Annotated in this window: 111 protein-coding genes (2 of these 111 cut by a window edge); 63 read left to right on the top strand and 48 right to left on the bottom strand. The window is 62.6% G+C overall.

Annotated features, from left to right (window positions below; all coding sequences use genetic code 11):
• The 6 genes from D9R08_RS08535 to hemJ form a co-directional block, all read right to left on the bottom strand.
• A protein-coding gene (locus D9R08_RS08535) for a ParA family protein (protein WP_121897599.1) crosses the window boundary here: on the bottom strand, positions 1-90 show its beginning. It extends 702 nt beyond the left edge of the window; the window shows 90 of its 792 coding nt (coding positions 1-90); the start codon lies at positions 88-90; the stop codon falls past the left edge of the window.
• The gene (rsmG, locus tag D9R08_RS08530) at positions 83-709 is read right to left on the bottom strand and encodes a 16S rRNA (guanine(527)-N(7))-methyltransferase RsmG (RefSeq protein WP_121897598.1); all 627 of its coding nucleotides are present in this window, start codon (positions 707-709) and stop codon (positions 83-85) included. Before rsmG ends, D9R08_RS08535 begins: the two co-directional genes overlap by 8 nt.
• Complete coding sequence (gene mnmG / locus D9R08_RS08525; RefSeq protein WP_121897597.1) at positions 706-2,580, bottom strand: tRNA uridine-5-carboxymethylaminomethyl(34) synthesis enzyme MnmG; 1,875 nt, start codon at positions 2,578-2,580, stop codon at positions 706-708. Before mnmG ends, rsmG begins: the two co-directional genes overlap by 4 nt.
• Positions 2,581-2,582: 2 nt before the next feature.
• Positions 2,583-3,872, bottom strand: coding sequence for a tRNA uridine-5-carboxymethylaminomethyl(34) synthesis GTPase MnmE (gene mnmE, locus D9R08_RS08520; protein ID WP_121897596.1), 1,290 nt, complete (start codon positions 3,870-3,872; stop codon positions 2,583-2,585).
• Positions 3,873-3,899: 27 nt separating this feature from the next.
• Complete coding sequence (rho, locus tag D9R08_RS08515; protein ID WP_121897595.1) at positions 3,900-5,171, bottom strand: transcription termination factor Rho; 1,272 nt, start codon at positions 5,169-5,171, stop codon at positions 3,900-3,902.
• A 129-nt stretch (positions 5,172-5,300) separates the two neighbouring features.
• A complete protein-coding gene (hemJ, locus tag D9R08_RS08510) occupies positions 5,301-5,756 on the bottom strand; it encodes a protoporphyrinogen oxidase HemJ (RefSeq protein WP_121897594.1) in 456 nt (151 codons plus the stop codon).
• A 416-nt stretch (positions 5,757-6,172) separates the two neighbouring features.
• Here hemJ and D9R08_RS08505 point away from each other — a divergent pair, with 416 nt between their 5' ends.
• Genes D9R08_RS08505 through dnaQ form a run of 4 tightly spaced genes read left to right on the top strand, consistent with a single transcriptional unit; the run spans position 6,173 to position 8,871 of the window.
• Positions 6,173-6,769 carry a Maf family protein gene (locus D9R08_RS08505; RefSeq protein WP_121897593.1) on the top strand — a complete coding sequence of 199 codons (597 nt, stop codon included), beginning with the start codon at positions 6,173-6,175 and terminating at the stop codon, positions 6,767-6,769.
• A complete protein-coding gene (locus D9R08_RS08500; RefSeq protein WP_121897592.1) occupies positions 6,766-7,599 on the top strand; it encodes a shikimate dehydrogenase in 834 nt (277 codons plus the stop codon). Before D9R08_RS08505 ends, D9R08_RS08500 begins: the two co-directional genes overlap by 4 nt.
• On the top strand, positions 7,596-8,189 hold the full coding sequence (gene coaE / locus D9R08_RS08495) for a dephospho-CoA kinase (RefSeq protein WP_121897591.1): 594 nt from the start codon (positions 7,596-7,598) through the stop codon (positions 8,187-8,189). The genes D9R08_RS08500 and coaE overlap by 4 nt, the downstream gene beginning before the upstream one ends.
• Positions 8,182-8,871, top strand: coding sequence for a DNA polymerase III subunit epsilon (gene dnaQ, locus D9R08_RS08490; RefSeq protein WP_121897590.1), 690 nt, complete (start codon positions 8,182-8,184; stop codon positions 8,869-8,871). The genes coaE and dnaQ overlap by 8 nt, the downstream gene beginning before the upstream one ends.
• On the opposite strand, the gene secB is transcribed toward dnaQ, so the two are convergent.
• Entirely contained in the window at positions 8,872-9,363 is a 492-nt protein-coding gene (gene secB / locus D9R08_RS08485) for a protein-export chaperone SecB (RefSeq protein WP_121897589.1), read from the bottom strand. It abuts the gene before it with no gap.
• 54 nt (positions 9,364-9,417) lie between these two features.
• On the bottom strand, positions 9,418-9,891 hold the full coding sequence (locus tag D9R08_RS08480; RefSeq protein ID WP_121897588.1) for an FxsA family protein: 474 nt from the start codon (positions 9,889-9,891) through the stop codon (positions 9,418-9,420).
• Positions 9,892-10,020: 129 nt separating this feature from the next.
• On the opposite strand from D9R08_RS08480, the gene D9R08_RS08475 reads away from it, so the two are divergent.
• Genes D9R08_RS08475 through D9R08_RS08465 form a run of 3 tightly spaced genes read left to right on the top strand, consistent with a single transcriptional unit; the run spans position 10,021 to position 12,310 of the window.
• Positions 10,021-10,680, top strand: coding sequence for a Tim44/TimA family putative adaptor protein (locus tag D9R08_RS08475; RefSeq protein WP_121897587.1), 660 nt, complete (start codon positions 10,021-10,023; stop codon positions 10,678-10,680).
• Between the two features lie 3 nt (positions 10,681-10,683).
• Positions 10,684-11,709, top strand: coding sequence for a murein transglycosylase A (gene mltA / locus D9R08_RS08470; RefSeq protein WP_121897586.1), 1,026 nt, complete (start codon positions 10,684-10,686; stop codon positions 11,707-11,709).
• Between the two features lies 1 nt (position 11,710).
• Positions 11,711-12,310, top strand: coding sequence for a Smr/MutS family protein (locus D9R08_RS08465; protein WP_121897585.1), 600 nt, complete (start codon positions 11,711-11,713; stop codon positions 12,308-12,310).
• Here D9R08_RS08465 and D9R08_RS08460 read toward each other — a convergent pair.
• The 6 genes from D9R08_RS08460 to crtD are packed head-to-tail and all read right to left on the bottom strand — an operon-like array spanning position 12,307 to position 18,833.
• Positions 12,307-13,401, bottom strand: coding sequence for an alpha/beta hydrolase (locus D9R08_RS08460; RefSeq protein ID WP_158598958.1), 1,095 nt, complete (start codon positions 13,399-13,401; stop codon positions 12,307-12,309). The genes D9R08_RS08465 and D9R08_RS08460 overlap by 4 nt on opposite strands.
• A gap of 39 nt (positions 13,402-13,440) precedes the next feature.
• Positions 13,441-14,757, bottom strand: coding sequence for an ATP-dependent protease ATPase subunit HslU (hslU, locus tag D9R08_RS08455; protein WP_121897583.1), 1,317 nt, complete (start codon positions 14,755-14,757; stop codon positions 13,441-13,443).
• Complete coding sequence (locus tag D9R08_RS08450) at positions 14,754-15,836, bottom strand: hypothetical protein (protein ID WP_233557353.1); 1,083 nt, start codon at positions 15,834-15,836, stop codon at positions 14,754-14,756. Before D9R08_RS08450 ends, hslU begins: the two co-directional genes overlap by 4 nt.
• On the bottom strand, positions 15,833-16,390 hold the full coding sequence (hslV, locus tag D9R08_RS08445) for an ATP-dependent protease subunit HslV (RefSeq protein WP_121897581.1): 558 nt from the start codon (positions 16,388-16,390) through the stop codon (positions 15,833-15,835). The genes D9R08_RS08450 and hslV overlap by 4 nt, the downstream gene beginning before the upstream one ends.
• Before the next feature lie 53 nt (positions 16,391-16,443).
• Entirely contained in the window at positions 16,444-17,310 is an 867-nt protein-coding gene (gene crtC / locus D9R08_RS08440) for a carotenoid 1,2-hydratase (RefSeq protein WP_121897698.1), read from the bottom strand.
• Entirely contained in the window at positions 17,265-18,833 is a 1,569-nt protein-coding gene (crtD, locus tag D9R08_RS08435; RefSeq protein WP_121897580.1) for a 1-hydroxycarotenoid 3,4-desaturase CrtD, read from the bottom strand. Before crtD ends, crtC begins: the two co-directional genes overlap by 46 nt.
• A gap of 118 nt (positions 18,834-18,951) precedes the next feature.
• Between crtD and D9R08_RS08430 the strand changes: the two genes are divergently transcribed.
• The 13 genes from D9R08_RS08430 to dxs all read left to right on the top strand — a co-directional run bounded on the left by D9R08_RS08430 (position 18,952) and on the right by dxs (position 32,130).
• Positions 18,952-19,821, top strand: coding sequence for a polyprenyl synthetase family protein (locus D9R08_RS08430; RefSeq protein WP_121897579.1), 870 nt, complete (start codon positions 18,952-18,954; stop codon positions 19,819-19,821).
• A gap of 3 nt (positions 19,822-19,824) precedes the next feature.
• On the top strand, positions 19,825-20,964 hold the full coding sequence (locus D9R08_RS08425; RefSeq protein ID WP_121897578.1) for a methyltransferase: 1,140 nt from the start codon (positions 19,825-19,827) through the stop codon (positions 20,962-20,964).
• Positions 20,965-21,097: 133 nt separating this feature from the next.
• Positions 21,098-22,039 carry a chlorophyll synthesis pathway protein BchC gene (gene bchC / locus D9R08_RS08420; RefSeq protein WP_121897697.1) on the top strand — a complete coding sequence of 314 codons (942 nt, stop codon included), beginning with the start codon at positions 21,098-21,100 and terminating at the stop codon, positions 22,037-22,039.
• Entirely contained in the window at positions 22,036-23,037 is a 1,002-nt protein-coding gene (locus D9R08_RS08415) for a chlorophyllide a reductase iron protein subunit X (RefSeq protein WP_121897577.1), read from the top strand. The genes bchC and D9R08_RS08415 overlap by 4 nt, the downstream gene beginning before the upstream one ends.
• Positions 23,038-23,172: 135 nt before the next feature.
• Complete coding sequence (gene bchY, locus D9R08_RS08410; RefSeq protein WP_121897576.1) at positions 23,173-24,747, top strand: chlorophyllide a reductase subunit Y; 1,575 nt, start codon at positions 23,173-23,175, stop codon at positions 24,745-24,747.
• On the top strand, positions 24,747-26,231 hold the full coding sequence (bchZ, locus tag D9R08_RS08405; RefSeq protein ID WP_121897575.1) for a chlorophyllide a reductase subunit Z: 1,485 nt from the start codon (positions 24,747-24,749) through the stop codon (positions 26,229-26,231). The genes bchY and bchZ overlap by 1 nt, the downstream gene beginning before the upstream one ends.
• Positions 26,231-26,449 (top strand): cytochrome PufQ, encoded by a 219-nt coding sequence (gene pufQ, locus D9R08_RS08400; RefSeq protein WP_121897574.1) that lies wholly within the window; start codon positions 26,231-26,233, stop codon positions 26,447-26,449. Before bchZ ends, pufQ begins: the two co-directional genes overlap by 1 nt.
• Positions 26,450-26,591: 142 nt before the next feature.
• Complete coding sequence (pufB, locus tag D9R08_RS08395; protein ID WP_121897573.1) at positions 26,592-26,744, top strand: light-harvesting antenna LH1, beta subunit; 153 nt, start codon at positions 26,592-26,594, stop codon at positions 26,742-26,744.
• 11 nt (positions 26,745-26,755) lie between these two features.
• Positions 26,756-26,917, top strand: a complete 162-nt coding sequence (gene pufA / locus D9R08_RS08390) for a light-harvesting antenna LH1, alpha subunit (protein ID WP_121897572.1) — start codon at positions 26,756-26,758, stop codon at positions 26,915-26,917.
• Between the two features lie 146 nt (positions 26,918-27,063).
• Positions 27,064-27,963 carry a photosynthetic reaction center subunit L gene (gene pufL, locus D9R08_RS08385; protein ID WP_121897571.1) on the top strand — a complete coding sequence of 300 codons (900 nt, stop codon included), beginning with the start codon at positions 27,064-27,066 and terminating at the stop codon, positions 27,961-27,963.
• 2 nt (positions 27,964-27,965) lie between these two features.
• Positions 27,966-28,964, top strand: coding sequence for a photosynthetic reaction center subunit M (pufM, locus tag D9R08_RS08380; protein ID WP_121897696.1), 999 nt, complete (start codon positions 27,966-27,968; stop codon positions 28,962-28,964).
• Positions 28,961-30,088, top strand: coding sequence for a photosynthetic reaction center cytochrome PufC (gene pufC / locus D9R08_RS08375; RefSeq protein WP_407690602.1), 1,128 nt, complete (start codon positions 28,961-28,963; stop codon positions 30,086-30,088). Before pufM ends, pufC begins: the two co-directional genes overlap by 4 nt.
• 119 nt (positions 30,089-30,207) lie before the next feature.
• Complete coding sequence (gene dxs, locus D9R08_RS08370) at positions 30,208-32,130, top strand: 1-deoxy-D-xylulose-5-phosphate synthase (RefSeq protein WP_121897570.1); 1,923 nt, start codon at positions 30,208-30,210, stop codon at positions 32,128-32,130.
• 45 nt (positions 32,131-32,175) lie between these two features.
• Here the strand turns inward: dxs and idi are convergent, their stop codons facing one another.
• The 7 genes from idi to D9R08_RS08335 form a co-directional block, all read right to left on the bottom strand.
• Positions 32,176-32,706 carry an isopentenyl-diphosphate Delta-isomerase gene (gene idi / locus D9R08_RS08365; RefSeq protein WP_121897569.1) on the bottom strand — a complete coding sequence of 177 codons (531 nt, stop codon included), beginning with the start codon at positions 32,704-32,706 and terminating at the stop codon, positions 32,176-32,178.
• On the bottom strand, positions 32,703-33,884 hold the full coding sequence (locus tag D9R08_RS08360) for a geranylgeranyl diphosphate reductase (RefSeq protein WP_121897568.1): 1,182 nt from the start codon (positions 33,882-33,884) through the stop codon (positions 32,703-32,705). The genes idi and D9R08_RS08360 overlap by 4 nt, the downstream gene beginning before the upstream one ends.
• 3 nt (positions 33,885-33,887) lie before the next feature.
• Positions 33,888-35,177 (bottom strand): BCD family MFS transporter, encoded by a 1,290-nt coding sequence (locus tag D9R08_RS08355; protein ID WP_121897567.1) that lies wholly within the window; start codon positions 35,175-35,177, stop codon positions 33,888-33,890.
• Positions 35,174-36,094 (bottom strand): chlorophyll synthase ChlG, encoded by a 921-nt coding sequence (chlG, locus tag D9R08_RS08350; protein ID WP_121897566.1) that lies wholly within the window; start codon positions 36,092-36,094, stop codon positions 35,174-35,176. Before chlG ends, D9R08_RS08355 begins: the two co-directional genes overlap by 4 nt.
• 63 nt (positions 36,095-36,157) lie before the next feature.
• Positions 36,158-37,081 (bottom strand): cation diffusion facilitator family transporter, encoded by a 924-nt coding sequence (locus D9R08_RS08345; protein WP_121897565.1) that lies wholly within the window; start codon positions 37,079-37,081, stop codon positions 36,158-36,160.
• Positions 37,082-37,126: 45 nt separating this feature from the next.
• Positions 37,127-38,557, bottom strand: coding sequence for a transcriptional regulator PpsR (gene ppsR, locus D9R08_RS08340; RefSeq protein ID WP_121897564.1), 1,431 nt, complete (start codon positions 38,555-38,557; stop codon positions 37,127-37,129).
• 32 nt (positions 38,558-38,589) lie between these two features.
• Entirely contained in the window at positions 38,590-39,414 is an 825-nt protein-coding gene (locus tag D9R08_RS08335) for a cobalamin B12-binding domain-containing protein (RefSeq protein WP_121897563.1), read from the bottom strand.
• A gap of 285 nt (positions 39,415-39,699) precedes the next feature.
• On the opposite strand from D9R08_RS08335, the gene bchF reads away from it, so the two are divergent.
• The 15 genes from bchF (at position 39,700) to D9R08_RS08260 (ending at position 55,669) form a co-directional block, all read left to right on the top strand.
• Positions 39,700-40,179: a 2-vinyl bacteriochlorophyllide hydratase gene (gene bchF / locus D9R08_RS08330; RefSeq protein ID WP_121897562.1), complete on the top strand. Its 480-nt coding sequence runs from the start codon at positions 39,700-39,702 to the stop codon at positions 40,177-40,179.
• A complete protein-coding gene (locus D9R08_RS08325) occupies positions 40,176-41,459 on the top strand; it encodes a ferredoxin:protochlorophyllide reductase (ATP-dependent) subunit N (RefSeq protein ID WP_121897561.1) in 1,284 nt (427 codons plus the stop codon). The genes bchF and D9R08_RS08325 overlap by 4 nt, the downstream gene beginning before the upstream one ends.
• Complete coding sequence (gene bchB, locus D9R08_RS08320) at positions 41,456-43,027, top strand: ferredoxin:protochlorophyllide reductase (ATP-dependent) subunit B (protein ID WP_121897560.1); 1,572 nt, start codon at positions 41,456-41,458, stop codon at positions 43,025-43,027. Before D9R08_RS08325 ends, bchB begins: the two co-directional genes overlap by 4 nt.
• Positions 43,017-46,574, top strand: a complete 3,558-nt coding sequence (locus D9R08_RS08315; protein ID WP_121897559.1) for a magnesium chelatase subunit H — start codon at positions 43,017-43,019, stop codon at positions 46,572-46,574. Before bchB ends, D9R08_RS08315 begins: the two co-directional genes overlap by 11 nt.
• A gap of 13 nt (positions 46,575-46,587) precedes the next feature.
• Positions 46,588-47,556, top strand: a complete 969-nt coding sequence (bchL, locus tag D9R08_RS08310; RefSeq protein WP_121897558.1) for a ferredoxin:protochlorophyllide reductase (ATP-dependent) iron-sulfur ATP-binding protein — start codon at positions 46,588-46,590, stop codon at positions 47,554-47,556.
• Positions 47,556-48,239 (top strand): magnesium protoporphyrin IX methyltransferase, encoded by a 684-nt coding sequence (bchM, locus tag D9R08_RS08305; RefSeq protein ID WP_121897557.1) that lies wholly within the window; start codon positions 47,556-47,558, stop codon positions 48,237-48,239. Before bchL ends, bchM begins: the two co-directional genes overlap by 1 nt.
• The gene (locus D9R08_RS08300) at positions 48,236-49,657 is read left to right on the top strand and encodes a PucC family protein (RefSeq protein ID WP_121897556.1); all 1,422 of its coding nucleotides are present in this window, start codon (positions 48,236-48,238) and stop codon (positions 49,655-49,657) included. Before bchM ends, D9R08_RS08300 begins: the two co-directional genes overlap by 4 nt.
• A gap of 26 nt (positions 49,658-49,683) precedes the next feature.
• Complete coding sequence (gene puhA, locus D9R08_RS08295; RefSeq protein ID WP_121897555.1) at positions 49,684-50,454, top strand: photosynthetic reaction center subunit H; 771 nt, start codon at positions 49,684-49,686, stop codon at positions 50,452-50,454.
• A gap of 13 nt (positions 50,455-50,467) precedes the next feature.
• Positions 50,468-51,103: a photosynthetic complex putative assembly protein PuhB gene (gene puhB / locus D9R08_RS08290; RefSeq protein WP_121897554.1), complete on the top strand. Its 636-nt coding sequence runs from the start codon at positions 50,468-50,470 to the stop codon at positions 51,101-51,103.
• 15 nt (positions 51,104-51,118) lie between these two features.
• A complete protein-coding gene (gene puhC / locus D9R08_RS08285) occupies positions 51,119-51,592 on the top strand; it encodes a photosynthetic complex assembly protein PuhC (protein WP_121897553.1) in 474 nt (157 codons plus the stop codon).
• Positions 51,593-51,597: 5 nt separating this feature from the next.
• Positions 51,598-51,894 carry a hypothetical protein gene (locus D9R08_RS08280; protein WP_121897694.1) on the top strand — a complete coding sequence of 99 codons (297 nt, stop codon included), beginning with the start codon at positions 51,598-51,600 and terminating at the stop codon, positions 51,892-51,894.
• Entirely contained in the window at positions 51,891-53,006 is a 1,116-nt protein-coding gene (acsF, locus tag D9R08_RS08275) for a magnesium-protoporphyrin IX monomethyl ester (oxidative) cyclase (RefSeq protein WP_121897552.1), read from the top strand. The genes D9R08_RS08280 and acsF overlap by 4 nt, the downstream gene beginning before the upstream one ends.
• Entirely contained in the window at positions 53,006-53,824 is an 819-nt protein-coding gene (gene puhE / locus D9R08_RS08270; RefSeq protein ID WP_121897551.1) for a putative photosynthetic complex assembly protein PuhE, read from the top strand. The genes acsF and puhE overlap by 1 nt, the downstream gene beginning before the upstream one ends.
• Before the next feature lie 10 nt (positions 53,825-53,834).
• On the top strand, positions 53,835-55,049 hold the full coding sequence (gene hemA / locus D9R08_RS08265) for a 5-aminolevulinate synthase (protein ID WP_121897550.1): 1,215 nt from the start codon (positions 53,835-53,837) through the stop codon (positions 55,047-55,049).
• A gap of 164 nt (positions 55,050-55,213) precedes the next feature.
• Positions 55,214-55,669 (top strand): c-type cytochrome, encoded by a 456-nt coding sequence (locus D9R08_RS08260; RefSeq protein ID WP_121897549.1) that lies wholly within the window; start codon positions 55,214-55,216, stop codon positions 55,667-55,669.
• Positions 55,670-55,733: 64 nt separating this feature from the next.
• Here D9R08_RS08260 and bchO read toward each other — a convergent pair whose 3' ends face one another.
• Genes bchO through crtA form a run of 4 tightly spaced genes read right to left on the bottom strand, consistent with a single transcriptional unit; the run spans position 55,734 to position 60,057 of the window.
• On the bottom strand, positions 55,734-56,648 hold the full coding sequence (gene bchO, locus D9R08_RS08255; RefSeq protein ID WP_121897548.1) for an alpha/beta fold hydrolase BchO: 915 nt from the start codon (positions 56,646-56,648) through the stop codon (positions 55,734-55,736).
• A complete protein-coding gene (locus D9R08_RS08250) occupies positions 56,645-58,345 on the bottom strand; it encodes a magnesium chelatase subunit D (protein ID WP_121897547.1) in 1,701 nt (566 codons plus the stop codon). Before D9R08_RS08250 ends, bchO begins: the two co-directional genes overlap by 4 nt.
• The gene (bchI, locus tag D9R08_RS08245; RefSeq protein ID WP_121897546.1) at positions 58,342-59,346 is read right to left on the bottom strand and encodes a magnesium chelatase ATPase subunit I; all 1,005 of its coding nucleotides are present in this window, start codon (positions 59,344-59,346) and stop codon (positions 58,342-58,344) included. Before bchI ends, D9R08_RS08250 begins: the two co-directional genes overlap by 4 nt.
• Before the next feature lie 6 nt (positions 59,347-59,352).
• Entirely contained in the window at positions 59,353-60,057 is a 705-nt protein-coding gene (gene crtA / locus D9R08_RS08240) for a spheroidene monooxygenase (protein ID WP_121897545.1), read from the bottom strand.
• A 139-nt stretch (positions 60,058-60,196) separates the two neighbouring features.
• On the opposite strand from crtA, the gene D9R08_RS08235 reads away from it, so the two are divergent.
• From D9R08_RS08235 to tspO, 3 genes are read left to right on the top strand one after another with little or no spacing between them, the layout of a single operon-like run.
• A complete protein-coding gene (locus D9R08_RS08235) occupies positions 60,197-61,750 on the top strand; it encodes a phytoene desaturase (RefSeq protein ID WP_121897693.1) in 1,554 nt (517 codons plus the stop codon).
• Entirely contained in the window at positions 61,747-62,763 is a 1,017-nt protein-coding gene (crtB, locus tag D9R08_RS08230; RefSeq protein WP_121897544.1) for a 15-cis-phytoene synthase, read from the top strand. Before D9R08_RS08235 ends, crtB begins: the two co-directional genes overlap by 4 nt.
• A gap of 26 nt (positions 62,764-62,789) precedes the next feature.
• Complete coding sequence (gene tspO, locus D9R08_RS08225) at positions 62,790-63,266, top strand: tryptophan-rich sensory protein TspO (RefSeq protein ID WP_121897543.1); 477 nt, start codon at positions 62,790-62,792, stop codon at positions 63,264-63,266.
• A gap of 78 nt (positions 63,267-63,344) precedes the next feature.
• Here tspO and infB read toward each other — a convergent pair whose 3' ends face one another.
• The 5 genes from infB to D9R08_RS08200 all read right to left on the bottom strand — a co-directional run bounded on the left by infB (position 63,345) and on the right by D9R08_RS08200 (position 69,084).
• On the bottom strand, positions 63,345-65,822 hold the full coding sequence (infB, locus tag D9R08_RS08220) for a translation initiation factor IF-2 (RefSeq protein ID WP_121897542.1): 2,478 nt from the start codon (positions 65,820-65,822) through the stop codon (positions 63,345-63,347).
• Complete coding sequence (locus tag D9R08_RS08215; RefSeq protein WP_121897541.1) at positions 65,819-66,448, bottom strand: RNA-binding protein; 630 nt, start codon at positions 66,446-66,448, stop codon at positions 65,819-65,821. Before D9R08_RS08215 ends, infB begins: the two co-directional genes overlap by 4 nt.
• Before the next feature lie 24 nt (positions 66,449-66,472).
• Positions 66,473-68,101 carry a transcription termination factor NusA gene (gene nusA / locus D9R08_RS08210; protein ID WP_121897540.1) on the bottom strand — a complete coding sequence of 543 codons (1,629 nt, stop codon included), beginning with the start codon at positions 68,099-68,101 and terminating at the stop codon, positions 66,473-66,475.
• A gap of 4 nt (positions 68,102-68,105) precedes the next feature.
• Entirely contained in the window at positions 68,106-68,681 is a 576-nt protein-coding gene (gene rimP, locus D9R08_RS08205) for a ribosome maturation factor RimP (RefSeq protein WP_121897539.1), read from the bottom strand.
• A 121-nt stretch (positions 68,682-68,802) separates the two neighbouring features.
• Complete coding sequence (locus D9R08_RS08200; RefSeq protein WP_121897538.1) at positions 68,803-69,084, bottom strand: I78 family peptidase inhibitor; 282 nt, start codon at positions 69,082-69,084, stop codon at positions 68,803-68,805.
• Positions 69,085-69,159: 75 nt separating this feature from the next.
• Here D9R08_RS08200 and D9R08_RS08195 point away from each other — a divergent pair, with 75 nt between their 5' ends.
• Genes D9R08_RS08195 through D9R08_RS08175 form a run of 5 tightly spaced genes read left to right on the top strand, consistent with a single transcriptional unit; the run spans position 69,160 to position 72,999 of the window.
• Positions 69,160-70,272, top strand: coding sequence for an S-(hydroxymethyl)glutathione dehydrogenase/class III alcohol dehydrogenase (locus D9R08_RS08195; protein WP_121897537.1), 1,113 nt, complete (start codon positions 69,160-69,162; stop codon positions 70,270-70,272).
• Complete coding sequence (locus D9R08_RS08190) at positions 70,269-71,309, top strand: serine hydrolase domain-containing protein (RefSeq protein WP_121897536.1); 1,041 nt, start codon at positions 70,269-70,271, stop codon at positions 71,307-71,309. The genes D9R08_RS08195 and D9R08_RS08190 overlap by 4 nt, the downstream gene beginning before the upstream one ends.
• A 3-nt stretch (positions 71,310-71,312) precedes the next feature.
• Positions 71,313-71,822, top strand: coding sequence for a GNAT family N-acetyltransferase (locus tag D9R08_RS08185; RefSeq protein WP_121897535.1), 510 nt, complete (start codon positions 71,313-71,315; stop codon positions 71,820-71,822).
• Positions 71,823-71,831: 9 nt separating this feature from the next.
• Complete coding sequence (locus tag D9R08_RS08180) at positions 71,832-72,296, top strand: hypothetical protein (protein ID WP_121897534.1); 465 nt, start codon at positions 71,832-71,834, stop codon at positions 72,294-72,296.
• Entirely contained in the window at positions 72,286-72,999 is a 714-nt protein-coding gene (locus tag D9R08_RS08175; RefSeq protein ID WP_121897533.1) for an NYN domain-containing protein, read from the top strand. The genes D9R08_RS08180 and D9R08_RS08175 overlap by 11 nt, the downstream gene beginning before the upstream one ends.
• On the opposite strand, the gene D9R08_RS08170 is transcribed toward D9R08_RS08175, so the two are convergent.
• On the bottom strand, positions 73,000-73,617 hold the full coding sequence (locus D9R08_RS08170; protein ID WP_121897532.1) for a TetR/AcrR family transcriptional regulator: 618 nt from the start codon (positions 73,615-73,617) through the stop codon (positions 73,000-73,002).
• A 382-nt stretch (positions 73,618-73,999) separates the two neighbouring features.
• Here D9R08_RS08170 and D9R08_RS08165 point away from each other — a divergent pair, with 382 nt between their 5' ends.
• The 5 genes from D9R08_RS08165 (at position 74,000) to D9R08_RS08145 (ending at position 78,299) form a co-directional block, all read left to right on the top strand.
• On the top strand, positions 74,000-74,947 hold the full coding sequence (locus D9R08_RS08165) for an AEC family transporter (protein WP_121897531.1): 948 nt from the start codon (positions 74,000-74,002) through the stop codon (positions 74,945-74,947).
• 70 nt (positions 74,948-75,017) lie between these two features.
• Positions 75,018-75,857 carry an S-formylglutathione hydrolase gene (fghA, locus tag D9R08_RS08160; protein WP_121897530.1) on the top strand — a complete coding sequence of 280 codons (840 nt, stop codon included), beginning with the start codon at positions 75,018-75,020 and terminating at the stop codon, positions 75,855-75,857.
• Positions 75,854-76,477 carry an HAD family hydrolase gene (locus tag D9R08_RS08155; protein WP_121897529.1) on the top strand — a complete coding sequence of 208 codons (624 nt, stop codon included), beginning with the start codon at positions 75,854-75,856 and terminating at the stop codon, positions 76,475-76,477. Before fghA ends, D9R08_RS08155 begins: the two co-directional genes overlap by 4 nt.
• Positions 76,474-77,391, top strand: a complete 918-nt coding sequence (locus D9R08_RS08150; RefSeq protein ID WP_121897528.1) for an ornithine cyclodeaminase family protein — start codon at positions 76,474-76,476, stop codon at positions 77,389-77,391. Before D9R08_RS08155 ends, D9R08_RS08150 begins: the two co-directional genes overlap by 4 nt.
• Entirely contained in the window at positions 77,388-78,299 is a 912-nt protein-coding gene (locus tag D9R08_RS08145) for an alpha/beta fold hydrolase (protein ID WP_121897527.1), read from the top strand. Before D9R08_RS08150 ends, D9R08_RS08145 begins: the two co-directional genes overlap by 4 nt.
• Here the strand turns inward: D9R08_RS08145 and D9R08_RS08140 are convergent.
• Complete coding sequence (locus tag D9R08_RS08140) at positions 78,296-79,549, bottom strand: MFS transporter (RefSeq protein ID WP_121897526.1); 1,254 nt, start codon at positions 79,547-79,549, stop codon at positions 78,296-78,298. The two genes, D9R08_RS08145 and D9R08_RS08140, sit on opposite strands and share 4 nt — an antisense overlap.
• Positions 79,550-79,705: 156 nt before the next feature.
• Between D9R08_RS08140 and zapE the strand changes: the two genes are divergently transcribed.
• Positions 79,706-80,779: a cell division protein ZapE gene (gene zapE / locus D9R08_RS08135; protein ID WP_121897525.1), complete on the top strand. Its 1,074-nt coding sequence runs from the start codon at positions 79,706-79,708 to the stop codon at positions 80,777-80,779.
• Positions 80,780-80,822: 43 nt separating this feature from the next.
• Here the strand turns inward: zapE and D9R08_RS08130 are convergent, their stop codons facing one another.
• The 3 genes from D9R08_RS08130 to D9R08_RS08120 all read right to left on the bottom strand — a co-directional run bounded on the left by D9R08_RS08130 (position 80,823) and on the right by D9R08_RS08120 (position 84,055).
• Positions 80,823-82,061 carry a bifunctional folylpolyglutamate synthase/dihydrofolate synthase gene (locus D9R08_RS08130; RefSeq protein ID WP_121897524.1) on the bottom strand — a complete coding sequence of 413 codons (1,239 nt, stop codon included), beginning with the start codon at positions 82,059-82,061 and terminating at the stop codon, positions 80,823-80,825.
• 32 nt (positions 82,062-82,093) lie between these two features.
• On the bottom strand, positions 82,094-83,041 hold the full coding sequence (gene accD / locus D9R08_RS08125; RefSeq protein WP_121897523.1) for an acetyl-CoA carboxylase, carboxyltransferase subunit beta: 948 nt from the start codon (positions 83,039-83,041) through the stop codon (positions 82,094-82,096).
• Between the two features lie 123 nt (positions 83,042-83,164).
• On the bottom strand, positions 83,165-84,055 hold the full coding sequence (locus D9R08_RS08120) for a CPBP family intramembrane glutamic endopeptidase (protein WP_233557350.1): 891 nt from the start codon (positions 84,053-84,055) through the stop codon (positions 83,165-83,167).
• 153 nt (positions 84,056-84,208) lie between these two features.
• Between D9R08_RS08120 and ilvD the strand changes: the two genes are divergently transcribed.
• The 5 genes from ilvD to D9R08_RS08095 all read left to right on the top strand — a co-directional run bounded on the left by ilvD (position 84,209) and on the right by D9R08_RS08095 (position 90,039).
• On the top strand, positions 84,209-85,942 hold the full coding sequence (gene ilvD, locus D9R08_RS08115) for a dihydroxy-acid dehydratase (RefSeq protein WP_121897692.1): 1,734 nt from the start codon (positions 84,209-84,211) through the stop codon (positions 85,940-85,942).
• A complete protein-coding gene (locus D9R08_RS08110; protein WP_147450639.1) occupies positions 85,923-86,672 on the top strand; it encodes a hypothetical protein in 750 nt (249 codons plus the stop codon). The genes ilvD and D9R08_RS08110 overlap by 20 nt, the downstream gene beginning before the upstream one ends.
• A 53-nt stretch (positions 86,673-86,725) precedes the next feature.
• Positions 86,726-87,499: a DUF6478 family protein gene (locus tag D9R08_RS08105; RefSeq protein ID WP_121897520.1), complete on the top strand. Its 774-nt coding sequence runs from the start codon at positions 86,726-86,728 to the stop codon at positions 87,497-87,499.
• Positions 87,500-87,512: 13 nt separating this feature from the next.
• The gene (locus tag D9R08_RS08100; protein WP_233557348.1) at positions 87,513-87,881 is read left to right on the top strand and encodes a hypothetical protein; all 369 of its coding nucleotides are present in this window, start codon (positions 87,513-87,515) and stop codon (positions 87,879-87,881) included.
• A gap of 124 nt (positions 87,882-88,005) precedes the next feature.
• Positions 88,006-90,039 (top strand): NADPH-dependent 2,4-dienoyl-CoA reductase, encoded by a 2,034-nt coding sequence (locus D9R08_RS08095; protein ID WP_121897519.1) that lies wholly within the window; start codon positions 88,006-88,008, stop codon positions 90,037-90,039.
• Positions 90,040-90,080: 41 nt separating this feature from the next.
• Here the strand turns inward: D9R08_RS08095 and D9R08_RS08090 are convergent, their stop codons facing one another.
• Together D9R08_RS08090 and D9R08_RS08085 are read right to left on the bottom strand one after the other, a co-directional pair.
• Entirely contained in the window at positions 90,081-90,365 is a 285-nt protein-coding gene (locus D9R08_RS08090) for an SCP2 sterol-binding domain-containing protein (RefSeq protein WP_121897518.1), read from the bottom strand.
• Positions 90,366-90,444: 79 nt separating this feature from the next.
• Positions 90,445-91,665, bottom strand: a complete 1,221-nt coding sequence (locus tag D9R08_RS08085; protein ID WP_121897517.1) for an argininosuccinate synthase — start codon at positions 91,663-91,665, stop codon at positions 90,445-90,447.
• An 83-nt stretch (positions 91,666-91,748) separates the two neighbouring features.
• Between D9R08_RS08085 and D9R08_RS08080 the strand changes: the two genes are divergently transcribed.
• Together D9R08_RS08080 and ilvA are read left to right on the top strand one after the other, a co-directional pair.
• Positions 91,749-92,531: a hypothetical protein gene (locus D9R08_RS08080; RefSeq protein WP_121897516.1), complete on the top strand. Its 783-nt coding sequence runs from the start codon at positions 91,749-91,751 to the stop codon at positions 92,529-92,531.
• Between the two features lie 39 nt (positions 92,532-92,570).
• Positions 92,571-93,818, top strand: coding sequence for a threonine ammonia-lyase IlvA (ilvA, locus tag D9R08_RS08075; protein ID WP_121897690.1), 1,248 nt, complete (start codon positions 92,571-92,573; stop codon positions 93,816-93,818).
• 8 nt (positions 93,819-93,826) lie between these two features.
• On the opposite strand, the gene D9R08_RS08070 is transcribed toward ilvA, so the two are convergent.
• Positions 93,827-94,153 carry an Hpt domain-containing protein gene (locus D9R08_RS08070; RefSeq protein ID WP_158598957.1) on the bottom strand — a complete coding sequence of 109 codons (327 nt, stop codon included), beginning with the start codon at positions 94,151-94,153 and terminating at the stop codon, positions 93,827-93,829.
• A gap of 169 nt (positions 94,154-94,322) precedes the next feature.
• Here D9R08_RS08070 and D9R08_RS08065 point away from each other — a divergent pair, with 169 nt between their 5' ends.
• The gene (locus D9R08_RS08065; protein ID WP_121897689.1) at positions 94,323-95,600 is read left to right on the top strand and encodes a PP2C family protein-serine/threonine phosphatase; all 1,278 of its coding nucleotides are present in this window, start codon (positions 94,323-94,325) and stop codon (positions 95,598-95,600) included.
• On the opposite strand, the gene D9R08_RS08060 is transcribed toward D9R08_RS08065, so the two are convergent.
• A complete protein-coding gene (locus tag D9R08_RS08060; RefSeq protein ID WP_121897514.1) occupies positions 95,593-96,039 on the bottom strand; it encodes an NUDIX domain-containing protein in 447 nt (148 codons plus the stop codon). The two genes, D9R08_RS08065 and D9R08_RS08060, sit on opposite strands and share 8 nt — an antisense overlap.
• A gap of 108 nt (positions 96,040-96,147) precedes the next feature.
• Here D9R08_RS08060 and D9R08_RS08055 point away from each other — a divergent pair, with 108 nt between their 5' ends.
• The gene (locus D9R08_RS08055; protein ID WP_121897688.1) at positions 96,148-97,113 is read left to right on the top strand and encodes a KpsF/GutQ family sugar-phosphate isomerase; all 966 of its coding nucleotides are present in this window, start codon (positions 96,148-96,150) and stop codon (positions 97,111-97,113) included.
• A 51-nt stretch (positions 97,114-97,164) separates the two neighbouring features.
• Here D9R08_RS08055 and D9R08_RS08050 read toward each other — a convergent pair whose 3' ends face one another.
• Together D9R08_RS08050 and D9R08_RS08045 are read right to left on the bottom strand one after the other, a co-directional pair.
• Positions 97,165-98,472, bottom strand: a complete 1,308-nt coding sequence (locus D9R08_RS08050; protein ID WP_121897513.1) for a UDP-glucose dehydrogenase family protein — start codon at positions 98,470-98,472, stop codon at positions 97,165-97,167.
• An 82-nt stretch (positions 98,473-98,554) separates the two neighbouring features.
• On the bottom strand, positions 98,555-99,583 hold the full coding sequence (locus D9R08_RS08045) for an NAD-dependent epimerase/dehydratase family protein (protein ID WP_121897512.1): 1,029 nt from the start codon (positions 99,581-99,583) through the stop codon (positions 98,555-98,557).
• A gap of 275 nt (positions 99,584-99,858) precedes the next feature.
• Here D9R08_RS08045 and D9R08_RS08040 point away from each other — a divergent pair, with 275 nt between their 5' ends.
• The 4 genes from D9R08_RS08040 (at position 99,859) to D9R08_RS18885 (ending at position 105,056) form a co-directional block, all read left to right on the top strand.
• On the top strand, positions 99,859-101,739 hold the full coding sequence (locus D9R08_RS08040) for a polysaccharide biosynthesis protein (RefSeq protein WP_121897511.1): 1,881 nt from the start codon (positions 99,859-99,861) through the stop codon (positions 101,737-101,739).
• Positions 101,736-103,949 carry a YjbH domain-containing protein gene (locus D9R08_RS08035; protein ID WP_233557347.1) on the top strand — a complete coding sequence of 738 codons (2,214 nt, stop codon included), beginning with the start codon at positions 101,736-101,738 and terminating at the stop codon, positions 103,947-103,949. Before D9R08_RS08040 ends, D9R08_RS08035 begins: the two co-directional genes overlap by 4 nt.
• A complete protein-coding gene (locus tag D9R08_RS08030; RefSeq protein ID WP_158598956.1) occupies positions 103,946-104,620 on the top strand; it encodes a YjbF family lipoprotein in 675 nt (224 codons plus the stop codon). The genes D9R08_RS08035 and D9R08_RS08030 overlap by 4 nt, the downstream gene beginning before the upstream one ends.
• Positions 104,621-104,726: 106 nt before the next feature.
• Entirely contained in the window at positions 104,727-105,056 is a 330-nt protein-coding gene (locus D9R08_RS18885) for a hypothetical protein (RefSeq protein ID WP_147450638.1), read from the top strand.
• 87 nt (positions 105,057-105,143) lie between these two features.
• Here the strand turns inward: D9R08_RS18885 and galE are convergent, their stop codons facing one another.
• From galE to D9R08_RS08015, 3 genes are read right to left on the bottom strand one after another with little or no spacing between them, the layout of a single operon-like run.
• Positions 105,144-106,193 (bottom strand): UDP-glucose 4-epimerase GalE, encoded by a 1,050-nt coding sequence (galE, locus tag D9R08_RS08025; RefSeq protein WP_233557345.1) that lies wholly within the window; start codon positions 106,191-106,193, stop codon positions 105,144-105,146.
• Positions 106,194-106,240: 47 nt separating this feature from the next.
• A complete protein-coding gene (locus D9R08_RS08020; RefSeq protein ID WP_121897509.1) occupies positions 106,241-106,849 on the bottom strand; it encodes a sugar transferase in 609 nt (202 codons plus the stop codon).
• Positions 106,846-107,697, bottom strand: coding sequence for an NAD-dependent epimerase/dehydratase family protein (locus D9R08_RS08015; protein WP_267898147.1), 852 nt, complete (start codon positions 107,695-107,697; stop codon positions 106,846-106,848). The genes D9R08_RS08020 and D9R08_RS08015 overlap by 4 nt, the downstream gene beginning before the upstream one ends.
• 104 nt (positions 107,698-107,801) lie before the next feature.
• Between D9R08_RS08015 and D9R08_RS08010 the strand changes: the two genes are divergently transcribed.
• Positions 107,802-108,917: a polysaccharide biosynthesis/export family protein gene (locus tag D9R08_RS08010; RefSeq protein WP_121897507.1), complete on the top strand. Its 1,116-nt coding sequence runs from the start codon at positions 107,802-107,804 to the stop codon at positions 108,915-108,917.
• A 9-nt stretch (positions 108,918-108,926) separates the two neighbouring features.
• On the opposite strand, the gene D9R08_RS08005 is transcribed toward D9R08_RS08010, so the two are convergent.
• The 4 genes from D9R08_RS08005 to rfbB form a co-directional block, all read right to left on the bottom strand.
• On the bottom strand, positions 108,927-110,177 hold the full coding sequence (locus tag D9R08_RS08005; RefSeq protein ID WP_121897506.1) for a glycosyltransferase family 4 protein: 1,251 nt from the start codon (positions 110,175-110,177) through the stop codon (positions 108,927-108,929).
• A 66-nt stretch (positions 110,178-110,243) separates the two neighbouring features.
• Positions 110,244-111,122 carry a glucose-1-phosphate thymidylyltransferase RfbA gene (rfbA, locus tag D9R08_RS08000; RefSeq protein WP_121897505.1) on the bottom strand — a complete coding sequence of 293 codons (879 nt, stop codon included), beginning with the start codon at positions 111,120-111,122 and terminating at the stop codon, positions 110,244-110,246.
• On the bottom strand, positions 111,119-111,973 hold the full coding sequence (gene rfbD, locus D9R08_RS07995) for a dTDP-4-dehydrorhamnose reductase (RefSeq protein WP_121897504.1): 855 nt from the start codon (positions 111,971-111,973) through the stop codon (positions 111,119-111,121). Before rfbD ends, rfbA begins: the two co-directional genes overlap by 4 nt.
• On the bottom strand, positions 111,970-112,881 hold the 3' portion of the coding sequence (gene rfbB, locus D9R08_RS07990; protein ID WP_121897503.1) for a dTDP-glucose 4,6-dehydratase. Its footprint extends 129 nt past the window's final position; the window shows 912 of its 1,041 coding nt (coding positions 130-1,041); its start codon lies off the right edge, out of view; the stop codon is at positions 111,970-111,972. The genes rfbD and rfbB overlap by 4 nt, the downstream gene beginning before the upstream one ends.

Here is a 112,881-nt window from a genome sequence, read left to right as displayed (position 1 = left end):
TGCCCCCAGATTTATGGCTGTCGTCGTCTTTCCGACGCCACCCTTCTGATTGGCGATCGCGATAATCCGGGCCCTGGTTGCATCAGACACGTGCCAGCTCCTCTATCTTGTAGATTACAGCGCCTGCAGCCGTCTGACTTTCGACCTCTGTGACCTTCATGTGCCATTCCGCACGCGCAACGTCCAGTTCCGTTGCATGATTTGCACCCTTTTGAAACAGGCAGACGCCATCGGGCGCCAGATGTGGCGCCGCAAGCTCGCAAAGCCGGCCGAGCGGCGCGAGGGCCCGCGCGGAAATGATCGCAGCACTCTGCGGAGGTGCATCTTCAATCCGCCGCGTCAGAACAGAGATTCTGACCCCGGTCTGGCGCGCGACATCCCTCAGAAAACTGCATTTTCTGAGATCGCTCTCAATGAACGTGAACCTGAGCTCAGGTGCTTTCTCGGCGGCGAGAATTGCGCAAACCAGCCCCGGAAATCCGCCGCCGCTGCCAATATCGAGCCAAAGTCCGGACTCTTTCTGACGAAGAGGAAAAATCTGCGCACTATCGAGGAAGTGCCTCTGCCAAAGCGCGTCGAGAGAACCCGGCGCGACAAGGTTGATCGCTTTTTGCCATTTCACAAGCGCCTCGGCAAAAGTCACAAGCCGGTCCCATGTTTCACGTGAAACATCCGCCGCGAGCCGGCCCTGAGCTTCGGCCTCGGTCATGCGCGTTTACGTTCGGCCTGTCGAAGTTTCGTAAGCAAGAGCGTCAGTGCCGCCGGCGTCATCCCGTCGATACGCCCCGCCTGCCCAAGGTTGCGTGGGCGCACCATAGACAACTTGCCCTTCACCTCATTCGAAAGCCCCTCGATCTTGTCGAAAGCGAATCCTTCCGGGATTTCATAGGCCTCGTCCCGCTTCAGCGCGGCCACATCGCGCGCCTGCCGTTCGATATAGTTCACATACTGCGCCTCACGGGAAATCTGGTCGCGCGTCTCCCTGTCGATCTCTTTGATTTCGGGCCAGATTGCATCCAGATCGGAAAGCTCGATATCGGGAAAGGCCAGCAGGTCGATCGCGCTGCGGCGCGTACCATCCTGATTTATCCGCAGGCCGTGAGCGCGCCCTTCGGACGGTGAAACGAATCTTTGCTTCATGATGTCATATGCGCGCGACAGCCGCTCCATTTTCGAGCCAAATGTCCTACGACGATCTTCGGAGATAATCCCAAGCCTCTCGGCAAGCGGTGTCAGCCGCTGATCTGCGTTGTCCGCCCGCAAGGTCAGCCTGAATTCCGCGCGGGAGGTGAACATCCGGTAGGGCTCCGTGACGCCGCGGGTTACCAGGTCGTCGATCATCACCCCGATATAGGCCTGATCCCTCCCAAGCACGATCTTGTCGCGCCCCAGCGCCATATGTGCCGCGTTCAGACCCGCAACCAACCCCTGCGCCGCAGCCTCCTCGTAACCGGTTGTCCCGTTGATTTGCCCGGCAAGAAACAGCCGGCCAACGTCTTTCAGTTCAAGGGTTGGCGACAAGGCGCGCGGATCGACATAATCGTACTCGATCGCATATCCGGGCTGCGCGATTTTTGCGCGCTCAAGTCCACGAATGGACGTAACGTAGCTTTCCTGGACGTCTGCCGGGAGGGAAGTGGAAATCCCGTTCGGATAAACCAGATTGCTTTCAAGCCCTTCCGGCTCCAGGAAAATCTGGTGGGAATCCTTGTCCGCAAAGCGAACGATCTTGTCCTCGATAGATGGGCAATAGCGCGGGCCCACACTATCGATATGACCCCCATACATGGCGGACCGCCCAAGATTCTCACGAATGATCTCGTGCGTTTTCGTATTTGTATGCGTGATGCCGCAGCTGATTTGTGCGGCGAACGGCCTCTGCGACAAAAACGAAAACATCACTGGCTCGCTATCTGCCGGTTGCAGGTCGAGGATATCCCAGTTGATACTTTCCCGCCGCAGTCGAGGTGGCGTGCCTGTCTTCAGCCGACCAAGGGGAAGACCGAACGCATCGATCTGTTCGGCCATGCGAACAGAGGGTTTTTCGCCCATCCGCCCACCCGGTCGACGCTGATCCCCGATATGGATGATGCCCCTGAGGAAGGTCCCCGTTGTCAGAACAACCGCCGCTGCGGAAATCTCTGCGCCATCAGCCAGCCGGATACCCGATACCGACCCTGCGGACATCAGAAACTCGGCCGCCTCGCCCTCGATAATGTCCAGATTCGGTGTGGAGAACAGCGCGTCTTGCATCGCATTAAGGTACAGCGCGCGGTCCGATTGGGTACGGGGGCCCTGAACGGCCGGCCCCTTGCTGCGGTTCAAAAGCCGGAACTGAATTCCGGAGCGATCCGCAACCTGCCCCATCACTCCGCCCAGCGAATCGATTTCCCGAACCAGATGACCCTTGCCAAGCCCACCGATGGCCGGATTGCAGGACATCACTCCGATAGCGGCGCGCGACAAGGTTACCAGACCCGTGCGCGCACCGGCACGCGCTGCCGCCGAAGCAGCTTCACAGCCGGCATGCCCACCGCCAACAACCAGAACATCGTAATCACCGTGTTTCACGTGAAACACTCCTACTTCCCGATGCAAAAGCTGGAGAACACCTCTCCAAGCACCATTTCCACATCAATGGCCCCGACCAGAGCATCCAGCTTCCGAATCGCGATACGCAAATGCTCTGCTGCATGCTCTGTCCGACCGGGCCCATTTTCTACCTCAGAACTGGCCATAACTAAAGCCGCATGAGCCGCTTCCATCGCCTCCCTATGCCGGGCATGTGTCGCCGTCTGCGCGCGCGCCGCCTGCTTCGACAGACGGTTTGACATCTGCTCCACGAGCCGCGTCACACCGACACCCGTCTTCCCCGACACAGCGGTATCGCTCTGGCCGTGCAGATCGGCCTTGCCCAAGCAAATTATGTCATCTTCACCAAGCTCAAGCGGCGGTTCTTCATTGGGCCGAGATTGTAGATACACGCGCAAATCCGCGCCCTGCGCCCGATCCAGAGCTCTTTCTATACCGAGTTTCTCCACAACGTCATCGGAGACGCGCAAGCCTGCGGTATCCAGCAGCGTCACCGCCAGGCCGTCCAGATCCATTCGCACCTCAATCACATCGCGAGTGGTTCCGGCAACCTCCGATGTGATCGCAGCCTCCCGCCCCGCAAGATAATTCAGAAGCGTGGATTTCCCCGCATTGGGCGCGCCCAGTATTGCCACCTCGAACCCGTCGCGAACCCGCTCGGCAAAACGGCTCCCCGCAATCTCTGCCTCAAGGCCGCCTGCGACATTGTCGATCAGTTTGGATACCTCCGGCGTCACATCTACCGGCACCTCTTCATCAGCGAAATCGATGGTCGCTTCCAGAAGGGCGGCAGCCCGCAAAAGCGCGCCACGCCATCCATCGACGATCTCGCCGAAGCGCCCAGAAAAAACCTGCATCGCCAGCCGCCGCTGCGCATCCGTTTCCGCTTCAATGAGCGCGCCCAAACCCTCAACCTGCACCAGGTCCAGCCTGTTGTTCAACAATGCCCTGCGGGTGAATTCCCCGGGTTCGGCACCCCGTGCCAGCCCGGTCCCGGAGATTTCAGACAAGATTGAATTTACGACCGAGATACTGCCATGGCATTGAAATTCAACAACATCTTCACCGGTAAAGCTGTTCGGAGCGGTGAAGGTCAGTACAAGCGCCTGATCCAGCAACTCACCATCGCCTGCTCTGAGATCGCGAAGCCCGGCGCGACCGCTATCCGGCAACCGGCGCGCGAGCCTGCGCCCGATGTCATGGGCATGAGGCCCCGATACTCGGATTACCGAAACGCCGGCTCTTCCCGGCGCGGACGCCAGGGCAAAGATCGTATCCATCAGACCGCCCCAATATCCCGGATGGCGTCAGGTATTCATCGAGTCGAAGAATTCCGCGTTTGTCTTGGTCTGCTTGAGTTTCGAGATCAGGAACTCGATCGCGTCCGTCGTTCCCATCGGGTTCAGGATGCGGCGCAGAACATAGGTTTTCTGCAGATCGCCCTTGTCCACCAGAAGCTCCTCTTTCCGTGTCCCGGATTTGAGAATGTCCATGGCGGGGAACACGCGTTTGTCGGCGACCTTGCGGTCCAGCACGATCTCGGAGTTGCCGGTGCCCTTGAACTCCTCGAAAATCACTTCGTCCATCCGGCTGCCGGTATCAATCAGTGCAGTCGCGATGATGGTCAGCGACCCGCCTTCCTCGATATTTCTTGCGGCACCGAAAAACCGTTTCGGGCGTTGCAGGGCATTGGCATCCACACCACCCGTCAGAACCTTGCCCGAGGATGGCACGACAGTGTTGAACGCGCGGCCAAGTCGCGTGATGGAATCGAGCAGGATCACCACATCCCGCTTGTGCTCCACAAGCCTTTTCGCCTTCTCGATCACCATCTCGGAGACCGCCACGTGCCGGGTCGCCGGCTCGTCGAAGGTTGAAGAAACAACCTCCCCCTTCACGCTCCGCTGCATATCCGTGACTTCTTCGGGGCGTTCGTCGATCAGCAGGACGATCAGATAGCATTCCGGATGGTTCTGTTCGATCGAATGCGCGATGTTCTGCAGGATAACGGTTTTACCTGTTCGCGGCGGTGCCACGATCAGTGAGCGTTGCCCCTTCCCGATGGGCGATACCAGGTCGATGATCCGCGCAGAGCGATCCTTGATCGTCGGATCCTCTATCTCCATCTTCAGGCGTTCGTCAGGATAAAGCGGCGTCAGGTTGTCGAAGGCAATCTTGTGTTTCGCCTTGGCAGGATCCTCGAAGTTGATCTTGCTCACCTTTACCAGCCCGAAATAGCGCTCATTCTCCCTGGGCGCGTTGATCACGCCTTCCAGCGTATCGCCGGTGCGGAGGCTGTGCTGGCGGATCATCTCCGGCGAAACATAGATATCGTCCGGTCCCGGCAGATAGTTCGCCTCCGGAGAGCGCAGGAAGCCAAACCCATCCTGCAAAACTTCCAGAACACCATCGCCAGAGATTTCCCAGCCATCCTCGGCCCGCTCTTTCAGGATCGAGAACATCATGTCGCCCTTGCGCATGGTGGAGGCGTTCTCGATCTCCAGTTCCTCGGCCATCGACAGAAGATCTTTGGGAGATTTGGCCTTGAGATCGGCAAGGTTCAGGGAATTCTCGGTCATGTGGGAAGCACCATAATGCCCCACGATTTCTCAAGCAGGGCGTGTCATATTGAAATGGGAAGCGACAGAGCCGGACGGCCCATTGCAGGCCCGACATAGGAAGAGCCTGCGCAGATGTCAACAAAACCTTCAGAACGGGCGCGCGATCACCGAAACCACGATCACGATCAAGAGCAATGTCGGAACTTCGTTCATAAGCCGATAGGTACGCCCGCTGCGCGTATCGGTGCCGGCCAGAAGCTCCTTGCGGCGCAATCCAAGCCAATGATGAAACCAGGTCATCGCCAGAACCGCAGCGGTTTTGGTCCATGGCCAAAGCTCTTGCCAGCTGACCACGCCCGGTGTGAAGACGAGAGCAAGACCGAAAATCCAGGTGGCGATCATCGCGGGGTTCATGATCGCCCGCAAAAGGCGGACTTCCATTGTCTGAAACAGATCTGCTGTCTCCCCGCTCATTCCGACGCGTTCGACATGGTAGACGAACAGTCTGGGGAGATAGAACAGCCCCGCCATCCACGCGATAACCGATATCACATGCAGGCTCTTCGTCCATGGGTAGGCCAGGACGAGAAAGTCTATGATCATAGGCTTGCTCCTTTCCCTCCCCAATAAAAATAAAAGGAATAGAAGAAAAGATGATGTTGTGTTTGTGCCGTGGATAACTCGGATAACTCAGGCATACATATTCTGTCCAGAATTCCGCCCTCAGTTCGTTAACCTGCCTCGGATGGCTGGAGTTTCGTCCACATTTCCATAATAAGTCAATATTTTCAATGGGTTCAACGTGTATAGTCTGAGGACAGTTCTGTATGTTCCGCCCTGTCCAGCGGTTTACTCCATCAGCCCACAGTGGACCGGGGATCTTTCACCAACGGGGATGGCAGGCGGTGGCACGACGTCGGATATCGCGAAAAGCATGGCTGCGCGCATCGTGGGCTTCTATACACATTTCGATCACCGGGCTGCCCCGCCGGATATCCACAAAGTCATCCAAAGAGACCATGACCGAACTCATCCTCGCCTCCGGCTCCGCCACACGTCAATCCATGCTGAAGCAGGTGGGCATCCCCTTCACCTCGGTCCCCCCGCGCATCGACGAGGAGGCGATTCGAGGCGCGCTTGAGCATGAAGGCGCCACGCCCCGGGATGTGGCAGATACCCTGGCGGAGTACAAAGCGCGCCGGGTTTCCGAGAAACATCCCGGAACCATGGTGATCGGATGCGATCAGGTGCTCGACCACAAGGGGCGTGTTCTCGGCAAACCGGAGACGCGGGACGACGCGCGAAGCCAGCTCAAATCTCTCAGCGGTGGTCAGCATCGGCTTTTGTCGGCAGTCGTCGTCTATGAAGATCTGAAACCGGTCTGGCGCGTGGTTGGTCAGGTCAGCTTGTCGATGAGGCCGTTGAGTGACAGTTACATCGAGGACTATCTTGACAGAAACTGGCCGGATATCGCCGACAGCGTTGGCGGCTACAAGCTGGAACAGGAAGGTGCGCGGCTCTTCTTGCGGATCGATGGAGATTACTTCACAGTTTTAGGCCTGCCATTGTTGGATTTGTGCGGGTATCTCGTGAACCGGGGGATAATCGAGGGATGAGTGTTGAGGTACCTCTGGCCGGCGTGATTGGTAACCCTGTTTCGCACAGCAGGTCACCGGCACTGCATGGACATTGGCTGCACCGCTACGGAATCAACGGTCATTATGTTCCGCTGAAAGTCACCCATGAAGATCTGAAGAAGGTCATTCGTGCGTTGCCGAAAATGGGTTTTCTGGGCGTCAACATTACAATACCCCACAAGGAACAGGTGCTTTCCCTTGCCGATTCCGTCTCCGACCGTGCGGCGCTGATTGGCGCGGCCAACACCATCACCTTTTCCTCCAAGGGCAAGGTTCAGGCCGACAACACCGACGGCATGGGCTTTCTTGCAAACCTTCATCAGAACGCACCGGATTGGCGCGCCGATGCGGGCCCCGCTCTGGTTCTGGGCGCGGGCGGAGCCGCGCGCGCGATCGTATCCGCCCTCTTGAGCGAGGGCGCGCCGGAGGTTTTCGTCGTGAACCGGACCCGCGCAAGGGGCGAAGCGCTGCGCGACAAGCTTGGTGCCCGGGTCAAGGTCGTGGACTGGACCCGCATACCCGAACTGCTGCCTGACCAGGCGTGCTTGGTCAACACCACCTCCCTCGGGATGGAGGGCGGCCAGCCGCTCAATATCAACCTTTCCACGCTGAGACCCTCCACGCTCGTCACCGATGTCGTCTATACACCCTTGCAGACATCGCTTTTGCAGCAAGCCGCAGCCATCGGATGCCCTATCGTGGACGGGCTTGGCATGTTGTTGCATCAGGCCACCCCGGGCTTCGAGCGCTGGTTCGGCCAGAAGCCGGAGGTGGATGACGCGCTGCGCCAGGCAGTGCTGAGCGCATGAGCTTCATTCTCGGCCTGACCGGTTCCATCGGGATGGGGAAATCCACGACTGCGGGCTTTTTCCGTGACCTCGGCATTCCGGTCTGGGATGCGGATGAAACGGTTCACCGGTTGTACTCCAAGGGTGGGGCGGCCGTTTCGATGATTGCGGAGTTTCGCCCCGACGCGGTTCGAAACGGCTGCGTCGACCGCGCGCATCTCAAGGCCTGGATTGCCGAGGATCCGGCCGCCCTTTCCCGGATCGAGGCGATCGTTCATCCGCTGGTGGCGGCGGATCGCGCGCAGTTTCTGGAAGATCATGCGGGACAACCGCTTGTCGTTCTGGATATCCCGCTGCTTTTCGAAACCGAGGCCGATCTCTGGGTCGACGGTGTTCTCGTTGTCACCGCGGCGCCCGAGGTGCAGCGCGCACGTGTTTTCGAACGCCCTGGCATGACGGAAGACACATTCAACACCATCCTGTCGCGCCAGATGCCCGATGCGCAGAAACGGGCCCGCGCCGATTACGTCATCGAAACCAAGACCCTTGATCAAACGCGCGCCGCGGTCGAGACTCTGGTGAGCAAAATCACAAGAGGCCAGCATGCGTGAAATCGTTCTGGATACGGAGACCACCGGGTTTGAGCCCTCCGAAGGACACCGCATTGTCGAAATCGGCGCGGTGGAGCTTTGGCAGCATGTGCCCACGGGGCGGACATATCATCAATACATCAATCCTGAACGAGATATGCCGAACGAGGCTTTCGAAGTGCATGGTCTCGGCAATGACTTCCTGCGCGACAAGCCCATCTTCTCCGATATAGCCGACGCTTTTCTGGAATTCGTCGCGGATGGCACGCTTGTCATCCACAACGCGGCGTTCGACATGAAGTTTCTCAACGCTGAACTGTCCTGGGCCAGGAAACCGACGCTTCCGGACAGCCGCGCGCTGGACACGCTGGCAATCGCGCGGCGCAAGTTTCCGGGATCTCCGGCATCCCTCGATGCGCTCTGCCGCAGGTTCGGCGTCGACAACAGTGCACGAGAAAAACACGGTGCTCTGCTGGATTCCGAGATTCTCGCGGAAGTCTATCTTGAGCTGATCGGCGGGCGGCAGCCGGATTTCGCGCTGAGCACACAGCCGGTGGACTCCTCGGTCGGTGCGAGCGAGACGTGGCGGGCCTATCCGCGGCCTGCGCCCCTGCCCGGCCGCCTTTCCGATGAAGAGGCGGCCGCGCATGAGGATTTCGTGAATGAACTGGGTGAGGCCGCGCTTTGGGCGCGGCTCACCTGATCACGCGTCGGCGGTTTTCTTGGACTCGGCCCGCCGTGCCAGCTCGTTGCGGTAAATCGCGAGAAAATCCATGTTTTCAAGGTTGAGTGGCGGGAAACCACCATCGCGGGTAATGTCCGACACGATGCGCCGCAAAAACGGGAACAGCATGCGAGGACATTCGATCATCAGGAACGGATGCAATTGCTCCTGCGGGACGTTTTCCACCTGGAAGATGCCCACGTAATCCAGCTCGATCAGGAAGATCGGCTGCGGAGTCTCATCCTTGGTCTTGGATTCGATCTTCAGCTTCACGATCACATCGAACTGGTTTTCCTGTTCGCGCTTGCGGGCATCAAGCGCCACCTGAACCTGAATATCCGGCTGTGTCTGGGTCTGGATCGATTTCTGGGCAGCGATGTTCTCGAAAGACAGGTCACGAATGAATTGCCCAAGGATCTGCATACGCGGGGGCGTGGGGGGCTGCGGTGCGGCGCCGTTTTCTTCGGCCATTGGGATCTCCGATTGAATAGTGTTGCGGTCCTGTAGCAGCAGGAACCGAAAGCCTCAATGCCGGCGCCAACCGGATGGCCCGTCGCGTGGCGTTTCATCCACCTCGAATTCACCCTCGATCACATCTTCGCGCGGTGGCCGCTCCGCGGACCATTGCGCCTGCCCCGAAACGACAGATGACACGGTGATGCGTTTCTGCAGCTCCCGGAACACCACGTTGCGAACACCCGGAACCAGCAGCGCAAAGCCGACCGCGTCGGTGAAGAATCCGGGCGTCAGGAGCAGCGCGCCCGAAAACAGGATCATCGCGCCGTGGGCAAGCGGTTCCGTCGGATCGTTGAGGGCGCCGAAACTGCGGCGCAGGTTTTCAAGCGCCTGCCGGCCCTGCGACCTGACAAGCCATGTGCCCAGTATCGCCGTCAGCACGACAATGCCGAGCGTCGGCCACAGGCCGATAAGACCGCCGACCTGAATGAACAGGGCGATTTCGATCAGCGGAACCATTAGAAATGCTACGAAGAGCCACATGTTCTTTCCTATTCATCGCCATCAAGGGGGCATTGCGCCTCTGCGCCGATGGACTTGACCGCCCCCCTCACCTACATATGTCCCACAAAGCCGCCAAAAAACCCCTGCTTGTCCAACCGAGGATACCTTATGAACTCGCCCTTTATCTCGTTGCTCGTCCTTGCGGGGATAGCGATCTTTCTGATCCTGCGCTTGCGGAACGTTCTGGGCACCCGCGACGGGTTTGAAAAACCGCCCGTCGCCCGAGTGGAGCGCAAGCCAGGCCCACGCCGCGATTTCGAGGTGATCGAAGGCGGCCCGGACCGCGATATCATCGATCATGTGGAGGATGGCAGCGATGCCGCCAAGGCGTTGGCCGCGATGAAGCTTGCCGAGCCCGGGTTTTCGGTAAGCGAGTTTCTGGGCGGTGCGCGCGGTGCCTACGAGATGATTCTGATGGCATTCGAAAGCGGCGACGTCGATGCCCTGCGCCCGTTCCTCGCCGATGACGTTATGGACACCTTCGAAGAGGTCATCCGGCAGCGGGAAGAGCAGGGCCTGTCGATCGATGCAAGTTTCGTCGGGATTCGTGAGCTGACGTTGCATGACGCCAGCTTCGACCGCGACACGAGCACGGCGGAGATCAGTGTCCGCTTCGTCGGCGAGTTGACCTCGGTTGTTCGCAACAGCGACGGCGAGATCGTCGAGGGCGATCCGACGGAAATCAAGCGCCAGCGCGATGTCTGGACCTTCTCGCGTGCCATGGGCAGTTCCGATCCGAACTGGATCCTGGTGGCCACCGGCGGATGAGCCATGCGCGCCGGCCTGACAGCCCTCCTGCTGGCAGCGATTCTGACTATTGCGATGCCCGGCACCGCTGAACCCACGGCCCGGATCCTGAGCTTTGGCGATTTGCGGGGCTGGGCCGATGACGATCATGGCGAGGCGCTTGACGTATTTCTGAACACCTGTCCGGATCTTGCCGACAGTGAGTGGCAATCGCTTTGCGCGCTCGCCCAGTCACAAACCAATGCTCGGGCGTTTTTTGAGCTTTTCTTCCGGCCGGTCCTGATCGGCGGCGAGGCGACCGCGCTTTTCACGGGCTATTTCGAGCCGGAGCTAGATGGCTCCCGCCAACGAACCGCCCGCTTCCGGTATCCGCTCTATCGTCTGCCGCCCGAGGTAGACGGGCTGTGGTTTACCCGTGCCGAGATCGAGGAGCGCGGTCTGCTGGAAGGCCGCGGGCTTGAGATTGCCTGGGTTGATGATCCGGTTGATGTTTTTTTCCTTCAAATTCAGGGGTCTGGCCGTATCAATCTTGCGGAGGGCGGGTATCTGCGCGTGGGCTATGGTGGCCGGAACGGCCATGAGTATCGCTCGGTCGGTCAGGAAATGGTGCGGCGCGGGATCTACCAGCCGCACCAGGTCTCGGCACAGGTGATCCGCTCCTGGGTGGACCGGAACCCGATCGAGGGGGCGGACCTGCTGCGCCACAACCCATCCTACGTCTTCTTTCGGGAGGTACAGATCCGCAACACGGAGGACGGCCCGCTTGGTGCCATGAACCGGTCCATCACAGCCCACCGAACAATTGCCGTCGATCCGGATTTCACGCCTCTTGGTGCGCCGGTCTGGATTGAAAAGGGCGGCGAGGATCCGATCCGCCGGTTGATGATCGCGCAGGATACGGGCAGCGCCATTCGCGGCGCGCAGCGTGCGGATATCTTCTATGGGTCGGGTGATGCCGCCGGACGGCAGGCTGGGCGCATCCGCGATCCGGGGCGGATGGTGGTTCTGTTGCCGATCGAGCTTGCCCACCGTCTGGTGCCGGACGTCTGAGATGGCGGGCCGCAAGACGAAAGGCCTGAGCGCCGAGGATCGCGCGCTGTGGTCGCGTGTGGCGAAGACGGCGAAGCCGCTTCACTCTAAAAAGCACAAGGTGGAACCGTCGCCCGACCCCTTCGCCGAAACGCCAAAGAAGACATCTCACCGTGCCGAGGTTGGGGATTTCCGGATCGGCGAACGCGCCAATGGCCACAGTTCCTTTCCCCAACTCAGCCCCGGCCTGACCGAACGCCTGTCTCACGCGCCGGTCCGCATGGACCATGGCACGCACCGTCAGATGGTCCGGGGTAAGCTCAAACCCGATGCGCGGATCGATCTGCACGGCATGACGCTGGCCGATGCCCACCCGCGCCTGATCCACTTCGTTCAGAATGCCTATGTGGAAGGCAAACGGCTGGTTCTGGTGATCACCGGCAAAGGAAAGGACCGCGACGATCCGGGGCCGATCCCGATCCGGCGCGGGGTTCTGCGTCATCAGGTTCCGGGCTGGTTGGCCGCACCTCCGCTTGGTGCCATGGTTCTCGATATCCGCCCCGCCCATCTGCGTCATGGAGGCGACGGGGCCTATTACGTCTATCTTCGCCGAAAGCGCTAGAGATTGGGCGTGAGAATCACCTGAGTGGCGTTCTGCAGGGTCAGGATCGTACCGGGCAAAAGCCCGATAGGGCTGTTTTCCTGCCCCTCGAACGCGGAATTGATCGAATCCACCCGGCTCAGCAGACGGATCATCGCGGGCGACGTGACCACCGTGTTATGGTTCAGCGCGTCCCGGTCGCCGCCGCGAAACTCCGACACGTCGACCAGCGTCACGTTGAACTCCGCGACATCGTCTATAGTGCCGATATTGCCCAGCCGCGCCGGTTGCCCGCTGATCCGCGCGGACAGGCGTAGTGCCCGGTCGCGTTGCGATGTGAAGATGAAAAACGGCTCGGGCAGTGGCAGGATCCGCATGGCCTGAGACCGGAACACCTGCACGTCGATATCGGGCGACATCAGCACCACGCCGCTGATCCGATTGAGAACATGATCCGCGCCGCCTATCCGAAGCTGCCGCAGCGCCTCCATGACAAGCTCCGATCCGACCGAATGGGCGACGATGACGATGTCATGCGATCCGGCCGCCGCGATTTCGCGCAGAAACTGCTCCAAACCGTCCCGGGCGAAAAGCGCACTGTCGCGGTCATAGGCATATCCGAAGGGCGAACTGAGACTGGGCCAGGCGTAATGCAGCGCGACACCCGGTATCTCGAAGTCGTTGCGAATCTGGGCCGTGCGGAAAAGACCGTCGGCAAAAGTGTTGTTGAAGCCGTGCACGAAGACCATGACCTCGCGCTCGTTCTCGGGCTGGGCGGCGACGGCTGCGCGCAAACCGCGGCGGAAGGCGGCGGCATCGGCAAAACTGCCCGCCTGGCTGACGACGAAATCAGCCTCCAGATCCACCTCGCCTCTGGGCCAGTTGACCTCTCCGACCTCCCTGTTCGGCGGAATCGCCACATCGAACCGGGTGAAGCCGAGCCCTTCCAGCCGATCGCTGGTGAACCTGCTGCCATCGTAAACCCGATTGCTGGCGACAAAGACGCTCTCGATTGCGCCGCCCGAAGCCGCATCGGGCACGATGACAATGGATGCACGGGGGGCGCAGCCGACCAGAAGGGCCAAGGTCAGGACAAAGGCAATTCTTTGCATGGGTGGCATCTCGCCGAAATCAAATGCTGCAAAACCCTTTTACAGCACGTAGCGGCTCAGATCAGCGGATTTCATCAGCGCACCCAGATTTGCCTCCACGAACCCGGCATCCACCACGATGGCATCGCCCGAACGGTCCGGCGCGGTGAAGCTAAGCTCTTCGAAGACCCGCTCCATCACGGTATAAAGCCGCCGGGCGCCAATGTTCTCCACATCCTGATTGACCTCGGCGGCAATCCGCGCAAGCGCCGCGATCCCGTCTTCGGTAAAGCTGACGGTGACCTCTTCGGTCGCCATCAGGGCGGTATATTGCAGGGTCAGCGCATTGTCGGTTTCGGTCAGAATGCGCACGAAATCCTCTTCGGTCAGCGCCCGCAGTTCCACCCGGATCGGCAGGCGACCCTGAAGCTCCGGCAAGAGATCCGAGGGCTTGGCGATGTGAAACGCGCCCGAGGCGATGAAGAGGACGTGATCGGTTTTCACCGGGCCGTATTTGGTCGAAACTGTCGTCCCCTCGATCAGCGGCAACAGATCGCGCTGCACCCCCTCGCGGGAGACATCCGCGCCACGAGCATCCGACCGGGCGCAAACCTTGTCGATCTCATCGATGAACACGATCCCGTTCTGCTCCACGGCGGTCAGCGCTTCGCGGGTTACGGCTTCCTGATCAAGAAGCTTGTCCGCCTCTTCCTCGATCAGAAGATCGTAACTGGCCGCGACGCTCAGCCGTTTGCGCACGGTCCGCCCGCCAAAAGCTTTCCCGAACAGATCGCCAAGGTTCATTCCACCCGGCAACCCGCCCATCCCGCCCGGCTGGCCGGGAATTTCGAACATCGGCATCGGGTTGGAGCTGTCGGCGACCTCCAGTTCGATCATCGTGTTGTCCAGCTCTCCGGCGCGCAGCTTCCTGCGGAACATCTCCCGGGTCTGTTCCCGCGCATCCGACCCGGCCAGCGCCTCTATCACCCGCTCCTCCGCTGCGTCATGGGCCTTGGCCTTCACCTCGTCGCGCATCGATTCGCGGATCATCACCTGAGCCGCGTCGACCAGATCGCGGATGATCTGCTCCACATCCCGGCCGACATAGCCGACCTCGGTGAACTTGGTCGCCTCCACCTTGATGAAAGGTGCGCGCGCCAGCTTGGCCAGTCTGCGGCTGATTTCGGTTTTGCCGACGCCCGTGGGCCCGATCATCAGGATGTTCTTGGGATAGACCTCGTCGCGCAGGTCATCGCCAAGCTGTTTGCGCCGCCAGCGATTGCGGAGGGCCACGGCCACGGCGCGCTTGGCATCCTTCTGGCCGATGATGAAACGGTCGAGTTCCGAGACGATTTCGCGGGGGGTCAGGTCGGTCAAGCTTCGGGCTCCTCGGAAGTCATGATTGTCCATGGTGGCAGGCGGTACTTGCCCGGAAAGTCGGGCAGGGCTTCCATCAGTATCCGCCGCAAAACCTCCCACTTCGCGCCGAGCAGGATCAGGCCAAGGCCAAGCAGCAGGATCGCGAGAAAGGCGCCCCCCTCCATTACAGTGATCGACAAGACCACGATGTAGCCGACGCTCGACACCAGAAAGGACCGGCGATCGATCACCACCGCAAAAATCGCCATACAGGCGACGAACGCGACCAACAGAAGCTGCGCGGGCACGGTTCCCAAATCGAAGAGCGACAGGGCGATCGTGTTCACGATCGCGGGCGCCGCAATGATGTGTAGCCAGAACCCGCTGGCCGAGCGTCGCGTGACCCGATGCGGATCGCTCATATCGAAGCGCAAGGCTACAGCAAGCCCGATCAGTCCCAGAACCATGGTCAGGATCGCAAAGGGGCCTTCGGCGGTCAGCAGGAAGATATCGGCGGGCTCCGTCGGCAAGGTGCCGCTGAAGCTGACAAGGCCGAAGGTCGTCGCGAAGACGCCGAGGGCGACCAGGGCCATGGTGAACGGGACCCGGAAAAACACGTAATAGCCGACGAGCAATATGGTCGAGGCACCCGCCGCCAATGTGATCGACATGGCGAACTCGGTATCCAGCATCCAGCCCAGCGCCCGCCCCAGTTGTCCGGCACCGAGCGCAAAGAAAACGGCGAGCACGATCGAGGGCGCGACCATCCGGCGGGTCAATGTGAAATATCTGGCCAGCATGATGACCGCGGCCATGGTGATCACCGCGTAGACCATGGCCAGAATATAGCCGTTGTTGGCATTGAAAAGACTGAGGCCGGTCAAGCCGGCCCAGCCGGCATAAAGGATCACCAGACCCACAACGATGAAGATCTCGTTGAACCCGCGGAAAAGCTCGAATGGCTCATCAAGTCCGGACATATGCTTCCGGGTTCCGCGCCGGGCCTCGCCGAGCGCGATCAACGAGACGGCCTGCGCCTCGGATATCATGCCCGCGCCCACTGCTGCGCGAATGTCGTCGCGGCTGATACCGGTCACTTGCCGATCCTCTCCACGGTCAGGTTGCCGTTTGTGTAAACGCAGATATCGGCGGCAATCGCCATGGCCTTTCGGGCGATCTCCTCCGCGCTCAGATCCGTTTCCGACAGGCCCCGCGCCGCTGCGAGCGCGTAGTTTCCGCCAGATCCGATTGCGGCGATCCCGTGCTCGGGCTCCAGCACATCGCCCGCGCCGGTGATGATGTAAAGCTCCGCACCATCTGTGACGATCAGCATCGCTTCCAGCTTTTGCAGGTATTTGTCCGTGCGCCAATCCTTGGCCAGTTCCACGCTCGCGCGTTGCAGCTGCCCCGGCGTCGCCTCCAGCTTGCTTTCCAGCCGCTCCAGCAGCGTGAAGGCGTCCGCCGTAGATCCGGCGAACCCGCACACCACGTCATATCCGCCGGGGCTCAGCCGCCGCACCTTCCGCGCCGATCCCTTGATCACGGTCTGGCCGAGGCTCACCTGCCCGTCGCCGGCCACAACCACCTCATCACCCTTGCGCACACCGATAATCGTCGTGCCATGCCACCCGGGAAAATCCGATTTGCTCATGCCGTCTCCTATCCTTGGCCCTATATGGACAAGGCAGGGTCGGGGAACAAGTTCTAGCCGGGCCAGCGGGCCCGTCGTGGTACGCGGACGGCCAGCATCGGCATGAGCCAGTTCGAGGAAAACCGGTTCAGATCCAGCGCCTCATGAACACCCACGGTTTCCTCGCCATTGATCCGTGTGCGCACCGCGGAACGGTTGTAAAACGGGGCGTCCAGCATCGCCTTCACTTGTTTCGGCGCGTATCCCTCATCAGCCCGCGTTTCGCGTTTCACCAGCCAGAAAGGGCGCGGCAGCCTCGCCTTTGGCGGCATCTCGATCGCGCGCGGGGTGCCGTCTTCGGCAAACCCGATCGCGGTGGCCAGATCCGTCCCGTCCCTCCGCACTGCGTCGTAAAAACACGCGGCCCCGTCTTTCAGTGGGAACCGGCCCCAGGTCCAGTAGCTAAAATCCGCCTCCAAGGCGCGGGTTCCGAAATTCGCGTCGAAATATCCATGCCCGGACCAGGTCCAGCCCGGGCGGTTCAGCGCCACGTCGATCTCTGCCTTCGGGGCGAAAGGCCGCCAGACATGCGCTCCATCCTCGGTCAGTGGCAACTCCACCGTCGTCAGGGCCGATGGCCGCACCGTTACGGTGCCGCTGATCCGCTGGGCGTGGGGGGTGCTGATCTCGTTGATCTCGACGATCAGCTTTTCGCCATCCCATTGCATGGCAGACGGGCCGATCTGCAATCGGTCATCGGAAAGTTTCAGCGCTTCCTGCCCGCGATCGGTCATCGTCCAACGCCCGCCGCGTCCATAGGTGACGACGTTCAGGCAGCAGTGATCGGCCGGGTTCTTCCGGCCCGACCATCGATACCAGGGCGAAAAAACCGAGCCTATGAAACCGATGATGGAGATTGCCTTTTCGCCATCGTCGCTGATCCCGTCGACATACCACCAGGCATAACCGTCCGGCGGGATGTTGAGGTTGAAGCACGGTCGCCCAAGATCGCCGCGGCCGCGTGCCGCCCGGAGAGGCAGGCCATCGGAACGCCCGCTCCGGGATGTACCCCGCCCCCCGCCAGATAGAGACCCGGGATCCGGCTGCGCACCTTCGGCCGGTGGAAGGCCGCCATCATCCCGTGCGGGCTCCGCCCGTAAAGTGATCCGTCCGAGCCGGGGAAAAGCCGGTCGAACGCCGACGGGGTCGTCAGAGTGCTGGTCTCCGGCCTCGGAGAGAAGGTCAATCCCAGCCTCCGAAACGTCTCGAACGTGCGGGTTTGGCATATCTGGGCCTCCTCGGTATCCGGGATCTCGCCTGCCGGGCCGTTCATGATGATCTCGAAGCGCTCCGGGCTTATTGAGGGGATCCCGTCGCCACGGTCCTGCGCGCACAGATAAAGCGTGGGATCTCGCGGCATCCGCCCGGCGGCCAGATCGTCGAATTCGGATTTCGGGTCCGTCGCGAAGAATACATTGTGATGACTGAGATCGCAGCCTTTGGCCTGCGCGGCGAAGGCCCAGACATAGGCCGAAAGGCTGCGCGGCAGCACGGCCTTTTTCTCCACCGCGCGGGCAACGCCCGGTCCAAGCAGCCCCTCGTACAGGGCCTTGGGGTCCCCGTTGAAGACCACGCGGTCGCACACCAGCCTTTCGCCCGATTGAAGATGGACCGCACTGACGTGCCCGTCCTGCTGTTCGATCCGGGTGGCGCGCTCTCCGAAGCTGAACTCCGCACCGAATTTCGCGCTGAGATCGCGCAGCGCCTGCGCCAGCCGGTGCATTCCCCCCTGGACGCGCCAGACACCATTGGCTTCGGATCGCCAGATCAGTCCCAGAATCGCCGGGCTCCGATAGGGTGATCCGCCGACATATGTTGCATATCGCCCGAAAAGCTGTCGCAAGCGCGGGTCGCTGAACTGCGCGGCAAGGGAGCCTGCCAGTGTCTTGAGAGGCGCCATGTCCCTGATGAGCCGCGGGTGCCGCAAGACATGTGCGCTCAGCCCCCGAAGGCCCGGCGCATCGGATTGCATCATCGGCGCATCGAACCCGTCATAAAGCCGCGCCGCCCGTGCCGAAAATGCACGGAACTCCGCCTCCGCCCTTTCGCCCGCGAACAGGCGAACCGCTTCGGCGCTACGTTCGGTATCGTCGAACAGATCAAGGCTGGTTCCATCGGCCCACCAATGCCGCGCAAGGACCGTCTCCCTATGAAGGGTGACGTGATCCTCAAGGCGCTCGCCAACCTCGGCAAACAACTCCTCGAAGACGGGCCGCATGGTCAGAACGGTTGGCCCCGCATCCACCGGCCCCGCAGCGGAGGGGAGTGTGCGCATCTTCCCTCCGGGGGCGTCATGCATGTCGATCACGCGCACCCGCAGGCCCGCATGCGACAGCCGCAATGCCGCCGATAATCCGGCGATGCCGGCACCAATCACAACAGCAGTGTCCGTAGGGTTGGGCACGTGCGAAGCCTCCGGTCGATCTGTCACTTATTGTTGACACACGGCACGGGAGTGTCCAGTGTAATTTACACATGTCATGTCGCACTCTGCTGACATGCACGGGTTTTCCGGAGTTCTCATGCCGTTGAAATCACGAATCGAAACGACCATCGCCAATGCCATCGCCCAGGCGCAGGGTGGACAGGCACCGCCGAAACTGGCCGCCGCACTGGATTATGCGGTGAACCCCGGCGGCGCGCGCATTCGCCCGACAATCGCGATGTCCGTGTCCTTCGCCTGCGGCGATGACCGGCCCGAGGTGTCGAACGCGGCTGCGGCGGCGATCGAGCTGATCCATTGCGCCAGCCTTGTCCATGACGACATGCCCTGTTTCGACGATGCCGACATCCGGCGCGGCAAGCCGTCGGTTCACAAGGCCTTTGGCGAGCCGCTGGCATTACTGACGGGCGACTCGCTGATCATCATGGCGTTCGAGGTTCTGGCGCGCGCGGCCGAGCATGACCCGGCCCGCGCCATATCGCTGATCCGTATTCTTGGCGAAAGCACCGGCATGCCGGGAGGTATCTGCGCGGGGCAGGGCTGGGAAAGCGAAGACAAGATCGACCTTGGCGCATATCACCGCGCGAAAACCGGCGCGCTCTTCACCGCCGCCACGCGCATGGGCGCCGCTGCGGCTGGCGAAGACCCCGAGGCATGGACTGAGCTGGGCGCGCGCATCGGCGAGGCGTTTCAGGTCGCAGATGATCTGCGCGACGCGCTTTACGATGAGGCCACGCTTGGTAAGCCCGCCCATCAGGATGAAATCCACGATCGCCCCAATGCGGTCGCGGCGCTTGGTGTGCGCGGCGCGATCAGCCGGCTGGAAGATATTCTGGGCGGCGCGATTTCCTCGATCCCGTCCTGTCCGGGCGAGGCGATGCTTTGCGAAATGGTCCGCAAGCAGGCTGAGCGGCTGACGCCCGTCGTCCCGTCGCGGCAGACCGTCTGACCCATGGCGACCGTGGACAATCACGGATCCGGCACACAATCGCTGACCGATCGGATCGCCGCATGGCGGGATCGTCTTGTCGGCTCGCGTGACTTTCAAAGCTGGGCCGCACGGTTTCCCCTGACCAGACGCACCGCCAGACGCGACGGGGAGCGTTTGTTCGATCTCGTTGCCGGCTTTACCTACAGCCAGGTCTTGCACGCGGCGGTCTCCCTCGGCCTGGTCGAGCATCTGGCCAACGGGCCGCGCAGCCCGGCCGAGCTTGCGCTCAGATGCGGGGTTCCTCCTGAACGGATGGCCGTGCTCTGTCAGGCCGCCGCCGCTCTCGACCTGCTGAAACGTTGTCGCGATGGCCGCTTTCGCCTCACGCGGCTGGGCGCTGCGCTGAACGGTGTGCCCGGTCTGCGGGAGATGATCCTGCATCACTCCGTTCTCTACCGCGACCTCGCCGAACCAGGCGCGTTTTTCAGGGGCGAGACGGAAACCGAACTGGCCGGGTTCTGGCCCTATGTCTTCGGTGCCGATGGCGATGTGGATCCGGATGTTGCCGTCACCTATTCGAACTTGATGGCGGACAGTCAGGTGCTCGTGGCCGAAGAAACACTGAAAGCCATCGACCTGTCAGACACCACCGCCCTGCTCGATATCGGCGGCGGGACTGGTGCCTTCCTTGCGGCCGTGGGCGCCGCTTACCCTGAACTGGCGCTTCATCTCTTCGATCTCCCGGCCGTGGCGCCCGCGGCGCGGGATCGATTCGATGCCGCAGGGCTATCCGGCCGCGCGGCCATCCATTCGGGAAGCTTTCAACGCGATCCGCTTCCGATTGGTGCGGACGCGATCAGCCTGATCCGGGTGCTCTATGACCATCAGGACACGACGGTTCGCGCCCTTCTGGCCAGCGCCCACGCAACCCTGCCGCCGGGCGGACGCATCGTGATTTCCGAGCCGATGTCCGGCGGCGACCGCCCCGAAAGGGCCGGAGACGCCTATTTTGCGTTGTATTGCCTCGCCATGCGAACCGGCACCGTACGCTCCGCAAGGCGAATCGCTGATCTGCTTTCAGAGGCGGGTTTTGTTGCTGTGACTACCCCAAGGGTTGATCGCCCCTTCGTCACCCGCGTGGTGACGGCGAAGAAAGCCTGAATATCCCGACAATCCGGCTGTCCATTTCCGTTGACATGTAAAAGTGTCAGGTTAAACTGACACATGAGATTTGACCTGTCGCGCTTCGATGACAGGTCTGCGCACCGCCAGATTCGCGAGAAAGGACAAGCCAGTGCAAACCACCGCCGTCATTCTCGAAGGTCCACGTAAACTGGATCTCGGCGCGTTGGAGCTGGACGAACCGACAGCCGATGATCTGGTGATCGCGGTTTCCCATTCCGGCATATCGACGGGCACGGAAAAGCTCTTCTGGTCCGGCGACATGCCGCCCTTCCCCGGCATGGGCTACCCGCTCGTTCCCGGGTACGAGGCCGCGGGAGAGGTTGTCGAAGCGGGAGCGAATACCGGTTTCTCGGTCGGGGAGCGGGTCTTTGTACCCGGCGCGAATTGCTATGGCGAGGTCAAGGGCCTCTTCGGCGGTGCATCGCATCATCTTGTGACCCCCGCCGCCCGCGTCGTGCGCATCGACGCCGCGATGGGGGCCGAGGGCGCCCTTCTCGCGCTGGCCGCGACTGCGCGGCACGCGATGGCCGGCCTTGACAAGACACTGCCCGACCTCATCGTCGGCCACGGCGTGTTCGGGCGTCTTCTCGCGCGGCTGACAATCGCCGCCGGGGGCAAGCCGCCCACCGTCTGGGAGATCAGCGAGGACCGCGCGACCGGTGCCGAGGGCTACACCGTCCTTCACCCCGACAGCGACGACCGCAAGGATTACGGCTGCATCTACGATGCCACCGGCGATGGCAGCCTGCTCAACCCGCTGATCGGCCGCATCGCCAAGGGCGGCGAAATCGTGCTGGCCGGCTTCTATCCCGAACCGCTCAGCTTCGCCTTCCCGCCTGCCTTCATGAAAGAGGCCCGGTTCCGCATCGCCGCCGAGTGGACGCGCGCCGATCTGGTCGCCACCCGCGATCTCATCGATCACGGCGCGCTGAACCTGCACGGGCTGATCACACATAACCTTCCCGCCCATCAGGCCAGAACTGCCTACCAGACGGCATTCGAAGATCCGGCCTGCCTGAAGATGATCCTGAACTGGGAGAACGCCGCATGACCCTCGATATCCCGAATCTCAAGGATTACGACAACAAGCTTCGGGAAGAAGCCGCCGAGCCGACGCTGGAAGTGCCGCAGGGCGAGCCGACCAAGAAGACGCAGATCATCGCGATCTACGGTAAGGGCGGGATTGGCAAATCCTTCACACTGGCCAATCTCAGCCACATGATGGCCGAGCAGGGAAAGCGGGTGCTGCTGATCGGCTGCGACCCGAAATCGGATACCACCAGCCTGCTCTTCGGCGGCAAGGCCTGCCCCACGATCATCGAAACCTCGACCCGCAAGAAACTGGCGGGCGAAGAGGTGAAAATCGGGGATGTCTGCTTCAAGCGCGGCGGTGTCTTCGCCATGGAGCTGGGTGGCCCCGAGGTTGGCCGCGGCTGCGGCGGGCGCGGCATCATCCACGGCTTCGAGCTGCTGGAAAAACTGGGCTTCCACGATTGGGATTTCGATTACGTTCTGCTCGACTTTCTGGGCGATGTGGTCTGCGGCGGGTTCGGCCTGCCCATCGCGCGGGACATGGCGCAGAAGGTGATCCTTGTTGGGTCGAACGACCTGCAATCGCTCTACGTGGCCAACAATGTCTGTTCGGCGGTGGAGTACTTCCGCAAGCTCGGCGGCAATGTCGGCGTGGCGGGGTTGGTCATCAACAAGGATGACGGCTCCGGTGAGGCGCAGGCCTTTGCCAAGGCGGTCGATATCCCGGTTCTGGCCTCGATCCCGCAGGATGACGACCTGCGCAAGAAATCCGCGAATTACCAGATCGTCGGCACCGGCGAGAGCCAGTGGGGTGGCCTGTTCGCCGCGCTTGGCGAAAACGTCGCCGCAGCGCCGCCGATGCGGCCGACCGCGCTTAGCCAGGATGAGCTTCTGGAGCTGTTTGACGGATCCGACACCGGCGCAGGCGTGGTGCTGGAGCCCGCCACCGATACCGACATGCGCGGCAAGAACGCCAAGCCCAAAGCCTCTTTGGAGGTGGTGTATGACGATGTGTAAGGAATGCAGCACCCATCAGGGCGTTGAGTGTACGGATCTGACGCTTGAACGCGCCCGGCCGGATCAGCTCCGTCGTCTGCTGCGCGACATCTTCCGCAATCTCAGTGGTCCCTCCGGGCGGACGAAGGGGGAAGGATGAGCGAAGAGATCACATATGACGCCGCCGCCGAGGTCGAGGTGACCATGGGTGAGGACCGCGACGAAAGTCCGGCACCCGCTCCCAATCTGGCGGGCGACGGGATGGGATGCCATGCCGGTGCCGCCGAGATGGAGAAAGCCGCGCGAATGGCCGGCAAATCCGAGATCCTCGATCAGTATGCCAAGGACTATCCGCAAGGCCCCCATGACAAGCCGCAATCCATGTGCCCCGCCTTCGGGTCGCTCCGCGTCGGCTTGCGGATGCGGCGGACGGCCACGGTTCTGTCGGGGTCGGCCTGCTGCGTCTACGGGCTGACCTTCGTCTCGCATTTCTACGGCGCCCGCCGATCGGTGGGCTACGTCCCGTTCAATTCAGAGACCCTGGTAACGGGGAAACTCTTCGAAGACATCCGCGAAGCCGTGCACGATATGGCCGACCCCGAGCGCTATGACGCCATCGTGGTCACCAATCTTTGCGTTCCGACGGCTTCGGGTGTGCCGCTTCGGCTTTTGCCAAGCGAAATCAACGGTGTCCGCATTGTGGGCATTGATGTTCCCGGTTTCGGGATCCCGACGCATGCGGAGGCCAAGGACGTTTTGGCCGGCGCCATGCTCAACTATGCCCGACAGGAGGTGGAGGCCGGTCCCGTTCAAGCCCCTGTCTCGGGTAAATCAGACCGTCCGACAGTGACCCTGTTGGGCGAAATGTTCCCAGCTGATCCTATTGGAATAGGTGGGATGCTCGCGCCACTCGGTCTGGCGGCAGGTCCGGTCGTTCCCTGCCGTGAGTGGCGTGAGCTCTATTCTGCTCTGGATTGCGGCGCCGTTGCCGCGATCCACCCGTTTTACACCGCCGCGATCCGCGAGTTCGAGGCCGCAGGCCGCCCCATCGTGGGCTCCGCCCCTGTGGGGCATGACGGCACCGCCGCCTGGCTGGCCAATATCGGGGACGCCTTCGGGATCGCCACCGACAAGGTCGCGGCGTCGCAAAACGCATTCCTGCCCGCGATCAGGGAAGCGCTGGCGCGCACGCCGGTCAAGGGTACGATCACATTGTCGGGCTATGAGGGCTCGGAGCTTCTGGTGGCCCGTTTGCTGATCGAAAGCGGGGCCGAAATTCCCTATGTCGGAACCGCCTGCCCAAAGACCGCCTGGTCCAGGGACGATGTCGACTGGCTGGAGGCGCATGGCGCGAAGGTCAAGTTCCGCGCCTCGCTGGAAGACGATTGCGCCGCGATGGAGGCGATCAAGCCCGATCTCGCGGTCGGCACCACGCCCGTCGTGCAGAAGGGCAAGGAGCTTGGCATCCCGTCGCTCTACTTCACCAACCTCATCTCGGCGCGCCCCCTGATGGGCCCGATGGGGGCCGGCAGCCTGCAACAGGTCGTCAATGCTGCGATGGGCAACAAGGACCGTATGGACCATATGCGCGACTTCTTCGAAGGCGTGGGTCATGGCGACACCGCCGGCGTCTGGGAGGGTGATCCGAACCTGCGCCCCGATTTCCGCGCCGCGCATCAGAAGAAACTCGACAAACAGGCGCGCGCCGCCAAAGCGCAGGAGATGATCTGATGCTCGTTCAGGATCATGATCGCGCGGGCGGATACTGGGGGGCGATCTATGCCTTCTGCGCCGTCAAGGGTCTGCAGGTCGTGATCGACGGGCCGGTCGGGTGCGAAAATCTGCCGGTGACGTCGGTTCTGCATTACACCGATGCGTTGCCGCCCCATGAGTTGCCGATCGTGACCACCGGTCTGGGCGAGGAAGAGCTGGGCCGCGACGGCACGGAGGGCGCGATGAAACGCGCCTGGGGCACGCTTGATCCCGCTTTGCCGGCCGTTGTGGTCACCGGCTCGATTGCCGAGATGATCGGCGGCGGCGTGACGCCCCAGGGCACGAATATCCAGCGCTTCCTTCCGCGCACCATCGACGAGGATCAATGGGAATGCGCCGATCGCGCGATGACCTGGATCTTCACCGAATTCGGCATGACCAAGGGCCGGATGCCGCCCGAAAAGAAACGCGAGGAGGGTGCCGCGCCCCGGGTGAACATCCTCGGGCCGATGTATGGCACGTTCAACATGCCCTCCGATCTGGCGGAGATCCGTCGCCTCGTCGAAGGTATCGGGGCCGAGGTCAACATGGTCATGCCGTTGGGCAGCCATCTGGCGGAGATGCGGAATCTGGTGAATGCGGATGTGAATATCTGCATGTACCGGGAGTTTGGCCGCGGCCTGAGCGAATGCCTTGGCAAGCCCTATCTTCAGGCTCCGATCGGCGTGGAAAGCACCACGAAATTCCTGCGCAAGCTGGGTGAAATGCTGGATCTCGATCCCGAGCCCTTCATCGAGCGCGAGAAGCACTCCACCATCAAGCCCGTCTGGGATCTCTGGCGTTCGGTCACGCAGGATTTCTTCGCCACGGCGAGTTTCGGCATCGTCGCGAACGAAACCTACGCCCGCGGCATCCGCAATTTCCTTGAAACCGATCTGGGCCTGCCCTGCGCCTTTGCCGTGGCCCGGGTGGCCGGCAAAAAGACCAATAACGAAGAGGTCCGCGCGATGGTTGCGCAGCATCGGCCGCTCATCCTGATGGGGTCGATCAACGAGAAAATGTATCTCGCCGAACTGTCCGGCGGCCACGGGCCCAAGCCCGCCTTCATTCCCGCCAGCTTCCCCGGCGCCGCGATCCGCCGCGCCACCGGTACGCCCTTCATGGGCTATGCGGGCGCAACCTATCTGCTTCAGGAGGTCTGCAACGGCCTTTTCGACGCGCTGTTCCACATCCTGCCGCTGGGCAGCGAGATGGACAGTGCGGAGGCCACGCCCACAACCCTGCGCCGGGACTTCCCCTGGGATGCCGATGCGCAGGCCCTGCTCGACAAGATCGTCGAAAACCACCCGGTTCTGACCCGCATTTCCGCGGCCAAGACCCTGCGCGACGCCGCCGAGAAATCGGCGCTGGAGCAGGGCGCCGAACGGGTTGTGCGTGAAACCATTGCCGCACTGGCTCCGGCCGGCGTGGATCCCGATCATCAACCTAAGGGAGGGGCGTGATGACTGATTACACCTCGGATGCACCTGTCACGCGGCACAAGCCGCCAAAGACGGAGTTCATGATCTATTTCGCGATCATTTTCCTGGCTGCATTGCCATTGGCGATGCTGACCTGGGCGCTGGCGGCGATCCGCAGCGGCTCGATGACGGACAGGGGCCCGGTGGCCCGTGCCTGGAGCCAGGCGCGGATCATCACGCCGATGATCTTCTCGGCCTGAGGGTCGAGCCGAATTGGCCCGATAGGGTCGAAGAGATTTCACAAACCGGGGCAACCCGGTGGGTGAATGCCGGCAGGGCAATGAGGCCTTGTCGGGGCCCGGCCGCAGGGTTTGCGGCATCAGTCAAACTTCCGGAGGAAATATGGCTGATAATTCCGACCTGTCTTTCACGGGTCTGACCGACGAGCAGGCGCAGGAGCTGCACTCGGTGTATATGAGCGGGCTCTGGCTCTTTGCCGGTATCGCCCTCGCAGCTCATATCGCCACGTATATCTGGCGCCCGTGGTTCGGTTGAGGAGCTGAGATATGGCTAAGTTCTATAAAATCTGGCTCATCTTCGACCCGCGCCGCGTGTTCGTGGCGCAGGGCGTGTTCCTCTTCCTGCTGGCTGCGATGATCCACCTGGTGGTTCTGTCCAGCGGTCTCAACTGGTTTGAGACTGCCGCGGCGGCAGCTGGCGGCATGTGATCCGTTGGCGTGTCGCCAGACGCGCCGGGTCATGTGAACAAGAACGCTGCGGGCGGGTGCATCCTGCCCGCGGCCATCGAAACCCCAATGTGTGACGGCTGACGACGCTTGCTGCGACCCATGCCGCCGAACGCGGAGACAGACAGATGGCTTTGTTGAGCTTTGAACGGAAATATCGTGTCCGTGGAGGGACTCTGATCGGCGGCGATCTGTTCGATTTCTGGGTCGGCCCGTTCTATGTCGGCTTCTTCGGCGTCACGACCGCGTTTTTCGCCCTGTTGGGAACCATCCTGATCTTCTGGGGCGCGGCGATGCAGGGCAACTTCAACCCCTGGACCATCAATATCGCACCCCCCGACCTGAGCTACGGTCTGGGAATGGCGCCGCTGATGGAGGGTGGCCTCTGGCAGATCATCACCTTCTGTGCGGTCGGCGCGTTCTGCAGCTGGGCGCTGCGCGAGGTGGAAATCTGCCGCAAGCTGGGCATCGGCTATCACGTGCCCTTCGCCTTCAGCGTCGCCATCTTTGCCTATGTCACGCTGGTGGTGTTCCGCCCGCTTCTGATGGGCGCCTGGGGCCATGGCTTTCCTTACGGAATCTTCAGCCATCTCGATTGGGTTTCCAACGTCGGCTATTCCTACCTGCATTTCCATTACAATCCGGCCCATATGATCGCGGTCAGCTTCTTCTTCGCGACGACGCTCGCGCTGGCGCTGCATGGCGGGCTGATCCTGTCGGCGGCGAACCCCGCGAAAGGCGAAAACGCGAAGACGCCGGACGACGAAGACACGTTCTTCCGCGACTTCATCGGCTATTCGATCGGAACGCTCGGCATCCACCGCGTTGGCCTGCTTCTGGCGCTGAACGCCGGGTTCTGGTCGGCGATCTGCATCATCATCTCGGGTCCGGTCTGGACAAGCGGCTGGCCGGAATGGTGGAACTGGTGGCTTGAGCTGCCGATCTGGCCCGATCCCGGGCTGGTCCATGACAGCACCGGTGCGGCCACATATGGCGCAAACGCACCCGCTTTGATCGGAGGCGAATGATCATGGCGTATTTCGAATATCAGAACATCTTTACCCAGGTGCAGGTTCAGGGCCCGCCTGAAATGGGGATGGACAATGAAAACCGCATGGCCCGGGAACGGACCAAGGGCGCGAGTTTTTCGACCCTGCTTGGCTGGTTCGGCAATGCCCAGCTCGGACCGATCTACCTCGGCTGGGCGGGGGTCGTCAGCCTCGCCACCGGCACCCTCTGGCTGAACATTGTCGGCCTGAACATGCTGGCGCAGGTCGATTGGTCGATCCCCGAGTTCATCCGCCAGCTTTTCTGGCTTGCGCTGGAACCGCCCGGCCCTGAATACGGGCTGAGCATACCGCCGCTCAACGATGGCGGCTGGTACATCATCTCCAGCTTCTTCCTTCTGGTCTCGGTCATGACATGGTGGCTGAGAGTCTATCTGCTGGCCGTGGAACACAAGATGGGCAAACACATTGCCTGGGCGTTTCTGTCCGCCATCTGGCTGTTCCTGGTTCTGGGCCTGTTCCGCCCCATCTTCATGGGAAGCTGGTCCGAGGCCGTGCCCTATGGCATCTTCCCGCATCTGGATTGGACGACGGCCTTCTCGATCCGCTACGGCAACCTCTATTACAACCCGTTCCACTGCCTCTCGATCGTCTTCCTTTATGGCTCCGTGCTGCTTTTCGCGATGCATGGCGCGACCATCCTCGCCGTCTCCCGCTTCGGCGGCGACCGGGAGCTTGAGCAGATCTATGACCGTGGCACCGCCTCCGAAAGGGCCGCGCTGTTCTGGCGCTGGACCATGGGATTCAACGCTACGATGGAAGGCATTCACCGATGGGCCTGGTGGTTCGCGGTCCTGACGCCCATCACCGGCGGCATCGGCATACTGTTGACGGGAACGGTGGTGGATAACTGGTTCCTCTGGGCGGTCGAACACAATTTCGCGCCCGAATATCTCGAACCCTATGGCTATGAGGCCTATGGAACCTACGAAGGCTTCCTTGGCCGGGAGACAGGTCAATGAGCATTCGGCCCAAATGGTTTGACCAATGGAACAAGGATAACCCCACCAGCGTAAGAGGGTTGGCCATTCTGATAGCGGTCATGGGGTCGGCGGTGATCCTGGCGGTGGTGATCATCGGGCTTGGCAACCCGGCTCAGACAAGCAGCATGCAGACCGGCCCCCGCGGGACGGCGATGTATGTCCCCGAGTTCGACGTCAGCCTGCGCCGGGGCGACATGACGGTGGCCGATTTCTACACCGACGAGCCTTTCGTTCCGGAACGCGGCGAAGAGCTCGCCGGCGATATATATCAGAACGTACAGGTTCTGGGCGGGCTGACCGACGCCAATTTCAACCGCCTGATGAATGCGATGACCCAATGGGTCGCGCCCGATCAGGGATGCGCCTATTGCCATGGCGACGTTGCGCTGGAGGAATACGGCGAAGACAATCTCTATACCAAGGTCGTGGCGCGCCGTATGATCGAAATGACCCAGAGCATCAATGAAAACTGGGATGTTCACGTCAATGCCAATGCCCAGGTGGGCGTCACCTGCTACACCTGCCACCGCGGGCAGAATGTTCCCGACAACATCTGGTTCCGCATCTCGCCTGTGAACAGCGCCATGGCCGGATGGTCTGCGAACCAGAACCGGGTGACGATGACCTCCAACTTCACGTCGCTGCCGTCTGACTATTTGGAGACCTATCTGCTCGATTTCGAACGGATCGCGGTTCACGATCTCGCGCCGCGTGTCGAAAATCTGCCCGGCGATCCGCTGATCCAGCAGACCGAGCGGACCTATGCCTTCATGAACTACATCTCCAACTCTCTCGGCGTGAACTGCACGTTCTGCCACAATTCTCGTGCCTTCTACGATGGCGCGCAGGTCACGCCGCAATGGGCGACCGCCTCGCTCGGCATCCAGATGGTGCAGGAGTTGAATGCCGATTATCTGGTGCCGCTGGCCGATGTCTATCCGCCTGAGCGGCTTGGCCCTGTCTATGGCGATCCGCCGCTTGCGGCCTGCCGGACATGTCACCAGGGCTATCAGCGTCCGATGGAGGGGCTGAATGTGATCCACAACTGGCCCGAGCTTGCCACGACGAGCGGAGATTACGATTACAGCGCCTTCGAACAATAGACGCTGACGGGCCTGGTGACTGCGGGATGACCGGCCCGCTGAGCCAGACAAGCCAAGCAAACGCCGCGGTCGCCTTAGGAGTGTCGTGGCGTTTGACGTTTCAGGGGAGGACCCAGACCATGACCCGACCGATAACACCTGTGTTAGACACGGTTCAGTATCCCGCGGATCTGCGGCGCCTGAGCGACGCGGATCTTGCCCGATGCGCCGATGAGGTGCGGGCGGAGACGATTTCGGCGGTATCTGAAACCGGGGGTCATCTCGGCTCCTCCCTTGGGGTGGTCGAATTGACCGTCGCGATCCACGCGGTCTTCAACACGCCCTATGACAAGCTGATCTGGGATGTGGGACACCAATGCTACCCGCATAAAATCGTCACCGGCCGCCGCCCGCGGATCCGCACGCTGCGCCAGAAAGGCGGGTTGTCCGGGTTCACCAAGCGCGCCGAGTCCGACTACGATCCGTTCGGCGCGGCACATTCCTCCACCTCGATCTCGGCCGCACTCGGCTTCACCATGGCGCGCGAGCTGGGCGAGGCGACGGGCGATGCCATCGCGGTCATCGGCGACGGGTCGATTTCGGCGGGCATGGCCTATGAAGCGCTGAACAACGCCGGCTCCGAAGGGCGGCGCCTGTTCGTCATCCTGAACGACAACGAGATGAGCATCGCCCCCCCGGTCGGTGCCATGTCGAAATATCTGTCCGGGCTCTATGAAAACACGCCCCTTCACGCGCTGAAAGACATCGCGGACGGGGTCGCCCGCAATCTGCCTGCCCCCTTGCGGGCCGGGGCGGAACGGGCGCGTGAACTGGTAACCGGCGCCCATGGCAGCGGCACGTTGTTCGAGCACATGGGATTTGACTATATCGGCCCGATCGATGGCCACGACATGGATCAGCTGTTGCCCGTGCTCCGCGCCGCGAAGGCGCGCGCCACCGGGCCGGTTCTGATCCACTGCGTCACCGTGAAGGGCAAAGGCTATGCGCCGGCGGAGGGCGCGGATGATTGCTATCACGGCGTCGCCAAATTCGATCCGAAAACAGGCGTTCAGACAAAATCCAAGCCCAACGCACCCAGCTACACTGCCGTTTTCGGCACTACCTTGCTGGCAGAGGCGGAGCGGGACAGCCGCATCGTTGCCGTGACCGCGGCCATGCCCGGTGGCACCGGGCTCAATGTGATGCAAAAGGCGATGCCCGCGCGGGTGTTCGATGTGGGGATCGCGGAACAACACGCGGTGACCTTCTCCGCCGCGCTTGCGGCGGGCGGGCTGAAGCCTTTCTGCGCGATCTATTCCAGCTTCCTGCAAAGGGGTTACGACCAGATCGTGCATGATGTCGCGCTGCAAAACCTGCCGGTGCGATTCTGCATCGATCGCGCAGGGCTTGTGGGGGCTGACGGGCCGACCCATGCGGGGGCGTTCGATATCGGGTATCTCGCCGCGTTGCCGAACATGACCGTCATGGCCGCCGCGGATGAGGCCGAGCTGGTGCATATGATGGCCACCATGGCCGCTCATGACGACGGGCCGATCGCGCTGCGCTATCCGCGTGGCGAAGGGGTTGGCGTCGCCCTTCCCGAGCGCGGCGATGTGCTGGAGATCGGCAAGGGCCGTATCGTGAAAACAGGCTCTAACCTGGCCATTCTGTCCTTTGGCGCGCATCTGTCCGAGGTTCTGGACGCTGCGGCAGAGCTAGAGGCCAAGGGCATTTCCGTCACTGTCGCGGATGCCCGTTTCGCCAAACCGCTCGACATCGGTCTGATCGACAGGCTGGCGGAGGAGCACCAGGCTCTGATCACGGTGGAACAGGGGGCTGTCGGCGGGTTCGGGGCGATGGTTCTACACCATCTGGCGGCATCCGGGCGGCTTGACCGGGGTCTGGCGATCCGCACGCTCACGCTTCCCGATACGTTCATCGACCAGGCCAGCCCGGCGGATATGTATGCCGAAGCGGGGCTGACCGCCGGCGATATAGCAGGGGCTGGATTGTCGGCTCTGGGTGTCGCGACCGTCGATTTCGAAACGAAAAACCGCGCCTGATCGGGCGCGGTATCCTGCGTTCAGGCTCCGCGTCTGACGCAGATGTCAGGCCGGGTGCATGTCTCCAAAAATGCTGGCCGCATGGTCCCTCAGGTAGATCTGCAACCAGGGCGTGAAGCTGGCCGGGGTCTTCACCACCTCCTGGGCCAGATCGTCCAGACCCTGCCAGATCGTATCCATAACCTCGGCGGGATTTGGCAGAACCGGCACAGTCTCAGGCAGAGTGCCCACAAAGATATCCACAACCTCATGCTCGATCATGCCGCCGCCCACATCGGCGCGATATTCAACCCGGTCGCGGAAGATCAGCGGGATGGGCGGCAGCCCCAGCTCGTCGCCCAGACGGCGCTGCGCGCAATCCAAAGCGCTTTCGCCCCAATATGGATGTGTGCAGCAGCTATTCGCCCACAGGCCCGGCGTATGGTATTTTCCAAGTGCCCGGCGCTGTAACAGGGTCTTGTTGCCCCGCATCAGGAACACCGAAATCGCCTGATGCCGCAGCCCCTTCCTGTGAGCCTCCAGTTTTTCCACAGGGGTCAGAACACCTTCGACCCAGGTTGGAATCATGTCACTCATGCACGTGTCGCCGGTATAAGCCCTGTCAGATGCGCGATATTCTTGATGCCGATCTTGATATGCGCAAGAGGGCGCGCCTTGACCAGGGATTTGTTCATATAGGCCTCGAACGTCAGGCGCTGGACGTCGACATCGTGACAGAGCGACACGAAGCGTTCCCTGCGCTCGTCGGACTTGTAATAGGCATCCTGCATTGCGCCGAGGATCTTGAAGACATTCTTGTGTTCGCGCATGAACAGTTTCCGCGCAAGCTGCAGGTCCTTGACCCGGCCGCTGGCCAGACAGGCGGCCGCAGCCGTCGCCGCAACCCGTCCGCCAACCATCGCGTAATAGATCCCCTCGCCCGAGGATGGCGCGACAACGCCGGCTGCGTCTCCGGCCAGCACGACATCCTTGCCGTTGTCCCACCGGTCAAGCGGTTTCAGCGGGATCGGCGCGCCTTCGCGGCGGATCGTGGTGCAATCCGTCAGGCCCGAAGATTCACGCAGATCGGCGGTGGCCTTCTTCAGATCCACATCCTTGACCATGGAGCCCATGCCGACACTGGCCGATTTGCCATGCGGGAACACCCAGCCATAGAAATCCGGGCTGATCCGGCCATCATAGACCACATCGCAGCGTTCCGGATCGTAGCTTCCCACCTTGCCCGGCGCCTCGATGATTTCGTGATAGGCGATCACATAGGGGATCTTGTCACCGCCCGGCACCTCGGCGCGGGCAACGTTGGAGCGGGCGCCGTCGGCCCCGATCACGAGCTTTGCCGCGACGCGTGTCTCTTCTTTGGTGGCCTTGTCGCGATAGATCACAACCGGCCCCTCGTCCTCCCGTTCGATCCGGGTGAAGGTGCCGGTAAGCCGCGTCGCACCGGCCTCGACCGCCCTGACCCGGAGGAATTCGTCGAAATTCTCCCGATCGACCATGCCGACATAGCCATTTTCGATCGGGATATCGACGCGTCGGTTGGTGGGTGAAATCATCCGCGCGGTGTTGATCTTGGCCACGATCTGCGCGTCCGGAATATGGAAGTCCGCGATCAGACGCGGCGGAACCGCCCCGCCGCACGGCTTGATCCGCCCCGCACGGTCCAGAAGCGCCACATTATGGCCGGACCGGGCGAGGTCTTCGGCGGCGGTTGCACCGGAGGGCCCGCCCCCGACAACGACAACGTCATAGCGCATAGCTTATTCTCCCGGAACAAGGCCCCTCGGGGGCCGATAAGAGGGACGCCGATCCATCACGTGGACGGCCATGAAGGCAGAGGCGATGTATAGCAGCGCCTCGAACAGAAAGACGGTGCCGAAGGCGGACGGGTCCGACAGCACAATGCGGAAAAGATCGACCAGCGCCGCGCCGAGAAGCCCGCCGAACCCGGCTGCAATGGCCTGCGCCGCGCCCCACAGGCCCATCCGCGTGCCTTCGCGCGCGCCGCGGCCTTCACCGGCCAGCGCCATCATCGAGCCGATGGCCGCCACGGCGAACATTCCGTTGAAGAACCCCATCAGGATCACGGCGGGCAGGAGCGGCGCGGTCGGGCCGATCTGCCCCAGAACGGTGATCAGCCCAAGCGACGCGGCGGAGCCGATGCAACCCGCAACGACCCAGGCGCGCAGCGATCCGAGCCGCAGGGCGGTACCGGCGATGCCAACCACGACCATGCCAAGGAAGACCCCGCCGTTCTGCGCCCCGGAAAGCGATGTGGATTGACCCGGCGTATAGTTGAAAACCAGACCCGAGTAGGGCTCAAGGATCAGTTCCTGCATGAAATAGGCCGTCATGCTCAGGAATACGAAAACGGTGAAATGGCGGGCCTTGGGCTCGGCCCAGATCTCCCGCATCCCGTCGATGAAGGGCATGGTATCCATCTCGCGCCGGGCCACGACCGAGGCTTCTATGCCCCAGACTGCCAGGCATGTGATCACGAATGCTCCGCCGGTCACCACGGCCACAACCTGCATCAGGCGAAGCGGCGTGTAGGGATCGAGGAACTGGCCGGAGATGCCCGCCGTCATCGCGATGCCGAAGATCATCATCAACCACGTGATCGTGGCCGCGGCCGGGCGGCGGCGTTCGGCGGTCGCCGTCGCGAGCAGCGCAAGGAGAGATGTGCCGGAGGCCCCGACACCGACACCGATGGCCGCGTAGGCCAGAACCGAAATGGCCAGCCCGACTGCGAAAGAGCTTTCCATCGCGACGACGCCATAGGCGGCGGAAAGTCCTCCGAGCGCCAGAACCGCCATGCCCCCGATGATCCAGCGGGTGCGGTGCCCGCCGGTGTCGGATCGGTAGCCCCATTGCGGGCGCGTTATCTGAATTCCGTAATGCAGCCCGACCAGAAGCCCGGGCAGGACGGCGGGCAGCGCCAGTTCCACCACCATCAGCCGGTTCAGCGTGGAAGTGGTCAGCACCACGATGGCACCAAGTGCCATCTGTACGAGACCCATCCGCACGATCTGAAACCAGCTGAGTGTCATGGCAAGGTCTCCAGCGTGCGTATGGCAAAGGCGGTCACCATCATGCCCGAGACGTAAAGCGTGATGCCGGTTCCGTTGTACCAAGGCGCCTTTGCTTTCGGATCGCTCAGAAGCACGGTCATTGCCCAGACCTGCAGCGCCAGCGACACACCCACGGCGAGAGCGTGCCATTCGCGCCCCCAATAGAGCAGCAGCCCGATCACGGCCACCTGCGGGATCGCCATGATCCAGCAGGCCAGACGCGCCGCGCGCTCGGGCCCCAAGGTGACGGGCAGGGAGTTCACACCCATCTGCCGGTCCCCCTCCAGCGCCTTGAAGTCGTTGAGCGTCATGATGCCGTGGGCGCCGATGCCATAAAGCAGCGCCACGATGATCACCGGCCAGGACGGGGCGCCTGCGGCCAGAACCGCCGCGCCCGTGAACCAGGGAAGCGATTCATAGGAAAGGCCCACCAGCCCCGGCCCCCACCAGCCCGATTTCTTCAGGCGCACCGGCTCTGCCGAATAGGCCCAGGCGGCGATGACCGCGACGATGGTCGCGCCAAAGCCCCAGGGGCCCAGGAACCAGCCGATCCCTATGGCGAGAACCGACATCGCCAGTGCGATCCACAGACCCCAACGGCCCGGTATCCGCCCCGAGGGGATCGGTCGGTTCGGCTCATTGATCGCATCGACATGGCGGTCGCACCAGTCATTGGCGGCCTGGCTCATTCCGCATACGATCGGCCCGGCCAGCAGGACGCCGAGGAACAGCACGAACCAGTGGCCCGAGGGCGCGACGCCCGCAGAGACCGCGCCGCAAAGATACGCCCACATCGGCGGGAACCATGTGATCGGTTTCAGCAATGTCAGGGCAGCAGCGGGTTCGGGCCAGCGCCGGACGGGGCTGCTTGGGGTGAGGTCGGTCGTTACACTCATGAGTGTAAGTTTAAGCTGACACTTTGTGACTCGGCAAGTGTAAACTCGGCTAGACGGCCGCCCTCATCCGTGACCGATGGCCTTGGCATCGCTGCAGGCATGGACGGCGCATTCCATCTCCAGCATCACGTGGGAAATGGCGTAATCCTGACGCAGCCGGGCCTTGATCTGCGCCTTGATCGCATCGGCCCGGTCCCAGCATCCGGGGTGCAGCGCGATATGGGCCTGAAGCGCCGCTTCGTGTTCCTGCATCTGCCACAGATGGGCGTGATGAACATCCGCAACGCCATCGATCTCGTCGATGGCGTTCAGAACGGCTCTGGTCTGCAATGCGGGTGGGCTGCCCAGCATCAGGATGCGGATCACGCCGCCGATCTCGGCGAATGACATCCACAGAATGTAGCCCGCAATGATCAGGGTCATGATCGGATCCACGATGTTCCAGCCGAACAGCAGGATCGCGGTTCCCGCAACGATGACCCCGACGGAGCCCGCCGCATCCGCAAGATTGTGCAGGAACGCGGCGCGGATGTTCTGGCTGTCCTTCGACATCGCATAGGTCAGAGCTGCGGTGGCAAGATCGATCACCAGCGCCACGGCCGCGATGATCACAACGGTCCAGCCAGCCACCTCCTGTGGATCGAACAACCGCATCACGGCCTCATAGGCGAGATAAATCCCCAGAAGGATCAGCGTGGTGTAATTGATCAGGGCGGCCACCGTTTCGGCCCGGCCATAGCCGAACGTCATGTCGGCATCGGCCGGGCGCCGGGCGATGCGCCGCGCCACGAAGGCGATGATCAACGCCATGGCATCGGACAGATTGTGCAACGCGTCCGCGATCAGCGCCAGGGAGCCGGACAGAACCCCGCCAATCACCTGCACCACCGTCAGGCCGATATTGACACCTACCGCAAGGGCAAGGCGCCAGTCGCCAACGGAGGGATCGGCATGATGATGGTGGTGATGGGCGTGGTCATGCGGCATGGGAGAAAGATACTGCTCCCGATACTGGAATACCAGATCGCCACACTAGCTGTCGTTTTTCGCCAACAGCCCGTATTTTCTCAATTTTACATAGAGAGATTGCCTTGAAAGGCCCAGCATCTCTGCCGCGGCCACGCGATTGTTATCGGTCAGTTCAACCGCGGTTTCGATGCACATCTTCTCCACGACATCCGTTGTCGCGGCCACGATATCCTTCAATGGCGCCGAACCGACCAGATCCATCACATTGCGCATCGCCTCATCGGTCATCGGTGCGCCGCCGGGCACGGCGGAAACCGGCTCGCGCACGATCTCCATCCGCGACGTATCCCGGATCACGAAGGCGAACCCGCCGTTTCCGGGCATATGCGTGGCCGAGATCTCGACCGAAAGCTGCGAGCCATAGGCGCCCTCCAGCCGGGTGGCATAGATCCGCATCCGGCCGGTGCGGGCGGCATTGTCCAGCATGACCTTCAGATCGACGCTGCCGCGGCTCAGGAAATCGCCAAGCGACTTGCCGCGAATTTCGGAAAGCTGCCCGGAATCGCACAAACCGAGAAAGCTGTCGTTGCAGGACCGGATCGCCCCCAGCGGATCGGTGAACACCACAGCATCCGCCCCGTCGCGATAGAGCACCGCCAAAGACTGCGACACTTCGGCGGCCACGGTCTCGGCACTTGCGGCGGCCTCGATGCGGCAAAGCAGAGTCTTGTCGCCGGCGGCGCGGAACAGGACCGGATCGATCGCCACCTCCTTCTTGCCGCGCTTGGTTTCTGCGGTGACAGGACCGCTCCCCTCGTCTCCGGCATTCACGATCAGGTTCTCGACGAACTCGCCCCGCCGCCGGCCCTCGAATTCCTGGGTGAAGGAGCTTCCGGTCAGGGTCTCCGCATCCGCCCCGAGGATCTGCGAGGCCGCGGTGTTCAGGTCCATGATCCGCCCGGTCGTCACATCGACCAGAACCAGCGCATCGCGCGCCGCCTCCATGATGACGCGGTAGCGCGTCTCGTAATCCCGATGAGTCTCGTAATCCTTCTCAAGCGCAAGCTGTGCCTTCACAAGACGGTGCTGCAACTCCGCAATCGGCCTGAGGTCCCGGCCCAGCATCAGGATGATATCGTCCTGCCCCGTCTTGTGGAGCGTGTAGCGGATCGGAAATTCCCAATTCGCATTGTCGTAATGGTTCACCTCGATCGCGTCGACGGTGTCTTTCTTGCCGTCCCGGTAGGCGTCCAGCCGGGTTTCCAGCTTCACCAGACTGTCTTCCGCGGTGAAATCGCGGATATTGCGATCCTTCCAGTGGTCTAGCCTGCCCAGCGTTGGGTTCAGGGGGTTGACCACGACAGACCGCACGATGCCTGCTGTATCCAGCACAATCGCAAGGTCTGCGGCAGTGGCCACAATATCGTTGAAATGCTCTGGCGCGATTGGTGGCGCAGCCGGCTCATCCCAGAAATCTGATCCGCGTGTATTCATGACGGCTTTCGCCTTTTATAACGTGTCGTCGTTCAGTTAGCGGTCGTCCGTTCCAGAGGTGAGTCTTGAGATATTGTCAAACCGCACAGCTTCAAGGCGGATTGGGCATCCGGTGCAGAATAGTCGGCACCGGTTAATGCAACGATATCAAGTTTCTGGTCCAGTACACTTCCGCCCACGACCACTTTCACTTTGCGCGGCACGCGAGCCCGGACGCTATCGACCAGATCCTTGATGGATGCAAGGGTTCTCCGGCTGGAGGCGGTTGCCCCAACCATCGCATATCTGCGTGCAAGAACCCTGTCGCTGATCTGACACGGGTGCTGCGATACAGAAATGTCGACTTCATATCCCAGACGCCGAAACCGGTCTGCGGCAACGAACAGGCCTAGGGTATGATGTTCGGGCCTCGGCACCACCAGCAAAACGGTGCCCAGGCTTTCGTGTCGCTTCACCTGGTCCTTCGCAGCGAGCGCGCGCACAGTTTCCTGCAGGCGCGCGGCGGCAATCGACACCTCGGAGAAGCTCAGCGTGTCATTGGCCCAATGAATACCCAGAAGCCGTGCGGTCTCGGGGATGATGTGCGTGATGATATCGCGTGGCGCGATACCCTCCTGACGGATCCGCAGGATCGCGTCGTGACGCTCGTCTTCATCGGGGGAGGTATAGGCGTCGCACAGCGCTTCGAGATGCTGCTGAACGCCAGCCGGTCGAGGGGTCGCCTTGGAGGCCAGAACCGATAACGCCCGCGCGGCCAGCATCTTCACCTCTGCATCCTGCATGGTGCTGCCTGGTTGAACGGAGAGTTTGCTGTATTGAGTCATCGGATCACCCCTCCCCGAGAGATGTCCGGCCATAGAAAGAAACGCGGTGCCGGACCGTCCGGGAAGTCTTTCGCAAGACAGTCTCTATGACTTCTCCAAATCTGTCAAAGGAAATTGACAACTTGGGTTGCCCCTCTTTGCCTTCCCGGCAGCCTGTGCCGCGGACCGCCTGAATTTCTTTGCAAAAATAGGGGATTTTTCCTGTTACAATGTCAGAAAGACACGCATTTCTGGTACTCCAAAATGTGTAAGTTTTAGTTGACACTTCCAATCTGACAACAGTAGCTTTCAAGGGGAGATCCAAGGAATCGTATCTGCATGTCATCCGAGACTCTGACGCATCCGCCATCGCGGCGGCTTTACACCCCGGAGGAGCGCGCCCGCAGGGATGCGACCGTCTGGACGACCGTGCAGGGGGTTCTGGCGCCGCTTCAGTTTCTGGCATTCCTGATATCCCTGGCGCTCGTCGCACGCTTCATGCTGAGCGGTTCGGGATACGAGGCCGCCACGATCTCGATCATCGTCAAGACCGGCTTTCTCTTCGTCATCATGGTGACCGGCGCGATCTGGGAAAAGGTGGTGTTCGGGCAATATCTCTTTGCGCCGGCCTTCTTCTGGGAAGATGTCTTCAGCTTTGCGGTCATCGCGCTCCACGCGGCCTATGTCTGGGCGTTGCTTGCGGGCCTGCCCCATGCCGAACAGATGTGGATCGCGCTGGCGGCCTATGGGGCCTATGTGATCAACGCGGGCCAGTTCCTGCTGAAGCTCCGCGCCGCGCGGCTGGAGGGAGAGGCATGAACCGCCCCGCCGCCATTCCCGCGCAGACCTGCCGCGATGCGCCGATCCTGAAACAGCGCGGACAGCGCGAGGTGTTCTGCGGCCTGACCGGCATCATCTGGCTGCACCGCAAGATGCAGGACGCGTTCTTTCTGGTGGTCGGCAGCCGCACCTGCGCGCATCTTCTGCAATCCGCCGCGGGCGTCATGATATTCGCCGAACCCCGTTTCGGCACCGCAATCCTAGAAGAGGGCGATCTGGCCGGCATGGCCGACGCCCATGACGAGCTTGACCGGGAGGTCGCCCGTCTGCTGGCCCGCCGCCCTGACATCCGGCAGCTTTTCCTTGTCGGGTCCTGCCCCTCCGAAGTCATCAAGCTGGATCTCGCCCGCGCAGCCGAACGGCTGACCGTCGAACATGCGCCCCATGTCCGGGTGCTCAACTATTCCGGCTCCGGGATCGAAACCACCTTTACCCAGGGCGAAGATGCCTGCCTGGCGTCCATGGTTCCGGTGCTGCCCGCCACGCAGGCGCGCGAACTGCTTCTGGTCGGCGCGCTGCCCGACGTGGTCGAGGATCAGGCCGTCAAGCTTCTGAGCGAGATGGGCATCGGCCCGATCCGCGTGTTGCCCGCGCCGCGCTCGGCCGAAATGCCCGGCATGGGCGAAAATGTGGTCTATGCACTGCTACAGCCGTTTCTGGGCGATACCGCAGCGGCGCTGGACCGTCGCGGCGCGCGGATGATCTCCGCCCCGTTCCCCTTCGGCGAGGAGGGCACCACCGCGTGGCTGCGCGCCATCGCTGATGAGTTCGGCGTCGATGACGAAACCTTCGATCGCGTCACCGCCGCGCCGCGCGCCCGCGCGCGCAAGGCCGTGGCTGCCGCCGCTGAAACACTCGCGGGCAAATCGATCTTCTTCTTTCCAGACAGCCAGCTGGAGATCCCCTTTGCCCGGTTCCTCATCCGGGAATGCGGGATGGAGGCGATCGAGATCGGCGCGCCCTATATCCACAAGGGTCTTGTCGGCCCCGACATGGATCTGATCCCGGCAGGTCCGACCATATCCGAAGGTCAGGATGTGGATCTGCAACTCGATCGCTGCCGCGCCGCGCGGCCCGATCTGACGGTCTGTGGTCTCGGTCTGGCCAATCCGCTCGAAGCCGAGGGTCTGACCACCAAATGGGCCATCGAACTCGTCTTCACCCCCGTTCATTTCTACGAACAGGCCGGCGATCTGGCGGCCCTTTTCGCTCGCCCCCTGCGCCGTCGCGCGCTTCTGAAGCTGGAGGCCGCGGAATGAAACTGACGGTCTGGACATATGAAGGCCCGCCGCATGTGGGGGCGATGCGCGTCGCAACCGGCATGAAGGGCCTGCATTACGTTCTGCACGCGCCTCAGGGCGACACCTATGCGGATCTCCTCTTCACCATGATCGAACGGCGCGACCATCGCCCGCCAGTCACCTACACCACGTTCGAGGGGCGCGATCTGGGCGCCGACACCGCCGGCATCTTCAAGACCGCCTGCATGGACGCCTATGAGAGGTTCCGGCCGCAAGCGCTCATCGTCGGCGCCTCCTGCACGGCGGAGCTTATTCAGGACGATCCCGGCGGTCTTGCCGAAGCGATGGACATTCCGGTCCCGGTCATTGCGCTGGAGCTTCCGAGCTATCAGCGCAAGGAAGGCTTCGGGACCGACGAGACCTTCTATCAGATCGTCAAGGCCCTTGCCCGGCCGATGGCGCGTACGCCGGAGATCTCCTGCAACATCCTCGGTCCCGTCGCGCTCGGCTTCCGGCATCGGGACGATATCGAAGAGGTCAGGTCCCTGCTGTGGGAAATGGGCATCGGCGTCAATGTCGTGGCACCGCTGGGCGCCACGCCCGAACAGATCACGACCCTTGGACAGGCCCATTTCAATGTCATGCTCTACCCCGAGCATTCCGAGACCGCCTGCCGCCATCTGGAAAAGGTCTGCGGCCAGCCCTACACGAAAACCGTGCCTCTGGGCGTGGGCGCGACCCATGACTTCGTGGCCGAGGTCGCGGCGCTCGCGGGGGTGGAACCCCGCAAGGATCTCTCCCGGCTGCGCCAGCCCTGGTGGTCCAAATCCGTCGACTCGACCTACCTGACAGGCAAACGTGTCTTCCTTTTCGGCGATGCGACCCATGTGAAGGCCGCTGCCCGGATTGCCCGCGACGAGATGGGTTTCGAGGTGGTCGGATTGGGTTGCTACAACCGGGAGTTTGCGCGCGACATTCGCGCGCTTGCCAGGGATTACGGGCTCACCGCGCTGATCACGGACGACTACCTGGAGGTTGAAAAGGCCATCGAGGAGGCGGCGCCCGAAATGATCCTCGGCACCCAGATGGAGCGCCATATCGGCAAACGCCTCGGCATTCCCTGTGCCGTCATTTCCGCGCCCGTCCATGTGCAGGACTTCCCGGCCCGCTATTCGCCGCAGATGGGCTGGGAAGGCGCGAATGTGATCTTCGACACCTGGATTCATCCGCTGGTGATGGGTCTGGAAGAGCATCTGTTACACATGTTCCGCGAGGATTTCGAGTTCCACGACGAAGCGGGCCCGAGCCATCACGGGGGCCATGCACCGAAGCCCGTGGCCGAGCCTGGCGCGCCGGTCGCTGAAACCGCCCGCCCTGCTCAGGACGCGCAGGACGATGCCGCCTCCGGATCAACCGGCAGCGACGTGATGGTCTGGCTGGAAGACGCCGAGAAGGAACTGAAGAAGATCCCGTTCTTCGTGCGTGGCAAGGCGCGGCGCAACACCGAGAAATTCGCCGCCGAACAGGGCGTGACGGAAATCAGCATCGACACTCTCTACGAGGCAAAGGCCCATTATGCGCGATAGCGGCCATATCCCCGGCTACCGCGTCGTCATCGTGACGCTGGACAGCCACGCCGCCGGGCCCGCCGCACGGGTTTCGGAGCGTCTGGCCGATGAGTTCCCGGGCCTCTCGGTCTCGGTCCATGCCTCGGCGGAATGGGCCGAAAACCCCGATGCGCTGGAGATGGCCAGAGATGCCGTGCGCCACGGCGATCTGATTGTCGCGAACCTTCTGTTCATCGAGGAGCATATCCAGGCGATCCTGCCCGACCTCGAAGCCCGCCGGGACGCCTGCGATGCGATGATCGGGCTGATCTCCGCCTCCGAGATCGTAAGTCTCACCCGCATGGGCGAGCTGGACATGCGCAAGCCCAGCAGCGGGCCGATGAAGCTTCTGAAAAAGCTGCGCGGCTCGGCGAAACCCTCGGCATCGTCCGGTGAAAAGCAGATGAAGATGCTGCGCCGCCTGCCGAAGATCCTGAAATACATTCCCGGCAAGGCGCAGGATCTCCGCGCCTGGTTCCTGTCGATGCAATACTGGCTGGGCGGCTCTGACGACAATGTCGAACAGATGGTCCGCTTCCTTGTGGGCCGCTACGCCAGCGACACCGCCTTCAAGGGCGCCGAGGCCGCTGCGCCGATCGACTATCCGGATGTCGGGCTGTACCACCCGGACCTGCCCGGCCACCACATCACCACCGATGCCGCCGATCTGCCGCAGCCCGAAGCTCCGGTCGCCACTGTCGGCCTGCTGATGATGCGCAGCTATATCCTTGCCTCCGACACCGCTCATTACGATGGCGTGATCCGGCAGATGCAGGCGGCCGGGCTGGCCGTGATCCCGGCCTTCGCCGGTGGGCTCGACGGTCGTCCCGCCATCGCGGATTACTTCACCGACGGCCGGATCGACGCGCTGGTCTCCCTGACGGGGTTCAGCCTGATCGGCGGCCCGGCCTATAACGACAGTGACGCCGCGGTTGCGGTCCTGAAGGATCTCGACGTGCCCTATGTCGCGGCACATCCGATCGAGTTTCAGACCCTTGGCCAGTGGGGCTCGTCCGAGGGCGGTCTCGGCCCGGTGGAGACCACCATGCTCATCGCGCTACCCGAGATCGACGGCGCGACCTGCCCCACCGTCTTCGGCGGGCGCCATGGGGCCGACGGTTGCCACGGCTGCAACTACAACTGCCCCAACAAGGACAATCACAAGGCCATGTCTCCCTGTCTCGAACGGATCGAGGCGCTGACCAGAAAGGTCCGCAAACTGGCTGTCCTTCGGCGCTCCGATGTCAGGCATCGCAAGCTCGGGATCGTCCTGTTCGGCTTCCCGCCCAATGCCGGGGCGATCGGCACGGCTGCCTATCTCAGCGTCTTCGAGTCACTCTACAACACGCTGCATGCGCTCAAGGCCGAAGGCTACGATCTGGACCCCCCCGCGACGGTGGACGACTTGCGCCACGCGATCCTTCACGGCAATGCCGAGCGCTATGGCCAGCAGGCAAACGTTGCCGCGCGGATCCCGGCCGACGATATCGTCGCCCGCGAACCCTACCTGGCCGAGCTTGAAGCCGTCTGGGGCCCGGCCCCGGGAAAACAGCAATCGGATGGCGGCGGCGTCTTCGTGCTGGGCGCGGAGTTCGGCAATGTCTTCGTCGGTGTTCAGCCGACCTTCGGTTACGAGGGGGACCCGATGCGGCTTCTCTTCGAGAAGGGTTTTGCCCCGACCCATGCCTTCTCCACCTTCTACCGCTACCTGCGGGAGGATTTCGGGGCCGATGTGCTCTTGCATTTCGGCATGCATGGCGCGCTGGAATTCATGCCGGGCCGTCAGGCTGGTCTGGGTGCGCGCGACTGGCCCGACCGGCTGATCGGGGACATGCCCAATGTCTATCTCTACGCCTCCAACAACCCGTCCGAGGCGACACTGGCCAAGCGTCGCAGCAATGCTGTGACGATCACGCATCTGACCCCGCCTCTGGCCGCAAGCGGTCTCTACAAAGGTCTGAGCGAACTGAAAGACAGCCTTACCCGCTGGCGCGGCATGCCTCCCGACAGCCCCGAGCGGGAAGAACTGGCCGCCCTGATCGGCACGCAGGCCGAGGCCGTCGATATGGCCGACACCGATCCGGATACGCTGTGGCTGAAGCTTCTGGAAACCGAGGATGCGCTGATCCCCGACGGGCTGCATGTTCTGGGCCGCGCCATCGACGAGGCCGAGTTGCAGGAACATCTGCGTGTAATGGCCGAAACAGACCCTGAAACGCGGGATAGGGTCGAACATCTGCTGCGTCAGCAAACCGAGCTTCCGGCGCTCATGCGCGCGCTTGAGGCGCATTTCATCGAACCGGTTCCGGGCGGCGATCTGATCCGCTCGCCCGAGGTTCTGCCCACCGGCCGCAACATCCACGCCTTCGATCCGTTCCGCATGCCCACGGCCTTCGCCTTGCAGGATGGTGCGAAACAGGCCGACAGGCTGTTGCAGGCCGCCGGCACGCTTCCCCGTTCGGTGGCGCTGGTGCTGTGGGGCTCCGACAATATCAAGTCCGATGGCGGCCCGATCTCCCAGGCTCTGGCCCTGATGGGGGCGACCCCGCGCTTCGACGGATATGGCCGGCTCTCCGGTGCGGATCTGATCCCGCTGGAACAGTTGGGCCGCCCGCGGATCGACGTGGTGATGACGCTTTCGGGTATTTTCCGCGATCTCCTGCCCCTGCAGACCCGGATGCTGGCCGAAGCCGCCTACAAGGCCGCCACGGCGGAAGAGCCGACGGAGCGGAATTTCGTGCGCGCCCACGCCCTCGATTACGCCGAGAAAATGGGGGTCGACATGGAAACTGCGGCCTTGCGCGTCTTCTCCAATGCCGAAGGCGCCTACGGCTCCAACGTCAATATCCTCGTCGACAGCAGCGCCTGGGACGGTGAGGATGAACTGGCCGATGCCTATGAGGCGCGCAAGAGCTTCGCCTATGGCCGCGACGGCAAGGCCAAGAAAAACGCAGGCCTCCTGCAATCGGCCCTCAAGGATGTCGATATCGCCTATCAGAATCTCGAATCCGTCGAGCTGGGCGTGACGACGGTCGATCATTACTTCGATACGCTGGGCGGCATCTCGCGCGCGGTCAAACGCGCCAAGGGTGTCGAAGCGCCGGTCTTCATCGGCGACCAGACCAGGGGCGAGGGCAAGGTCCGCACGCTTCAGGATCAGGTCGCGCTGGAAACCCGCTCCCGCTCGCTCAACCCGAAATGGTTCGAAGGTCTGCTGAAGCATGGCCATGAGGGCGTTCGCCAGATCGAGGCACAGGTGACCAACACCCTTGGCTGGTCCGCCACCACCGGTCAGGTCGACCCTTGGGTCTATCAGCGCCTTTCCGAAACCTTCGTGCTCGATGAGGAGATGCGCCGCCGTTTGGCCGCGCTCAACCCGCAAGCCTCCGCGCGCATGGCCAACCGCCTGCTGGAGGCACATGAACGTGATTACTGGCAACCCGACGAGGCCACGCTTGCCGCCCTTCAGGCCGGGGCGGACGAGCTGGAAGACACGCTTGAAGGGCTCAACGTAGCCGCTGAATGACAGGAGAACCGACATGAGCCCACTGGACACCAAACACCCGCCCGCCGCGCGCGCCAATGCCCGTGAGCAAGAGGGTCTGAAGGCCCGTGGGCTTGCCAATCCGCCGATCCTGAAGAAGGGGGAGGATGGCGAGGGCTCGCTGCAGGTCCATCAGGACGAGACGCTGAAGATCGAAGGCGCCAAGGTCTTTGCCGTCTACGGCAAGGGCGGAATCGGCAAGTCCACCACCTCGTCCAACCTGTCCGCCGCCTTCACAAAGCTTGGCAAGAAGGTGTTGCAGATCGGCTGCGACCCCAAGCATGACAGCACCTTCACCCTGACCGGCCATCTTCAGCCGACGGTGATCGACATCCTGAAGGACGTGGATTTCCATGCAGAGGAGTTGCGCCCGGAGGACTTCGTGACCACCGGCTATAACGGCGTCATGTGCGTCGAGGCGGGCGGACCGCCCGCAGGCACCGGATGCGGCGGCTATGTCGTCGGCCAGACGGTCAAGCTGCTGAAACAGCACCACATGCTGGAAGACACCGATGTGGTGATCTTCGACGTGCTGGGCGATGTGGTGTGCGGCGGCTTCGCGGCCCCCCTTCAGCATGCGGACCGCGCCGTGATCGTCACCGCGAATGATTTCGACAGCATTTATGCGATGAACCGGATCATTCAGGCGGTGGGCGCGAAATCCAAGAACTACAACGTGCGTCTCGCCGGCTGCATCGCCAACCGCTCGAAGGACACCGATGAGGTGGATCGCTATTGCGAGGTGGTCGGGTTCAACCGCATCGCGCATATGCCCGATATCGACGCCATCCGGCGGTCGCGGCTGAAGAAGAAGACCCTTTTCGAGATGCCCGACGACGAGGATATCGTGCTTGCCCGCGCCGAATACGTGCGGCTTGCCGATCTTCTCTTCAAGGGCACCGACCCGCTTGCCCCGGAGTCTCTGCCGGATCGTGAAATCTTCGAATTGCTCGGATTTGATTGATGGCCGACTACGCCGCCACACGCGCACGGGTCGAGGATTATTTCGACCGCACGGCAACCCGGACATGGGAGCGTCTGACCTCTGACGCGCCTGTTTCGGGTATCCGCCAGACCGTGCGCGAGGGCCGCGACCGGATGCGGGCGATCATGCTGGGCCGGTTGCCCGGGGATCTGGCCGGCAAGCGCGTGCTCGACGCGGGCTGCGGCGCGGGCCAGATGACGGCGGAGCTTGCGATGCGCGGCGCCGATGTCGTGGCGATCGACATCTCGCCGGAACTGGTCAAGATCGCGGAACGCCGCCTGTCCGACAATCTGGCGCCCCGCGTCACCTTCACCTCGGGCGATATGCTCTCCGAGGGCCTTGGCGCCTTCGACTACGTCATGGCGATGGACAGCATGATCTATTACGAGGCCGACGATCTGGGCCGGGCGCTGGCCGGGCTGTGCCCCCGGGTCGAGGGATCCGTGGTCTTCACTGTCGCGCCGCGCACCACGCTCCTGATGGCGATGTGGGGGGTGGGCAAACTCTTCCCGCGGTCCGACCGCTCGCCCACCATGGTGCCGCACAAGCCTCGACACCTGGCCCGGAAAACGTCTCTGCACGGCGCATCAGGCTCGATCTCCGAGGTCGAGCGCGTGTCCCGGGGTTTCTACATTTCCACCTGTCTGGAGTATGCCAGATGAGCATGCTGTCGCGCATATCCATCCGGTATCTGCCCTTTGCGGACGCAGCCAGCGACGGCCTGCCCATGGGCGAGCTTCTGCGACTTTCGCTGTTTCAGGTTTCCGTCGGCATGGCCGGGGTTCTGCTTCTGGGCACGCTGAACCGCGTGATGATCGTGGAGCTTTCGGTGCCTGCCGTTCTGGTCGCGATCATGGTGGCGCTGCCGGTGCTGATCGCCCCGTTCCGCGCGCTTCTGGGGTTCAAGTCCGACAACTACCGCTCCTCGATCGGCTGGAAGCGCATCCCCTATCTCTGGTTCGGCTCCATCTGGCAGATGGGCGGGCTGGCGGTGATGCCTGCCGCGCTGCTCGTGCTGGGCGGCGATGTTGTTCACAATGTGCCCTTCGCCGGTGAGGTGCTTGCAGCGCTGGCCTTCCTGATGACCGGTCTGGGCATGCATATGACCCAGACCGCCGGTCTTGCGCTCGCCGCGGACCGCGCGTCGGAGGAGGCCCGCCCCCGCGTCGTTGCCCTTCTCTATGTGATGTTCCTGATCGGCATGGGTATCTCCGCGCTTGTGGTGGGCTGGTTCCTGCGCGATTTCACCCCGCTGAAGCTTATCCAGGTCGTCCAGTCCGCCGCCCTGATCACGCTGATCCTGAACCTTATCGCGCTGTGGAAACAGGAACGCGTCCGCCCGATGACGAAGGAAGAACGGGCGGCGCCGCGGCCCAGCTTCCGCGACGCCTGGGCCGATTATGCCAATGGCGGGACCGCCGGGCGGCTTCTGGTCGTGGTCTTTCTGGGCACCATGGCCTTCAACATGCAGGATGTGCTGCTGGAACCCTATGGCGGGGAGATCCTGGGCCTGTCGGTTTCCGCCACGACGCTGCTGACGGCCACCTGGGCCGCCGGAGCGCTGGCCGGGTTCGCGCTGGCCGCCAAATGGCTGGCTGGCGGCATCAATCCCTACCGGATGGCCGCGCGCGGCATTCTGGCCGGTGTCGCCGCTTTCTGCGCGGTGATTTTCGCAAGTCCGATGGGGTCCGAGATGCTGTTCTTTGCCGGTGCCTGCGGCATCGGCTTTGGCGGCGGTCTCTTCGCGGTGGCCACGCTGACCGCCGCGATGACAATGCCGGCGCAGGGCATGGCCGGTCGTGGTCTGGCGCTTGGGGCCTGGGGCGCGGCGCAGGCCACGGCGGCGGGTCTGTCCATCGCCATCGGCGGCGGGGTGCGCGATCTGGTCAACCAGGCCGCCATGTCCGGCAGTCTGGGCGAGGCGCTTGCCAATCCCGGAACCGGCTATTCGGTCGTCTATCACCTGGAAATTCTGTTGCTGTTCGCAACGCTCATCGCGCTTGGCCCGCTGGTGCGGACCATCACAACCACACAGACAGTCAGCGTCAGCAAGATCGGCCTTGCCGACATGCCGACTTAACCGACGGGTCACGAAGGAGACCAAACATGACAAGCACCTTTTTCGGAACATTCGATCTGGCCAGCCTGTCGATCTGGCTGTTCTGGATCTTCTTCGCCCTGCTTATCTACTACCTGCAGACGGAGAACATGCGTGAAGGCTATCCGCTGGAAAACGACGACGGGACGCAATCGGCCAATCAGGGCCCGTTCCCGGTGCCGAGCCCGAAAACCTTCAAGCTGCCCCATAACCGGGGCGAGGTCACCGTGCCCGGGCCCGACCTGCAATCGCGCGGAGAGGTCGCGCTCAGGCGGACGAACCCCGCCAACGGCTACCCGTTCGAGCCCACCGGTGACCCGATGCTGGACGGTGTCGGCCCCGCCTCATGGGCGAAGCGGCGCGACCTGCCGGAGCTCGATGGCCATGGCCACGCCAAGATCGTCCCCATGGGGGCCACCGATGGGTATCGGGTCTCTGCCGGGCGCGATCCGCGCGGATTGTCGGTGGAGGCCGGAGACGGCGAGGTAGTGGGCGATATCAGCGACATGTGGCTTGACGCACCCGAACAGCTTGTTCGCTACCTGTCCATCGAGCTTGATGCGGATCATGGCGGGGGCATCCGCCTCGTGCCAATCCATTACTGCAAGATCAAATCCGACCGGGTGAAGATCAACGCGATCTTCGGCAAGCATTTCGCAAATGTGCCGGTCACCAAATCCCCCAATCAGGTCACGCTTTTGGAGGAGGAGAAGATCTCGGCCTACTATGCCGGAGGCATTCTTTACGCCTCGCAAGAGCGGCTCGAACCCGCTATCTGAGGAGGAGAAACCGATGTCCCACGACGACTTTCAGACCGAGCCTGTCCGTGGATTGCCCGAAAACCTGCCCGCAGGCGAAGAGATCCTTTGGCAGGGCCAGCCGGACTGGTGGGCCCTAGCCCGGGAGTCGCTCAGCCTGTACTGGGTGGCCGGCTATTTCGCCTTCCTCTTCGCCTGGCGCACCATCGCCGGGGCTGCGGGCGAAAGCTGGGCCGCCAGCGCCAATGCCGCCTCCTTCTTTCTGGTCCTTGGCGCCATCGTCTGCGCGCTTCTGGTGCTGATCGCCTATGTGCAGGCCAAATCGACCGTCTACACGCTGACCAATCGGCGCGTGGCGCTGCGGATCGGCGCGGCGCTCACGATGACGCTGAACCTGCCGTTCCGGCAGATCGCCAATGCGACGCTGGCCAAACGGGCGAATGGAACCGGAACGATCGCGCTGGAGCTTCTGCCCGGCGATGTGACGCTGAGCTATATCATGACATGGCCCCATGTGCGGCCGTGGCGGATGAAGCAGACCGAACCGGCGCTGCGCTGCATCCCGGAAGTGGAAAAGGTCGCCGCCCTTCTGGCCGATGCGGCGGAAACCGCCGTGGCCGAGCCCGTCATCTCGCGCATTCCCGCGCCGGATGCCGTGGCGGCGGAATAGGGGAGGGTCGGAAAGATGGCTCTGAGCCCCGAAGAAAAACTCGTCATCCGCGACAAGGAGATGATCCCCACCGTGCTGATCCGCGCGATGTTCGTGCTGTGCCTGTGTGTGCTGATCATCGTGGCCTATGCCACCGCGACCGATCGCCCGCTGGAGGCGCTGCCGCCCTCGCTTGAGGAAAGACCGGTGGCGCAGGAGCGGATGATCCGCCTGTTCGGCGAAATGGATGGCTCCGCCCGTGTGCTCGACATGGACGGCAATGTGATCGCCACGCTGGCCGCCGATCAGGGCGGGTTTGTTGCGGGCGTTTACCGGGTTCTGGAACGTGAACGGGGGGCCGTCGGGCTGACCGGTTCCGAACCCATACGACTGGTGCTCTTTTCAGACGGGCGCATCGGATTACGCGACGACTACACCGATTTCCGGGCCGAACTCATCGGTTTCGGGGCGGACAACACGCGGGTTTTCGCCCGCTTGCTGGAGGAATGACCAACATGGGACTGTTTACGAGAGAGACCGAAACGGCGCCTTGCCAGGTTGAGGTAAGCCACAAGTTCGACAGCCTGCACGCGCATATGAAATTTCTGAACGGCGCGGTGATCCATCCCGGGGACGAAGTGCTTGTCCACGGCGCACCGATCATGGCGCCCTATGGCGAGGTCGTGATCGAAGACCGCATGGCCACGATCACCCGGGCCTCCAAGCTGGAACAGCTCTGGACCCGGATGACCGGCGATTTCGAGTTCATGGAACTCTGCGAATTTTCCTTCAGTGAGGAGGTCTCGGTATGAACGTCCAACGCACCCATTCCGCCGACGCCGCGACTGTCGAAGAGGCGCTGGCCGCCGACAACCATCAGGGCGTCGTCGACAGCGAGGGCGCCACCGCGCTGGCCATGCAGAACACGCTTCTGACCCCGCGCTTCTACACCACCGATTTCGATGAGATGGACGCCATCGACGTGACACCCGTGCGCGCCGACTGGGACAAGCTCATCGCCCAGATGAAATCGGACCCGAACAAGGGCCATTTCAAGAAGAACGAAGACTGGGACAGTGTCGACTGGGAGAACATGGAGCCCAGGCTGAAAGCGGAGTTCATCGACTTTCTGGTGTCGTCCTGTACCGCAGAATTTTCGGGATGCGTTCTTTACAAGGAGATGAAGCGCCGCGGCAATAACGAGGATATCGTGACCCTGTTCCAGCTCATGGCGCGGGACGAGGCGCGCCATGCGGGCTTCATCAACGATGCGCTCCGCGAGGCGGGCATCGCCGTCAATCTGGGCTTCCTGACGCAGAAGAAGAAATACACCTATTTCCGGCCCAAGTTCATCTACTACGCCACCTACCTGTCGGAAAAGATCGGCTATGCCCGCTACATCACCATCTACCGGCATCTGGAGAAGCATCCGGAGCACCGCTTCCACCCGATCTTCAAGTGGTTCCGTGAGTGGTGCAACGACGAGTTCAGCCATGGCGAGGCGTTCGCACTGCTGATGAAGACCGATCCGAAACTGACCAGCGGCGGCAACGTCCTGTGGATCAAGTTCTTCCTCACCGCGGTCTATTCCACCATGTATGTCCGCGATCATCAGCGCCCGGCCTTTCACGAGGCGCTGGGCGTGGATCCCGACTGGTACGGGCAGGAGGTGTTCCGAAAGACCTCCGCGATTTCCGAGCAGATCTTCCCGATCACGCTCGATATCGACCATCCGCGCTGGATGAAGGGTCTCAAGCGGTTGCAAAGGGCCAATGCCGATCTGGCGGCGGCCAAGCAGCGCGGCAGCCTGCTGGGTCGCATCGGGCCCAGCGCGCGTGCCGCGATGGCGTTTGTGTCCCTCTTCACCATTCCGGCGAAGAAACACGCCGTGCCGGACACCACGAGAATGGAGCCCGCCTACTGATGCTCGCCTCCCCCTGGATCGCGGCCCTTGTGGCACTGTTTCTCTGGTGGTTCTCCACCGGCGCGATCCTTGTGGCGGTGCGCCGCGCCGAACGGGAAGGCGGCAATGCCCGCCAGTGGGTGGTTCTCATGAACCTCCCCTTCCTTGTCCTCGGGGCGGTCGGTTTCCTCGACACGCTGGGGAACACCACCGTCGCGGGGGCCTATATCGGCTTTCTCTCGGCACTTGCGCTCTGGGGCTGGGTGGAACTCACCTTCCTGACCGGCGTCATAACCGGACCCTATCGCGGCTATGCCAAGGACGGCGCCCCGGAATGGGAACGCTTCGTGCGCGCCTGGGGCACGGTCGCCTATCACGAACTGCTGCTTCTCGGGCTGCTTCTGGCGATGGTCTTCGCCTCCTGGGGGGCCGAAAACCAGTTCGGCACCTGGACCTTCGCGATTCTCTTCGCGGCGCGTATCAGTGCCAAGCTGAACCTCTATCTCGGGGTGCGCAAAATCAACCTGGAGTTCATTCCCGAACACCTTACCCATCTGTCCAGCCATTTTCGCGTCGCGCGCATGAACGCGCTTTTTCCGGTGTCGATCACCGGTCTCAGCTTCGCGCTGGCCTGCTGGATGGAACGCCTCTGGGGGGCGCAAACCCCGGGCGATATCGTGGGCTTTGCCCTGCTTGCCGCGCTGACCGCGCTGGCGCTGCTGGAACACTGGTTCATGGTCCTGCCCCTGCCCGACGAAAAACTCTGGCGCTGGATGCTGCCAGACCCGACCCCGGGACCCCGGCCCCGGGACACGACACCTAGCCAGACGATGAAGTGAGGATGCCCCGATGAAATTTGACCAGCTGTTTCAAAATCAGCTCGACCAGTTGAAGGAAGAGGGCAACTATCGCATCTTCGCCGAGTTGCAGCGCAAATGCGGCGCGTTCCCCAAGGTCGTCAATCATCATGAGGATGGCACGCGCGACGTGACCGTCTGGTGCTCGAACGACTATCTCGGCATGGGCCAGCACCCCAAGGTCGTGAATACGATGGTCGAGGCGGTGCAGAGCTGCGGCACCGGCGCAGGCGGCACACGCAACATCTCGGGCAACGCCTATCATCACAAGCGGCTGGAGGCGGAACTGGCCGATCTCCATCAGAAGGAAGACGCGCTGCTTTTCACCTCCGGCTATGTCTCGAACTGGGCCGCGCTTTCAACGCTCGGCTCGCGCTTGCCCAATGCCGTGATTCTCAGCGACGAGCTGAACCACGCCTCGATGATCGAAGGCATTCGCCACGCGCGCTGCCAGAAGGCCATCTGGACGCATAACGATCCCGAAGATCTCGATCGCAAGCTGGCTGCGCTGCCCGCCAACGCAACCAAGATCGTGGCCTTCGAATCCGTCTACTCGATGGATGGCGACATCGCCCCGATCAAGGAAATCCTCGATGTCTGCGACAAGCACGGCGCCATGTCCTATATCGATGAGGTACATGCGGTGGGCATGTATGGCCCGCGCGGTGGCGGCGTTGCCGAACGCGAAGGTCTCATGGACCGGATCACGCTGATCGAAGGGACGCTCGGCAAGGCCTTTGGCGTGGTCGGCGGCTACATCACCGGCTCCCACGCGCTCTGCGATTTCATCCGCAGCTTTGCGAGCGGCTTCATTTTCACCACCGCGCTGCCGCCCGCCTGTGCCGCGGCGGCGACGGCGTCGATCCGGCATCTCAAGGAAAGCAGCATCGAACGGGACATGCAGAAAAGGCAGGTCAAACGCCTGCGGCAGCGTCTCGATGCCGAGGGTATTCCCCATGTGGACAACCCAAGCCATATCATCCCGGTGATGGTGAAGGATCCGGTCAAATGCCGGATGCTCAGCGATATCCTGATGGACCAGTTCGGGATCTACGTGCAGCCGATCAATTATCCGACCGTTCCCAAAGGCACCGAACGGCTGCGTTTCACCCCCGGCCCGCTGCATACGGACGCCGATATCGACTATCTGGTCGAGGCGCTTAAAACGCTTTGGAAGCAATGCGCCATCGCCCACGCCGTGGCCTGAATCGGCGGCGTTATGCGCTTGGTTCCGTAACGTAAGCGCCTGAAACAGAGCCTTTATTTGCGCTAATCCGTCGCGTTTTCGTGATCGGAGCAAAAAAATGTGTGGTCTCTTCCCGGATTGCGTTAGGTATAGACCCGAACGTGAATATGGAAGGGAGTATACCTATGAACCGCACGATGATTCTCGCCGCGGCGGCAACACTTCTCACGGCACCCATGGCCTTCGCCGACAGCCACGCTGCCGCGCCAAGCGGCGATGCAGAGGCAGGCGAAGCGGCGTTTCGTCAGTGCATCGCGTGCCACGTGGTCGTCGACGCGGAGGGCGAAACCCTTGCCGGGCGCAACGCCCGCACCGGCCCGAACCTGTACCGGATCTCCGGGCGGACTGCAGGCACGGTTGAGGATTTCCGGTATTCCGGCTCCATGGTCGAAGCCGGTGAGGCCGGTCTGGTCTGGGACGAGGAAACCTTCGTGGCCTATGTTCAGGATCCCACCGGCTTCCTGCGCGAGTATCTGGACGACAGCGGCGCACGCGGCTCGATGAGCTTCCGCGTCCGGTCCGAGGAAGATGCCGCGGATCTCTACGCCTATCTGGCGTCGCTGGCCCCGGCCGAGGAATAAATCCCTCCCGCCAACGGCGGAGGGCGAAACATGGTTCAAAAGGCGGCCCGCGGGGCCGCCTTTTTCAGTCGCGGGTCAGGGCGGCGGCAAAACCCGCGATTTCCTCTAGAACGCGCTCCGGCGCTTCTTCATGCGCGATATGGCCCACCCCATCCAGCCGCAGCAGCCGTGCATCCGGCATCGCACTCGCCGCCCGCTCCGCCACGGCCAGCGGAACCGCGCTGTCTTCGGTCCCGTGCAGGAACAGCGCCGGCACCTCGATCTCCGGCAGCGCACGCGTCAGTTCCTCCAGCGACCATGCCGCCATCATCGCCAGCGTGCCTTCGACATGTTTCCGGTCGGAAATCAGCCGCTGGTAGAGCCGCAGCCCCTCCTCGCTCAGCTCCGTCCCGGACGAGCCGACCAGATTGCGAACGCTGGTCATCGATGCGCCGCCCCGCGCCAGCAGCAGGCCCGCAAACGGGTTCAGCACCAGCGCCTTGGCCATGATCGGAAAGAGCCAGCCCGCCGCGCCCTTGAAGTTTTCCAGGGCACCGTTGATGACCACGACCCCCTGCGGCGGCGCCGCCATCGTGCGCGCCAGTTGCAGCGCCACGGCGGAGCCGGCGGAATGCCCGACGATAAGGCGCGGCTCCGCGCCCAGATGCGCCAGCAAAGCGGTGACGTCCAGCGCCACCGCCGGCAGGCCCGAGCGCCCCCGCGCGCCGGTTCGGGTAAACCCATGCCCGGGCAGGTCCAGCGCAATCACCCGGTGGCGCTTGGCCAGTTCGGGCATCACCTCGCGCCATGAATGGCTGGATGCGCCCGCCCCGTGCAGCAAAAGAAGATCGGGGCCATCCCCCATGATCTGCACATGCCACCGATGCGGGGCGGCGGCGACAATCCGGCTGTGGCCGACCAGCGGCCAGTCGTCCGGTACCACCCCTTTGGCGGGATGCGGGGGCGCCGCGCGCGCAGGATCGTCTGCGGCCGCGCTCATCCCGCAGGCTCCAGCGCCCCGTCGACCGCGCGCGACAGCATGCGCGCATCGGCGCGCGGCAGAGCCAGATAGGGCGTTCCCATTTCCCGCGCCAGATCGTTCAATCCGGGCGCGGGCCGGTTGCCCATGTCGATGACGATACCGGGAACCCCGCGCGCCCTCAGCGCCCGCGCCATCAGGGCCGCGTCCTCCGCCGCCCGTGTCCGGCTTGCCGTGCCGTCAAGCGCTACATTCGCGCGCCCGTCGGTCAACAGCGCGACAGAGGGCGTCATGCCCTTGCTTCGCGCGAGCAAACACATCTCCAGAGCGCCCTTCAGACCCGCGGCCAGCGGCGTGCCGCCGCCACCGGGCAGGCTTCCCAACCGTCGCTTGGTCTGCACCAACGACCTGGTGGGCGGCAAAAGCACCTCCGCCCCATCGCCGCGAAACGCAATCAGCGCCACGTGGTCGCGGCGCGCATAGGCCTCAGACAACAACAGTTCCACCGCGCCCTTCGCTTCGGCCAGACGCGACAGCGCCGCCGAACCCGACGCATCGACCACGAAGATAATCGCCCTGTCGGAGCGCTCTTCGAATTGCCGAAGCCGGATGTCGCTGACGCGGATATGAAGTCGGTCGGCATCGCCGCTTGCCTGGCGCCGGATCGGTTGCCATGGCGCCGCGGCCCGCAGGGTCGCGACCAGATCCACCCGGGCCTCGCCGCCCGGATGCCCCGGTCGGGAGGGCATGGGCCGCCCGCGCCGGTTGCCTTTTTTCCGCGCCCCCGTACCGGCGCTGCCCGTGGCGGCGCGCGCGGCCTTTCCGGCCTCCAGCCGGTCCAGAAGATCGGGGGGCAGCATCGCCCGGGCGGCTTCCAGCAGGATCTCCTGCGGTAGGGTTTCGGGCTGCATGTTCTCGTCGCTGTCCTCGGGCGTGTCCGGCGGCTCGGGCGTGTCCGGCTCGGCCGGGTCTTCCTCTTCCACCGCCGGCGCGGGTATCTGCGTGGCCCGCGGCGCCAGCACCAGTTCGACAGCCACGATCAGGTCCGGCTCGTCCACCTCGCTCTCACCCGACAAAGCCGCCGCCGCCCGCGCAACCGCCAGTGCAAACAGCGGTGCCCGAAGCGACCGGACGCCCAGCCGATGCGCAACCTCCGCGATTTCGGCAATCGCGGTATCGGGCAGTGTAACGCGGGGCAGAAGCGCGCGCGCCTCTGCCAGCGCACCGGGATCCATGGCCAGCGGCGGGGCGTCCCCCAATGCAAGATCCGACAGATCCAGATGGATCGCCATCCGGTCCGCAAGCGCGCCGGCCAGCGTCTCATCAGGCTCCGCGCCTTCGTCCAGCGCGACCAGGGACAGCCCGTCCTGCCGGTCCAGCGCTGCGGCGAGCCGCGCGGCAAGCCCGGGCGTCGCCCGTTCCGCCATCGGCAGGATCAATACCGACGGCTGCGAAAGAATGCCTTCGGTCCGGCTCAGCCTTCCGCTGGCCAGCGTCGCTGCCAGATCGACGCCACCGAAAAGCGCATCATCTCCGATATTCGGGTGCAATCGACGGAGATTTCGATCCTGAACCGCAAGATAGAGACCATCCATGAACCGGTCCCGGACCGGGCCGGACCGGGCGCGCAGCCAGATACCGCCCAAACCGGCAGGGTCCAGCGCAAAGCAGGCAAGCGCCAGATTGGCGTTGGTCCAGCGCTGGTCATCGCCGTTCACCCAAGCACCTCCTCCACCTGCCGGGCCACCCGCGTCGTGCTGCCGGCCTCGTCCAGCGGATCGCGCCGCAGGCGATGCCTGAGCGCCGAAGCCGCCACCGATCGCAGATGGTCCCGCGTGACCGATGCGGCGCCGTCGAACGCGGCAAGCGCGCGCGCGGCACGCAACAGCGTCAACTCGCCGCGCAGCCCGTCCGAGCCAAGTGCCACGCATAGCTCGGCGCAATCCCGCAACATGTTTTCCGATGCCTCGACACCTGCGAGCGCCTCCCGTGCGGTCACGATCTTGCCGCGCAGGGCCATGTCATCCGCGTGCCATGCTCCGCCGAAGCGGTCCCGGTCCCGGTCGAACGCATCCCGGCGCTTGACCACCTCGATCCGCACATCGATATCCGTGGGCGAGGTCACTTCCACGGACAGGCCAAACCGGTCCAGAAGCTGGGGCCGCAATTCACCTTCCTCGGGGTTGCCCGACCCGACCAGTACAAAGCGCGCGGCATGGCGGATCGAAAGCCCCTCGCGCTCCACCACGTTTTCCCCCGATTGGGCCACATCCAGCAGCAGATCGACCAGATGATCCTCAAGCAGGTTCACCTCGTCGATATAGAGATAACCGCGATTGGCCCGCGCCAGCAGGCCCGGCTCGAACGCCTTTTCACCCTGGGTCAGGGCCCTTTCGATATCAAGCGCCCCTACCACCCGATCTTCGGTCGCACCGAGAGGCAGGTCGATCACCGGAGTCGGTTTCTCGATCAGGCCGCTGTCCTTGAGGTTGGCCCAGTCCGGCACATCTTCCGCGCGGGCCGAGTTCACCGGGCATCCGGCCACCGCCATAATCGGAGGCAACAGGGCCGCCAGCCCGCGCACGGCGGTCGATTTCCCGGTGCCGCGATCCCCGAACACCAGAACGCCGCCGATGCCGGGGTCGATCGCGGTCAGGATCATGGCTTGTTTCATTTCCTCCTGGCCGACAATGGCCGAAAACGGAAAAGCGTTGGTCATGTAAAGTCAGGCCTTTTTGGTCGTCTGAAGGGGCACGCGCCCGTCCCATGTTCCGGTCACGTCGTCGACACTGAAACGAGCATACAATTCCTCGGAAAACCAGCGCTCCTCTCGCACGGCCCTGATCGCCCGCGCATGGGGGCCGTCCGCGCGGGCAAAAGCGGCCATGGTCGCGGCGTCGGGCCAGATCGAAAAGGTCACCTGATGCAGCAGAGGCACCTCACCCACACCGATCTTGAACATAACATTCGGATCCTCGCCGATCACCTGGCTGATATCGGGTACCCGCCGCCAGAATCGCAGCGCGATGGAGGGTTTCAGCGTCGCGCGGGTCAGTGCCGCGATCGGCCCGTCAATTGGCGCATCCGACGTCTCGAATGGCGCCTGCCCAGACCACGCTCCGCGCGCCGACCGGCTGCCGAGATAAAGCGTGCAGCTCTCGCTCGACACGGAGGCATAGCGGCGGAACACCCGCGCTTCGGCCATCACCCGGCGCGCCGTCCCGGCATCGGGCCAGGTTGCCAGAATCGCATAGACGCCCGTGTTCGGGATCGGCGTGAAGCCTTCCCCGGTGCCCGACCCGCAGAGCTTGAAAAACCCGATCTCGGGCAGGGCCTTCAGCGCGAATCGGGCCGTCGCCATTTGCCCGAATGCCCAGAGGCGCGTGGCGAGGCTGTCGAAGCGGTACAGGCTCAGGGTCACGGCTTGCATGGCTGCATCCTCTAATATGTCAGATTTATCTGACAGCTTTCGGCTAAACCTATCAGACGAAAGGAGAGTCGGGCCATCCGTTGAAGGCCAGCCGATGCCGTATTGTAAATCCAACTAGACAGATTATGCTAGTGACATGATGACCGAGGACGCTCCGCACCCCCATTCCGAAACCGCCATCGTCATCGGCGCGGGTCTCGGCGGCCTGTCGGCGGCCATGCGGCTGGGGGCCAAGGGCTATCGCGTCACACTGATCGACCGGCTTGACCGGGCCGGCGGGCGCGGCTCGTCGCTCACCCGGAATGGCCACCGCTTCGATCTGGGACCCACCATCGTCACCGTGCCGCAGGTATTCGAACAGCTCTGGGCGGAATGTGGCCGCGATTTTCACACCGATGTCGATCTCAGGCCGATGGATCCCTATTACGAGATCCGCTGGGATGACGGGTCGCGCTTCGCCGTGCGCCAGAATGAAGAGGCGATGCTGGCCGAGGTGGCGCGCCTTTCCCCACGTGATGTGCCGGGCTACAGGAAGTTCCTGATCGACAGCGAACGCCGCTACCAGTTCGGCTTCGAAGGTCTTGGCCGCAGACCGATGAACAGACTGATGGATCTGATCCGGGAGATCCCCGGCTTCGTGCGATACCGCGCCGACAAATCCGTCTATGCCCATGCCGCCGCGCGGGTGAAGGATCCGCGCCTGCGCATGGCCCTGTCCTTCCATCCGCTGTTCATCGGCGGCGACCCGCTTCATGTGACGTCGATGTATATTCTCGTCAGCTATCTGGAGAAGGAGTTCGGCGTCCATTACGCGATGGGGGGCGTTCAGGCGATGGCCGATGCCATGGTCCGGGTCATCCAGGACCAGGGCGGCACCGTCCGGCTGGGCGAGGAGATCGATGAAATCCTCGTGGAAAACGGCCGCGCCACCGGTATCCGCACGCATGACGGAGAGATCCTGCGGGCGGGGATCGTCGTCTCCAACGCCGATCCCGGCCACACCTATGACCGGCTCCTGCGCAATCACAGGAAGCGCCGCTGGACGCCCGCGCGGCTCAACCGCGCCCGCTGGTCCATGGGCCTGTTCGTCTGGTATTTCGGCACCCGTGGCACCGCCGGGAAATGGTCCGATGTCGGGCACCACACGATCCTGAACAGCCCGCGCTACAAGGGTCTGCTGCACGATATCTTCATGAAACGGCATCTTGCCCAGGACATGTCGATCTATCTCCACCGGCCGTCGGTCACCGATCCGTCCTGCGCGCCGGAGGGGGATGACACCTTCTATGCGCTGTCGCCTGTGCCCAATCTGCATGGCGCCGGATCCGTCGACTGGGCCGAACAGGCCGAATCCTATCGTCAGAACATGGCGCAGGTTCTGGAGGACAAGCTTCTGCCCGGGTTCGCCGACCGTCTCAGCGCAAGCGAGGTGTTCACGCCCGATACGTTCCAGGCCCGCTATCTGAGCCCCCATGGCGCCGGATTCTCGCTTGAACCGCGGATCTTCCAAAGCGCCTGGTTCCGGCCGCACAATATCTCCGAGGAGGTCGACAACCTCTATCTGGTCGGTGCGGGCACCCATCCGGGCGCAGGCATTCCAAGCGTGGTGACCTCCTCCGAAGTCCTGTCCCAGCTTGTTCCTGACGCGCCGCGCTCCATGTCCGCGACCGAAACGAAAGTCGCTGCCGAATGATGAATGCCGCCGATCTGGCGCATTGCCGCGAGGCGATCCGCGAAGGCTCCTATTCCTTCCACGCAGCGTCGAAACTGCTGCCCGCCCATGTCCGCGACCCGGCTCTGGCGCTTTATGCCTTCTGCCGTTTGGCCGATGACGAGGTGGACCTGAACAGCCAGAAACCTGCCGCCGTCCTGCGGCTCCGCGACCGGCTCGATCTTGCCTATGCGGGAATGCCCCGGAACGCTCCGGCCGACCGCGCCTTCGCCGCGCTGATCGAGCAGTTCGAGATGCCCCGCGCGTTGCCCGAGGCGCTTCTGGAAGGTCTCGCATGGGACGGGATGGAGCGGCGCTACGCGACGATCAGCGATCTGCGCGGCTATTCGGCCCGTGTCGCCTCCGCAGTGGGGGCGATGATGTGTGTGCTCATGGGGGTGCGGGACGAACACGCGTTGGCGCGGGCCTGTGATCTGGGCGTCGCGATGCAGTTGACCAATATTGCCCGCGATGTGGGCGAAGATGCGCGCGCCGGACGGCTTTATCTGCCGACCGAAATGATGGAGGCCGAACGCCTCGATCCCGAGGCGTTTCTTGCGAACCCTGTCATGACGCCGCGACTGGCGAAGATCATTCGTCGCCTGCTGGTGGAGGCGGACCGCCTTTATTATCGCTCCGAACCCGGCATCGCGCGCCTCCCGCTTCCGGTCCGCCCGGGGATATACGCCGCGCGCCATATCTACGCCGGTATCGGCAGGTCCCTGAAACGAAAGGGATATGACAGCATCACCATGCGCGCCCACACCACGCGCGGGCAGAAACTGGGCTGGCTCGGCCTGTCCGTTCTGCATGCCGGCGTGTCCTGCGTCATGCCGGGCAGCGCAGTAATCTACGCCAAGCCGCTTCCCGAAGTCGCCTTCCTTGTGGAGGCTGCGGCCCGCCGGGTGCCGGACCGCAGCGCGTGGGGCGAAAGCGTCATTTCCCTCTTTGCGCAGCTCGAAGCGCGGGATCAGTTACAACGCTCATTGGAATAGTCGCGCGGATACTCTATGTCCCTTCCATGGACTGGGGTCTTTTCGCCATATTTCTCGCCGCCTGCTGCGCGGCTGCCGCTACCGGGTCGATGTTTTCGCCCGGCGACTGGTATCGCAATCTGGCCAAGCCAGTCTGGACCCCGCCAAACTGGCTTTTTCCGCTGGCATGGACCACGCTTTACATCTGTGCCGCGGTTGCCGCTGCCCGCGTCGCGGTTCTGGAGGGGAATGCCTATGGCATGGCGTTCTGGGCAATGCAGATTGCCTTCAACACGCTCTGGACTCCGATCTTCTTCGGCCTTCGCCGGATCAAGACCGCCTTCTTCATCATGATCGGTCTCTGGGTCGGTGTCGCCGGCACCATGATCAGCTTCTTCACGCTCGACACTATCGCAGGGCTTCTCTTCGTGCCGTATCTGCTCTGGGTCAGCGTCGCGGGTGCGCTGAACCTCTCGGTCTGGCGCCTGAACCCAGGAGAGGCGAACGCCGCGCCGGCAAATTGATCTACAATTGATATAGCCCAGGACATGAAAAAGGGCGCCACGATGGGCGCCCTTTTCGTCGATCAGAGACCGGGAAACTCAGGCGAGCGACCGTTCAACCTCTTCCCGCTCGAAGATTTCGATCACATCGCCTGCGCGAATGTCATCATAATTCTCGAACGCCATGCCGCATTCCTGACCCGACTGAACTTCCTTCACTTCATCCTTGAAGCGTTTCAGGGTTTTCAGCGTGCCCTCATGGATCACGACATTGTCGCGCAGCAGGCGCACCCCGGCGGAGCGGCGGGCCACACCTTCGGTCACGAGACAGCCCGCAACATTGCCCACACCGGTGACGCGGAAGACCTCCTTGATCTCCGCATAGCCGATGAAGTTCTCGCGAACTTCCGCGGACAGAAGGCCGGATGCGGCTGCTTTCACATCGTCCACAAGGTCGTAAATCACTGAATAATAGCGGATTTCGACGCCCTTCTGGTTGGCGGTGTTCCGTGCGGGCGCATTGGCGCGCACGTTGAACCCGATGACCGGCGCGCCCGAGGCTTCGGCCAGGCCAACATCGGATTCGGTGATCGCGCCCACGCCGGAATGCAGCACGCGCACGCGCACCTCGTCATTGCCGATCTTCTCCATGGCCTGAATGATCGCTTCGGCAGAGCCCTGCACATCGGCTTTCACCAGGATCGGCAGCTCCGACACGTTCTCGTCTTCCTTGGCTTTCGCCAGAAGCTGATCCAGCGTCGTCGCGGCGCCGGCCGCGGCACGTTTTTCCTTGGCCGCATTCTCGCGGTACTCCGCGATCTCGCGGGCCTGCGCCTCGGTATCCACCACGTTCAGAACGTCGCCCGCTTCGGGCGTTCCGTTCAGACCCAGGACCTCGACAGGCACCGACGGCCCGGCCTCGGATACGCGATCACCCTTGTCATTGATCAGCGCGCGGACCTTGCCCCACTGCTCACCGACAACAAAGATATCCCCTTGTTTCAGCGTACCATTCTGAACCAGAACGGTGGCAACAGGGCCCCGGCCCACGTCAAGCTGCGCCTCGATCACAGCCCCGGATGCGGCCCGGTCGGGGTTCGCCTTCAGTTCCAGGATCTCTGATTGCAGCGCGATGGCCTCCAACAGATCATCGAGCCCCTGACCCGAGATCGCGGACACCTCGACATCCTGCACATCGCCAGACATCTTCTCGACGACCACCTCATGCTGAAGCAGATCGGTCCGAACCTTGTCGGGGTTGGCATCGGACTTGTCGATCTTGTTGATCGCCACGATCATCGGCACATTGGCCGCCTTGGCGTGGTTGATGGCCTCCACGGTCTGCGGCATCACTGCGTCATCCGCGGCCACAACAAGCACAACGATATCCGTTACCTGAGCGCCTCGGGCCCGCATGGACGTAAACGCGGCGTGGCCGGGTGTATCCAGGAAGCTCAGAAGCGCACCGCTGTCGGTCTTCACCTGATAGGCGCCGATATGCTGGGTGATGCCACCGGCCTCTCCCGCCACGACCTTGGCGTTCCGGATCGCATCCAGAAGCGAGGTCTTGCCGTGGTCCACATGGCCCATGATGGTGATCACCGGCGGGCGTGGCTGAAGGTCCTCTTCCTTGTCCTCGACCTGGTCGATCACATCTTCCACGTCGGAATCGGAAACCCGCACCACCTTGTGGCCGAATTCCTCCACGATCAGTTCGGCGGTATCGGCATCGATCGGCTGGTTCTGGGTGACCATCAATCCGTTCTGCATCAACGCCTTGACGACATCGGCAACCCGCTCCGCCATGCGGTTGGCAAGCTCGGAAACGATGATCGTTTCCGGCACCTGTACGTCACGTGTGACCTTTTCCCGCTCGACATTCCCGCCCATCGCCTTCTGGCGCTGGCGTTCCTGCTTGCGTTTCATCGCGGCCATGCTGCGCTGGCGGCCGCCTTCTCCCCCGGTCAGGGCCTGGTTGAGCGTCAGCTTGCCGGAGCGGCGGCCACCGTCACGGTCGCCCTTGCCTGCGCCGCGGTCGCGCTTGTCGTCGCGTTCATTGTCCCGACGCGCCGGAGCGGAGGAGGGTTTTCCGCCGCCGCGCGGCCCGGTCGGTTCGACAGGTTGGGCAGGGGCTTCGGCGACAGCCTCGGGCGCGTTGCGGCGCGCGTCTTCATCCGCCTTCCGGCGGGCATCTTCTTCGGCCTTGGCTTTCAGCGCTTCTTCGCGCTCGCGCTCTTCGCGTTCCTTGGCCTCGATCTCGGCACGCTTGCGCGCACGCTCTTCTTCGCGGTCTTTTTCTTCCTGTGCGCGGCGCTGCGCATCCTCGACCTCGCGGGCCTTGGCGGCCTGCAGGGCCTTCAGACGGCGCTCCATCTCGCTGTCCGACACACCACTGGGGCGCGTATTCCCTTCGGCCTGTGCGGCTGCGGCCGTGCCCGGCTTGGGAACCATCACGCGCTTGCGCTTGGTTTCGACCACGACACTTTTGGTGCGTCCGCGTGAAAAACTCTGGTTCACACGTCCGCTGCGGGCGCCGCCCGACAAGCCAAGGGGTTTCTTTCCGTCTTGATCGCTCATGCGTTCTTCGTATCCTTCCCGGCGGCGGTTCCGCCGTTTGCCTTACGCAGGCCTTGCAGCTTTGCCGCTTCCTCTACAACACGCGCAGTGAGTCCACCAGCGGCAAGCGCGCCATGTATCACACTTTGGCGTCCGAATGCCAAACCCAATTCAGTTGCCGTCAAACAGCCGAAAAACCGGCCCCCTTCAGGCGTCCAGAGCTTTGATTTGCCGCGTTCCGACCCGTCGGAGGCCTGCAGCAGCACCTTGGCCCGCCCTTCGGCCAGCCAGCCCTTCACTTTTTCAAACCCGGCGACCGCATAACCGCCCTTGCGGCTGAGCGCGATCAGATCGGTGAGGCGCCGGGTCAGAACGGTCTCGGTCTGGTCGAGCAGGTCCGCGGGCACCGTCACCTGCATCTTCGCACCGCGCGAAAACAGGTTCTTTTTCACCGCAAGATCCAAGGCGCCCCGATCGGCGCTGACCCAGATGCCCCGTCCGGGCAGGCGTTCCAGAACATCCGGCACCACCTGCCCCTCGGGGCCGACCACAAATCGGATCAGACCACCCTTCGGCTGCGTCTCTCCGGTGGCGATGCAGCGCCGTTCGGCCTCATCGCGGATCTTGGTTCGGCCGCCGCGGGTCATTCCGCGTCTCTCCGGGGCCTGCGATCAGGCCCCGGCCTCCTCGGCTTCGGCGATGCTCTCGGCCACGGCTTCCGCATCGGCGGCGGCCTTGGCCTCAAGCTCTTCGATGGTCACCCAGCCCAGTTGCAGGCGCGCCGTCATCACCATATTCTGCGCCTCCTCAAGGCTGACATCGAAGCTTTCCAGAACGCCGTCATCCTTCACGCGTTCGCCGTTGACGGTTGTCCATCCGCCCGCAAGCTCCCAATCGGCGCAGGTAGCGAAATCATCCAGCGTCTTCACGCCGTCCTCGCCAAGGGCCACAAGCATCTGGGGTGTCAGCCCCTCGAAATCAATGAGGCTCTGTTCGACACCAAGTTCCTTGGCCTTCTCCAGCGCCAGCTTGTTCTGTTCGTCGAGGTAATCCCGGGCGCGGGCCTGAAGCTCCTGCGCCGTGGCTTCGTCGACACCGTCGATGACCAAAAGCTCGTCCTGTTCCACATAGGCGACCTCTTCCAGCGAGGTGAAGCCTTCGGACACCAGAAGCTGGGCAAAGAACTCGTCCAGATCAAGAGTGTCCATGAAGATTTTCGTGCGCTCGGCAAACTCGGCCTGGCGACGCGCGCTTTCCTCTTCCTCGGTCAGGATGTCGATATCCAGCCCGGTCAACTGGCTGGCCAGCCGGACGTTCTGCCCGCGCCGTCCGATCGCAAGGCTCAACTGTTCGTCGGGCACCACGACCTCGATCCGCTCGGCTTCCTCATCGAGCACCACCTTGGTCACCTCCGCCGGCTGCAGGGCGTTCACAAGGAAGGTCGGCGCGTCTTCGTTCCACGGGATGATGTCGATCTTCTCACCCTGCAACTCGTTGACGACGGCCTGAACGCGGCTGCCGCGCATCCCGACACAGGCGCCGACCGGGTCGATCGAGCTGTCGTAGGAGATCACTGCGATCTTGGCGCGGGATCCCGGGTCGCGGGCAACGGCCTTGATTTCGATGATGCCATCGTAGATCTCGGGCACTTCCATCTTGAAAAGCTCTGCCATGAATTCCGGCGCGGTACGGCTAAGGAAAATCTGCGGACCCCGCGTTTCCCGACGCACGTCCTTGATGTAGCACCGGATCCGGTCGTTCGGGCGATAGCTTTCGCGACCGATCTTCTCGTTCCGGCGCAGCACGCCCTCTCCACGCCCGATATCGACGATGACATTGCCGTATTCCTCGCGCTTGACGACACCGTTGATGATGGTGCCCGCACGGTCCTGGAATTCCTCGAACTGGCGGTCCCGTTCGGCCTCGCGGACCTTCTGCAGGATCACCTGCTTGGCCGATTGCGCGGCGATCCGGCCCATTTCAACGGGGGGAACTTCGTCGATGAGCTCGTCCCCGACGGCGGCGTCCTCCTTGAACGGCTTCGCCTCTTCCACCGTGAGTTCGGTGAAGTGATTCTCGACCTCGTCCACAACGGTCCGGACGCGGGTGAAAGTGGCCTTGCCGGTCTTGCGGTCGATCGACACGCGGATATCCAGCTCGGAGCCATAGCGCGACTTGGCCGCCCGGGCGAGGCTTTCTTCCATCGCCTCGACCACCAGTTCCGGGTCGATCATCTTTTCACGCGCCACGGCCTCGGCGGTCTGCAGAAGCTCCAGCTGGTTTGCTGATGTAATTGCCATGGGTCTAGTCCTCCGCCTCACCGGCTTCTTCGGTTTCTATCTCGTCAAATTCGGTTTCATCGATGATGCCCGCCGCCTTGCGCTGGCGAAGCATCTCCGTGATCAGCTCGTCGGTCAGCACCAGCTTCGCGTCGCTCAGCCAGTCGAAATGCAATCCGATCGTGCCCTCATCCACATTGATCAGGACTTCATCGCCCTCGACACCGGCGAGCACACCCTTGAACCGGCGGCGTCCGTCGATCATCTGGGTCGTCTCAAGCTTGACCTCATAGCCTTCGAAGGTCTCGAAATCCTTCAGCCGGGTCAGGGGCCGGTCGATGCCCGGACTTGAAACCTCCAGCGTGTAGGCATCCTCCAGCGGATCCTCCACATCAAGCGTCGCGCTGACGGCGGTGGAGATCTGCGCGCATTCGTCCACCTCGATGCCGCCTTCGGGGCGCTCGGCCATGATCTGCAGCGTGTTGGTCTTGCCGCCCATCAGCCGGATGCGCACCACTTCGAACCCCATGTCTTCGATGACTGGGGTCAGGATCTCCGCCATCCGGCGGTCGATGGATGTTTTGGCAACAAGGTCAGACATTCTATCCAGGCACAAAAAAACGGGCACGCGGCCCGTTACACTTCTCCGGTGGAGCGTCGGGGGTGGAGGCCGACACACCGCTGTTAAACCGGATATAGGGGGAATCACCGGGCGGCGCAAGTCATCCGCATTCCACCCGCGTAATAATGCCGTCTTCATCATGTATGACGTTCAGACGTTCGGGGCTGTAATCCATCGTCACGGCGTCATCCGGCCCATAAACGCGCATTGGCGCGGGGAATGTCATCGCAGCCAGCACATCTCGATGCTCGCCGATCAGACCCTGCCAGCCCGAGGCGCCGCAGGCATCCGTCGCTCCCAGAGACTGTGGGTCGTCGCCCACGCCTTCCTCCTGGCAGGCGGCGAGCGCCATGAACGGGACAATCACAAGTGCGAAACGCATCCGCTTATCTCCATTGCATAGACCCTGAGATTGGTCGAGGCTGCCGGAAACGCAAGACCCGGAGGGAGAATTATCATGCGCACCCGTGCCGCAGTCGCGCTGGAAGCCGGCAAACCGCTCGAAGTGATGGAAGTGAACCTGGACGGCCCGAAAGAGGGCGAGGTTCTGGTGGAGATCAAGGCTACCGGCATCTGTCATACGGATGAATTCACACTGAGCGGCGCAGATCCGGAAGGGCTTTTCCCTGCGATCCTTGGCCACGAAGGGGCCGGCGTGGTGCTGGAGGTCGGGCCCGGTGTCACCAGCCTGAAACCGGGGGATCATGTCATCCCGCTCTACACGCCCGAATGCCGGGAATGCGAGTACTGCCTGCACCCCAAGACCAATCTTTGCCAGTCGATCCGCACCACCCAGGGAAAGGGGGTGATGCCGGATGGCACCTCGCGATTCTCCATGCTCGACGGGACGCCGATCCTGCATTACATGGGCTGCTCGACCTTCTCCAACCACACCGTCCTGCCCGAGATCGCGCTCGCCAAGGTCAACCCGGCCGCGCCGTTCGACAAGATCTGCTATATCGGCTGCGGCGTGACCACCGGCATCGGGGCTGTCATCAACACCGCGAAGGTCGAGATCGGCAGCCGGGCCATCGTGTTCGGCCTGGGCGGTATCGGGCTGAACGTGATCCAGGGCTTGCGGATGGCGGGCGCCGATCAGATCGTGGGTGTCGATATCAATTCCGACAAGATCCCCATGGCCAAGCATTTCGGCATGACCGATTTCGTGAACCCGTCCGAGGTTTCCGGCGATCTGGTGGCCCATCTGGTCGACTTGACCGGCGGCGGTGCCGATTACACCTTCGATGCAACCGGGAATGTGCAGGTGATGCGCGCGGCGCTGGAATCCGCGCATAAGGGCTGGGGCGAATCCATCATCATCGGTGTCGCGCCCGCAGGGGCCGAGATTTCCACCCGGCCATTTCAGCTCGTCACCGGGCGCAGCTGGCGCGGCACGGCCTTCGGCGGCGCGCGGGGGCGGACGGATGTGCCGAAAATCGTCGACTGGTATATGGAGGGCAAGATCGAGATCGATCCGATGATCACGCATATCCTCAGCCTCGACGACATCAACAAAGGCTTCGACCTGATGCATGCCGGCGAAAGCATCAGGTCCGTCGTGGTGTATTGAGACCGATCCTTGCCGACCTGATCGCCGATTTCGGGCAACGGTTCGCGTTTGCCGGTGTCGGTCTTCGTCAGGGCAACCGCCCGCCGGAGATATTCACGGCCAGTGCGCCCGGACTGGGCCCCTGGGACGAACACGCTTTTCTTCGGGTCGCGTCGATTTCCAAGATCGTGACGGCGCAGGTTCTGCTGAGCTGTCTCGGGCCGCGGTTCGATGCGGATATCAGCGCGTATCTCGGCTGGCGCCTGCGCCACCCCGAGCATCCCGACCTGCCGGTCACCGTCGGGCAGGTTCTGTCTCATAGCGGGGGCCTGAGCGATGCGGGCGGTTATCTGATCCCGCCCGATATGCCGTTGGCGGAGTGGATGGAGGGCCACGCGGCTTGGGGCGCGGCCCCCGGGAGCGCGTTCGCCTATTCGAACCTTGGCTATATCCTGCTGGCCGAGGCGGCGGTCGGCGCGGATTTCGGCGATGCGGCCAGGGCGTGGATGCAGTCGGCGGGGATCGAGGGTGGCTTCAATTGGTCGGGCATCGGGGCGCGCCGGAATGCGATGCCGTGCTATCGGCGAACCGAAAGCGGTCTTGAGCCACGGATCGATGCCGTGATCGCGCCGCACGGGGTCAGCGCGCCAACCGGGCTGGAAGTGCCGCGCAGCACGATCCGCCACGCAGGCGCCTTCGGCCCGCAAGGCGGATTGCGCACGTCACTTTGCCAGTGTCTGCGGCTTGCAGACCTGATCCCGGGGTTTGACCAGATCCGCCTTTGGCGCCGCACCGACGGCCCGACCGAAGGATCGCCCGACGTGTTTCAGGATTACGGTGCGGGTCTCCAGTTTCTTGACCATCCGCCGGGGTATCCGCGCCCGCTTGTTGGCCATTTCGCTTCGGCCTATGGCTTTGTAGGTGGCGTCTGGCATGATGCGGCGGTGAATCTGTCCTTCACCTACATGCTGAACGGGATGCCCGAGGAGGACGGGGAGGAGGATGATTTTCATGCCGAAGAACGCGCGCTTTTCGCTGTGCTGGCTGACCTGGTGTAGGTCATGACCCATGCCGCCCCCCACGGCCTGACCATCCGATCGTGGGGCCCGGATGACGCCGACAGGCTCTGGTCGATCCTCGAACCCACATTCCGCGCCGGAGACACCTATACGGTCGACCCCGAAATCTCCCGGTCAGAGGCTATCTCCTACTGGACCGCACCCGAGAAAACGGTGTTCCTTGCGGAGGATCGGACGGACCTGCTTGGCACGTATTTCATCCGTCCCAATCAGGGCGGCGGTGGCGCGCATGTCTGTAACTGCGGCTACATCACCGCGCCCGAGGCACGCGGCAAGGGCGTGGCCCGGGCGATGCTGGCCCATTCCCTGGAAGAGGCAAGGCGTCTTGGCTACCGCGCGATGCAGTACAACTTCGTGATCGCCACGAACACCCGGGCCATCGCGATCTGGGAACGTGCCGGGTTTCGAACCGTCGGTCGCCTGCCCGACGCGTTTCGGCATCCGCGGGAAGGGTATGTGGACGCGCTGGTGATGTTCCGGTCGTTGGTTTAGGGTCCGCCAATGTCGCATCGCCCGATCATTCTTGCGTCCGCTTTGAGCGTGCTTGCCGGTTTCGCCCATGCGCAGAGCGCGGTATCGGACAGGGCGCTTGACCTGCTGATGACGCCTGCGCCGGAGCCGATGATCATCTATGCGCTGATCGGCCGGCTCACGGCGATCATGCCCGGGGATGTTGCCGATATCGAGATTTCCGACAGCGGAGAGATCACCGATGTCTTCCTCCGTCTTGAGCCCGAGGCCGCAGCCGAATATGCCATTTGGACCGAAGTCGGGACCGGCTTTGAAATGACTGTCTCGATTTGCGGGATGGGCGTTCTGGAAAGCATCATCGACGCGCCGGTCTCCAGCGGCACGATCTACATTCCCGATCTCAACGCCATCCAGGCCGAAGCCCTTCGCGCGCTTTGGGCTGGTCGGCAAACCTGCTCAACCCTGCCACCAGAGGTATTCCCGCTTGCCCAATGACACGCCCCTTCTTGCCGTACTGATCGACGCCGACAATACATCCTACAAGCACGCCAAGGCGATTTTCGATGAGATCGCCGGTTTCGGAGAGGCCAGCGTTCGGCGTATCTATGGCGATTTCAGTTCGTCCCATATGAAAGGCTGGTCCGGTGTTCAGGCCGAGTTCGGAATCGTGCCGCATCACCAGCCGGCAAATACGGTCGGCAAGAACGCCAGCGACATTGCGCTGGTGATCGACGCGATGGATCTGATGCATTCGGGCCGTTTCGACGGATTCGTGCTGGTAAGTTCCGACAGTGATTTCACCCGTCTGGCCAGCCGCGTTCGCGAACAGGGCCTTGATGTCTATGGCATCGGCCAGCGGAAAACGCCGGACGCGTTCCGGAAGGCCTGCAAGCGGTTCATTTTCGTCGAGAACCTTCTGGGAGAGCCGGACCGGGCCGCGACGCAGAGCGCCGACCGCCCGAAGGACAAATCGGTAACCGATGCGCGCGATCTGATCCTGCGCGCGATGGAAAGTATCGATCAGGAGGACGACTGGTATTCGCTTGGCCAGATCGGCCAGTTCATCACCGCGGCCAACCCCGATTTCGACACGCGGACCTATGGCAAGAGAAAGCTCAGCGATCTGGTCGAAAGCCTGAAAATGCTGGAGGTCAAGCGCGGTAACGGCAACCAGATGCTGGTGCGGAGGCTGGACTGATCAACGCCGGGCGTAGCGCGCCATGAAGGTCTTCACGGCCTCGCCGGCGACCTTGTCGATCTGCTCGGGCGTCGGCACTGGAGCGACGCCCATCAGGCGTTGCAGCATCAGATCGGTTCGGCAAAGCTGCATGAAGGTATCCGCGGCCTGGGCGGCATCTTCGATATCCAGCACTTCGCGCGCCTTGGGGCTTTCCATGAAGGCCGCCATCTGCGCCATCGCTGTACAGGGGCCGGTTTCGTAGAACGCCCGACCCAGTTCGGGAAATCTCTGTGCTTCGCCCACGCAGACACGGAAGATCGACAAACCGGCATCCGACAGAAAGAACTCCAGCATCGAGGACGCGATATGATGAAGCGCGTCCGGAACCGACCGTTGCTGGATCTCGATATCCATCGAGGCCTTCTTCTGGAAGTCGCATTCCATCTGCAGGACAGCCAGGAAAAGCTGTTGCTTGTCAGGGAAGTAGCTGTAGAGAGTTGCCTTGGATACTCCGGCATCGCGTGCGATCACATCGACGCTGGCTCCTTCAAAACCTTCACGCATGAAGACTTCGCGCGCACCGCTGATGACCTGATCGTATTTGCGACCCTTCTTGATCTGGGGTTCTGCGTTCATGTTTGCTCCGTCCACCGGGGGGAAGTGTAGACTGTTCTGTTTAGTTCAATCAAGGGGGCCATCGCCGGGATCACCTTAAAACGAAGGGCGGAGGCGCCGAACCGGCACCCCCGCCCTTGACCGACAGGGAGAATGGTCAGTCAAAGTCTCCCGGCTTTTTCGGGCCGGGCGGGGTTTTCGACATATGGGACATTCGTCCAAAACCCTCTCTGAACGGCGGAACAGAGCCTGTCGACTGTCTGGGGGATGATGGCCCGCTTCACCGATGCCTCTAAAACTAAACAGTTCAGTCTGTAGTTTCAAGAGATCACGTCGACCTTCGAAAGCGCCGTTGCGGCAGGCCATGCTGGACAGGTCAACGGCAATCGACTAGCCCGCTGATATGGTCGAGATTTTTCTGAAGACCCTGCCATTCTTCGCGTTGATCGGATTGGGGTTCCAGGCCGGGCGCAGCGGGTTTTTCACCCCCGAGGCGACAGCCTATCTCACCAAATTCGTTTTCTACTTCGCCCTGTCGGCGATGCTGTTCCGCTTTGCGGCGAACCTGTCTCTGGCCGAGATCTTCAACTGGTGGTTCGTCGCGGCCTATCTCTGGGGCTGTTTCACCGTCTACCTCATTGCCACGGCGGTTGCCCTGTTCCGCCGTCGCGGCATCGAAGAAGCCGCCGTCGAGGCGCAATGCGCGGTCATCGGCAACACGGGATTTCTGGGTGTGCCTATGCTGGTGGTGTTGCTGGGCCCGGCGGCGGCGGGCCCGGTTCTGATGGTCCTCGCGCTGGATCTTGTGGTTTTCTCCAGCCTGATCGTCATCCTCATCACCGGTAGCCGCGATGGCCGGATGTCACTCGGAGTCTTGAAAACTGTCGGCCTTGGCCTTGTGAAAAATCCCATGATCGTGTCGATCACGCTTGGTCTGCTGTGGTCGTCGACCGGCTGGGCGGTGCCCGGTCCCGTCAACGAGTTTCTGGCGATACTGGGCGCGGCAGCCACACCCGGGGCGCTCTTTGCCATCGGCGCATCGCTGGCCGGCAAGTCCGCCGAACGGATGACCGTCGCGGGCTGGCTGACCTTCTGCAAGCTTGTCCTGCATCCGGCGGCCGTGGCCTTGGCGGCGCTGGTTCTGTTCCCGGTGCCGGTCTTTGACGCCGCGGTGATGATTGCCGCGGCATCGCTGCCAGTGGCAGGCAATGTCTACATTCTGGCACAGCATTACGGGGTCGCGCCGCATCGCGTCTCGGCGTCGATCCTGATATCCACGGCGATCAGCATCGTCACGGTTTCGGTCGTGATCGCCTGGGTCGCAGGACTGGCCGGTATCGCGCCCGGATGAGCGCCGGGCTGGACGCGTTGGCCGGGCCGCGTTACGCCTGGGCCCGGGCCATAGCAGGGGGAGCATCGTAATGGATACCGTCTCGGAAAACCGGTGTTTCGGGGGAACGCAGGGCGTTTACACCCATGCATCGAAAGCGACGGGCACCGAAATGACCTTCGGCCTGTTCCAGCCGGTCGAAGCCAAGGATGGCCCGGTGCCCGTGCTCTGGTACCTGTCCGGTCTGACCTGCACCCATGAAAACGCCATGATGAAGGCGGGCGCGCAGGCCTGGGCGGCAGATCATGGCATAGCCCTCGTTTTTCCCGACACCTCTCCCCGCGGCACGGGTGTGGCGGATGATGACGCGTTTGATCTTGGTCAGGGTGCCGGGTTTTATGTGAATGCGACGCAAGACCCCTGGGCCGAGCATTTCCAGATGTGGGATTACATCACCGACGAACTGCCCCGCGCGCTCTTCAAACGCTTCGCACTGGACGAGGCGCGGCAGGGCATCACCGGCCATTCCATGGGCGGGCATGGGGCGTTGACCATCGCGATGAGCTTTCCGGACCGTTTTGCCTCCGTCTCGGCATTCGCGCCGATCTGCAACCCGATGGAAAGCGATTGGGGCCAAAAACAGTTTGCTGCGTATCTGGGCGAAAACACCGCGCTCTGGGAGCCGCATGACGCGACATTCCTGATGCGGGAGCAGGGCTTTCCGGGGCCGGTCCTGATTGACACCGGCACGGCGGATCAGTTCGGCGATCTTCTGAAGACCGAGGCGCTCGCCGCGGCCATCGCCACCCGTCGCCAGCCCGCGACGCTGCGCATGCAGCCGGGCTATGACCATAGTTATTTCTTCGTTTCCAGTTTTATGGAGGATCATGTCGCGTTCCATGCCGATGCCATGTACGGGGTTGCCGCATGACCATCGATGCGGTGATCTTCGACATCGGCAACGTGCTGATCGAATGGCAACCCGAACGCTTCTATGACCGCGAGATCGGAGAGGCGCGCCGCCGTGCCCTGTTCGACGCGGTGGACCTGCACGCGATGAACGAGCGCGTCGATCTCGGCCACGGGTTTCAGGAGGTCATCTACGAGACCGCGGCCCGGTACCCGGACTTCGCGGCTGAGATCCGCATGTGGCATGACCGCTGGATCGAGCTAGCGCAACCAGTGATCCCCCATTCGGTCAAACTGCTCAGGGCGCTCCGCGCGAGGGGCGTGCCGGTGTTCGCACTGACGAATTTTGGTGTTGAAAGCTACGCCTACGCGCAAACCCAGTTCGATTTCCTCAACGAGTTCGATCAGGAATATGTGTCGGGCCGGATGCGGGTGACCAAGCCCGATCCGCGGATCTATGAGCTGGTGGAGGAGCAATCCGGTGTCACACCCCAAAACCTGCTTTTCGCCGATGACCGGGCCGCCAATGTCTCGGCCGCCAGCGCCCGCGGCTGGAACGTGCACCTGTTCGAGGGGCCGGCGGGTTGGGCCGACGCGCTTGTGACCCATGATCTTCTGAGCCCGGAAGAGGCCGCAGCATGAGCCCGGAATTCATCGGTGGTGCGGCCGAAAAGGTCCTCACATGGCGTGGCCTCGGCGATGCGATCGAGGCTGGACACCGCCTGCCGAAGGCCGAGATCACCGATAGTTTCCTGTATCGCGGCGACGACACGATGCTGTCCCGCGCGGCATGGATCGACGGGCTGGGTCTGCTTGTGAAAACGGCCACGATTTTCCCGGGCAACCCGGCGCAGGACCGGGCCACCGTCGGGGGGAGCGTATCGCTTTTCAACGACAGCCATGGCGGGCTGGATGCGATCCTCGATTTCCATCTCGTGACCAAGTGGAAGACAGCGGGTGACAGCGCCTTTGCGGCCAGCAAACTTGCCCGGCCGGACAGCCGCACGATCCTGATCGTGGGCGCGGGAACAGTGGGGCGGAGCCTCTGGTCGGCGTATCGGGCCTATTTCCCGGATGCGCAGTTCGCCGTCTGGAACCGCAACCCTGACGGGGCCGCGCGATTTGCCGAAGACTGTCCGGGAACCACACCCATGGAGGATCTGTCCGAAGCGGTGGGACAGGCCGATATCGTGACCTCCGCCACCATGGCGTCCGATCCGGTGATCATGGGCAACTGGCTTCGGCCCGGCCAGCATATCGACCTGATCGGTGCCTACCGCCCGGATATGCGCGAAGCCGATGACACGACGCTGAAACGTGCCCGCATCTTTGTCGACAGTCGCGAAACCACCATTGCCCATATTGGTGAACTGAAGGATCCGATCGCCCGTGGTGTGATCGGACCGGACGATGTGATTGCGGACTATTACGATCTTGGCGTGGGCTCATTCACCCGCCGGAGCGATGACGAGATCACGTTGTTCAAGAACGGCGGCGGCGCGCATCTGGACCTGATGACCAGCGCCTATATCCTCAGGCAGGTTGCAAGCGGATGATCTGGCTGCTTGCGCTACTGGTGCTCGGCGTCGCGGGAGGCTGGCTCGTGGCGCGACTGACCCAGACCGATCTGGCCACGGCCCGCACACACATGGATGGCCAACTGGTACAGCTTTCCGATGGAAAGACCCATTTCGCGTGGCATGGCCCCGAAAACGGGCGGGTAATGGTCTGTATCCACGGCCTGTCTACGCCGTCCTATGTCTGGAATGCACTGATCCCGCATCTGACCGCGCAGGGCTATCGGGTCCTGACCTATGATCTGTATGGCCGTGGCCTCTCAGACCGTGTGACCGGCCCGCAAACACGCGAGTTCTTCATGCGGCAGTTGCGCGATCTGCTCGCGTCCCAGAAAATTGACGGGGCCGTGACCCTGTGCGGCTATTCCATGGGCGGAACCATCGCCACGGCACGCGTGGTGGAAGCACCCGATCAGGTCAGCCAGCTGATACTGGTTGCGGCGGCGGGATTACGGGTGGAACTGGGATGGTTTGCCGACCTCACCGCGCGCCTTCCGCTGTTTGGTGACTGGCTGCACGGGGTTGCCGGGCCGGTCCTGATGAACTGGGAGTTGGCGCGCACATCCCGCACCGGCGACCTTGCCACGCAGATGGCAACCCGCATGCAAGAGGATTTGCGGGTCGAGGGCACCATGGCTGCCATCCTTTCCGCCACGCGCAACATCCTGTCCGAGGATATGGCGGAAGATCATCGGCTTGTCGCGCAATCGGGTGTTCCCCTGCTGGCCATCTGGGGCAGCGAAGATCAGGTGATCCCGATCTGGTCGCTTGGGGAGCTGTCGCGCCTGAACCCCACGGCCCAACAGGTGAAGATCGACGGGGCCGATCACCGTCTGGTCTATAGCGATGCGGCCCAGATTGCCGAAGCGGTTGAACAGAGTCTCTAGGCCGCGGCTGCTGCGGGCGCCCGGTTTCGCAGCGGTATCTCTTTCACAGGGAGATGGACCACCGCCGACAATGCGCCCACGGCGACACCGACCCACCAGACGGCGGTGTAATCGCCATAGATATCGTAAAGCCAGCCCCCCAGCCAGACACCCAGAAAACTGCCCAACTGATGGCTGAAGAACACGATGCCATAGAGTGTGCCCATGTAGCGCAGGCCATAGATATACCCCACCAGACCCGAGGTCAGCGGTACGGTTGCGAGCCACAGAGACCCCATGACGACCGAAAAGACGATCACGCTGATCGGTGTGATCGGAAGCAGTATGAATACCCCGGCGGCCACTGTGCGGCCCACGTAGATCCCTGCCAGAAGGTATTTTTTCGGAAAGCGGTTTCCCAGATATCCGGCACAGATCGTGCCTGCGATATTTGCCACGCCGATCAGCGAAATTGCCACGGCTCCAAGCGCGGAGGTGGTTGTGATGCCGATATCGTGGAGCATCGAGCCGGGGGCGATCGGTCCGCATAACTCGGTCACGAAGGCCGGAAAATGCGCGGTCACGAAGCCCAGTTGATAGCCGCAGGAGAAGAACCCGACAAAGATCAGCGTGAAAGACGGATCGCGGAAGGCCTTGCCGAGGATCTCGCCCATGCTTTCCTCCAGCTCCGCCTTCCCTCCCGGTTTGGGAGCGCGCAGCATGGGCAGGGCGAGCAGGGAAGCCAGGATCATGCCGGCGAACACCAGAAAGACACCCTGCCAGGGGATGAAGCCCATCAACCCTTCCGCGAGCGGAGGCCCGACAACCTGACCCGCCGATCCCGCAGCGGTGACGATTCCAAGCGCGACGGAGCGGTTCTTGTCCGACGCCGACCGACCGACGAGGGCGAGGATCACCCCGAAGCCGGTGCCCGCAATGCCGAAGCCCACGAGGATCTCGAGAAGCTGATGTTGCCCGGGCGTGATCGCATAGGCCGAAAACACGAGACCCGTGGCGTAGAGAAGCGCCCCGAGGACAATCGCCCTGCGATCACCGAACCGCTCGGCAATCGCGCCGAAAAGCGGCTGTCCGATGCCCCATGCGAGGTTCTGAATTGCGATCGCAAGCGAGAACTCCGCGCGCAGCCAGCCGAACTCCTCGGCGATGGGGATCTGGAAAACGCCAAAGCTCGCCCGGATCGCGAAGCAGATCATGATGATGATGCAGCCGCCGATCAGAACCGGTGTGAAAAGGGGCGCGCGACTGTCCAAGGTGACCGCTCCGTACAAGGGTGGTGAAAGCATCGCGACTTGCCGGACTCAGGTCAAATCAGTTGTCCTTATGGGTCGGCTCAGAATTTTTGACGGAACGTCCATCGCCTTGTTTTTGCTGGCACTCCCGCGTGGCTTCGGGCTAGGCATAGGATCATGGGGCAGCATCTTACGGCCATCTACGACACACGCGTCAGCGAAGGGCTGCTTCGCCCGGATCCCGAACAGCGGGCCGTGCTGCTGCGGTTGGAGCGCCTGCGCGAACGTCTTGAGGCCCCGCGCAAGGCTTCCCTGTTTTCCCGGTTCCGCAAACCCGCCGAAGACGGGCCTTCGGGCCTTTATCTCTGGGGCGGCGTCGGGCGCGGCAAATCAATGCTGATGGATCTCTTTTTCGCCCATGTGGGTATCGCCGAAAAACGCAGAGTACATTTTCATGCCTTCATGCAGGAGATTCAGAATGCGCTGCACGAGGCCCGAAAGACCGAGGTGGACGATGCCATAAAACCGGTGGCCAGCGCGATTTCGAAGGACCTGCGTCTGCTGTGTTTCGACGAGATGCAGATCACCGATATCGCGGATGCGATGATTGTCGGCCGGTTGTTCGAGAAGCTTTTCGAAGCGGGCGTGATGGTGGTGACGACCTCGAACCGGCACCCGTCCGATCTTTACAAGGACGGTCTCAACCGGAAACTGTTCCTGCCGTTCATCGCCCTACTGGAGGAAAAGCTGGAAGTCGATGAACTGGCCGCGATGACGGATTACCGGCAGGATCGGCTGGCCGGTGAGCAGACCTACTTCACCCCCGCCAACGCTGCCGCACGACGTTCGATCGACGCGCTGTGGCAGGATCTGACCCACGGAAAGCACGAAGATCTGGTTCTTGAGGTCAAGGGACGGGAGGTGCATCTGCCGATGTACTGGGCGGGGATGGCACGGGCGGGATTCTGGGACCTGTGCGGCAAGCCATTGGGTCCGGCGGATTATCTGGCCCTGGTGGGTGCCATCAAACTGCTGGTGCTGGAGAACGTACCGCAGCTTGACAGCTCCAAGTTCAACGAAGCGAAGCGGTTCGTCACGCTTGTCGATGCCCTCTACGAAGGCCACGTCCGGGTGATCATCTCGGCCGATGCTGAGCCGGAGAACCTCTATCTGGAGGGATCCGGAAGTTTCGAGTTCGAACGCACGGCCAGCCGGTTGCGCGAGATGCAGGGCGCGGATTGGGGAGCTTAGGAGCCTCGGTTTCCCCACATCTGCCGGCGGGCTGCGCGGCGCTTTATCCGTTTTCCTGAAGGACGATCCCTGCAAGATAGAGCGACCCGCAGATCAGCACTCGGGCATGAGGGTCCCGTGCGATGATCTCCGCAAGTGCGCCGGTTACATCGGAGGCGGACTGCGCCGGGATACCGACGGATTTTGCGGCGGCAACGGTCTCCGCCGCGGGCAGGGTTGCCGATTGCCCTGTGATGGTGACGCCATGCAGGCTTGCGGCATGGCCTGCCAGCGGCGCCATGAACCCGGCCACATCCTTGGTGTTCATCATCCCGCAGATGAGGTGGGTTGGCCGGTCGGGCAATGTGGTCAGAGCCGCCGCGATGGCGCGGGCAGCGTGCGGGTTGTGACCGCCGTCAAGCCACAATTCCGCATCCGGAGCCATATCGACGAGCGGCCCCTGCCGCAGACGCTGCATCCGCGCGGGCCATTCGGCGGAGGTGACCGAAGCCTCGAACGCCTCTTCACCAAGGCCCAAATGGCGGAGCGCCGCCAGGGCCGCCCCCGCATTCCGCACCTGATGGGCCCCGATCAGATTGGGCAGCGGCAGATCGAGAAGACCCGTTTCGTCCTGATAGACCATGCGCCCGCGTTCTTCCCAGACATGCCAATGCTGCCCATAAGCCAGAAGCGGCGCGCCCAGCTTGGCGGCCTGCGCCTCGATCACGTCGAGCGCTTCGTCATGTTGCGGGCCGACCACGCAAGGAACGCCCCGCTTCAGGATGCCCGCCTTTTCCGCTGCGATCTTGGCGAAGGTGTCGCCCAGAAAATGCTGGTGGTCCAGATCGACCGGCGTGATCACGGTCAGGCTGGGCCGGACGACCACATTGGTGGCATCGAGCCGCCCGCCCAGGCCAACCTCAAGCAGGGTGTAATCCGCAGGCGTCTGCCGGAATGCCAGAAGCGCGGCCGCGGTCGTGATCTCGAAATAGGTGATCGGCTCGGGGCCATTGGCTTTCAGACATGTATCAAGAAGGCGCGACAGGCTTTGCTCGTCGATCAGCTTGCCGGCCACGCGGATACGTTCGTGAAACCGGGCCAGATGAGGCGAGGTATAGGCGTGGGTGACATGGCCCGCAGCTTCCAGCCCCGCGCGGATCATGGCCAGCGTGGAGCCCTTGCCATTTGTTCCTGCGATATGGATCACGGGCGGCAGGTGCCGTTCGGGATAATCGAGCGCCTCAAGAACACGCCACATCCGGTCGAGCGTCAGATCGATGATCTTGGGGTGAAGCGACATCATCCTGTCGAGGAGGATGTCCGAGTGCAACTCGCTCACGATGTTTTCGGAGCCTCTGCCACGGGTGGTGCCACAGGCGCATCCGGTTCCGATACGATCGGCTCCGGGGCGGGCAAATCGCCGCGCACGGCGGGCGACTGTCCCGTCAACAGGCGGATGATGGTGATCAACTCGTCACGCATCTTTCCGCGATGTGTGACGCGGTCCAGCATGCCGTGGTCCAGCAGATACTCGGATCGCTGAAAGCCTTCGGGCAGTGTTTCGCGGATCGTCTGTTCAATCACCCGCGGTCCTGCGAAACAGATAAGCGCATTCGGCTCGGCGATATGGATGTCGCCAAGCATGGCGTAAGAGGCTGTCACACCGCCGGTCGTCGGGTGGGTCAGGACCACGATGTAGGGCAGGCCCGCTTCGCGCAGCATCTGCACCGCGACGGTGGTGCGCGGCATCTGCATCAGGCTCAGGATGCCTTCCTGCATGCGCGCGCCGCCTGCGGCGGAGAACAGCACGAAGGGCAGTTTGCGTTTCACGGCCCGTTCTGCGGCGGCCACGATGGCGTTGCCCACATACATGCCCATGGACCCGCCCATGAAGGAAAAATCCTGCGCGGCGGCGACGATCCTGCTGCGCCCGACCTCCCCTTCGGCGATCAGCATCGCCTCGGCCTCGCCGGTGCTGCGCTGGGCGGCTTTCATCCGGTCGGGATAGCGTTTCTGGTCGCGGAAATGCAGCGGGTCGGACAGCGGTTTGGGAACTTCGATCTCGGAAAAGATGCCGTTGTCGAAAAGGGCAGTGAAGCGATCGCGCGGTCTGATCGCCATGTGGTGGTCGCAATTCGTGCAGACATTGAGGTTTTCGGCCAACTCCCGGTGGAACAGCATCGTTCCGCATTCATCGCATTTGGTCCACAGATTCTCGGGCATCTCGCGACGTGAGAAGATCGAGTTGATCCGGGGACGGACGTAGTTGGTGATCCAGTTCATGGTCGGTCCGGTACTTGCCGTTGTTGCGCTGAGATATGCCGGGCAGGCGGGAATTGCAATTGGTGCTCAACCGGCCTGCCATATGCGCCACGCAGGATTGCACGGCCGGCTGGCGGCACCTTGTCAGATGCGGATCGCGGGCGGGCTGCCGCGGGTCAGGGCAACCCGGATGGCCGCCCAGACCAAGCCAGTCACCACCATGTCGATCAGAATGAGCGGGCGCAGGACGTCGGCGGCTTCGGGTCCGAAATCGGTCGTATAGAGCGCGAGGCCGGAGAGCGGACCATCAAGGGAAAGCAGAAGGATTGCAAAGACATTGTTGGCGAAATGAAACCCCCATGCGGCCCCGATGCTGCCGGTCTTTGCGGTGAGGTCGGCCGCAAGGATGCCGAACAGCCCGGTCGCCGCCACGATCAGCCATGCATTGCCGCCCATGGTGGCGGGGTCGAAATGGGCCATGGCGAAAAGCGCCGATGGCAGAACCATCCAGATCAGGGGCGAGGCGAAGCGGGCGGCAAGCTGCTGCTGCAGATATCCGCGAAACAGGATTTCCTCGGCCCCGGTCTGGACCAGTACCCCAACCAGCGCGAGCGGCAGGAACGACAGCCAGAGAGACGGCGTGATGTTCGGCTGTATGGCGATGTCGCGCGGAACAAGGGCAGAGAGGCCGAACAGCGCCGCAGAGATGACCAATGCAACAAGGAAATGGTGGATGGACCGTTGCCGGGGCCCGAAGAGTGTTGCGACCGGGCGACGGTGCACTACGCGGGCGGCGGCGAAGGGTCCGAGCGCCATGCCGAGGAATGTGGCCAGCAACAGCAGCGTCCCGGTGGGGCCGGTCGCCTGCCCCATCCGGACGATCCATGTTTGCGCACCGTCCAGACCGCTGGTCAGCGCGAGCGCGGCGAGGATCAGCAGAAAGCAAAGAACATAGACAACCGTTGCCAGAACGATGCCAAGAAGCAGCCGCCACAATTGCGGATAAGCGCGCGCTGGCGCAGCAAATGCGTCCATTGCCGGATACTGCATCTAGAGAATCTGCCTGCCTTTTCGTTTTCCTGAAGCATACCCCGCCCGGGGGGGCTGCGGCAATCGCGCTTGTATGGCATTGTTTGCACGGCTATTTCAGTCGGGACCAGAACGGATATGGCAGAGGGAGGCCCGACCATGCAGAGCAAAAAGACCGACAAATCGCGACTGCCAAGCCGACATGTGACTGAAGGCGCCTCCCGTGCGCCGCATCGCTCCTATTTCTACGCGATGGACTTGACGGAGGAGGACATCAACCAGCCCTTCGTCGGCGTGGCAACCTGCTGGAACGAGGCGGCGCCATGCAACATCGCACTGAACTGGCAGGCACAGTCGGTCAAGGAGGGCGTGAAGGCAGCCCACGGAACCCCGCGCGAGTTCACCACCATCACCGTCACCGACGGTATCGCCATGGGACATGAAGGCATGCGATCCTCCCTGGCCTCCCGCGATGCGATTGCCGACACGGTCGAGTTGACCATGCGTGGTCATTGCTACGACGCGATCGTCGGTCTTGCGGGGTGCGACAAGTCCTTGCCGGGGATGATGATGGCCATGGTGCGGCTGAACACGCCTTCGGTCTTCATGTATGGCGGCTCAATCCTGCCGGGCCATTACAAGGGCAAGGACATCACCGTTCAGGACATGTTCGAAGCGGTCGGAAAGTATCAGGCAGGGCAGATGACCGATGCCGAGCTGGGTATCATGGAGCGCGTCGCCTGCCCAAGCGCGGGGGCCTGTGGCGGCCAGTTCACGGCCAACACCATGGCCTGTGTCAGCGAGGCCGTCGGCCTTGCACTGCTCAATTCATCGGGGATGCCCGCGCCCTATGAAAGCCGCGGACAGTATGGCGTCGCCTCGGGTAAGGCGGTGATGAACCTGATCGAAAAGAATATCCGGGCGCGCGATATCGTGACCCGGAAGAGCCTTGAAAACGCGGCCCGCGTGGTGGCGTGTACCGGTGGCTCGACCAATGCGGGCCTGCATCTGCCGGCAATCGCCCATGAGGCCGGCATCGATTTCGATCTGTTCGATGTTTGCGACATCTTTCACGACACGCCCTATTTCGTGGACATGAAACCCGGTGGACAGTTCGTCGCGAAAGACCTTTACGAGGCCGGGGGCGTTCCCGTCGTCATGAAGGAGCTGCGCAAGGCCGGCCTCATCCACGAAGACTGCATGACATCCTCGGGGCGGACGATTGGCGAGGAGCTGGACATGATCCGGGGCGAGGCCGATGGACGCGTGATCCATACGGTCGCCAACCCGATCACCGAAACCGGCGGTGTTGTCGGCCTGAAGGGCAACATCGCACCGGACGGCGCCATCGTGAAGGTCGCAGGCATGAGCGAGGACCAGCAGGTTTTCACCGGCCCCGCCCGGGTTTTCGAATGCGAAGAAGACGCGTTTCAGGCGGTCCAGGATCGCGCCTATGAGGAGGGTGAAGTGATCGTCATCCGCAACGAAGGGCCCGCCGGCGGCCCTGGCATGCGCGAGATGCTGGCCACGACGTCCGCGCTGAGCGGGCAGGGCATGGGCAAGAAGGTGGCGCTGATCACCGACGGAAGGTTCTCCGGCGCGACGCGGGGGTTCTGCGTGGGCCATGTCGGGCCCGAAGCGGCGCATGGCGGCCCGATCGGCATGCTGAAGAACGGCGATGTCATCACGATTGACGCAATCCGGGGTGAGATCAGCGTTGACCTCAGCGACGAGGAACTGGCCGCGCGCAGAGAGGCGTGGAAAGGTCCGCGCGAGACGATCTATTCCTCCGGCGCGCTTTGGAAGTATGCCCAGCTTGTGGGCTCGGCCCGGTATGGGGCGGTAACCCATCCCGGGGCGAAAGAGGAGAAGCATGTCTATATGGACATCTAACTCACTTCTTCTGCTCGCCGCGCTGGCGCTTTCAGGGTGCGGGGGGCTGGGCCCGTGGACCGGTGGGAACACAAGCCCGGCGCCGGCACAGGTCGCGGTGACGACCGATCAGGTGGTGGTGGCCGGCCCTCCGGGCTTCTGCGTGGACCCGACCGCAACCCAAGATCGCGGGATCACGGCTTTCGTGCTGATGGGGAACTGCGCGGCGATCTCGAACTCACGCAGAGCCGGCCAACCGGCGGTCCCCGCGGTTCTGACCGCATCGATCTCGGAGCCTTCCGACAATGGAAGCCTGCGCGAGTCGATCCCGGGACTGGACGAGTTCTTTCGTTCCGACGAAGGGCTGGGCCTTCTGAGCCGGAGCCAAGATGCAGGCACGGTGACGGTGCTGGACAGCTTTCACCAGGGCGACGTCTATTTCCTGCACGCCCGTGACACCAGCGAGGGCCCCGTCGAAGGTGTGAGGGCGGAATACTGGCGGGCCTATTTGGATGTGGGCGCCCGGATTGCGACGCTGAGCGTTCTGGGGCTGAATGCACAACCCGTCAGCGACGAGGCAAGCCTTGCGACCTTGCGGGAATTCGCAGCCGCGGTGAGCGGTGCGAACAGCGGCGATCCCGCTTTTTCGGAAGCGGTTACTGTGCAGACCGCGCCGCCGCCGGAGGCCGTGGTGCCGCGGCCGGCCGGAACGCTCTGGAATGTTGGCCTGTTTCGCAGAATACTCGGTTAACCAGGCTCGGCTAAAACTGAGATGACGCCGGATCCGGGAAAAGGGGCACATGCATGGCGATACGCGGTATCAGCTTTCTGGAACGTCTTAGCCTGACACGGGCCCTGCGCCGCTGGACAGAGATTGCCGACGAAGCCCATACCATGCCGCCGGCTGAACTGCGCGACCTGCGAAAGCGGCTATCCTCCCTGCGTCATCAATTGGACCGGGCCCGGCTTGCGGCGGATGCCGCACTGCTGAATGCTGGATCGGTGCAGGATCGGATCGAGCGGCCCGATCAGTGCGACTGGGCGTTCCGGCCTGCGCCCTGGGTGGTGCCTATTCTGCCCGCGGGGGAGGTTTCGGTTATGTCGCCCAAGGATCTGGGCGGCGGTGTGAAGCTGTTTCACGATGCCCACCTGTCGGAGCTGTCCTATCGGCAGGTCCGCAATCAGCTTGCCGATATCGCGGCCCCGTTCGGTCTGATTCTGGATGTCTACCGGTTTGACGGTTCGTTCCTGTCCGTGGTTCAGGATTTGCCGCAAGAGGCGCTTGATGGTCTGACGCGGGATCATTTCCTGAAGGTCGGTCTGCGGGCCACGCTGGAAAGCCCGCTGGAGGTTTACGCGCGCCTGAATGTCCAGCATGGGCCGAATTGTGAGCAGATCGTCCGGCAGTTTCAGTTCGACGGTGACAGTGCCGTGGCGGAGTTCGATCTGGCTTATTCCAAGATCAACGAGAAACGGCTGGAAAAGATGTGGCTTGATCTGATCTTCGAAGGGCCGCAAATGAACCAGGTGTCGATATGGGACATGACCATACTTCGCGCGCCACGGGCCGATTTGTGAGGGAGCAGCACAGATGGTGACGTTGACACGGACCCGCCTGCATGGCGGGCGGTATGAGGGCGTTCTGACCGCGCCGGACATGCCGCCTGTCATCGAGGCGGTGCATATGGAGCGCGTGATCGGCACCGCAGACATCGGCACCGGCGATGGAAAGAACCGGTTTCACGTAGGTTTCGACCTGCCGGGAGCCGTGCTGAGTGACGGGGTGCAGGTGGTCAGCCTGCGCAGCGCGGCAGATGGCGAGGTGCTGGACCGGATCACGCTGATGGCCGGCACGCCGCTGGACGAAGACCTGCGCGCGGAGATTGCGCTGTTGCGGGCCGAGCTTGACCTTCTGAAGCGGGCCTTTCGCCGCCATTGCACCGAAACCGGCGAAGATTGAGCCCGCGAGGGCCGATCCGGAGGCGCGCCGGATCGGAGCCTTTTGCGGTACGGAGAGATGACGCAGCGTTGGGCGTGACAGCCCCCATCGCTCTCAGTTAGCTGCGCGTCGGGAGGACGTCACCATGGCTCATGCACTTTATCCGCATCTTTTTGCACCGCTGGATCTGGGCTTCTGCACCCTGAAAAACCGCGTGTTGATGGGGTCGATGCATACAGGGCTGGAAGAGACGAAGGACTGGCCCCGGGTGGCCGAGTTCTATGCCGAACGCGCCCGTGGCGGCGTGGCGCTGATCGTCACCGGCGGGATGGCACCGAACCCTGAGGGCGGTGTTTTTCCCGGTGCCGCGGGTCTTTACTCGGGTCAGGATATCGCCAATCACAAGGGGGTCACCGATGCGGTGCACGAGGCCGGCGGCCGGATCGCGATGCAGATCCTGCATGCGGGGCGTTATGCCTATTCGCCCGACTGCGTGGCGCCATCTCCGATAAAGTCCCCGATCTCGCCGTTTCCCCCGAAAGAGCTGGATGAGGCGGGGATCGAAAAGCAGATCTCCGATATCGTCACCGCGGCCTTGCGCGCGCAGGAGGCAGGGTATGACGGCGTGGAGATCATGGGATCGGAAGGATACTTCCTGAACCAGTTCCTCGTGACCCACACGAACAAGCGGGAAGATCGTTGGGGCGGTTCCTATGAGAACCGGATGCGTCTGCCGGTCGAGGTCGTGCGTCGCACCCGGGAGGCCGTGGGCCGGGACTTCATCATCATCTACCGTCTCAGCATGATCGACCTGATCCCGAACGGATCCACCTTCGAGGAGGTCGCGACCCTTGCTCAGTCGATCGAGGCGGCCGGTGCCACGATACTGAATACCGGTATCGGCTGGCATGAGGCGCGGATTCCCACGATCGCGACCAGCGTACCGCGCAAGGGCTTTGCATGGGTGACCAAGAAGCTGATGGGCAAGGTGGGCATTCCGCTGATCACCTCCAACCGCATCAATATGCCGGATGTCGCCGAAGAGGTGCTGGCCGACGGTTGCGCCGACATGGTGTCAATGGCCCGCCCGTTTCTGGCCGATGCGGAGTTCGTCGCGAAGGCGGAGGCGGGCCGGGCAGATGAAATCGCCCCCTGCATCGCCTGCAATCAGGCCTGTCTGGATCACACGTTCAGCGGCAAGCTGACCAGTTGCCTGGTGAACCCGCGCGCCTGCCATGAAACCGTGCTGCGGTACGAGCCCGCCAAGGCCGTGAAACGCATTGCGGTTGTGGGTGCCGGCGCCGCTGGCCTCTCCACCGCGATGGTCGCGGCGGAACGCGGGCATCAGGTTGTGTTGTTCGACAAGGATGACCGGATCGGCGGCCAGTTGAACATGGCCAAGGAGATACCGGGCAAGGAGGAGTTCAAAGGCCTGACACAGTGGTTCGAGACGGCTGTCGCGAAGCGTGGCGTGGACCTGCGCCTGGGTGTGGCGCCCGACATCGACGCGCTTTCCGGCTTCGACGAGGTGGTGGTTGCCACAGGCGTCAAACCCCGCGACCCGGAGATTCCCGGGCAGGACGGCCCGAATGTGTTGTCATACATCGACGTGCTGGCGGGCAAGGCCCCGGTCGGCCCTCGGGTCGCGATCATCGGTGCAGGAGGTATCGGGTTCGATGTGGCGGAGTTTCTGGTCCATGAAGGCGAAAGCCCGACCGAGGATGCGGCGCTTTGGCGGAAGGAATGGGGTGTCAGCGACCCGGAGCTGGACCGGGGCGGGCTGGCGCCCGAGGGGCCGCAGCCGGAGCCTGCCGCCCGCGATGTCACGCTGCTTCAGCGCAAGGCCGAGAAGGCCGGTAAACGTCTGGGCAAGACCACGGGCTGGATTCATCGCGCCGCGCTGAAGATGAAGAACGTCAAGATGGTGACCGGCGTGAACTACGAGAAGATCGACGCGGATGGTCTTCATGTGAGCTTCGGCGATGCCCGTGAAAATCCGACCTTGATTGCGGTCGACACGGTGGTCCTGTGCGCCGGTCAGCTTCCCGAACGGAGCCTGGCGGATGACCTCGAGGCTGCCGGTATCCGCGCCCATGTGATCGGCGGTGCGGATGTGGCGGCGGAACTGGATGCCAAGCGCGCGATCGATCAGGGCGCGCGCCTCGCGGCGGAGTTGTAGCGGCGGGCGCGCGCAGACCCGAGCGGGCCTGCGGCGGCGGCCTATCCCAACAGTGGAACAAGCTTCATGGCCACGCCCATGTCGCCCGAGAGTTTGAGCTTCCCCATCATGACGCCGGTCATCGGGTTGAGCTTGCCGGTCAGAAGCTTGCTCAGATTATCCTGAGATATCTTGATGGTGCAGTCGGCGTCGCGATCATGGGTGGTGGCGGCACCGTTGGCCAGCACGATCACGCCGTCTTTGCCGCAATCGAACTTCAAAGACCCGTCGAAGGTCTTGCCCGACAACCCGGCCTGAATACGCTCTGCCATGTCTTCCAGCGCCATAAATACATCCTTCAATTAACCAGCCCGCGTTTCCGGGTAGGAAAAGTTCTGTCTGCGCCCTGCCGGCGCAATTGCCCGCTCAGCCCTTCAGCCGACGGTTTCGCGATGCGATCAGTTTCAGGCGCAGGGCGTTCAACTGGATGAAGCCTGCCGCGTCTTTCTGATCGTATGCGCCCGCATCGTCCTCGAAGGTCACATGCGCTTCCGAATACAGGCTGTGATCGGACCAGCGCCCGACGGTCCGGGCGAGGCCCTTGTACAGCTTCAGCCGCACCGTACCGGTGACATGGGCCTGCGAGTGGTCGATGGCCGCCTGCAGCATTTCACGTTCGGGGGAGAACCAGAAGCCATTATAGATGAGCTCCGCATAGCGCGGCATCAGCTCGTCTTTCAGATGGGCCGCCCCACGGTCCAGCGTGATCGACTCGATGCCGCGATGCGCCTCCAGGAGGATCGTGCCGCCAGGCGTTTCATAGATGCCGCGGGATTTCATGCCGACAAAGCGGCCCTCCACCAGATCAAGACGTCCGATCCCATGCTTGCCGCCCAGGTCATTGAGCCTGCTCAGGAGCGTCGCCGGGGACATCGCGGTGCCGTCGATGCTGACGGCATCCCCCTTTTCGAACCCGATTTCGATGTATTCGGGCGTGTCGGGCGCGTCTTCGGGATGCACGGTGCGCTGATAGACATAGTCGGGCGCTTCGTCCGCCGGGTTCTCCAGTACCTTCCCCTCGGAGGAGGTGTGAAGGAGGTTCGCGTCGACGCTGAACGGGGCCTCCCCGCGCTTGTCCTTGGCGATGGGGATTTGGTTTTTCTCGGCGAAATCGATCAGCTTCGTCCGGCTTGTCAGATCCCATTCGCGCCAGGGTGCGATAACCTTGATATCGGGGTTGAGCGCATAGGCGGCCAGTTCGAACCGCACCTGATCGTTGCCCTTGCCCGTCGCGCCATGGGCAACCGCGTCAGCACCTTCGGCAGCCGCGATTTCAACCAGACGTTTCGAGATCAGCGGCCGTGCGATGGAGGTGCCGAGCAGATAAAGCCCCTCGTACAGAGCATTGGCACGGAACATCGGGAAAACGAAATCCCGTGTGAACTCCTCCCGAAGATCCTCGATATGGATCGAGGTCGCCCCCATCATTTCGGCCTTCTTGCGTGCGGGCTCAAGCTCCTCACCCTGTCCCAGATCGGCGGTGAAGGTCACGACCTCGCACCCGTACTCGGTCTGCAACCATTTCAGAATGATCGACGTGTCGAGGCCACCTGAATAGGCAAGGACAACTTTCTTGGGGGCGGACATGGGAACTCCGGGCTGGTTTTGATGTTGACCGACGGGCGGATAGCGGGTTTTCAGGGGCGGGGCAAGACGGGCGGAGATCGGGAATGGACTACGGATATCAGCTGCTGCGGCATGTGGTGCAGCAGGTTTTTGGCAATCTGGGTCAGGCCGCGAGATTGACCTTGTTTCTGACGATCCTGCCCTACGCGCTGACCGTGGCACTGGTTATTCCACTGGCGGGGCCAGTCCTCATCGCAATGGATCAGACTGCACCTGGTTACCACGAAGAAGTGGAGCGTTTTGAAGCGTATTTTTTAGAATATACGGGCACTGTCTTGCTCTACGTGCTTCTTCTGCTCGTGGTCTCGGCCATATGTTATGCTTGGGCTGCGGTGGGTTGGCATCGGTATGTCCTCCTCGAAGAACGCGGAGGCGTTCTCCTCCCAAACTGGAACTGGTCCTTCGTCGCGCGCTATCTTTGGGCGGGGTTCCGTATCTTTATGATCGCCCTCGCGTTATCCGTCGTGAGCGGAGTCATCTGGGCCATGACGCAATCACCGTCGGTTTTCAGCTTTCGGAGTCTTGGCGTCACGATCGGATTTCTCTGGGTCGTGACCCGGATCGGCCTGATCCTGCCCTCCGCCGCCCTTGGGAAGCCGATGAGAATTGGAGAAAGCTGGTCCCTCACACGTCCGGTATCCGGGGCGATCCTGTTGCCAATCATCGTGATCCCGAGCGTTTTTGCATTGCTGAATGGTGCCTTGCAGTTCGTTCCATTGATCGGCCTCGTTCTGGTCTTTTTCGTGTTGTGGCTTCAACTCCTGGTCAATCTGGCGCTGATGACCACGCTTTACGGAAATCTGGTCGAAGGCCGCGCGCTGAACTAGGTGCTGGACAGCGCGGGGATTTCACGGCAGGCCGATGGGATGACTGATTTCACCGATACCGCCCGTGCGGCCGAGCAGGCGATGCGCGCGCTTTTTCCGCCCACACCGCTACAGCGAAATGTGCATCTCTCGGATCGCCATGGTTGCGATATCTGGCTGAAACGCGAAGATTTGAGCCCGGTGCGGTCCTACAAGATCCGGGGCGCCTTCAATGCGATGCGCAAGGCGTTGGCCGATAACCCGGATCAAAGGCAATTCGTTTGTGCCAGCGCCGGCAACCATGCCCAGGGCGTGGCCTATGTGTGCCAGCATTTCGGGGTGCAGGGCACCGTTTTCATGCCGGTCACCACACCGAAACAGAAAATCGAGAAGACGCGTGCCTTCGGCGGCGGCGCGGTTTCGATCACGTTGATCGGTGATTTCTTCGATGAAACCCTCGCCGCCGCGCAGTCGTTCTGTGCGGAGAAAGGCGCGCATTTCCTGTCGCCTTTCGACGATCCGGACGTGATCGAGGGCCAGGCCTCGGTCGCGCTGGAAGTTCTTGACGAGTTGGGGCACGCGCCTGATCTGATGATCCTGCCTGTCGGCGGGGGCGGTCTGTCTTCGGGTGTCGCGCGTTACCTGCGCGGCGTCGGGGCCGATACGGGGCTGACACTGGTGGAGCCCGAAGGCGGCCCCAGCCTGACCGCGGCGCTGGCGGCCGGAAAACCCGTGACCGTCCCGATCACCGATACGTTCGTGGATGGCGCGGCGGTTGCGCAAATCGGCGTGCGGACCTTCGAGGTGCTCAAGGATATCGACCCTGCACGCGTACTTCTGTCTCCGGAAAACCGGATTTGCGTGACGATCGGCGAGATGCTGAATGTCGAAGGCATTGTTCTGGAACCGGCCGGCGCCTTGGCCGTCGACGTGCTGGACAGCGTTTCCGAAGAGATTAAAGGCAAAAGCGTGGTCTGTGTGACCTCCGGCGGCAATTTCGATTTCGAACGCCTGCCCGAGGTCAAGGAACGTGCGATGCGGTATCAGGGATTGAAGAAGTACTTCATTCTGCGTCTACCGCAGCGCCCCGGTGCGTTGAAGGAGTTCCTCAACCTTCTGGGCCCGGATGACGATATTGCACGTTTCGAGTATCTCAAGAAATCCGCCCGGAATTTCGGATCCGTCCTGATCGGCATCGAAACGCGGGATCCGCAGCAGTTCGACGGGTTGTTCGCGCGTATCAAGGCGCGCGGTTTTGCCGTGCGCGATATCACCGATGACGATCTTCTGGCGCAATTCCTGATCTGACCGGGATCTCAGGCGGCCTGACTGGCCGTGGGCAAGACGCCCACCGCTTCGGCCAGGGATTCTGTGTAGATTTCGCAAAGTGCTTTAAAATCAATGAACTGTCCCTTGCCCAACGCCTCTTCGGCGGCGGCGCAGCGGCTGGCGAATTCAACGAAGCCCAGATTGGCCGCACTGCCGCGCAGGAAGTGGAAATCATTCTGTGTTGCCGTGGCCGGCGCGATCGCAAGGCGGTCCATCACCTCCGACAACTCCTCGACGAAGAGTTCGGCCACCTCCAGGAAGTCGTCTTCGCCGATGTCGCGGCGCAGTTCGTTCAATCTGTCCCAGTCGATCATGAGCGTCCTCTGCCTGAGATTGGCACAAGGTCTTACGGGGGCGATAGTTAAGGCGACGTTTCGCGCCACTGGCGAGATCGCTCGCATTTTCGCTTTCATGCTCCATTAAGGCCCGCCATGCGACGACCTTACGGAAGAACGGAAAAACCCTGTCGTGCCGGTGCCGAACATGAACCTTTCCCTGCGCCCGTCGGCACATGCGCCGACGCTGGACCCTGCCCTGCCGTACGAGCGGGTGATGGTGCTGGATGACAGCAGGGCCCAAAGAACGCTGCTCTGCTCACTTCTGAAGCGATGGGGGTATGACGTTCTGTCCTGTGAGCGCCCCGAAATCGCCCTTGAGCTTCTGGCGGACCCGACGATCACGATGATTGTGAGCGATTGGGTGATGCCGGGAATGGATGGCCCTGAATTCTGTCGCCGCGCGCGTGCCATGGCGCGCGAAAGCTATGCCTATATCCTGCTTCTGACGTCGAAAAGCGACAAGAACGCCATCGCACATGGTCTGGATGCAGGGGCCGACGATTTCCTGACCAAGCCGGTCAATGGCCCGGAGTTGCGTGCACGCATTCACGCGGGCGAACGGATCGTCGCCATGCAGCGGGAGCTGGTGGCAAAGAACAAGATGGTCAGCGCGGCCCTGTCCGAAATCAGCGCGCTTTACGATGCGCTTGATCGCGACCTGATGGAGGCGAAGAAGCTTCAGGCCTCGCTTCTGCAGGATACCAAGCGACAGTTCGATACCGCGGCGGCATCGTTCCTGCTGCAGTCCAGCGGACATGTGGGGGGCGATCTTGTCGGATGTTTTCCGGTTTCTGACCATCAGATCGGGCTGTTTTCGCTGGATGTGTCGGGCCACGGCGTTACCTCCGCCATGATGACCGCGCGGCTGGCCGGACGGCTGACCTCGGCCTCTCCGGAACAGAACATCGCGCTGGAACGGCGGGCGGGCGGCGGCTATGCGCCCCTTTCTCCACATCTGGTGGCCGCGCGTCTGAACCGCCTGATGCTGGAGGAAGTCGAAACCGATCTCTACTTCACGCTTTGTCTTGTCATCCTGGATCTTCCGACAGGCAGGATATCGATGGTCCAGGCCGGCCATCCCCATCCTGCCGTGCAGCGCCGCGATGGCCGGGTGGAGTTTCTGGGCCGGGGTGGCCTGCCCGTCGGTCTCTTGCCTGATGCGGAATATGAAACGCTGGAGGCCGAACTGGCCCCCGGCGACCGGTTGCTGATCTATTCCGACGGGCTGACCGAATGTCCCGGGCCTCAAGGGGACATGTTGGGGGAGGAGGGGTTGACCAAGATACTGCAAACCGGGCGCCTGCAAACCGGACGGCGGTTTCTCGATGGTCTCCTGACCGACCTGCAAGGCTACGCCAACGGCTCGGATTTTCCCGATGACGTGTCGGCCATCTTGCTGGAATACACTGGCGCGGCTAGCTGAGCCGCGCCATGGCTTGCGCAACGAAATGCCTGTCGCCGGAAACCGCCAGTCGTTCAGCGGCCTCTGCCCATGGAAGGAACACCGGCCAGTGGCCCGGCTCGGAGGGTGGACCGATCCGAAGCCCGAGACGTGCCAGATAGACGTGGCATTGCTTCTGCGCCCAGAGATCGTATTCCGGCATATAGGTGAAGCGATGAAACATCCCCATCCGGAGCGGCGCGCAAATGCGGTGCCCGGTTTCCTCCATCACCTCCCGATGCAACGCGGCGATGGCACTTTCGCCGGGGTCGATACCGCCGCCGGGAAGCTGGAATTCAGGCCGCGGGCGTTCCTGAAACGTTGCCAGAAGCCCATCGCCGCAGTGGATGATCGCATAAACACCGGCACGGGGCGTATAGCGGCGGGTCGGATCGGGCGGCTTGCCGAAACGGCGGTTCATGGGGTCTCCATCGTGGTGTTTGGCACAGCGAAGAGCTATGGCAGCCCCGCGCCCGGTTGAAAACCCGGCCTCTGTCCTTTGGCGAATCCTTGGGCTATGGAACCGGATATGGACAAGACATCCGATCAGATGATCCGCGACACCGCGGCCCGCGTTCTGCGGATCGAGGGGCAGGCGGTTTCCGACATGGCGGAGAACCTGCCGCCGGATTTCGAAGCGTCGGTAGAGGCGATTTTGGAGGTGAAGGGCCGGGTCATCCTGTCCGGCATCGGCAAATCCGGCCATATCGCGCGAAAGATAAGCTCTACCCTGGCCTCCACCGGAACCCCGTCCGCCTTCGTACATCCTGCGGAGGCGAGCCATGGCGATCTGGGCATGATCATGCCCGGCGATCTGGCAATTCTCATCTCCAACTCCGGGGAAACGGCGGAGCTTCGGGATATCGTGGCCCATGTGGCGCGATTTTCCATCCCGATGATCGGAATATCCGGTCAGGCCGTCAGCACATTGATGCGTGCGGCCGATCTCAGGCTTACCCTTCCGTCTGCGCCCGAGGCCTGCATTATTGGCATGGCACCCACCACGTCGACTACGCTCACACTGGCGCTTGGCGACGCTCTGGCCGTTGCAGTCATGGAGCGGCGCGGGTTCCTTCCCGAGCATTTCCGCACCTTCCACCCCGGCGGCAAGCTTGGCGCCCAGCTCAGTAAGGTGGCCCAGCTGATGCATGGTGTCGAGGAACTGCCGCTGGTTCGCGCCGAGACTGCAATGGGCGATACGCTCCTCGAGATGAGCGAGAAAAGCTTCGGCATCGCAGGTGTGGTCGGCGATCACAAGTTGATCGGCGTGATCTCCGACGGGGACCTTCGGCGCAATATGGATGGCTTGATGGACAGAACCGCCGGTGATGTGGCCACGCGCAATCCACGCAGCATCGGCCCGGACATGCTGGCGGCCGAGGCGATGGCGATGATGTCGGAAAACAAGATTACGGCACTGTTCGTGGTCGACGATACAGGGCGACCCATCGGTCTTCTGCACCTGCATGATTGCCTGCGCGCAGGTATCGCCTAGCTTGAAACTCCGGTCGCCCCTCTGAAGGGCGGCGCTCTGGGCAGATCCGGTCTACCCGCGCCCCACGGCGGTATATGCTTCGAAACCGGCCCGCTTGGCATCTCTGGCCGAATAGATATTGCGCAGATCGGCCATGCGGGGCGTTGCCATTTTTTTGGCCATCCGCTCCAGATCCAGTGCCCGAAACTCGTTCCATTCGGTCAGGATAACCACCAGATCGGCATTGTTTACGGCCTTATACGGATCATCGAGCCAACTGACACCGGGCAGCAGGCTTTCCCCTTCGCGATGGCCCTGGGGGTCCACGACGCGGACCTTCGCACCGCCGCCGACAAGAGCGGGTACAATGCTCAGTGAGGGCGCGTCGCGCATGTCGTCGGTGTTGGGTTTGAACGTCACGCCCAGAACCGCGATGGTTTTGCCGTTGAAGCTATCGTCGCAGAGATCGCGCAGCTTTTCGATCATGCGATGCTTCACATGGTCGTTCACGCGGATCACCGTTTCAACGATGTGCTGCGGCACCGCGTGTTCCTGCCCGATGCGGGCGAGGGCGGAGGTATCCTTGGGAAAGCAGGACCCGCCGTAGCCCGGTCCGGCATGCAGGAACTTGTTGCCGATACGACCGTCCAGACCCATTCCGCGGGAGACCTCCTTCACATCCGCGCCAACCTTTTCGCAGAGAGCGGCAACCTCGTTGATGAAGGTGATTTTCGTCGCGAGAAATGCGTTGGCTGCGTATTTGATCATCTCGGCGCTCTCCAGATCGGTTGTCAGGATCGGAAAGTCGCGCAGAAACAGCGGGCGGTAGATTTCAGCCATGACCTCACCCGCGCGCTCCGACTGCACGCCGACCACCACGCGGTCGGGGCGCATGAAATCGTCGATGGCAGCCCCTTCGCGCAGGAATTCCGGGTTCGAGGCGACATCGAACTCGGCAGACGGATTTGCCTTGGCGACAACCTGTTTCACCTTTCGGTTCGTCCCGACGGGCACAGTCGATTTCGTCACGATCACGGTGTAGCCGGTCAGGGCATTGGCAACCTCTTCGGCCGCTGCCATCACGTAGGTCAGATCCGCATGACCGTCGCCACGCCGCGTGGGCGTTCCGACCGCGATGAAGACCGCCTCGGCCCCGTCGACCGCCCGGGCCAGATCGGTTGTGAAGGTCAGCCGCCCGGCCTCCACATTCTTGGCCAGCAGGACGTCGAGGCCCGGCTCGTAGATGGGCACCTTGCCCGCATCAAGCATCTCGATCTTGCGCGGATCCTTGTCGACGCAGACAACGTCATGCCCGAAATCCGAAAAACACACCCCGGAGACAAGACCGACATAACCCGTTCCAATCATCGCGATACGCATGCGCCCAATGCCCTTTCGTCACGCCCTTTGCCGGGCTGGATTTCATCAAGCTTATCACCGGCTTTTCGGCAAGGCGAGGTGCCTAGACATCATAGAAATCGCGATACCAACTCACAAAACGCGCAACCCCGTCGGCAACCTTTGTTTGCGGCGTGTAACCGGTCAGCCTGTGCAGCAGATCCGCATCGGCCCAGGTTGCCGGAACGTCGCCCGGCTGCATGTCCATCATGTTGCGGATCGCGGGCTTGCCGATCGCGTCTTCGATCGCGGCGATGAAATCCATCAACTGGACGGGCTCCGAGTTGCCGATGTTCACCACGCGCCAGGGCGCCACGGGCGAGAGGCTGTCACCCTCTGCAATCTCCTCTGCGTTCCCGGGACGGACGGGTGCCACATTGATCAGCCGAACGATGCCGTCGACCAGGTCATCCACATAGGTGAAGTCGCGCGCCATATCGCCGTGATTGTAGATGTCGATGGGCGCGCCCTCCAGAATCGCCTTGGTAAACTTGAAGAGCGCCATGTCCGGGCGACCCCAGGGTCCGTAGACGGTGAAAAAGCGGAACATGGTCGTCGGAAGGCCGAAGAGATGGGCATAGGAATGGGCCATCGCCTCGTTGGCTTTCTTGGTGGCCGCATAGAAGGACATCTGCGTGTCCGATTTTGCCGTTTCCGCATAGGGCATTTCAGCACTTGCCCCGTAGACGGAGGAGGTCGAGGCCAGCAGCAGATGCGCAGGCGGCACCGCACGGGCGGCTTCCAGCACCCGGAATGTCCCTACCAGGTTCGCATTGACGTAGCTTTCGGGGTTTTCGATCGAATAGCGCACGCCCGCCTGCGCCGCGAGATGGATGACCGCGTCGGGCCTGTGATCGGTGAAAAGCCGATCCAGAGCGCCCGGTGTCTCGATCCGTTCCGTCACAGTCTGAAAGCCCCGGTTTTGCAGCAGCTCCCCCTGCCTGCGGGTTTTCAGCCTCACGTCGTAGTAATCGGTGAGCGCATCTATGCCGACCACCTGCCATCCGTCGGCCAGTAGTCGCTTGCACAGGTGGTATCCGATGAAGCCGGAAGACCCGGTGACCAGCGCTTTGCGCGAAATGGGCGATGGCATGAGCTGTCCTTGTCTGTATGGGCTTTGCAGCCATAGCAATCCGCGCCCGCGCCGCCAAGGCCAGCCATGGCGGCGCGTCGTCGGCGGGATTTCGCAGGCGCAGCATCCGAGGCCTCGTCGCAGGCGATGAATGTTTGGTAGCGTTAAGAATTGGGAAACCAATAACGCCCACGGTGGATCGGGGGCAAAGAGACCAAACTTAGTCGCCTTCGGGTGTCATGTTCCCCTTTGCTCCTTTGGCTTTTCGAAAGAAAGGCGCCCGATCTGGACTGTGAATGCTGAACTTCGCCAAATCTCTCACGCGCCGCGAAAAGAAGGTCACCTTGCTGATCGTGGACGTGGTGTTGATCCCTGTGGCTTTGGTGTTTTCCTTCGCGGTTCAGGCGATGCCCGTTCCGCCCATGCAAACCCTGGAATTCGTGCTGCCGATCCTGCCCTACCTGATGGCCCTTGGCGCGGTGATTTCCGTCGTGCTGGGCGTCCCGGATATCCGCGTCAGTGCATATGAATGGCGCGGCGTGGCAAAAACCATGGCGTTCGCCATCTATCTGGCGATCGGAGCCGCGGTGTTGAGTTGGCTGTTTTCCGTCGATATTCCGCCAAGTCTGCACATCGATTTCGGCATTACATTCTTTTTGCTTTCCGCCGCCAGTCGCGTGGTGATGTACCAGATACTCCTTGCGATCTACCGGTGGGACACCAAGCGATGCCGTGTGTTGATCTACGGCGCCGGAACAACCGGGATGCAGCTTGCCACCGCACTGAAATCGCATGAAACGATAGATCCTGTTGCGTTTGTCGACGACAACCGGGCGCTCCACGGACTGTTGATCGCCGGGCTTCCGGTCCATGCGCCGGTGCGGATAGACACCCTGGTGGCAGAGCTGAAGGTGGATCGTGTGTTGTTGGCGATCCCGTCCCTCAGCCAGCCGAAACAGGCGCGGATCGCCCGCAATCTTCAGGACAAGGGCCTTGAAGTTCAGACCCTGCCCTCGTTTTCACAGTTGATCGGCGAAGAGCCCTTGCTTGAACGATTGACCACGCTTGACGCTCATTCCTATCTGCACCGCCCGCAGGTGACCGCGGAGCTTGAAGAGGCATGCTCCAGCTATTGCGGGCGATCCGTGCTGATCTCGGGCGCGGGGGGCTCTATCGGGGCGGAACTGGCTCGCCAGGTTCTAGCCTGTGCGCCGAGCCGGCTGGTTCTCTACGAACTGAGCGAGCTTGCGCTATACAATATCGAAATGGAACTTCGCCCCCTGAACAAGGACCGCGCGGTAGAGATCGTTCCGGTTCTGGGGTCGGTGACCGATGCGCGGCAGGTGCGGCAGGTTATCCAGGAAAACGGCGTTCAGGTCGTTCTTCACGCAGCCGCTTACAAACATGTCCCCTTGGTCGAACTCAATCCGCTGGCCGGGCTGAAAAACAATGTGCTCGGCACCCATACGCTGGCGCGCGAGGCCGCCGATGGAAGGGTGGAACGGTTTGTTCTGGTCTCCTCCGACAAGGCGGTCCGGCCTACAAGCGTCATGGGCGCCACCAAGCGCATCGCTGAGCTGGTTGTGCAGGATTTTGCGTCGCGGCATCCCGATACCGCGTTCGGTATCGTGAGGTTCGGAAATGTTCTCGGCTCTTCCGGCTCCGTCGTGCCGCTGTTTCAGGAACAGGTCAATCGGGGCGGGCCGGTCACCGTGACGGATCCGAACGTGATCCGCTATTTCATGACCGTGCGAGAGGCGGTTCATCTGGTCCTGCGCGCCGGCGCCATGGCCCGCGACGGCGAGGTCTTTCTGCTGGAGATGGGCGAGCCGGTATCGGTCTGGAAGCTTGCGCGCCAGGTCATAGAACGCGCGGGCTACACCGTGAAGGATGACGAGACACCGGACGGCGATATCGAAATCGTCTTTACCGGGCTGCGGAACGGTGAGAAATTGCAGGAGGAACTGACCGTTTCCGGGACCATTTCGGCCACGCACCACCCCAAGATTCTCTTCGCGCAGGAACCCCTTCTGTCTGAAATCGAGGTGGCCTCCATCATTCGGGGTACGCGGGAAGCCATCGCCTCGGGGGATGCGAGGCGCGGCCGTGCGCTTGTGGCCCGATGGCTCAGACCGCCAATGCCGGACGAAGACACGCGGGGCGTAGGGGCATCGTGACAGCGCATGAGTTCATCACGCGGGCGGCAGAGGCCCGGTTACAGGTTTCGCGCATTGCCGACCCGCAGGCGGGGCCGCGGAGGGCAGGCGCCGCAAGGGCGGGAATGGCGGCGCTTTCGATCATCATTGGTCTCGCGTCACCCGCCACGAGCCAGGGCCTGCAACCCGATACGATCACACGACCAAGCCTGAACTTCTTCGGTGCCACCGGGCTTGTCGATATGCCATCGGCCCAGATGCAGCCCGATGGCGAACTGAATATCACCGTATCGCATTTTGGCGGCATCACCCGAAACACGCTGAGCTTCCAGATAACGCCGCGCCTGTCAGGATCTTTCCGATACGCAGCGACGGCGGATTGGAACTCGGACGGGTTCGAGACCTATTACGACCGCAGCTTCGATCTTCGCTATCAGGTGCTGGAAGAGGGGCGATATTGGCCTTCGGTCGTGATCGGGCTTCAGGATTTCGTCGGAACCGGCATTTACGCTGGTGAATATGTGGTCGCCTCCCGCAGGTTCGGGACGGATCTGACGCTGACCGCCGGTGTCGGATGGGGCCGTCTGGGCAGCTACAATTCCTTTGGGGCACCTGTCTCCGGCACGCGTCCGACCTTCGATCCGAACAGCACCGGCGGCGAGCTGTCCGTCGATCAGTGGTTCCGGGGGGAAGCCGCGTTTTTCGGTGGTCTGGAATGGCGGCCGACCGACCGGCTTGGGTTCAAGGTCGAATACTCATCCGATGCGTATAGGCCGGAAACCGGCCGCGGCGTTTTCACACGGCAGTCCCCCTGGAACTTCGGAGTGGAGTATCAGGTCAATGACAGTTTGAGATTGGGCGGATACTACCTCTACGGGTCGGAGCTTGGCCTGACCGCACAGCTTTCCTTCAACCCGGCGCGCCCGCCCTCCGGCGGGTTGCGCCAGACCGCGCCACCGCCGATCGTGCCACGCCCCGCGCGCGCCGAAGCGCCAGATGCGTGGGCGCAAACCTGGCGCGAGATCCCGGGTATCGACACGACGCTGGCTGACCGCTTGCGGGCCGCGCTGGAGGCCGAGGGCCAGACCCTCATCGCATATGACATCCGCGCGAACGGGGTCGAGATACGTGTCGAGAACACCCGCTACCTCGCCACTGCGCAGGCGATCGGCAGAACCGCCCGTGTGCTTCATGCGACCATGCCGCTCTCGGTCGAAACCTTCCGGATCGTGTTAATGGATCAGGGGCTTGCCTTGTCGACGGTTGTGCTGCGTCGCTCCGATCTGGAGGCTCTCGACGTTGCGCCGAACGCGGCCGAAGCGTTGCGCGCCGTCACAGGCATCACAGCCGCGGCTCCAACCGATCCGGAGGATCTGGTGGCGGAGCTTTACCCGCGCCTTTCGTGGTCGTTGGGGCCCTACACCCGGACAAGCTTCTTCGACCCGGAAAACCCCGTGCTGCTGGATCTGGGCCTGCGCCTGCGCGGCAGCTATGAACTTCAGCCCGGTTGGGTCGTGGAAGGATCGATCGCGCAACGTCTGGCCGGCACGCTTGATCGGGCAAGGGTCTCCCCCTCGCGCCTGCCGCCGGTGCGGACCAGCCTGCCGCTCTACGAAGGCAATGACAGCCCGGTCATCGAGACGCTGACTTTCGCCCATTACCGAAGCCTGGGAGATGACATCTATGGCCGAGTTACGATCGGCTATCTGGAGCGCATGTTCGCCGGCGTCTCTGCGGAGCTGCTCTGGGCGCCGGTGGACAGCCGGCTGGCTTTGGGAGCCGAGATTAACTACGCGATCCAGCGCGACTACGACATGCTCTTCGGCGTAAGGGACTATGACGTGGTGACCGGCCATCTGTCGGCGTACTACCGCTTTGACAATGGCTTCCGGGCGCAGCTTGACGTGGGTCGGTACCTCGCGGGCGATCTGGGTTCAACGCTGACCATCTCCCGGGAATTCGGCAATGGATGGCGCGTTGGTGCCTTTGCCACGCTCACCGATGCATCCGCGGAGGAGTTTGGCGAAGGCAGCTTCGACAAGGGCATCACGCTCAGCATCCCGGTCAGCTGGTTTACCGGGCGGCCCAGCCAGCAAAGTGTCGGCACGACAATCCGCCCGGTTACGCGCGACGGCGGCGCGCGCCTGAGTGTCCCGGGCCGGCTTCATGACCGGGTGCGGCAGGGGCAGATCCATCGCATCGACGATCAATGGGCACGGGTGTGGCGATGAGGATCGGACTGGGCATCGTTCTGGCATTCGCCCTGTGGGGGTGCGGCCCCGGCGGCAACACCGATCCGTTTGCACAGCTTGGCCCGCTTGCCGGCGAATGGGTGCAAGGCCGCGAAGATCGTGGGAATGACCGGTTTACCGTGACAAGGGCCAGTCTCGCGGCTCAAGGCTTCGACAGTCCCTTTCTGGTGGGCTTTTCCGAAACCCGCATGCGGCGCGCCGGTCTGGTTCAGGTCGCGGAAAACCGGGGTGTGGTCACCTGGCAGGCGGGTGATGCCAGCACGCTGAGCGAGGCCGGGGGCGTTCTGACCGGGACCAGGGGCCTTGGCCAGGATCTCTACACCGCTGAGACGGCGCCGGTTCTGGCGGCGATGCGGGGCGACGGACCGATGGTCTATACGCGCCGATATCGCCATCTGGACGGTCTCGACCAGATCGTCGTGACCCGGTTCGATTGTCATCTTGCCGACGTCGGCCCGGAGCGTATCACCGTTTTTGGACAGGCCTACGCAACCCGGCGTTTTCAAGAGACATGTCGCTCGGGCGCAGACGCTATCGACAACACGTATTGGCGAGATACAGACAATTTTAGCTATTCAGTCATGCGCCGCTCCCGGCAGTGGGTTGGGGCCGATTTGGGCTATATTTTGCTGGAGCGCGTAATCGATTAGCGGTTTGCCGCCCGACCGCCGCGGCCCTGCCTGTCCCGTTGATCGGATAGGCCTCAGATGCTACCAAAATGACAAGGTCTTGTTCACTGTTTGGAGAGTTCCCCCGATGAAACGCCCCTCGGTCTTTTTTGCAGCGGCAGTTCTTGCCGCAACCCTCGCTCTGCCGGCTGCCGCTCAGGTCACGCCCGGCCAATGCACCTCATTCGGCGGTACGGTCGTGGGTGGAACCTGCCAATTGACCCAGGCGCAGGCTCAGGCTGCGGGATTGACGACACCTGCGGCACCGACGGCCACATTGCCGGCCGGCGCGGGAACCGGGTTCGCGGGAACCGGGATCGCCGCAGCTGCAGGGGCTGGCCTCCTCGTGGCGGTCATCGTCGGTGGCGGAGACGACTCGACGACCACAGCCACAACCACAGGCAGTCTTGCACCCTGATCTGGATCGGTACACTCACGGAAACTTGACGGCCCCCAGGCGGGGCCGTCTTTGCATGTGCTGTCCGCAGGATGGCGCGGCGCGGATCTAGTTCGACCCACCCTGCATCGCCCAGGCCCAACTGCTCCGGCACATATCGGCGAGGCTTTTTTCCGTCGAGAAGCCAAGTATGTCCTTCGCACGTTCGGTACGCGCGCAATAGATGGGTACATCGCCGGGCCGGCGGGCCACAATCTCGAATGGCAGATCGCGCCCGCAGGCGTCCGAATAGGCGGCGATGATTTCCAAAACGGACTGACCTTGTCCCGTCCCCAGATTGACCAGATGGCTTTGCCCTTTGGAGATGAGAGCATCCAGTGACAAAACATGCCCCCGCGCCAGGTCCTCGACATGAATGTAATCGCGGACGCCCGTGCCGTCGGGCGTGTTGTAATCATTTCCGAAGACCTGGATCCGCGGCAGCTCGCCCAAGGCGACCTTTGCCACGAACGGCATCAGATTGTTCGGCAGATCGCGGGGGTTTTCGCCCAGAAGCGCGGAGCTGTGCGCGCCCGCGGGGTTGAAATAGCGCAGAATGCCGATGGCCCAATCCGCATTCGTCGCGTCAAGCTCCTCCAGAACCTCCTCGCTCATGATTTTGCTTTTGCCATAGGGGTTCATGCTGCGCCGCGGGGCGGTTTCGGGCGTCGGGGTTTCATCGGGGATGCCATAAACCGTGGCGGAGGAGGAAAACACGAGCTTGCGGCACCCGGCCCGATCCATCGCGGCAAGCAGCACCAGAAGCCCGCCGAGATTATTCTCCAGATATTCCAGTGGCATCTGAACGCTTTCGGCCACGGATTTGAGGGCCGCGAAATGAACAACCGCGGTAATCCGGTGGTTGGAAAAAATCCGATCGAGCAAGGCGCTATCGCGCACATCACCGGTTATGCAGATCACCGGCGCGCCGGAAATCCGGGCAAGCCTGTCCGGCACATCCGCATGGGCATTTGCGAAGCTGTCGAGGATGACGACCTCGTATCCCGCTTCGACCAGGGCGAGATAGGTATGAGAGCCGATATATCCCGCCCCCCCGGTCAGGAGTATCTTATCTGTCATCCGCATCACCTTGTGCCCCTGATCGCCGAGTGCTGACATGATTTGTCTGAGAGGTCAAACCAGGCTTGGGCGCCTCCCGCGCTGGGCTAGCGTGCAACTACCCGGCGGATCGTCTTCAGCATCAGGGCCGTGTCGAAACACAAGCTGCAGTGGCGCTGATAAAGGAGATCGAGCCGCGCCTTACGGGGGATGCAGGCCCGGGCATAGACGGCGTCGGTCTGCGCCGGCGTTCTGCACCGGGACAGCAGCCGCTCTTCGTGGCGATGGTAGACCAGCGTCGCGAGACCCGTGATCCCCGGTCTGCTTCTGAGCACCCTTGCATAGACATCCGGGTACCGTTCGACATAAAGGCGCAGCGGGGGACGCGGCCCTACGAAGCTGAGATCGCCTTTGAACACGTTCCAAAGCTGCGGAAGCTCATCAAACCGGCGGGCGCGGAGCCATTTGCCCGCGGGCGTGATCCGGTCGGACTTGTCGCCGCCCGAGACACCGCTATCGACCTGGGCGCGCGTCATTGTGCGGAATTTGACAAGCTGGAATGCCCGGTCCGGACTGCGCATCCGTTCGGAAACATAGAACATGGGCCAGCCCTGAACCCACCAAAGCCAGATGATCAGGCCCACAAAGACCGGGGCCAGAACGATTGCCAGAATACTCGCCAGCAGCAGATCGAACGCGCGTTTGTACCAGGTCACCTGATCGCACCGCCATGTCCGGGGTAGGTGCGCCACTCCGCGATGAGAGATGCCGGTGTGCCGGTCGCGTCGGGCAAGGATACAAGCTTGCTCAGTCTCGTTACATCGAGGTCCAATCTGGCCAGGGCGTCGGGTGGGGCGGGGCGGGTTTCCCACGGTATGGCGGCCGCCTCCAGAAGGTCCGCCATCTCGACCGGACCGGGTGCGGCAATGTTCAGTGTCGGGGGCAACCGAACGCCGTGCGCACCGGCTTCGATCAGTTCGGCGAGAACCCGGGCGAAGCTGGCCGGGCCGATATAGCTGCGCCTGGGGCTGCGTCCGTCGGGGAAGTGGTCCAGCGATACCGGCCCGCTTTCCTGTCCGCGCGCGTGCAAAAGCGCATCGGCCCCGGCCACATTGCCGATCCTGAGACAGGTGACCGCCGAGATCCGGGCGCTGGCCACCCGTTCCATCCGTAATTTGGCATGACCGTAATGGGTCGTGGGCCGAGGCGTCGTCGTCTCCCGGCACGGTGTGTCGGGGCACCCGTACACCGCCGCCGAAGAGGCGAGAAAAACATGCGGCCCGTCCTCAGTAACCGCATTCACTGCCGCTAACGCCAGGCGCGTATTGTCGGACATCGGTTCGGTTCGGCCGGGTACGACACCCGCCAGCACCACGACGGCGTCGCGCCCGGATGCGGCCTGCCTCAGGCGTTCAGGCTCGGCCAGCGGGTCCAGAACGAGCCAGTCGTCGCCCGGCATCGCCCGCCTGGTCTGCCAGGTGACATCGAAGCCTGGCCGATCAAGCCACGCCCATCGCAGCATCTGCCCCAATCGACCTGTTGCTCCAAGGACCAAAACTCGCACATTACCGCCTTTCCGAACGCAAATCGTTGACCGTTCTGGCCACCTGCCTATTGTCGTTCGAAGAGTGTTAAGACGACTTTAATGAGCAAAGCGGGCGGGTGAGTATGAAGCGCATATCGCGCGTCGGTATTGTTGTTCTGATTTGTCTTGGCCTTGCCGCCTGCGCGTTGCCACGCGGGGCGCCGCTGGAACGAGAGATACTTCAAGGCGCCGACGATGACGCTGCAGATTTTGCGGTCTATGCCGTGACGCGCGACTTTCTGCCAACCTTGGCCGAATGGCCGCTTACGGGCGAACCGCATCGGCAATGGATCGCCGCCAGTGCCGGGTCCAGCGGGCAAGTGATTGCCGCAGGCGACGCGCTGGATCTCACGATCTGGGACAGCAATGAAAACTCGCTTCTGAGCACGGATGAGCAGCGCGCGGTCCCGCTGACGAATCTTCGGGTCGCGCCCAACGGGTCGGTCTTCGTGCCTTATGTGGGCAGCACGCAGGTGGCAGGCATGTCGCCCGAAGTTGCGCGGGAGCGCATTCAGGAGGCGCTGGAAGCGATCGTGCCTTCGGCGCAGGTGCAGTTGAGTCTTTCCGAGGGGCGCGGCAACTCCGTGGATCTCGTGGGCGGTGTGAATGCGCCCGGGTCATATCCGATGCCGGACCGGTCGTTCACCGTTCTTGGCCTGATCGCGCGGGGCGGGGGGATCCAGCCCGCGCTTGCAAATCCGCAGATCCGACTGGTCCGGGCCGGCCGGATCTACGGAACATCCATCAACCGTCTTTACAGCGAACCGCAACTGGATACGCGCCTGCGCGGCGGCGATCAGATTATCGTCGAAGAGGACAGGCGGTATTTCCTGTCGCTTGGTGCAGCCGGGCTTCAGGCTCAGCATCGCTTCCCGCAGGATGTCGTGACGGCGCTGGATGCCATGGCCATTATCGGCGGGGTTTCGGCGGGCCGCGCCGATCCTCAGGGTGTGCTGATCCTGCGGGAATACCCCCCTTCCGCCTTGCAAGCTGGCACCCGCGGGCCGCGACAGCAGCGGGTGGTGTTCACTCTTGACCTGACCACATCCGATGGGCTCTTCAGCGCCCGCAACTTCCGCATCGCGCCGGGCGATCTGGTTTTGGTAACAGAAAGCCCGGTGACGGCGGCGCAGACCATCTTCGGCCTGTTCGGCTCGGTTGTCGGACTGGGAAATCAGGCGGCGAACATTTCGGACTAGACAGAGGCTTCAACCCGGCATCGGGATCTGTTTGGCCCGGGGAAGCAGATGGTTCATATGGTCCAGATGCACAGGCAAGGTTCGGCTGAGGAAATCATATTTTTCAAGGACATGCGCCCGCGCCGCTGGCCCCAGATGCAGATGATCGCCGGGCCGCTCCAGAACATCTATCACCTGACCGGCCAGGGCTTCGGGATTGAAGAAATCGACCAGAAGACCAGTTTCGCCATGGGTCATCACCTCCCGCACCGGGGCGGTGTCGGAGGCCACGATCGTGGCTTCCATCGCCATGCATTCCAGCAACGACCAGGATAGAACGAAGGGAACCGTCAGATAGATATGGCACCGGCTGATCTGGATGATCTTCTGGAAATCCCCATAGGGCACACGGCCCAGAAAATGAACACGGTCCCAATCCACCCGGTCACCGATCTCTCGTTCCATTTCGGCGCGATAGCCGCCCTGAAGGTTGCTTTTCTTGCCATAGGAGGTCTCGCTTCCGCCAATGACCAGAACACGGGCCTTGGGCCGGGCGGCGAGAATGTCGGGCAGGGCACGCATGAAGATGTGGAAACCACGGGTCGGTTCCATGTTGCGGGCCATGTAGGTGAAGATCTCGTCCTCGCGGGTAACGCTGCGGTTCAGCCGCCCTAGGCGAACATCGGCCTCGGGGTTCGGGCCCAACAGATCGGCGCGGATACCATCATGGCAGCAATAGAGTTTCGGATGAAAGCTTTTCGGAAATGTCTCCATCTGCCACCGCGTTGGGGAATGGCCCAGATCAACGGTTTCGATATTGGCGAAGTTTACCGCATTGCGCGCGTGCATCACAAAGGGCGTGTCAGGTGAGGCGGGAAACTCGGGGTCGAACCCCACGGACCCGCCTCTGGCGAGATAGAAATACTCGAAAAACCCGATTATCGGCACATCTGGCCAGAGCTGTTTCAGGAATGTCAGCTCCCCCCACCCCACATGCCCCAACACCAGATCGGGGACAAACCCCTCGGCTTCCAGCTTCCGGCACGCGCGGACCACGCCAAAGCCCGCGCCGCAACACTCCTCCCAGTATTTTGACAGCGCATAGGCCTTGTCCGACGGGCGATGATGGGGTGTGTAGCCGTAAACCGCCATTCCCGGGATCTGCGGGGGTGTTTTGCTTTGTGTCAGCGCGACCATCTGGTGACCGCCCTGCGCGATCAGCCAGTTGACCAACTGCCGGTATTGGCCCGGGAAGTTCTGATGCACAAAGAGGATTTTCATTGCAATCGAAGCCTTTGGACCAACCTCAACGTCACCCTTTCCGGTATCCTGCGCCGCCGCAACCCGTTAGCGGGACGCAGCCGCGACAAGTTCGGAGAGATAGCGACCATAGTCGTTCTTGCCGAACAGACTGGCGCGGGCGGCAAGCTCATCAAGGGTGATCCAGCCCTGCTCGAAGGCGATCTCTTCGGGGCAGCCGACCTGAAGGCCCTGCCGGGTTTCCAGTGTGCGGACGAAATTGCCTGCATCAAGCAGGCTGGTATGGGTGCCTGTGTCCAGCCATGCATAGCCGCGCCCCATAAGTTGAACATCCAGCGCGCCGTCATCCAGATAGCTTTGCAGCAGATCGGTGATTTCCAGTTCACCCCGGGCGGAGGGGGCCTGCGCACGCGCCCGTTCCGGTGCGCTTCCGTCCAGAAAGTAAAGACCGGTGACAGCGTAGTTGGACGCAGGCCTGGCCGGTTTCTCGACAATCTCCCGGGCTTTTCCTTCGGCCGTAAAGCTGACAACGCCATACCGTTCCGGGTCGGAGACGTGATAGCCGAAGACGGTGCCGCCAAGATATGAGGCGTCCGCCATCAGGTCGGGCAGGCCATGGCCGAAAAACAGGTTGTCGCCAAGGATCATCGCGGAGGGATTACCGGCCAGAAAGGTGTCTGCCAGAATATAGGCCTGCGCCAGGCCATCGGGGGAGGGTTGCGTGATAAAGCTGATATCGAGGCCCCACTGATGGCCGTTGCCCATCAGGGCCTCGAACTGGGCCTGATCCTGTGGTGTGGTGATGATCGCGATCTCGCGGATACCCGCCAGCATCAGGACGCTGAGCGGGTAGTAGATCATCGGTTTGTCGTAAACCGGCAGCAACTGCTTCGACACGCCCATGGTGATTGGGTAAAGTCGCGTCCCGGATCCGCCCGCCAGAATGATGCCTTTGCGATCCGTCATATGGGGGACCTTTCACCGGAAGAGAGATATGCCGTCAGATGAGTCCGCCAGTCGGGGCGCTGAAGGCCAAAGATGGTCGCCGTCCGGGTGCAGTCCAGGCGCGAATTCAAAGGCCGCCGGGCAGGTGTCGGATAGGCTGTTGTTGGTATGTCCTCCACTTCGCAGTCAAGTTCCGCGATATCGAAGATCGACCGCGCGAAATCGGCCCAGCTCACATCCGGGGTTCCTGCAAAATGATAGGTGCCGCCGTCGTCTGGCGAGAGGCCGAGATGCCGCCCGACGGACAGGCAGGCATGGGCCAGCGCATCGGCCGGTGTAGGCCCGCCGATCTGGTCGGCGACGATTGCAAGCCGGTCACGGCTGGCCCCAAGCCGCAGCATGGTGGTCACGAAGTTCTTTCCGTGCCCGTCAAATACCCAGGAGGTGCGTAGGATCGCATGGATCCCTCCCGCCGCACGAATTGCTGTTTCGCCCGCCAGTTTGCTCCGCCCGTAGGCTCCGAGTGGCCCGACCGACGCATCGGGCGCCCGTGCCGTCTGCCCGGCGCCGTCGAAGACATAATCGGTCGAGATGTGAACAAAGGGGATATTCATCGTCGCGCAGGCGCGCGCCATCGCCTCGGGAGCATCGGCATTGATCCGATGGGCGAGCGCCTCCCGCTCCTCGGCGCCGTCCACATCGGTGAAAGCGGCCGCGTTGACCACCAGATCGGGCTTCGCATCCACGATGGCCCTGGCGCAGATATCCGGTCGGCTAAGGTCAGCCTTGTGGCGATCGAGGGCCAGGACCTCCGGCAGGCCTGCCAGAACCCCGCCAACCTGGCCGGATGCACCGAAGACCAGAACCGTCATGGCAAGATCCCGAGCCGGTCGCCGATCCCGTCCCGGGATTGCAGGGCGCGCCACCAGTCCTCATTTACCAGATACCAGTCCACGGTGCGCTCCAGCCCCTCCTGCAAGGACAGGCTGGGCCGCCAGCCGAGTTCTTCGCGGATGCGCGTGGGATCGATAGCGTAGCGCTGATCATGGCCCGGGCGATCCGTGACAAAGCTGATCTGATCGGCATAGGAGCGGGTCTTGGGGCGTTTGCGGTCGAGGATCCTGCAAAGCGTCTCGACCAGATCGATATTGCGCGCCTCGGCCTCGCCCCCGATCGCGTAGCTGCGCCCGACCCGGCCCTTCTGGAGCACCGTCATCAAGGCCTCCGCATGATCTTCGACATAGAGCCAATCCCGCACGTTAGAGCCTGTTCCGTAAACGGGAATGGTCTCTCCCGCCAAGGCTTTCAGGATCACCACGGGGATCAGCTTTTCGGGGAAGTGAAACGGCCCGTAATTGTTGGAACAGTTGCTGAGCACGACCGGCAGATCATAGGTCTCATGCCACGCGCGTACCAGATGATCGGCACCGGCCTTGGAGGCGGCATAGGGGCTGTTCGGGGCGTAGGGGCTCTCTTCGGAAAACCGGCCGGTCTCCCCCAGACTGCCGAACACCTCGTCGGTGGAAACGTGATGGAACCGGAACGTCTCGGGCCGCCCCTGTTCCACCCAAAACCTGCGCGCGGCCTCCAACAGGGTCGCGGTACCGCGCAGATTGGTGTCGACAAAGGCCAGTGGCCCGTCGATGGAACGGTCCACATGACTTTCGGCGGCAAGATGCATGATCGCGTCCGGCCGGTGGGCACTCAGCACGCGGTTCATCGCCGCTGCGTCGCGGATATCGGCCTGTTCGAAGGTGTAAAGCGGGCTGTCGGCAACCAT

Origin of the sequence: Rhodophyticola porphyridii, from assembly GCF_003688285.1 — a bacterium.
GTDB lineage: Bacteria > Pseudomonadota > Alphaproteobacteria > Rhodobacterales > Rhodobacteraceae > Rhodophyticola > Rhodophyticola porphyridii.
Note: the sequence above shows the minus strand (reverse complement) of the source record. Positions and strands in the feature narration are given on the sequence as shown.

Coding starts and splice junctions, on each gene's coding strand:
- acsF (WP_121897552.1), top strand. CDS start 51,891: ATGAACGTCCAACGCACCCATTCCGCCGACGCCGCGACTGTCGAAGAG.
- bchL (WP_121897558.1), top strand. CDS start 46,588: ATGAGCCCACTGGACACCAAACACCCGCCCGCCGCGCGCGCCAATGCC.
- D9R08_RS08475 (WP_121897587.1), top strand. CDS start 10,021: ATGAACTCGCCCTTTATCTCGTTGCTCGTCCTTGCGGGGATAGCGATC.
- pufB (WP_121897573.1), top strand. CDS start 26,592: ATGGCTGATAATTCCGACCTGTCTTTCACGGGTCTGACCGACGAGCAG.
- hemJ (WP_121897594.1), bottom strand. CDS start 5,756: ATGATCATAGACTTTCTCGTCCTGGCCTACCCATGGACGAAGAGCCTG.
- bchI (WP_121897546.1), bottom strand. CDS start 59,346: ATGACCAACGCTTTTCCGTTTTCGGCCATTGTCGGCCAGGAGGAAATG.
- D9R08_RS08355 (WP_121897567.1), bottom strand. CDS start 35,177: ATGACACTCAGCTGGTTTCAGATCGTGCGGATGGGTCTCGTACAGATG.
- idi (WP_121897569.1), bottom strand. CDS start 32,706: ATGAGTGACATGATTCCAACCTGGGTCGAAGGTGTTCTGACCCCTGTG.
- D9R08_RS08300 (WP_121897556.1), top strand. CDS start 48,236: ATGAGCATGCTGTCGCGCATATCCATCCGGTATCTGCCCTTTGCGGAC.
- D9R08_RS08010 (WP_121897507.1), top strand. CDS start 107,802: ATGAAGCGCATATCGCGCGTCGGTATTGTTGTTCTGATTTGTCTTGGC.
- D9R08_RS08180 (WP_121897534.1), top strand. CDS start 71,832: ATGTCGCATCGCCCGATCATTCTTGCGTCCGCTTTGAGCGTGCTTGCC.
- D9R08_RS08060 (WP_121897514.1), bottom strand. CDS start 96,039: ATGAACCGCCGTTTCGGCAAGCCGCCCGATCCGACCCGCCGCTATACG.
- infB (WP_121897542.1), bottom strand. CDS start 65,822: ATGAGCGATCAAGACGGAAAGAAACCCCTTGGCTTGTCGGGCGGCGCC.
- D9R08_RS08415 (WP_121897577.1), top strand. CDS start 22,036: ATGACCCTCGATATCCCGAATCTCAAGGATTACGACAACAAGCTTCGG.
- D9R08_RS08465 (WP_121897585.1), top strand. CDS start 11,711: ATGGCGGGCCGCAAGACGAAAGGCCTGAGCGCCGAGGATCGCGCGCTG.
- crtB (WP_121897544.1), top strand. CDS start 61,747: ATGATGAATGCCGCCGATCTGGCGCATTGCCGCGAGGCGATCCGCGAA.
- bchZ (WP_121897575.1), top strand. CDS start 24,747: ATGCTCGTTCAGGATCATGATCGCGCGGGCGGATACTGGGGGGCGATC.
- puhA (WP_121897555.1), top strand. CDS start 49,684: ATGACAAGCACCTTTTTCGGAACATTCGATCTGGCCAGCCTGTCGATC.
- D9R08_RS08030 (WP_158598956.1), top strand. CDS start 103,946: ATGAGGATCGGACTGGGCATCGTTCTGGCATTCGCCCTGTGGGGGTGC.
- D9R08_RS08500 (WP_121897592.1), top strand. CDS start 6,766: ATGAGTGTTGAGGTACCTCTGGCCGGCGTGATTGGTAACCCTGTTTCG.
- D9R08_RS08090 (WP_121897518.1), bottom strand. CDS start 90,365: ATGGCGCTGGAAGACATGGCAGAGCGTATTCAGGCCGGGTTGTCGGGC.
- secB (WP_121897589.1), bottom strand. CDS start 9,363: ATGGCCGAAGAAAACGGCGCCGCACCGCAGCCCCCCACGCCCCCGCGT.
- D9R08_RS18885 (WP_147450638.1), top strand. CDS start 104,727: ATGAAACGCCCCTCGGTCTTTTTTGCAGCGGCAGTTCTTGCCGCAACC.
- galE (WP_233557345.1), bottom strand. CDS start 106,193: ATGTCAGCACTCGGCGATCAGGGGCACAAGGTGATGCGGATGACAGAT.
- fghA (WP_121897530.1), top strand. CDS start 75,018: ATGGATACCGTCTCGGAAAACCGGTGTTTCGGGGGAACGCAGGGCGTT.
- pufQ (WP_121897574.1), top strand. CDS start 26,231: ATGACTGATTACACCTCGGATGCACCTGTCACGCGGCACAAGCCGCCA.
- dxs (WP_121897570.1), top strand. CDS start 30,208: ATGACCCGACCGATAACACCTGTGTTAGACACGGTTCAGTATCCCGCG.
- puhB (WP_121897554.1), top strand. CDS start 50,468: ATGTCCCACGACGACTTTCAGACCGAGCCTGTCCGTGGATTGCCCGAA.
- rsmG (WP_121897598.1), bottom strand. CDS start 709: ATGACCGAGGCCGAAGCTCAGGGCCGGCTCGCGGCGGATGTTTCACGT.
- pufL (WP_121897571.1), top strand. CDS start 27,064: ATGGCTTTGTTGAGCTTTGAACGGAAATATCGTGTCCGTGGAGGGACT.
- D9R08_RS08360 (WP_121897568.1), bottom strand. CDS start 33,884: ATGCGCTATGACGTTGTCGTTGTCGGGGGCGGGCCCTCCGGTGCAACC.
- D9R08_RS08085 (WP_121897517.1), bottom strand. CDS start 91,665: ATGTCCGCCCCCAAGAAAGTTGTCCTTGCCTATTCAGGTGGCCTCGAC.
- D9R08_RS08110 (WP_147450639.1), top strand. CDS start 85,923: ATGTCTATATGGACATCTAACTCACTTCTTCTGCTCGCCGCGCTGGCG.
- ppsR (WP_121897564.1), bottom strand. CDS start 38,557: ATGAATACACGCGGATCAGATTTCTGGGATGAGCCGGCTGCGCCACCA.
- D9R08_RS08105 (WP_121897520.1), top strand. CDS start 86,726: ATGGCGATACGCGGTATCAGCTTTCTGGAACGTCTTAGCCTGACACGG.
- rimP (WP_121897539.1), bottom strand. CDS start 68,681: ATGTCTGACCTTGTTGCCAAAACATCCATCGACCGCCGGATGGCGGAG.
- D9R08_RS08235 (WP_121897693.1), top strand. CDS start 60,197: ATGACCGAGGACGCTCCGCACCCCCATTCCGAAACCGCCATCGTCATC.
- ilvD (WP_121897692.1), top strand. CDS start 84,209: ATGCAGAGCAAAAAGACCGACAAATCGCGACTGCCAAGCCGACATGTG.
- puhE (WP_121897551.1), top strand. CDS start 53,006: ATGCTCGCCTCCCCCTGGATCGCGGCCCTTGTGGCACTGTTTCTCTGG.
- D9R08_RS08065 (WP_121897689.1), top strand. CDS start 94,323: ATGAACCTTTCCCTGCGCCCGTCGGCACATGCGCCGACGCTGGACCCT.
- dnaQ (WP_121897590.1), top strand. CDS start 8,182: ATGCGTGAAATCGTTCTGGATACGGAGACCACCGGGTTTGAGCCCTCC.
- D9R08_RS08170 (WP_121897532.1), bottom strand. CDS start 73,617: ATGAACGCAGAACCCCAGATCAAGAAGGGTCGCAAATACGATCAGGTC.
- D9R08_RS08055 (WP_121897688.1), top strand. CDS start 96,148: ATGGACAAGACATCCGATCAGATGATCCGCGACACCGCGGCCCGCGTT.
- D9R08_RS08315 (WP_121897559.1), top strand. CDS start 43,017: ATGCGCGATAGCGGCCATATCCCCGGCTACCGCGTCGTCATCGTGACG.
- ilvA (WP_121897690.1), top strand. CDS start 92,571: ATGACTGATTTCACCGATACCGCCCGTGCGGCCGAGCAGGCGATGCGC.
- D9R08_RS08260 (WP_121897549.1), top strand. CDS start 55,214: ATGAACCGCACGATGATTCTCGCCGCGGCGGCAACACTTCTCACGGCA.
- D9R08_RS08345 (WP_121897565.1), bottom strand. CDS start 37,081: ATGCCGCATGACCACGCCCATCACCACCATCATCATGCCGATCCCTCC.
- D9R08_RS08095 (WP_121897519.1), top strand. CDS start 88,006: ATGGCTCATGCACTTTATCCGCATCTTTTTGCACCGCTGGATCTGGGC.
- D9R08_RS08100 (WP_233557348.1), top strand. CDS start 87,513: ATGGTGACGTTGACACGGACCCGCCTGCATGGCGGGCGGTATGAGGGC.
- D9R08_RS08200 (WP_121897538.1), bottom strand. CDS start 69,084: ATGCGTTTCGCACTTGTGATTGTCCCGTTCATGGCGCTCGCCGCCTGC.
- bchY (WP_121897576.1), top strand. CDS start 23,173: ATGAGCGAAGAGATCACATATGACGCCGCCGCCGAGGTCGAGGTGACC.
- zapE (WP_121897525.1), top strand. CDS start 79,706: ATGGGGCAGCATCTTACGGCCATCTACGACACACGCGTCAGCGAAGGG.
- accD (WP_121897523.1), bottom strand. CDS start 83,041: ATGAACTGGATCACCAACTACGTCCGTCCCCGGATCAACTCGATCTTC.
- D9R08_RS08070 (WP_158598957.1), bottom strand. CDS start 94,153: ATGATCGACTGGGACAGATTGAACGAACTGCGCCGCGACATCGGCGAA.
- nusA (WP_121897540.1), bottom strand. CDS start 68,101: ATGGCAATTACATCAGCAAACCAGCTGGAGCTTCTGCAGACCGCCGAG.
- D9R08_RS08040 (WP_121897511.1), top strand. CDS start 99,859: ATGCTGAACTTCGCCAAATCTCTCACGCGCCGCGAAAAGAAGGTCACC.
- tspO (WP_121897543.1), top strand. CDS start 62,790: ATGGACTGGGGTCTTTTCGCCATATTTCTCGCCGCCTGCTGCGCGGCT.
- crtA (WP_121897545.1), bottom strand. CDS start 60,057: ATGCAAGCCGTGACCCTGAGCCTGTACCGCTTCGACAGCCTCGCCACG.
- D9R08_RS08195 (WP_121897537.1), top strand. CDS start 69,160: ATGCGCACCCGTGCCGCAGTCGCGCTGGAAGCCGGCAAACCGCTCGAA.
- D9R08_RS08150 (WP_121897528.1), top strand. CDS start 76,474: ATGAGCCCGGAATTCATCGGTGGTGCGGCCGAAAAGGTCCTCACATGG.
- D9R08_RS08050 (WP_121897513.1), bottom strand. CDS start 98,472: ATGCGTATCGCGATGATTGGAACGGGTTATGTCGGTCTTGTCTCCGGG.
- D9R08_RS08280 (WP_121897694.1), top strand. CDS start 51,598: ATGGGACTGTTTACGAGAGAGACCGAAACGGCGCCTTGCCAGGTTGAG.
- D9R08_RS08430 (WP_121897579.1), top strand. CDS start 18,952: ATGCCGTTGAAATCACGAATCGAAACGACCATCGCCAATGCCATCGCC.
- D9R08_RS08045 (WP_121897512.1), bottom strand. CDS start 99,583: ATGCCATCGCCCATTTCGCGCAAAGCGCTGGTCACCGGGTCTTCCGGC.
- pufM (WP_121897696.1), top strand. CDS start 27,966: ATGGCGTATTTCGAATATCAGAACATCTTTACCCAGGTGCAGGTTCAG.
- hemA (WP_121897550.1), top strand. CDS start 53,835: ATGAAATTTGACCAGCTGTTTCAAAATCAGCTCGACCAGTTGAAGGAA.
- D9R08_RS08130 (WP_121897524.1), bottom strand. CDS start 82,061: ATGATGTCGCTTCACCCCAAGATCATCGATCTGACGCTCGACCGGATG.
- D9R08_RS08185 (WP_121897535.1), top strand. CDS start 71,313: ATGACCCATGCCGCCCCCCACGGCCTGACCATCCGATCGTGGGGCCCG.
- D9R08_RS08120 (WP_233557350.1), bottom strand. CDS start 84,055: ATGGACGCATTTGCTGCGCCAGCGCGCGCTTATCCGCAATTGTGGCGG.
- D9R08_RS08155 (WP_121897529.1), top strand. CDS start 75,854: ATGACCATCGATGCGGTGATCTTCGACATCGGCAACGTGCTGATCGAA.
- puhC (WP_121897553.1), top strand. CDS start 51,119: ATGGCTCTGAGCCCCGAAGAAAAACTCGTCATCCGCGACAAGGAGATG.
- mltA (WP_121897586.1), top strand. CDS start 10,684: ATGCGCGCCGGCCTGACAGCCCTCCTGCTGGCAGCGATTCTGACTATT.
- D9R08_RS08165 (WP_121897531.1), top strand. CDS start 74,000: ATGGTCGAGATTTTTCTGAAGACCCTGCCATTCTTCGCGTTGATCGGA.
- D9R08_RS08505 (WP_121897593.1), top strand. CDS start 6,173: ATGACCGAACTCATCCTCGCCTCCGGCTCCGCCACACGTCAATCCATG.
- rfbD (WP_121897504.1), bottom strand. CDS start 111,973: ATGACGGTTCTGGTCTTCGGTGCATCCGGCCAGGTTGGCGGGGTTCTG.
- D9R08_RS08335 (WP_121897563.1), bottom strand. CDS start 39,414: ATGGCCGGACATCTCTCGGGGAGGGGTGATCCGATGACTCAATACAGC.
- rho (WP_121897595.1), bottom strand. CDS start 5,171: ATGACCGAGAATTCCCTGAACCTTGCCGATCTCAAGGCCAAATCTCCC.
- mnmE (WP_121897596.1), bottom strand. CDS start 3,872: ATGGATACGATCTTTGCCCTGGCGTCCGCGCCGGGAAGAGCCGGCGTT.
- hslV (WP_121897581.1), bottom strand. CDS start 16,390: ATGAGCAAATCGGATTTTCCCGGGTGGCATGGCACGACGATTATCGGT.
- D9R08_RS08325 (WP_121897561.1), top strand. CDS start 40,176: ATGAACCGCCCCGCCGCCATTCCCGCGCAGACCTGCCGCGATGCGCCG.
- D9R08_RS08145 (WP_121897527.1), top strand. CDS start 77,388: ATGATCTGGCTGCTTGCGCTACTGGTGCTCGGCGTCGCGGGAGGCTGG.
- D9R08_RS08460 (WP_158598958.1), bottom strand. CDS start 13,401: ATGCAAAGAATTGCCTTTGTCCTGACCTTGGCCCTTCTGGTCGGCTGC.
- D9R08_RS08080 (WP_121897516.1), top strand. CDS start 91,749: ATGGACTACGGATATCAGCTGCTGCGGCATGTGGTGCAGCAGGTTTTT.
- bchO (WP_121897548.1), bottom strand. CDS start 56,648: ATGAGCGCGGCCGCAGACGATCCTGCGCGCGCGGCGCCCCCGCATCCC.
- pufA (WP_121897572.1), top strand. CDS start 26,756: ATGGCTAAGTTCTATAAAATCTGGCTCATCTTCGACCCGCGCCGCGTG.
- coaE (WP_121897591.1), top strand. CDS start 7,596: ATGAGCTTCATTCTCGGCCTGACCGGTTCCATCGGGATGGGGAAATCC.
- D9R08_RS08215 (WP_121897541.1), bottom strand. CDS start 66,448: ATGACCCGCGGCGGCCGAACCAAGATCCGCGATGAGGCCGAACGGCGC.
- bchB (WP_121897560.1), top strand. CDS start 41,456: ATGAAACTGACGGTCTGGACATATGAAGGCCCGCCGCATGTGGGGGCG.
- pufC (WP_407690602.1), top strand. CDS start 28,961: ATGAGCATTCGGCCCAAATGGTTTGACCAATGGAACAAGGATAACCCC.
- D9R08_RS08005 (WP_121897506.1), bottom strand. CDS start 110,177: ATGAAAATCCTCTTTGTGCATCAGAACTTCCCGGGCCAATACCGGCAG.
- D9R08_RS08425 (WP_121897578.1), top strand. CDS start 19,825: ATGGCGACCGTGGACAATCACGGATCCGGCACACAATCGCTGACCGAT.
- bchM (WP_121897557.1), top strand. CDS start 47,556: ATGGCCGACTACGCCGCCACACGCGCACGGGTCGAGGATTATTTCGAC.
- rfbA (WP_121897505.1), bottom strand. CDS start 111,122: ATGACGGATCGCAAAGGCATCATTCTGGCGGGCGGATCCGGGACGCGA.
- chlG (WP_121897566.1), bottom strand. CDS start 36,094: ATGAGTGTAACGACCGACCTCACCCCAAGCAGCCCCGTCCGGCGCTGG.
- bchF (WP_121897562.1), top strand. CDS start 39,700: ATGTCATCCGAGACTCTGACGCATCCGCCATCGCGGCGGCTTTACACC.
- D9R08_RS08480 (WP_121897588.1), bottom strand. CDS start 9,891: ATGTGGCTCTTCGTAGCATTTCTAATGGTTCCGCTGATCGAAATCGCC.